104 protein-coding genes, 1 tRNA gene and 3 pseudogenes (1 of these 108 running past the window's edge) are annotated in these 112,292 nt (G+C 66.8%); 53 read left to right on the top strand and 55 right to left on the bottom strand.

What is annotated here, in order from left to right:
* Positions 1 to 2,657 carry the 3' portion of an EAL domain-containing protein gene (locus ACZL02_RS00540; protein WP_472938252.1) on the top strand. Its footprint begins 232 nt before the window's first position, so the window shows 2,657 of its 2,889 coding nt (coding positions 233–2,889); its start codon lies off the left edge, out of view; it ends in the stop codon at positions 2,655 to 2,657.
* Positions 2,658 to 2,732: 75 nt separating this feature from the next.
* Here the strand turns inward: ACZL02_RS00540 and ACZL02_RS00535 are convergent, their stop codons facing one another.
* The gene (locus ACZL02_RS00535) at positions 2,733 to 3,335 is read right to left on the bottom strand and encodes a YqgE/AlgH family protein (RefSeq protein WP_472938251.1); all 603 of its coding nucleotides are present in this window, start codon (positions 3,333 to 3,335) and stop codon (positions 2,733 to 2,735) included.
* Between the two features lie 258 nt (positions 3,336 to 3,593).
* Here ACZL02_RS00535 and ACZL02_RS00530 point away from each other — a divergent pair, with 258 nt between their 5' ends.
* Together ACZL02_RS00530 and ACZL02_RS00525 are read left to right on the top strand one after the other, a co-directional pair.
* Positions 3,594 to 4,457, top strand: a complete 864-nt coding sequence (locus ACZL02_RS00530; RefSeq protein WP_472938250.1) for a protein-disulfide reductase DsbD domain-containing protein — start codon at positions 3,594 to 3,596, stop codon at positions 4,455 to 4,457.
* Positions 4,458 to 4,519: 62 nt separating this feature from the next.
* Entirely contained in the window at positions 4,520 to 5,005 is a 486-nt protein-coding gene (locus tag ACZL02_RS00525; RefSeq protein WP_472934622.1) for a peroxiredoxin, read from the top strand.
* A 1,218-nt stretch (positions 5,006 to 6,223) separates the two neighbouring features.
* Here the strand turns inward: ACZL02_RS00525 and rnhA are convergent.
* The 11 genes from rnhA to coxB all read right to left on the bottom strand — a co-directional run bounded on the left by rnhA (position 6,224) and on the right by coxB (position 15,483).
* Complete coding sequence (rnhA, locus tag ACZL02_RS00520) at positions 6,224 to 6,697, bottom strand: ribonuclease HI (protein WP_472938249.1); 474 nt, start codon at positions 6,695 to 6,697, stop codon at positions 6,224 to 6,226.
* Entirely contained in the window at positions 6,694 to 7,674 is a 981-nt protein-coding gene (locus ACZL02_RS00515) for a homoserine kinase (RefSeq protein WP_472938248.1), read from the bottom strand. Before ACZL02_RS00515 ends, rnhA begins: the two co-directional genes overlap by 4 nt.
* Positions 7,675 to 7,677: 3 nt before the next feature.
* Positions 7,678 to 8,721 carry a 4-hydroxy-3-methylbut-2-enyl diphosphate reductase gene (gene ispH, locus ACZL02_RS00510; protein WP_472938247.1) on the bottom strand — a complete coding sequence of 348 codons (1,044 nt, stop codon included), beginning with the start codon at positions 8,719 to 8,721 and terminating at the stop codon, positions 7,678 to 7,680.
* A gap of 76 nt (positions 8,722 to 8,797) precedes the next feature.
* Entirely contained in the window at positions 8,798 to 9,586 is a 789-nt protein-coding gene (locus ACZL02_RS00505) for an SURF1 family protein (protein ID WP_472938246.1), read from the bottom strand.
* A gap of 1 nt (position 9,587) precedes the next feature.
* A complete protein-coding gene (locus ACZL02_RS00500) occupies positions 9,588 to 9,980 on the bottom strand; it encodes a DUF983 domain-containing protein (RefSeq protein WP_472938245.1) in 393 nt (130 codons plus the stop codon).
* A 126-nt stretch (positions 9,981 to 10,106) separates the two neighbouring features.
* The gene (locus tag ACZL02_RS00495) at positions 10,107 to 10,985 is read right to left on the bottom strand and encodes a cytochrome c oxidase subunit 3 (protein ID WP_472938244.1); all 879 of its coding nucleotides are present in this window, start codon (positions 10,983 to 10,985) and stop codon (positions 10,107 to 10,109) included.
* Between the two features lie 103 nt (positions 10,986 to 11,088).
* The gene (locus tag ACZL02_RS00490; RefSeq protein WP_472938243.1) at positions 11,089 to 11,697 is read right to left on the bottom strand and encodes a cytochrome c oxidase assembly protein; all 609 of its coding nucleotides are present in this window, start codon (positions 11,695 to 11,697) and stop codon (positions 11,089 to 11,091) included.
* Between the two features lie 4 nt (positions 11,698 to 11,701).
* Positions 11,702 to 11,833 (bottom strand): cytochrome c oxidase system small membrane protein, encoded by a 132-nt coding sequence (locus ACZL02_RS00485; RefSeq protein WP_472934614.1) that lies wholly within the window; start codon positions 11,831 to 11,833, stop codon positions 11,702 to 11,704.
* 1 nt (position 11,834) lies between these two features.
* The gene (gene cyoE, locus ACZL02_RS00480; RefSeq protein WP_472938242.1) at positions 11,835 to 12,782 is read right to left on the bottom strand and encodes a heme o synthase; all 948 of its coding nucleotides are present in this window, start codon (positions 12,780 to 12,782) and stop codon (positions 11,835 to 11,837) included.
* 144 nt (positions 12,783 to 12,926) lie between these two features.
* A complete protein-coding gene (gene ctaD / locus ACZL02_RS00475) occupies positions 12,927 to 14,528 on the bottom strand; it encodes a cytochrome c oxidase subunit I (protein WP_472938241.1) in 1,602 nt (533 codons plus the stop codon).
* Between the two features lie 22 nt (positions 14,529 to 14,550).
* Positions 14,551 to 15,483 carry a cytochrome c oxidase subunit II gene (coxB, locus tag ACZL02_RS00470; RefSeq protein ID WP_472938240.1) on the bottom strand — a complete coding sequence of 311 codons (933 nt, stop codon included), beginning with the start codon at positions 15,481 to 15,483 and terminating at the stop codon, positions 14,551 to 14,553.
* A gap of 421 nt (positions 15,484 to 15,904) precedes the next feature.
* Here coxB and ACZL02_RS00465 point away from each other — a divergent pair, with 421 nt between their 5' ends.
* Both ACZL02_RS00465 and tldD read left to right on the top strand, forming a co-directional pair.
* Complete coding sequence (locus ACZL02_RS00465; protein WP_472939075.1) at positions 15,905 to 16,390, top strand: invasion associated locus B family protein; 486 nt, start codon at positions 15,905 to 15,907, stop codon at positions 16,388 to 16,390.
* A gap of 104 nt (positions 16,391 to 16,494) precedes the next feature.
* Complete coding sequence (gene tldD / locus ACZL02_RS00460) at positions 16,495 to 17,910, top strand: metalloprotease TldD (RefSeq protein ID WP_472938239.1); 1,416 nt, start codon at positions 16,495 to 16,497, stop codon at positions 17,908 to 17,910.
* Between the two features lie 64 nt (positions 17,911 to 17,974).
* Here tldD and pdxH read toward each other — a convergent pair whose 3' ends face one another.
* Positions 17,975 to 18,592 (bottom strand): pyridoxamine 5'-phosphate oxidase, encoded by a 618-nt coding sequence (gene pdxH / locus ACZL02_RS00455; RefSeq protein WP_472938238.1) that lies wholly within the window; start codon positions 18,590 to 18,592, stop codon positions 17,975 to 17,977.
* A gap of 73 nt (positions 18,593 to 18,665) precedes the next feature.
* Between pdxH and ACZL02_RS00450 the strand changes: the two genes are divergently transcribed.
* From ACZL02_RS00450 to ACZL02_RS00435, 4 genes are all read left to right on the top strand, one after another.
* The gene (locus ACZL02_RS00450) at positions 18,666 to 19,091 is read left to right on the top strand and encodes an RT0821/Lpp0805 family surface protein (RefSeq protein ID WP_472938237.1); all 426 of its coding nucleotides are present in this window, start codon (positions 18,666 to 18,668) and stop codon (positions 19,089 to 19,091) included.
* A 182-nt stretch (positions 19,092 to 19,273) separates the two neighbouring features.
* Complete coding sequence (locus ACZL02_RS00445) at positions 19,274 to 20,203, top strand: DnaJ C-terminal domain-containing protein (RefSeq protein ID WP_472938236.1); 930 nt, start codon at positions 19,274 to 19,276, stop codon at positions 20,201 to 20,203.
* A 141-nt stretch (positions 20,204 to 20,344) separates the two neighbouring features.
* Positions 20,345 to 21,178 (top strand): enoyl-ACP reductase FabI, encoded by an 834-nt coding sequence (gene fabI, locus ACZL02_RS00440; protein WP_472938235.1) that lies wholly within the window; start codon positions 20,345 to 20,347, stop codon positions 21,176 to 21,178.
* A gap of 35 nt (positions 21,179 to 21,213) precedes the next feature.
* Positions 21,214 to 21,807: a histidine phosphatase family protein gene (locus ACZL02_RS00435; RefSeq protein ID WP_472938234.1), complete on the top strand. Its 594-nt coding sequence runs from the start codon at positions 21,214 to 21,216 to the stop codon at positions 21,805 to 21,807.
* A 64-nt stretch (positions 21,808 to 21,871) separates the two neighbouring features.
* Here ACZL02_RS00435 and ACZL02_RS00430 read toward each other — a convergent pair whose 3' ends face one another.
* Positions 21,872 to 22,108: a DUF1344 domain-containing protein gene (locus ACZL02_RS00430; RefSeq protein ID WP_472938233.1), complete on the bottom strand. Its 237-nt coding sequence runs from the start codon at positions 22,106 to 22,108 to the stop codon at positions 21,872 to 21,874.
* A gap of 228 nt (positions 22,109 to 22,336) precedes the next feature.
* On the opposite strand from ACZL02_RS00430, the gene aroC reads away from it, so the two are divergent.
* From aroC to ACZL02_RS00400, 6 genes are all read left to right on the top strand, one after another.
* Positions 22,337 to 23,431, top strand: a complete 1,095-nt coding sequence (aroC, locus tag ACZL02_RS00425; RefSeq protein WP_472938232.1) for a chorismate synthase — start codon at positions 22,337 to 22,339, stop codon at positions 23,429 to 23,431.
* A gap of 54 nt (positions 23,432 to 23,485) precedes the next feature.
* Positions 23,486 to 24,412, top strand: a complete 927-nt coding sequence (locus tag ACZL02_RS00420) for a histone deacetylase family protein (RefSeq protein ID WP_472938231.1) — start codon at positions 23,486 to 23,488, stop codon at positions 24,410 to 24,412.
* Positions 24,413 to 24,436: 24 nt separating this feature from the next.
* The gene (locus ACZL02_RS00415; protein WP_472934601.1) at positions 24,437 to 24,703 is read left to right on the top strand and encodes an exodeoxyribonuclease VII small subunit; all 267 of its coding nucleotides are present in this window, start codon (positions 24,437 to 24,439) and stop codon (positions 24,701 to 24,703) included.
* Between the two features lie 256 nt (positions 24,704 to 24,959).
* Positions 24,960 to 26,876 carry a 1-deoxy-D-xylulose-5-phosphate synthase gene (gene dxs, locus ACZL02_RS00410; protein WP_472938230.1) on the top strand — a complete coding sequence of 639 codons (1,917 nt, stop codon included), beginning with the start codon at positions 24,960 to 24,962 and terminating at the stop codon, positions 26,874 to 26,876.
* Between the two features lie 61 nt (positions 26,877 to 26,937).
* A complete protein-coding gene (locus ACZL02_RS00405) occupies positions 26,938 to 27,702 on the top strand; it encodes a TlyA family RNA methyltransferase (protein ID WP_472938229.1) in 765 nt (254 codons plus the stop codon).
* Entirely contained in the window at positions 27,699 to 28,928 is a 1,230-nt protein-coding gene (locus tag ACZL02_RS00400) for a class I SAM-dependent RNA methyltransferase (RefSeq protein ID WP_472938228.1), read from the top strand. The genes ACZL02_RS00405 and ACZL02_RS00400 overlap by 4 nt, the downstream gene beginning before the upstream one ends.
* A gap of 205 nt (positions 28,929 to 29,133) precedes the next feature.
* Here ACZL02_RS00400 and ACZL02_RS00395 read toward each other — a convergent pair whose 3' ends face one another.
* Entirely contained in the window at positions 29,134 to 29,421 is a 288-nt protein-coding gene (locus ACZL02_RS00395; RefSeq protein WP_472938227.1) for a GIY-YIG nuclease family protein, read from the bottom strand.
* A 407-nt stretch (positions 29,422 to 29,828) separates the two neighbouring features.
* Here ACZL02_RS00395 and ACZL02_RS00390 point away from each other — a divergent pair, with 407 nt between their 5' ends.
* Entirely contained in the window at positions 29,829 to 30,479 is a 651-nt protein-coding gene (locus tag ACZL02_RS00390; protein ID WP_472938226.1) for a DedA family protein, read from the top strand.
* Positions 30,480 to 30,483: 4 nt separating this feature from the next.
* Here the strand turns inward: ACZL02_RS00390 and ACZL02_RS00385 are convergent, their stop codons facing one another.
* A complete protein-coding gene (locus tag ACZL02_RS00385) occupies positions 30,484 to 31,227 on the bottom strand; it encodes a crotonase/enoyl-CoA hydratase family protein (RefSeq protein ID WP_472938225.1) in 744 nt (247 codons plus the stop codon).
* A gap of 47 nt (positions 31,228 to 31,274) precedes the next feature.
* The gene (locus ACZL02_RS00380) at positions 31,275 to 33,065 is read right to left on the bottom strand and encodes an acyl-CoA dehydrogenase family protein (RefSeq protein ID WP_472938224.1); all 1,791 of its coding nucleotides are present in this window, start codon (positions 33,063 to 33,065) and stop codon (positions 31,275 to 31,277) included.
* A 278-nt stretch (positions 33,066 to 33,343) separates the two neighbouring features.
* Between ACZL02_RS00380 and ACZL02_RS00375 the strand changes: the two genes are divergently transcribed.
* The 3 genes from ACZL02_RS00375 to ACZL02_RS00365 all read left to right on the top strand — a co-directional run bounded on the left by ACZL02_RS00375 (position 33,344) and on the right by ACZL02_RS00365 (position 37,282).
* Positions 33,344 to 34,273 (top strand): tetratricopeptide repeat protein, encoded by a 930-nt coding sequence (locus ACZL02_RS00375; protein WP_472938223.1) that lies wholly within the window; start codon positions 33,344 to 33,346, stop codon positions 34,271 to 34,273.
* Between the two features lie 202 nt (positions 34,274 to 34,475).
* Positions 34,476 to 35,900, top strand: a complete 1,425-nt coding sequence (gene der, locus ACZL02_RS00370; protein ID WP_472938222.1) for a ribosome biogenesis GTPase Der — start codon at positions 34,476 to 34,478, stop codon at positions 35,898 to 35,900.
* Between the two features lie 146 nt (positions 35,901 to 36,046).
* A complete protein-coding gene (locus ACZL02_RS00365) occupies positions 36,047 to 37,282 on the top strand; it encodes a cell wall hydrolase (protein ID WP_472938221.1) in 1,236 nt (411 codons plus the stop codon).
* Between the two features lie 114 nt (positions 37,283 to 37,396).
* On the opposite strand, the gene ACZL02_RS00360 is transcribed toward ACZL02_RS00365, so the two are convergent.
* On the bottom strand, positions 37,397 to 38,395 hold the full coding sequence (locus tag ACZL02_RS00360) for an SDR family oxidoreductase (protein WP_472938220.1): 999 nt from the start codon (positions 38,393 to 38,395) through the stop codon (positions 37,397 to 37,399).
* Positions 38,396 to 38,576: 181 nt separating this feature from the next.
* Between ACZL02_RS00360 and ACZL02_RS00355 the strand changes: the two genes are divergently transcribed.
* The 5 genes from ACZL02_RS00355 (at position 38,577) to ACZL02_RS00335 (ending at position 41,263) form a co-directional block, all read left to right on the top strand.
* On the top strand, positions 38,577 to 38,948 hold the full coding sequence (locus tag ACZL02_RS00355) for an AtpZ/AtpI family protein (protein WP_472934590.1): 372 nt from the start codon (positions 38,577 to 38,579) through the stop codon (positions 38,946 to 38,948).
* A gap of 88 nt (positions 38,949 to 39,036) precedes the next feature.
* Entirely contained in the window at positions 39,037 to 39,786 is a 750-nt protein-coding gene (locus ACZL02_RS00350; protein ID WP_472934589.1) for a F0F1 ATP synthase subunit A, read from the top strand.
* A 68-nt stretch (positions 39,787 to 39,854) separates the two neighbouring features.
* Positions 39,855 to 40,082: a F0F1 ATP synthase subunit C gene (locus ACZL02_RS00345; RefSeq protein ID WP_188849331.1), complete on the top strand. Its 228-nt coding sequence runs from the start codon at positions 39,855 to 39,857 to the stop codon at positions 40,080 to 40,082.
* A gap of 72 nt (positions 40,083 to 40,154) precedes the next feature.
* The gene (locus tag ACZL02_RS00340; RefSeq protein ID WP_472938219.1) at positions 40,155 to 40,769 is read left to right on the top strand and encodes a F0F1 ATP synthase subunit B; all 615 of its coding nucleotides are present in this window, start codon (positions 40,155 to 40,157) and stop codon (positions 40,767 to 40,769) included.
* An 11-nt stretch (positions 40,770 to 40,780) separates the two neighbouring features.
* Positions 40,781 to 41,263: a F0F1 ATP synthase subunit B gene (locus tag ACZL02_RS00335; protein WP_472938218.1), complete on the top strand. Its 483-nt coding sequence runs from the start codon at positions 40,781 to 40,783 to the stop codon at positions 41,261 to 41,263.
* A 291-nt stretch (positions 41,264 to 41,554) separates the two neighbouring features.
* Here the strand turns inward: ACZL02_RS00335 and rnhB are convergent, their stop codons facing one another.
* Positions 41,555 to 42,220: a ribonuclease HII gene (rnhB, locus tag ACZL02_RS00330; protein ID WP_472939074.1), complete on the bottom strand. Its 666-nt coding sequence runs from the start codon at positions 42,218 to 42,220 to the stop codon at positions 41,555 to 41,557.
* A 185-nt stretch (positions 42,221 to 42,405) separates the two neighbouring features.
* Positions 42,406 to 43,563 carry a PA0069 family radical SAM protein gene (locus ACZL02_RS00325; protein WP_472938217.1) on the bottom strand — a complete coding sequence of 386 codons (1,158 nt, stop codon included), beginning with the start codon at positions 43,561 to 43,563 and terminating at the stop codon, positions 42,406 to 42,408.
* Between the two features lie 120 nt (positions 43,564 to 43,683).
* Here ACZL02_RS00325 and ACZL02_RS00320 point away from each other — a divergent pair, with 120 nt between their 5' ends.
* Entirely contained in the window at positions 43,684 to 44,217 is a 534-nt protein-coding gene (locus ACZL02_RS00320; protein WP_472938216.1) for a glycosyltransferase family protein, read from the top strand.
* Positions 44,218 to 44,329: 112 nt separating this feature from the next.
* Here the strand turns inward: ACZL02_RS00320 and moaB are convergent, their stop codons facing one another.
* The 4 genes from moaB to ACZL02_RS00300 all read right to left on the bottom strand — a co-directional run bounded on the left by moaB (position 44,330) and on the right by ACZL02_RS00300 (position 49,034).
* On the bottom strand, positions 44,330 to 44,881 hold the full coding sequence (gene moaB, locus ACZL02_RS00315; RefSeq protein WP_472938215.1) for a molybdenum cofactor biosynthesis protein B: 552 nt from the start codon (positions 44,879 to 44,881) through the stop codon (positions 44,330 to 44,332).
* Positions 44,878 to 45,798, bottom strand: coding sequence for a 4-(cytidine 5'-diphospho)-2-C-methyl-D-erythritol kinase (locus tag ACZL02_RS00310; protein WP_472938214.1), 921 nt, complete (start codon positions 45,796 to 45,798; stop codon positions 44,878 to 44,880). The genes moaB and ACZL02_RS00310 overlap by 4 nt, the downstream gene beginning before the upstream one ends.
* Before the next feature lie 5 nt (positions 45,799 to 45,803).
* Positions 45,804 to 47,777 (bottom strand): tetratricopeptide repeat protein, encoded by a 1,974-nt coding sequence (locus ACZL02_RS00305; RefSeq protein WP_472938213.1) that lies wholly within the window; start codon positions 47,775 to 47,777, stop codon positions 45,804 to 45,806.
* 231 nt (positions 47,778 to 48,008) lie between these two features.
* Positions 48,009 to 49,034, bottom strand: a complete 1,026-nt coding sequence (locus tag ACZL02_RS00300) for a polyprenyl synthetase family protein (protein WP_472938212.1) — start codon at positions 49,032 to 49,034, stop codon at positions 48,009 to 48,011.
* Between the two features lie 261 nt (positions 49,035 to 49,295).
* Between ACZL02_RS00300 and ACZL02_RS00295 the strand changes: the two genes are divergently transcribed.
* From ACZL02_RS00295 to ACZL02_RS00275, 5 genes are all read left to right on the top strand, one after another.
* Positions 49,296 to 49,517, top strand: a complete 222-nt coding sequence (locus ACZL02_RS00295) for a putative signal transducing protein (RefSeq protein ID WP_472938211.1) — start codon at positions 49,296 to 49,298, stop codon at positions 49,515 to 49,517.
* Positions 49,501 to 50,421 carry a tRNA1(Val) (adenine(37)-N6)-methyltransferase gene (locus ACZL02_RS00290; RefSeq protein ID WP_472938210.1) on the top strand — a complete coding sequence of 307 codons (921 nt, stop codon included), beginning with the start codon at positions 49,501 to 49,503 and terminating at the stop codon, positions 50,419 to 50,421. The genes ACZL02_RS00295 and ACZL02_RS00290 overlap by 17 nt, the downstream gene beginning before the upstream one ends.
* 407 nt (positions 50,422 to 50,828) lie before the next feature.
* Positions 50,829 to 51,695 carry a S49 family peptidase gene (locus ACZL02_RS00285; protein ID WP_472938209.1) on the top strand — a complete coding sequence of 289 codons (867 nt, stop codon included), beginning with the start codon at positions 50,829 to 50,831 and terminating at the stop codon, positions 51,693 to 51,695.
* A gap of 91 nt (positions 51,696 to 51,786) precedes the next feature.
* Positions 51,787 to 51,981 carry a hypothetical protein gene (locus ACZL02_RS00280; protein ID WP_472938208.1) on the top strand — a complete coding sequence of 65 codons (195 nt, stop codon included), beginning with the start codon at positions 51,787 to 51,789 and terminating at the stop codon, positions 51,979 to 51,981.
* A gap of 156 nt (positions 51,982 to 52,137) precedes the next feature.
* Complete coding sequence (locus tag ACZL02_RS00275; RefSeq protein WP_472938207.1) at positions 52,138 to 53,103, top strand: glycine--tRNA ligase subunit alpha; 966 nt, start codon at positions 52,138 to 52,140, stop codon at positions 53,101 to 53,103.
* Here the strand turns inward: ACZL02_RS00275 and ACZL02_RS00270 are convergent, their stop codons facing one another.
* Together ACZL02_RS00270 and ACZL02_RS00265 are read right to left on the bottom strand one after the other, a co-directional pair.
* Positions 53,104 to 53,421 (bottom strand): DUF5615 family PIN-like protein, encoded by a 318-nt coding sequence (locus tag ACZL02_RS00270; protein WP_472938206.1) that lies wholly within the window; start codon positions 53,419 to 53,421, stop codon positions 53,104 to 53,106.
* 13 nt (positions 53,422 to 53,434) lie between these two features.
* Positions 53,435 to 53,653 carry a DUF433 domain-containing protein gene (locus ACZL02_RS00265; protein ID WP_496258367.1) on the bottom strand — a complete coding sequence of 73 codons (219 nt, stop codon included), beginning with the start codon at positions 53,651 to 53,653 and terminating at the stop codon, positions 53,435 to 53,437.
* A gap of 207 nt (positions 53,654 to 53,860) precedes the next feature.
* Between ACZL02_RS00265 and ypfJ the strand changes: the two genes are divergently transcribed.
* The 7 genes from ypfJ to ACZL02_RS00230 all read left to right on the top strand — a co-directional run bounded on the left by ypfJ (position 53,861) and on the right by ACZL02_RS00230 (position 63,079).
* Positions 53,861 to 54,757: a KPN_02809 family neutral zinc metallopeptidase gene (ypfJ, locus tag ACZL02_RS00260; RefSeq protein ID WP_472938204.1), complete on the top strand. Its 897-nt coding sequence runs from the start codon at positions 53,861 to 53,863 to the stop codon at positions 54,755 to 54,757.
* Positions 54,758 to 54,957: 200 nt separating this feature from the next.
* Complete coding sequence (locus tag ACZL02_RS00255; protein ID WP_472938203.1) at positions 54,958 to 55,392, top strand: endonuclease domain-containing protein; 435 nt, start codon at positions 54,958 to 54,960, stop codon at positions 55,390 to 55,392.
* A gap of 45 nt (positions 55,393 to 55,437) precedes the next feature.
* Positions 55,438 to 57,606 carry a glycine--tRNA ligase subunit beta gene (gene glyS / locus ACZL02_RS00250; RefSeq protein WP_472938202.1) on the top strand — a complete coding sequence of 723 codons (2,169 nt, stop codon included), beginning with the start codon at positions 55,438 to 55,440 and terminating at the stop codon, positions 57,604 to 57,606.
* A 345-nt stretch (positions 57,607 to 57,951) separates the two neighbouring features.
* Positions 57,952 to 59,448, top strand: coding sequence for a glycoside hydrolase family 25 protein (locus tag ACZL02_RS00245; protein ID WP_472938201.1), 1,497 nt, complete (start codon positions 57,952 to 57,954; stop codon positions 59,446 to 59,448).
* 390 nt (positions 59,449 to 59,838) lie between these two features.
* On the top strand, positions 59,839 to 60,804 hold the full coding sequence (locus ACZL02_RS00240) for an L-threonylcarbamoyladenylate synthase (protein ID WP_472938200.1): 966 nt from the start codon (positions 59,839 to 59,841) through the stop codon (positions 60,802 to 60,804).
* Positions 60,805 to 60,898: 94 nt separating this feature from the next.
* On the top strand, positions 60,899 to 62,320 hold the full coding sequence (locus ACZL02_RS00235; RefSeq protein ID WP_472938199.1) for an FAD-binding oxidoreductase: 1,422 nt from the start codon (positions 60,899 to 60,901) through the stop codon (positions 62,318 to 62,320).
* 177 nt (positions 62,321 to 62,497) lie between these two features.
* Positions 62,498 to 63,079: a DUF6101 family protein gene (locus ACZL02_RS00230; RefSeq protein ID WP_472938198.1), complete on the top strand. Its 582-nt coding sequence runs from the start codon at positions 62,498 to 62,500 to the stop codon at positions 63,077 to 63,079.
* A gap of 131 nt (positions 63,080 to 63,210) precedes the next feature.
* On the opposite strand, the gene ubiA is transcribed toward ACZL02_RS00230, so the two are convergent.
* Positions 63,211 to 64,209 (bottom strand): 4-hydroxybenzoate octaprenyltransferase, encoded by a 999-nt coding sequence (ubiA, locus tag ACZL02_RS00225; protein WP_472938197.1) that lies wholly within the window; start codon positions 64,207 to 64,209, stop codon positions 63,211 to 63,213.
* A gap of 126 nt (positions 64,210 to 64,335) precedes the next feature.
* Here ubiA and purD point away from each other — a divergent pair, with 126 nt between their 5' ends.
* A complete protein-coding gene (gene purD, locus ACZL02_RS00220; protein WP_472938196.1) occupies positions 64,336 to 65,616 on the top strand; it encodes a phosphoribosylamine--glycine ligase in 1,281 nt (426 codons plus the stop codon).
* 187 nt (positions 65,617 to 65,803) lie between these two features.
* The gene (locus ACZL02_RS00215; protein WP_472938195.1) at positions 65,804 to 68,302 is read left to right on the top strand and encodes an acyl-CoA dehydrogenase; all 2,499 of its coding nucleotides are present in this window, start codon (positions 65,804 to 65,806) and stop codon (positions 68,300 to 68,302) included.
* 658 nt (positions 68,303 to 68,960) lie between these two features.
* Here ACZL02_RS00215 and ACZL02_RS00210 read toward each other — a convergent pair.
* The 12 genes and pseudogenes from ACZL02_RS00210 to ACZL02_RS00155 form a co-directional block, all read right to left on the bottom strand.
* A pseudogene (locus ACZL02_RS00210) lies at positions 68,961 to 69,802 on the bottom strand (fumarylacetoacetate hydrolase family protein).
* A 267-nt stretch (positions 69,803 to 70,069) separates the two neighbouring features.
* The gene (locus tag ACZL02_RS00205) at positions 70,070 to 71,020 is read right to left on the bottom strand and encodes an alpha/beta hydrolase family protein (protein WP_472938194.1); all 951 of its coding nucleotides are present in this window, start codon (positions 71,018 to 71,020) and stop codon (positions 70,070 to 70,072) included.
* 180 nt (positions 71,021 to 71,200) lie between these two features.
* A complete protein-coding gene (locus ACZL02_RS00200; protein WP_472938193.1) occupies positions 71,201 to 74,332 on the bottom strand; it encodes an efflux RND transporter permease subunit in 3,132 nt (1,043 codons plus the stop codon).
* Between the two features lie 4 nt (positions 74,333 to 74,336).
* Complete coding sequence (locus ACZL02_RS00195) at positions 74,337 to 75,662, bottom strand: efflux RND transporter periplasmic adaptor subunit (RefSeq protein ID WP_472938192.1); 1,326 nt, start codon at positions 75,660 to 75,662, stop codon at positions 74,337 to 74,339.
* 339 nt (positions 75,663 to 76,001) lie between these two features.
* Positions 76,002 to 76,472: a hypothetical protein gene (locus ACZL02_RS00190; protein WP_472938191.1), complete on the bottom strand. Its 471-nt coding sequence runs from the start codon at positions 76,470 to 76,472 to the stop codon at positions 76,002 to 76,004.
* Positions 76,473 to 76,655: 183 nt separating this feature from the next.
* On the bottom strand, positions 76,656 to 78,212 hold the full coding sequence (gene guaA, locus ACZL02_RS00185) for a glutamine-hydrolyzing GMP synthase (protein ID WP_472938190.1): 1,557 nt from the start codon (positions 78,210 to 78,212) through the stop codon (positions 76,656 to 76,658).
* Between the two features lie 117 nt (positions 78,213 to 78,329).
* Positions 78,330 to 78,986, bottom strand: a complete 657-nt coding sequence (locus tag ACZL02_RS00180) for a 5'-methylthioadenosine/S-adenosylhomocysteine nucleosidase (RefSeq protein ID WP_472938189.1) — start codon at positions 78,984 to 78,986, stop codon at positions 78,330 to 78,332.
* 43 nt (positions 78,987 to 79,029) lie between these two features.
* Positions 79,030 to 79,491, bottom strand: a complete 462-nt coding sequence (locus tag ACZL02_RS00175) for a TspO/MBR family protein (RefSeq protein WP_472938188.1) — start codon at positions 79,489 to 79,491, stop codon at positions 79,030 to 79,032.
* Entirely contained in the window at positions 79,488 to 80,783 is a 1,296-nt protein-coding gene (locus ACZL02_RS00170; RefSeq protein WP_472938187.1) for an RsmB/NOP family class I SAM-dependent RNA methyltransferase, read from the bottom strand. The genes ACZL02_RS00175 and ACZL02_RS00170 overlap by 4 nt, the downstream gene beginning before the upstream one ends.
* Positions 80,784 to 80,841: 58 nt before the next feature.
* Entirely contained in the window at positions 80,842 to 81,249 is a 408-nt protein-coding gene (locus ACZL02_RS00165) for a type II toxin-antitoxin system VapC family toxin (RefSeq protein WP_472938186.1), read from the bottom strand.
* Complete coding sequence (locus ACZL02_RS00160; protein ID WP_472938185.1) at positions 81,250 to 81,564, bottom strand: hypothetical protein; 315 nt, start codon at positions 81,562 to 81,564, stop codon at positions 81,250 to 81,252.
* Positions 81,565 to 81,678: 114 nt separating this feature from the next.
* Positions 81,679 to 83,175, bottom strand: coding sequence for a catalase (locus tag ACZL02_RS00155; RefSeq protein WP_472938184.1), 1,497 nt, complete (start codon positions 83,173 to 83,175; stop codon positions 81,679 to 81,681).
* 102 nt (positions 83,176 to 83,277) lie between these two features.
* Here ACZL02_RS00155 and ACZL02_RS00150 point away from each other — a divergent pair, with 102 nt between their 5' ends.
* The gene (locus ACZL02_RS00150; RefSeq protein WP_472938183.1) at positions 83,278 to 84,213 is read left to right on the top strand and encodes a hydrogen peroxide-inducible genes activator; all 936 of its coding nucleotides are present in this window, start codon (positions 83,278 to 83,280) and stop codon (positions 84,211 to 84,213) included.
* A 104-nt stretch (positions 84,214 to 84,317) separates the two neighbouring features.
* Positions 84,318 to 85,415, top strand: coding sequence for a Gfo/Idh/MocA family protein (locus ACZL02_RS00145; RefSeq protein ID WP_472938182.1), 1,098 nt, complete (start codon positions 84,318 to 84,320; stop codon positions 85,413 to 85,415).
* A 122-nt stretch (positions 85,416 to 85,537) separates the two neighbouring features.
* On the opposite strand, the gene ACZL02_RS00140 is transcribed toward ACZL02_RS00145, so the two are convergent.
* From ACZL02_RS00140 to guaB, 4 genes are all read right to left on the bottom strand, one after another.
* The gene (locus tag ACZL02_RS00140) at positions 85,538 to 86,683 is read right to left on the bottom strand and encodes a Gfo/Idh/MocA family protein (protein WP_472938181.1); all 1,146 of its coding nucleotides are present in this window, start codon (positions 86,681 to 86,683) and stop codon (positions 85,538 to 85,540) included.
* Between the two features lie 106 nt (positions 86,684 to 86,789).
* Positions 86,790 to 87,893: an FAD-dependent oxidoreductase gene (locus tag ACZL02_RS00135; protein WP_472938180.1), complete on the bottom strand. Its 1,104-nt coding sequence runs from the start codon at positions 87,891 to 87,893 to the stop codon at positions 86,790 to 86,792.
* 22 nt (positions 87,894 to 87,915) lie between these two features.
* The gene (locus ACZL02_RS00130) at positions 87,916 to 88,365 is read right to left on the bottom strand and encodes an MAPEG family protein (RefSeq protein WP_472938179.1); all 450 of its coding nucleotides are present in this window, start codon (positions 88,363 to 88,365) and stop codon (positions 87,916 to 87,918) included.
* Positions 88,366 to 88,431: 66 nt separating this feature from the next.
* Positions 88,432 to 89,928, bottom strand: coding sequence for an IMP dehydrogenase (gene guaB / locus ACZL02_RS00125; protein ID WP_472938178.1), 1,497 nt, complete (start codon positions 89,926 to 89,928; stop codon positions 88,432 to 88,434).
* Between the two features lie 354 nt (positions 89,929 to 90,282).
* Between guaB and ACZL02_RS00120 the strand changes: the two genes are divergently transcribed.
* Together ACZL02_RS00120 and ACZL02_RS00115 are read left to right on the top strand one after the other, a co-directional pair.
* Positions 90,283 to 91,257 (top strand): alpha/beta hydrolase, encoded by a 975-nt coding sequence (locus ACZL02_RS00120; protein WP_472938177.1) that lies wholly within the window; start codon positions 90,283 to 90,285, stop codon positions 91,255 to 91,257.
* A 93-nt stretch (positions 91,258 to 91,350) separates the two neighbouring features.
* A complete protein-coding gene (locus ACZL02_RS00115; protein ID WP_472938176.1) occupies positions 91,351 to 91,593 on the top strand; it encodes an excalibur calcium-binding domain-containing protein in 243 nt (80 codons plus the stop codon).
* 37 nt (positions 91,594 to 91,630) lie between these two features.
* On the opposite strand, the gene ACZL02_RS00110 is transcribed toward ACZL02_RS00115, so the two are convergent.
* Positions 91,631 to 92,650, bottom strand: a complete 1,020-nt coding sequence (locus ACZL02_RS00110; protein ID WP_472938175.1) for an MBL fold metallo-hydrolase — start codon at positions 92,648 to 92,650, stop codon at positions 91,631 to 91,633.
* A gap of 212 nt (positions 92,651 to 92,862) precedes the next feature.
* Here ACZL02_RS00110 and ACZL02_RS00105 point away from each other — a divergent pair, with 212 nt between their 5' ends.
* Complete coding sequence (locus ACZL02_RS00105) at positions 92,863 to 94,251, top strand: MFS transporter (RefSeq protein ID WP_472938174.1); 1,389 nt, start codon at positions 92,863 to 92,865, stop codon at positions 94,249 to 94,251.
* Positions 94,252 to 94,300: 49 nt separating this feature from the next.
* On the opposite strand, the gene ACZL02_RS00100 is transcribed toward ACZL02_RS00105, so the two are convergent.
* Together ACZL02_RS00100 and ACZL02_RS00095 are read right to left on the bottom strand one after the other, a co-directional pair.
* Positions 94,301 to 95,026 (bottom strand): RlmE family RNA methyltransferase, encoded by a 726-nt coding sequence (locus ACZL02_RS00100; RefSeq protein WP_472938173.1) that lies wholly within the window; start codon positions 95,024 to 95,026, stop codon positions 94,301 to 94,303.
* A gap of 25 nt (positions 95,027 to 95,051) precedes the next feature.
* Positions 95,052 to 96,509, bottom strand: a complete 1,458-nt coding sequence (locus ACZL02_RS00095) for a Ppx/GppA phosphatase family protein (protein WP_472939073.1) — start codon at positions 96,507 to 96,509, stop codon at positions 95,052 to 95,054.
* Positions 96,510 to 97,135: 626 nt separating this feature from the next.
* On the opposite strand from ACZL02_RS00095, the gene ACZL02_RS00090 reads away from it, so the two are divergent.
* The 8 genes and pseudogenes from ACZL02_RS00090 to ACZL02_RS00055 all read left to right on the top strand — a co-directional run.
* Positions 97,136 to 97,209, top strand: a tRNA-Gln gene (locus ACZL02_RS00090).
* Positions 97,210 to 97,355: 146 nt separating this feature from the next.
* A complete protein-coding gene (locus tag ACZL02_RS00085; RefSeq protein WP_472938172.1) occupies positions 97,356 to 99,518 on the top strand; it encodes a DUF6538 domain-containing protein in 2,163 nt (720 codons plus the stop codon).
* 757 nt (positions 99,519 to 100,275) lie between these two features.
* Entirely contained in the window at positions 100,276 to 100,527 is a 252-nt protein-coding gene (locus ACZL02_RS00080; protein WP_472938171.1) for a hypothetical protein, read from the top strand.
* Positions 100,528 to 100,692: 165 nt separating this feature from the next.
* A complete protein-coding gene (locus ACZL02_RS00075; RefSeq protein WP_472938170.1) occupies positions 100,693 to 101,652 on the top strand; it encodes a sensor histidine kinase in 960 nt (319 codons plus the stop codon).
* Between the two features lie 249 nt (positions 101,653 to 101,901).
* Positions 101,902 to 102,846: an HWE histidine kinase domain-containing protein gene (locus ACZL02_RS00070; RefSeq protein ID WP_472938169.1), complete on the top strand. Its 945-nt coding sequence runs from the start codon at positions 101,902 to 101,904 to the stop codon at positions 102,844 to 102,846.
* Between the two features lie 267 nt (positions 102,847 to 103,113).
* Entirely contained in the window at positions 103,114 to 104,565 is a 1,452-nt protein-coding gene (locus ACZL02_RS00065) for a diguanylate cyclase domain-containing protein (protein WP_472938168.1), read from the top strand.
* A 334-nt stretch (positions 104,566 to 104,899) separates the two neighbouring features.
* Positions 104,900 to 105,931, top strand: a complete 1,032-nt coding sequence (locus ACZL02_RS00060; protein ID WP_472938167.1) for an FAD-binding domain-containing protein — start codon at positions 104,900 to 104,902, stop codon at positions 105,929 to 105,931.
* A 153-nt stretch (positions 105,932 to 106,084) separates the two neighbouring features.
* Positions 106,085 to 106,474, top strand: a pseudogene (locus ACZL02_RS00055) (HWE histidine kinase domain-containing protein); the annotation flags it as partial.
* A gap of 6 nt (positions 106,475 to 106,480) precedes the next feature.
* On the opposite strand, the pseudogene ACZL02_RS00050 reads toward ACZL02_RS00055, so the two are convergent.
* From ACZL02_RS00050 to ACZL02_RS00035, 4 genes and pseudogenes are all read right to left on the bottom strand, one after another.
* Positions 106,481 to 106,870: pseudogene (locus ACZL02_RS00050) on the bottom strand (IS21 family transposase); the annotation flags it as partial.
* A 281-nt stretch (positions 106,871 to 107,151) separates the two neighbouring features.
* A complete protein-coding gene (locus tag ACZL02_RS00045; protein WP_472938165.1) occupies positions 107,152 to 107,451 on the bottom strand; it encodes a hypothetical protein in 300 nt (99 codons plus the stop codon).
* Between the two features lie 93 nt (positions 107,452 to 107,544).
* A complete protein-coding gene (locus tag ACZL02_RS00040) occupies positions 107,545 to 107,772 on the bottom strand; it encodes a helix-turn-helix domain-containing protein (protein WP_472938164.1) in 228 nt (75 codons plus the stop codon).
* Positions 107,773 to 107,855: 83 nt separating this feature from the next.
* Positions 107,856 to 108,254, bottom strand: a complete 399-nt coding sequence (locus ACZL02_RS00035) for a hypothetical protein (RefSeq protein WP_472938163.1) — start codon at positions 108,252 to 108,254, stop codon at positions 107,856 to 107,858.
* A gap of 226 nt (positions 108,255 to 108,480) precedes the next feature.
* On the opposite strand from ACZL02_RS00035, the gene ACZL02_RS00030 reads away from it, so the two are divergent.
* Entirely contained in the window at positions 108,481 to 108,930 is a 450-nt protein-coding gene (locus ACZL02_RS00030) for a MarR family transcriptional regulator (protein ID WP_496258364.1), read from the top strand.
* A 479-nt stretch (positions 108,931 to 109,409) separates the two neighbouring features.
* On the opposite strand, the gene ACZL02_RS00025 is transcribed toward ACZL02_RS00030, so the two are convergent.
* From ACZL02_RS00025 to ACZL02_RS00005, 5 genes are all read right to left on the bottom strand, one after another.
* Positions 109,410 to 109,652 (bottom strand): DUF6894 family protein, encoded by a 243-nt coding sequence (locus ACZL02_RS00025; protein ID WP_472938161.1) that lies wholly within the window; start codon positions 109,650 to 109,652, stop codon positions 109,410 to 109,412.
* Positions 109,653 to 109,779: 127 nt separating this feature from the next.
* Positions 109,780 to 110,556 carry a Crp/Fnr family transcriptional regulator gene (locus ACZL02_RS00020; protein WP_472938160.1) on the bottom strand — a complete coding sequence of 259 codons (777 nt, stop codon included), beginning with the start codon at positions 110,554 to 110,556 and terminating at the stop codon, positions 109,780 to 109,782.
* A 207-nt stretch (positions 110,557 to 110,763) separates the two neighbouring features.
* A complete protein-coding gene (locus ACZL02_RS00015) occupies positions 110,764 to 111,267 on the bottom strand; it encodes a DUF6894 family protein (protein ID WP_472938159.1) in 504 nt (167 codons plus the stop codon).
* A gap of 190 nt (positions 111,268 to 111,457) precedes the next feature.
* Positions 111,458 to 111,586 carry a hypothetical protein gene (locus ACZL02_RS00010; protein ID WP_472938158.1) on the bottom strand — a complete coding sequence of 43 codons (129 nt, stop codon included), beginning with the start codon at positions 111,584 to 111,586 and terminating at the stop codon, positions 111,458 to 111,460.
* Between the two features lie 93 nt (positions 111,587 to 111,679).
* Positions 111,680 to 111,925: a helix-turn-helix domain-containing protein gene (locus tag ACZL02_RS00005; protein ID WP_472938157.1), complete on the bottom strand. Its 246-nt coding sequence runs from the start codon at positions 111,923 to 111,925 to the stop codon at positions 111,680 to 111,682.
* Positions 111,926 to 112,292: the final 367 nt, after the last annotated feature.

Here is a 112,292-nt window from a genome sequence, read left to right as displayed (position 1 = left end):
CCAATTCGTCCGGCGACTGGGCGGTGTTCGCGCTCGCCAACAACACCGACGTGCAGATCGACCGCCTGGTCGTCGCGCCGAACTTCAAGCTCGCGGGTTCCGGCATCGTCTGGCCTGACCTCGGCTCGCAGCGGATCGCCTCGATCACGCCCTCGGAGGGGTTTGGCCTCGAGCGTCAGCCGAGCTCGGAGGCCGACGTCTTCCTGGTGACGCTCGACCCGGGCTCGGTCATCACCTTCGTCGCCGAGATGGCCTCGAAGGACCTGCCGGAGATCCGCCTCTGGGAGCCGAACGCCTACAAGGACACGATCAACGCCTACACGCTCTACCGCGGCATCGTGCTCGGCATCGCCGGCCTTCTGGCGGTGTTCCTGACCATCCTCTTCGTCGTCAAGGGATCGGCGATGTTCCCGGCCACCGCGGCGCTCGCCTGGGCGGTGCTCGCCTATATCTGCATCGACTTCGACTTCTGGCAGAAGCTGGTGCCGATCCTGCCCGGCCAGGAACGCGTCTGGCGGGCCGGCACCGAGGTGGCGCTGGCCTTCACGCTGGTGGTCTTCCTCTACGCCTATCTGAACCTCAACCGCTGGCACGGCGTGCTCTCGGCCTTCACGCTGTTCTGGCTGGTCGGCCTCCTCGGCCTCGGCGGCGCGGCCGCGTTCGATCCGCAGATCGCCGCGGGTCTCGCCCGACTGTCGCTGGTCGCCACCGCCGGCATCGGCCTCTGCCTCATCCTCTACCTCTCCTGGCTAGGCTTCGACCGCGCGATCATGCTGATCCCAACCTGGTGCCTCGTCATCGTCTGGCTGTTCGGCGGCTGGCTGACGGTCACCGGCCAGTTGGTCAACGACGTGATCCAGCCGGCGCTTGGCGGCGGGCTGGTGCTGATTGTGCTCCTCATTGGCTTCACGGTGATGCAGCACGCCTTTGCCGGCGGCGGCTTCGTCGGCGGCGCGATCTCGGACATGGAGCGCCGCGCGCTGGCGCTGGCCGGCACCGGCGACGCGATCTGGGACTGGGACGTGACGCGCGACCGGATCTTCGCCGGCGCCGATGGCGACAACCTGATCGGACTGCCCTTTGCGACGATGAACGGCCCGGCCCGCGACTGGCTGCCGATCCTCCACGCCGACGACCGCGACCGGTTCAAGCTGACGCTCGACACCATCCTCGAGCACCGGCGCGGCCGCATCGCCCAGGAATTCCGCGTGCGCGGCCGCGAGGGGCACTATCACTGGGTCTCGCTGAGGGCGCGCCCGGTGCTCGGCACCGACGGCGAGGTGGTGCGCTGCGTCGGCACGCTGAAAGACGTCACCGAGCGCAAGAAGGCCGAGGAGCGGCTGCTGCACGACGCTCTGCACGACCAGCTAACCGGCCTGCCGAACCGCGAGCTCTTCATCGACCGGCTGGATTCCATCGGCATCCTCGCCGCCAGCCATGCCGACGTGCGCCCCAGCGTCTTCGTCATCGACATCGACCGGTTCAAGCAGGTCAACGACGACCTCGGCATCGCCACCGGCGACACCATCCTCCTCACCGTCGGGCGCCGGCTGAAGCGCGTCCTGAAGCCGCAGGATTCGCTCGCCCGGCTCTCAGGCGACCAGTTCGGCCTGATCCTCATCTCCGAGACCGACGTCGCCGCGATCGTCGCCTTCGCCGAGAGCCTGCGCGAGGCGATCAAGGCGCCGATCGCCTTCGCCGGGCGCGAGATCATCCTCACCGGCTCGATCGGCCTCACCGGCTGGACCGAGAACGCCAATTCCGAGGAAATCCTCAAGGAAGCCGAGCTCGCGATGTATCAGGCGAAGCGCTTCGGCGGCGACCGCATCGAGCCGTTCCGGCCGGCCTACAAGACCGTCGGCTCGGGCCGTCTGGAGCTGGAATCAGACCTTCGTCGCGCCTTCTCGCGCAACGAGCTGTCGCTGGCCTTCCAGCCGATCGTGCGGCTGGAGGACGGCGAGATCGCCGGCTTCGAGGCGCTGATGCGCTGGGAACACCCGAAACGCGGCACCATCTCGCCGGCGGAGTTCATTCCGGTAGCGGAAAGCTCCGGGCTGATCGTGCAGATCGGCCAGTTCGCGCTGGAAGAAGCCGGGCGCCGGCTTTCCGACTGGCACAAGCTGACCGGCGACGAGACGCTGACCATGTCGGTCAACATTTCCAGCCGGCAGCTGATCCGCCAGGACCTTCTCACCGACGTGCGCAACGTGCTCGACCGCTACCAGCTGCCGCCGCGGTCGCTGAAGCTGGAGATCACCGAATCCCTGGTGATGGACAATCCCGAACGCTCGGCGAAGCTCCTGGAGCGGCTGCGCGAAATGGGCGTCGGGCTGTCGCTCGACGATTTCGGCACCGGCCACTCCTCGCTGTCCTACCTCCTGCGCTTCCCCTTCGACACGCTGAAGATCGACCAGTCCTTCCTGAAGGACGACGGACAGCCGCAGCGGCCGATCATCCTGCAGTCGATCGTCACCATGGCGCACGACCTGGGGCTGGCTGTGGTGGCGGAAGGCGTCGAGACCGACGAGGACGCGCTGCGGCTGCGCCAACTGCACTGCGAGTTCGCGCAGAGCTACATGTTCTCGCCGCCACTGACCGCCGACGCGGCACGGCGCCGGCTGCAGGACAAGCAGATGGGCCTGAAGCGGGCGGGCTAAGCACTTTTGCCGCCTGCCCGGCCGATGGTCGGAACGCCCGGCGCCGGGGCAGAGGCCAGCTCAGGCGTGGCCGGCTCAGGCGTGGCCGGCCTCGCTGTTGAGGAAGGCAGGGTCGACACCGAGCAGGCCGAGCGCGCGGTTGTACTTGCCGTCGAGCACCGGGTCGAACATCACCGACGGATCGGCCGCGCAGGTGAGCCAGCCATTGGCGGCGATCTCCTCCTCCAGCTGGCCGGCGCCCCAGCCGGCATAGCCGAGCGCCATGATCGCGGTCGCCGGGCCGATGCCCGCGGAGATCGCCTTCAGGATGTCGAGCGTCGGCGTCAGCGCGATATGCTCGGCGACGGAGACAGTCGATTCGGAATCATAGTCGTCCGAATGCAGCACGAAGCCGCGGCCCTTCTCGACCGGACCGCCCATGCAGACCGAAACCTCGCTTCCCTTGCCGGGCAGCCGGATCTCGTCCTCGTTGCCGACGATGCCGAGCTGCGTCAGCAGCGCGCCGAAACTGATGTCCTGCGGCTTGTTGATGATGAAGCCCATCGCGCCTTTCGGCGAATGCGCGCAGACGTAGATCACGCTGCGCGCGAACCGTTCGTCCGGCATGCCCGGCATGGCGATAAGGAAGTGCCCTTCCAGGGAAGGCTGGTCGTTTTCGGCTTCGTTCATGGCGTCCATCGGCAGGAGATAGGGATCCTTGCAACCGGTGTCAGCGGGCAGCCCCCATTGGGGATAAAGGAATGCGGCGGATCAAGGGCCTTTGGCGGCCGGCCTGCGGGATTTCGGCTAGGTGTTGCCGCGCATAGGGGATAGGTTGCGGCCGAATGCGGCGCCGCGACGGTGCAGGCGCAAGGCGCAAGCCTCTCTCCCGCCGGCCCCGCGCGCTGCGCTGCCGCGGGACGAAACCGATCCGACGCCCTGCTGGGGACCCTTTGCATGATGCTTTCCCACCGCGCCGTCTGCGGCGCCTTCCTGGTGGTCGCCCTCGCCTCTATCGACGCCCGTGCGGATGCGGCGCGGTTCGAGAGCGACCAGGTCAACCTGCAGCTGGTGGCCGAGGCGCCGGGGGCGGACGGCACGATCCGGGCGGCCCTCCTCATCGATCTGGCGCCGGGGTGGAAGACCTACTGGCGCGATCCGGGCGAGGCGGGGATCCCGCCGAGTTTCGATTTCTCCGAGAGCCGCAACACCGGGCCGGCGCGGATCGGCTTCCCGGCGCCGCACCGCTTCAGCGACGGCTACGGACTGTCGAACGGCTATTCCGGCGACATGGCGGTGACCTTCGTCCTGCCGCAGACGGCCCGGGGTGAGACGACGGACCTCCGCCTGAAGATCATGCTGGGGGTCTGCGAGAAGATCTGCGTGCCCGTCCAGGCGGAACTGGCGCTCGGCGTCCCCGCCACGGTCATGTCGACAGCGGATAGCGGGTCGGCAGCAGGCAGCGCGGTCGCCCTCGCCTTCGCCGCGCTGTCGCCCGCGAGCGAGCCGGGAACCGGGATCGTCGGCGCCCGGCTGACGGCGGACGGCACGCACCTCCTCGTCTCCACCGCTGCTCCGCTGGACCCGGCGACCTCCGATCTCTTCGTCGCCGGCCCGCGCGGCTGGTCTTTCGGCCCCCCGGAGGACCGCGCCGCTGAGGGTACCGGCACCCGCGTCAGCCTGCCCGTCCTGTCGAGGCCGCGACAGCTGCCAGCGCAGGGCCTCGAGGTCGACGCCGTGCTGACCGAGGGCAGCGCATCCGCCGAGGTCCGGGAACTCACGGTCGCAACATCGCCGGACGGCTCGACTCCCTTGCCGTGACTGCTATCTACGGCGGCGCATCGTTCTTTTCGCGGCATCGGCCGCCTACAGCGGGGACTGACATGACCATCACCATCGGCGAGAAACTGCCTAATGCCACGCTGAAGACCCGGACCGAGGACGGCCCGACCAACATCACGACGTCGGAGATCTTCGACGGCAAGAAGGTGGTGCTGTTCGCCGTCCCCGGCGCGTTCACCCCGACCTGCAGCATGAACCACCTGCCCGGCTATCTCGAGCTCAACGACGAGCTGCGCGCCAAGGGCGTCGACACCATCGCCGTCGTCGCGGTGAACGACGTGTTCGTAATGAACGCCTGGTCGAAGGCGAACGAGGCCGACGGCAAGATCCTCTTCCTCGCGGACGGCAATGCCGAGTTCACCAAAGCCGTCGGCCTCGACGCCGACCTCGCCGTGGCCGGCCTCGGCGTGCGCTCGAAGCGCTATTCCATGCTGGTGGAAGACGGCGTCGTAAAGTCGCTCAACGTCGAGGATTCGCCCGGCCAGGCCGACAAGTCGACCGCCGGGGCCATGCTCGAGCAGCTCTGAGGAAAACGCGCGGAGGTTAGGCCAGGCTTCCGCCTTTTGCCTAGCTACGAACCCCAGAAACTCGTCATCCTCGGCCGCAGGCCGGGGACCCATGCCCTGACGCTTCCCCACCTCTTCGGCTCCGGAACGACCGGCCGTCGGTCCACCGGTCCTGCCGCCGGACCAGTCACGGCATGGGTCCCCGCGCTTCGCGCGAGGATGACGAACTTTCGGGGGCCGGCGGCGCGCGAGGATGGCGAAACTTTGAAGCTGATGACGAACCTCCAAAGCGGAGGCGGCCTGTTGCAAATTCGTCATCCTCGGCCGCAGGCCGGGGACGCATGCCGGAACGCTTCCCCGCCTCTTCGGCTCCGGAACGACCGGCCATCGTCCACCAGCCCTGCCGCTGGATCAGTCACGGCATGGGTCCCCGCGCTTCGCGCGAGGATGACGAACTTTCGGGGGCCGGCGGCGCGCGATAATGGCAAAACTTTTAAGCTGATCACGAACCTACAAAGCGTAGGCGGCCCGTTTCAAATTCGTCATCCTCGGCCGCAGGCCGGGGACCCATGCCGGGACGCTTTCGCACCTCTTCGGCTCCGGAACGACCGGCCGTCGTCTACCGACACTGCCGCCCGACCAGTCACGGCATGGGTCCCCGCGCGATGCGCGAGGATGACGAGCTTTCGGGGGCCGGCGGCGCGCGGGGATGGCTAAACTTTGAAGCTGATGACTAACCTCTAAAGCGTAGGCGGCCCGTTTCAAATTCGTCATCGTCGGCCGCAGGCTGGGGACCCATGCCGGGACGCTTTCGCACCCACTCGGCTCCGGAACGACCGGCCGTCGTCTACCGACCCTGCCGCTGGACCAGTCACGGCATGGGTCCCCGCGCGATGCGCGAGGATGACGAAATTGGGGGGGGGCCGGCGGCGCGCGAGGATGATGAAACTTTGAAGCTGATGACGAACCTCCACAGCGTAGGCATACCGATTCAAATTCGTCATCCTCGGCCGCAGGCCGGGGACCCATGCCCTGACGCTTTCGCACCTCTTCGGCTCCGGAGCGACCGGCCATCGTCCACAGACCCTGCCGCTGAATCAGTCACGGCATGGGTCCCCACGCGATGAGCGAGGATGACGAACTTTCGGGGGCCGGCGGCGCGCGAGAATGGCGAGCCCTTGGGAGCCGGCAAGACTTACGACGATGCCGGCTGATGGTGTTTCGCGTATTTCGCGGACCCTAAAGCCGCGGAGCCGGCGGAAACGCCGGCTTCTTCTTGAACGGCGCCAGCGCCAGCCGCGCGAGTTCGTCGCAGCGTTCGTTCTCGGGGTGGCCGGCATGGCCCTTCACCCAGTGGAAGGTGACGTCGTGCACGGTCCGGGCGGCGTCGAGCGCCTGCCAGAGCTCGGCGTTTTTCACCGGCTTGCGGTCGGCGGTCTTCCAGCCATTGCGCTTCCAGCCGTGGATCCACTTGGTGATGCCATCGCGGAGATACTGCGAGTCCGAGTGGAGGTCGACCGGTACCGGCCGCTTCAGCGCGTTCAGCGCCTCGATGGCGGCGAGCAGCTCCATGCGGTTGTTGGTGGTCATCGCCTCGCCGCCGGACAGCTCCTTGTCGGTGCCGCCGAAGCGCAGGATGGCGCCCCAGCCGCCCGGTCCCGGATTGCCCGAGCAGGCGCCGTCGGTGAAGATGGTGACGCGCTCTTCGCTCATGCCGGGACCGTTTCGAGTGTGAGGCCGTAGTCGGCGGCGCTGGAGACGCCGCGGTGGAAGCGCAGCTTGCGCAGGTATTCGCGCGGATCCTTCTTCGTCACGAAGGAATCATCCGGCACGTTGAGCCAGTCGTAGAGCCGGGTCAGCAGGAAGCGCATCGCCGCGCCTTGCGCCAGCAGCGGCAGCGCCGCGATCTCGTCGGCCGAGAGCGGCCGCACCGCATGATAGCCCTCGATCATCGCCTTGCCCTTGGTGACGTTGAACGCGCCGTCCTGCTCGAAGCACCAGGCGCAGAGGCAGATGGCGAGGTCGTAGGCGAGGATGTCGTTGCAGGCGAAATAGAAGTCGATGAGGCCCGACAGCTTGCCGCCGAGGAAGAACACGTTGTCCTGGAACAGGTCGGCATGGATGACGCCGGTCGGCAGGTGCGTCGGCCATGCCGCCTCGAGCCGGGCGAGGTCGCCGGCGATCTCGGCCGCCAAGCCGGGCTCGACGTTGTCGGCATCGGGTCCGCAGGCCTCCGCCAGCGGGCGCCAGGCGTCGACCGTCAGGGCGTTCGGTCTGATCAGGCCGAAGTCAGCGGCATTCTGGTGCATCCCCGCCAGCGCGGCGCCGACCTCGCGGCACTGGCCCGCGTTCGGCCGCCGGGTCCACATGCCCTCGAGAAAGGTGAAGACCGCGGCGGGACGGCCCGCCAGCTCGCCGAGACGCTCGCCGGTCCCGGTCTCCACCGGCAGCGGACAGGACAGGCCGCGCGCCGCCAGATGCTCCATCAGTCCGATGAAGAAGGGCAAGTCGCCCTTGTCCACGCGCTTCTCGTAGAGCGTCAGGATGAAGGTGCCCGTCTCGGTGCGCACGAGGAAGTTGGAGTTCTCGACCCCCTCGGCGATGCCCTTGTAGCTCAGCAGCGCGCCGAGACCGTAAGGCGCGAGGAAGGCCGCGAGTTCAGGCACGCTGACATCGGTGTAGACGGCCATGGCTCAGGCTTCCTCGCTCAGCGCCCCGGCGGGGGCGAGCGGGCGGTTGGCGCCGTTGACGAAGGCCATGTCGGCCGAGGTCAGCGGCGTATCCCGCAGGCTCCGCATCACCGGAAAGTTCTCGTTCTCCTCGGCGGTCCGCACCAGCTCGATGCGCACCTCGAAGCGCTCGCGAAAAGCGTCGATGATCTCGTCGACGACGATCTCCGGCGCCGAGGCGCCCGCCGACATTGCGATGGTCGCGCCCTCGCCGATGATCTCCCACGGGATGTCGGTGGCGCGCTGGACCAGACGCCCGGCCATCGCGCCCGCCCGCGTCGCGACCTCGACCAGCCGCATCGAGTTCGACGAGTTCGGCGCGCCGACGATCAGGAAGACGTCCGCACCGGGGGCGGCAGCCTTCACAGCCTCCTGCCGATTGGTAGTGGCATAGCAGATGGATTCCGACGACGGCGCCGTCATCTCCGGGAAGCGATCGTTCAGCGCCGCGATAATGCCGGCGGTATCGTCGACCGACAGCGTCGTCTGCGTCACGAAGCCGAGCGCGGCGGGATCGGCGGGTGACAGGCGGGCGACATCCTCCACCGTCTCGACCAGCGTCACCTCGCCGGGCGCGAGCTGGCCCATGGTGCCGATCACCTCGGGGTGCCCCTTGTGGCCGATCAACAGCACGTGGCGGCCGCGGCGGACGTGCAGCATTGCCTGCTTGTGCACCTTCGAGACCAGCGGGCAGGTCGCGTCCAGGTAAAGGAGTTCGCGCGACGCCGCCTCGGCCGGCACCGACTTCGGCACGCCGTGGGCCGAGAACACCACCGGCTGGCCGTCGTCGGGAACGTTGGCGAGTTCCTTGACGAAGACCGCGCCGAGCGTCTCCAGCCCCTCGACGACATAGCGGTTGTGGACGATCTCGTGGCGGACATAGACCGGGGCGCCGTATTTCTTCAGCGCCAGCACGACGATCTGGATCGCCCGGTCGACGCCGGCGCAGAAGCCCCGGGGCTCGCAGAGGCGGATGGTCAGATCGGGCTTGGCAAGGGTCTGGAGCAAGGCGCTCTCCGTTCGCGGCCGGCACGAGATGCCCGGTATCGCTCTGTCGCGAATGAAGGGATGGCGCCCCCCTCTGTCAACCCTTTGCGCGGGATCGGGCGCGCGGTCGTGCGGCCGCGCCCCGGCCGCGACGGGCCGATTTCCAGAGGAAAGCCCCGAGCATCGCGGCCAGTACCAGCGCCAGGCCGAACCAGGTGAAGGCATATTGCAGGTGGTTGTTGGGGATCTCGACGATGGTCGTTCCACCGACGGGGTAGCCCGCCTCTTTCGGGGTGGGACCGTGGTCGACGAAGAACGGCAGCAGCGTGCCGCCGGGCGGCAGCCCCGCCGCCATCTCCGGCATGTTGCGCCAGAAGAAGGCGTTCTGCTGCGCGTTGTTGTCGGGCAGCCAGCTGTCCGGCTTCTCCGACAGGGGATTGCGCGCGAGACCGGTAAACTCGACGTCGCCTTGCGGCAGCGGCGGGCGACTGGCGGGGTCCTTCAGGTCATAGGGCACGAAGCCGCGGTTGACGAACAGCCGGCGGCCATCCGACAGCTCCAGCGGCACATAGACGTTCCAGCCGCTGTCGCCGTTGAAGGTGGTGAAGAAGAAGCGCTCGCCGCCGGGCTGGAAACGGCCGGAGACGTCGACGGGACGGTATTCGACGTCCCCGGTGCTGTCGTAGATCTGCTCGATCTCCTCCAGCGGCACCGGCGCGGAATGGACGCGCTCGTCGATCTGCTGGATCAGCGTCTCCTTCCAGGCGAGGCGCTGCAGTTGCCAGGCCCCGAGGCCGCAGAGCAGCACGATGGCGGCGAGACAGATGACGACGCCGATCCAGAAACGCGGGCCGGAGGTCGGCCGCGGTGCGTCGGAAATGCTCATGTCAGGCTCCGTCCCCGTCCCCGAGCCGGCCCTCGGCCGCCCGGTTGCGGTATTGCAGGCCGATCATCAGGCCCTTGAGAATGCGTAGCAGAGGCAGGCAGAGCGCCAGCGTCAGCGGCAGCCAGACGAGAAGGTGCACCCAGAGCGGCGGACTGTAGGAGACCTCGACGAACAGCGCGAGGCCGACGACCACGAAGCCGATCAGAAGGATGACGAAGACCGCCGGCCCGTCGCCGGCGTCGATGAAGGCGTAGTCGAGGCCACAGGCCGGGCAGGCCGGCGCGAGCTTCAGATAGCCGTCGAACAGTTTCCCTTGCCCACACTGAGGACAGCGCCCGCGCATCGCCGACTTCGCCGCGTCGACCGGCGCATGCATCGCGGTATCGTCTTGCATGGCGGCAATCCCTGTTCCGGCGGCGCCGACCCTCTGGTCGCGCAGCCCCCAACGGAAAAAGGCGGCCACTCCGTGCGCCGCCTTTTCCCAATGCTACCCTGCCGGGCCGAATGGCCAGGCGCGGTGTTATTCGGCGTGAAGCACCGCGCCCCAGCTTCCCCAGACGTAGATGGAGAAGAAGAGGAACAGCCAGACGACGTCGACGAAGTGCCAGTACCAGGCGGCGGCCTCGAAGCCGAAGTGCTTCTGCGGCGTGAACTGGTGCTTGGCCGCGCGGATCAGGCAGACCAGCAGGAAGATCGTGCCGACGAAGACGTGGAAGCCATGGAAGCCGGTCGCCATGAAGAATGTCGAGCCGTAGATCGACCCGGAGAAGGCGAAGGGCGCGTGCGCATACTCGTAGAACTGGACGTAGGAGAAGATCGCGCCGAGCACGACGGTCAGCGTCAGGCCGGTGAGCAGGCCCTTGCGGTCATTGTGCAGCAGCGCGTGGTGCGCCCAGGTGACCGTGGTGCCCGAGAGCAGCAGCGTCACGGTGTTGAACAGCGGCAGGTGCAGCGGATCGAGCACCTCGATGCCGACAGGCGGCCATTGCCCGCCCAGAGCCTCGACGCGCGCGGCCTGGATCGCCTCGTTCGGGAACAGGCTGGCGTCGAAGAACGCCCAGAACCAGGCGACGAAGAACATCACCTCGGAGGCGATGAACATGATCATGCCGTAGCGAAGGTGCATCGACACGACCTTGGTGTGCGCGCCCTCCTGGCCTTCCTTGATGGTATCCGACCACCAGGCGTACATGACGTAGAGGATCACCGCGAGGCCTAGGAAGAAGATCCACGGCGTTGCGAAATCGATGCCGAACATCACCATCTGCTGCTCGGCGAGATGGCGCATCCACGCCACCGCACCGAAGAACATCACTAGGGCGCCCATCGACGCCATGAACGGCCAGGGGCTGGGGTCGATGATGTGGTAGTCATGCTGTTTGCCGTGAATGTCGGCCATATCTGTATCCCCGATTCCCTGCCCTCGGTCCCGATGTCCTGTGTAACCCAGAACGACGGACTGCTCTAGCTCGCCGACGCGCTGCCCTGCGGCAGCCCGTCGTCTATAGTTTCTTCGCGGCGGGCTTTCCCGCCTCGGCGCCGGCTGCCGCCACCGGCTTCTCGTCCGCCGCCTTGAAGAAGGTGTAGGACAAGGTGATCGGCGGCAGATCGCGCATCTCCTCCGAGTCGATCATGGCGGGATCGACGAAGAAGATGATCGGCATGTCCTTCGTCTCGCCCGGCTCCAGCGTCTGGTCGGAGAAGCAGAAGCACTGCAGCTTATTGAAGTAGCTGCCGGCGGTATCGGGCGTCACACCGTAAGTCGCCTGCGCGGTGACGCGCTGGTTCGACAGGTTCTTGACGCGGTAGCTGGTCTGCCGGACCTCGCCAAGGCGGACCTTCATCTCGCGTTCGGTCGGCTGGAAGGCCCAAGGCACGTCCGGAGACGCGTTGGAATCGAACCGCACCGTCACGACGCTGTCGAGCACCCGGCTCGGCGCCGTCTCGGCCCGCTGCGTGGTGCCGCCGTAACCGGTGATCTGGCAGAACATGCGGTAGAGCGGCACCGAGGCGTAGGCCGCGCCGACCATGCCGAAGGCGAAGGCAAGGCAGGCGATGGCGACCGTCCGGTCGCGGTTGCGGTTGCGCGGGATTGGGCTCTCAGCGGCCATCGCGTCAGCCCATCTTCGCGATGGTGACGACGTAGAACACACCGACGAGCACCACGAGAAAGACGCCGATCGCAATCGAGCGCTGGCGCCGCGCGCGCTGTTCCCGCTCCGTCAAGGTCACCCGCTCTTCGCTCATCTCAGGCTCCGATCAGGCCGAGGCGTGCCACCGAGGCCTCGCCGATCAGCACCAGGAAGAGGGCAAAAAGGTAGAAGATCGAGAATGCGAACAGCCGCTTGGCTGGCAGCATCTTCGGATCGGCATCCGCCATCCGAAAAGTCTTCCAGGCGAGCCACAGGAAGTTGGCGCCAAGCAGCACCGAGACGGCGCCGTAGACCGGGCCGGCAAAGCCGAGCGCGAACGGCAGCACGCCGACCGGCACCAGGATCAGCGAGTAGACGAGGATGTGCATCCGCGTCGTCGCCTCGCCGGAGACGTTGGGAAGCATCGGCACGCCGGCGGCGCCGTAATCCTTCATCTTGAACATAGCGAGCGCCCAGAAGTGCGGCGGCGTCCAGAGGAAGATAATGAGGAACAGGACGACGCTTTCCAGCGAGATCCCGCCGGTGACGCAAGCCCAGCCAATCATCGGCGGAAACGCACCGGCCGCGCCGCCGATGACGATGTTCTGCGGGGTCGAGCGCTTCAGGCCCATCGTGTAGATGACGGCGTAGAAGAAGATGGTGAAGGCGAGGAAGGCCGCCGAGAACCAGTTGGTCGCAAGGCCGAGCGTCACCACCGACAGCAGCGACAGCGCCATGCCGAAAGCCGCCGCCGTGCCCGGCAGGATGCGGCCGGACGGAACCGGACGCTTCGCCGTGCGCGCCATGATCGCGTCGATATCGGCGTCGTACCACATGTTGAGCGCGCCGGAGGCTCCGGCACCGAGCGCGATGGAAAGGATCGCGATCACGGCCAGCGCCGGATCGATATGGCCCGGCGCCATCAGAAGCCCGGTGATCGCCGTCAGCACCACCAGCGACATGACACGCGGCTTCAGGAGGGCGAAGAAGTCGCGCGGTTCCGCCAGGCTGATGCCGTCACGGGCAACGAAGGCGGGGGCGATGTCTGTGTTGAGCAGCGTCAAGATGAACCTCGGGCCTGTGCATCCCCGGCGTGGTCGGCCGGCCGCGTCGACAGCGGAAGATGCCGGGCCGGCAGGCGGCCCACGTCTGTTCATGCGACGATCCCGGCGATAAGGCCGGGATCGTTCTGGATCGAAGAGGACCGCTTACCGAATGCGCGGCAGCTGTTCCCACTGGTGGAACGGCGGCGGCGAGCTGAGCTGCCATTCGAGCGTCGTCGCGCCCTCGCCCCATGGGTTGTTGCCGGCGACGCGCTTCTTCGAGAAGGCCTCGTAGATCCCGAACAGGAAGATCAGGACGGCGAAGCCCGAGAGGTAGGAGCCCATCGACGAAACGTAGTTCCAGCCGGCGAACGCGTCGGGATAGTCGACGTAGCGGCGGGGCATGCCCTGGGCACCGAGGAAGTGCTGCGGGAAGAAGACGAGGTTCACGCCGATGAAGGTGACGTAGAAGTGCAGCTTGCCGATCGTCTCGTTGTACATGTAGCCGGTCATTTTCGGGAACCAGTAGTACCAGCCCGCGAAGATGGCGAAGACCGCGCCGAGCGACAGCACGTAATGGAAGTGGGCGACGACGTAGTAGGTGTCGTGCAGCACACGGTCCATGCCGGCATTGGCGAGCTTCACGCCGGTAACGCCACCCAGCGTGAACAGAAAGATGAAGCCGATCGCCCAGAGCATCGGCGTCTTGAACGAAATCGACCCGCCCCACATCGTCGCGATCCAAGAGAAGATCTTGATGCCGGTGGGCACCGCGATCACCATCGTGGCGAACACGAAGTAGCGCTGCGTGTTGAGCGACAGGCCGGTGGTGTACATGTGGTGCGCCCACACGACGAAGCCGACGACGCCGATCGCGACCATGGCGTAGGCCATGCCAAGGTAGCCGAAGATCGGCTTCTTCGAGAACGTCGAGATGACGTGGCTGACGATGCCGAAGCCCGGCAGGATCAGGATGTAGACTTCGGGGTGACCGAAGAACCAGAAGAGGTGCTGGTAGAGGATCGGATCGCCGCCGCCGGCCGCCGTGAAGAACGTGGTGCCGAAGTTACGGTCGGTCAGCATCATCGTGATGGCGCCGGCGAGGACAGGCAGCGACAGCAGCAGCAGGAAGGCGGTGACCAGCACGGCCCAGGCGAACAGCGGCATCTTGTGCAGCGTCATGCCGGGGGCGCGCATGTTGAGGATGGTGGTGATGAAGTTGATCGCGCCGAGGATCGACGACGCGCCGGCGATGTGCAGGGCGAAGATCGCGAGATCGACCGCGGGACCGGGGTGACCGGTGGTCGACAGCGGCGGATACATCGTCCAGCCGGTACCGGCACCGTTGGAGCCAGGCGCACCCTCGACGAACATCGACAGGATGAGCAGCAGCAGCGCGGGGACCAGCAGCCAGAACGAGATGTTGTTCAGCCGCGGGAACGCCATGTCCGGCGCACCGATCATGATCGGCACCATCCAGTTGGCAAAGCCGCCGATCAGCGCCGGCATGACGGTGAAGAAGATCATGATCAGGCCGTGGCCGGTCACGAACACGTTGTACATCGCGGGATCGCCGAAGATCTGGAGACCCGGCTCCTGCAGTTCCATGCGCATGACGATCGACAGGGCACCGCCAAGGATGCCGGAGAAGATCGCGAAGATCAGGTAGAGTGTCCCGATATCCTTGTGGTTGGTCGAGTAGACCCAGCGCGTCCAGCCGGTCGGCCGGTGATCGTGATGGGCATCGTGGGCAGCGTCGTGCGCCATGGAGTTCTCCTAGAAGCCTATCTTAGCGACCGGCGACCGAAACGGTGCCTGCGGACTGGATGGAAGCGGTCAGCGCCTTGTTGGCCTCGCCGACATCGCTCGCGGCAGCAGCCAGCCAGGTGGCGAACTGCTCCTTCGAGACGACGCGCAGCGAGATCGGCATGTAGGCGTGATCGCGGCCGCAGAGCTCGGAGCACTGGCCGAAGAAAATGCCTTCCTTCAGCGCCTCGAACCAGTATTCGTTGTTGCGGCCCGGCACGGCGTCGACCTTGACGCCCATCGACGGCAGCGCGAACGAGTGGATCACGTCGCCGGAGGTGGCGAGGACGCGGATGACGGTATCGACCGGCACGACCAGCTCGTTGTCGACGGTCAAAAGCCGCGGGTACTGGCTCATGTCCTCCTTGCCGGAGCCCGGACGATCGGTCTCCTGCATCATGTAGGACTCGAACGAGACCGGCGTGGCAGGGGCAGCCGCAGGGTCGGCAGCAGGCGCCGGCGCCGAGGTCGCCACGACGCCTGGCTGGTACTCGTAGCCCCAGTACCACTGGTAGCCGGTGGCCTTGATGGTCAGCTCGGGATCGCGCGGCGGGTTGTACTGCTCGGTCAGCAGCTGGAACGACGGGATCGCGAGGCAGAGCAGGATCAGCACCGGCGCCACCGTCCAGATCACCTCGATCAGGGTGTTGTGGCTGGTGCGCGACGGCACCGGGTTGCGGCGCTCGTTGTAGCGGTACGCGACCCAGGCGAGCAGCGCTGCGACCAGGATGGTGATCGGGATGATGAAGAAGAGCGTGTACGTGCTGAACCAGTGGATGCTGCGCTCGACCGGCGACAGTGCTTCCTGCAGGTTGATGTGCCAGTTGTGCGGCTGGCCGGGATGCTGCGCATCCTGCGCGGCAGCGCCCAGGCTGGTCGCCAACAACGCCGCTGCCGAGGTGATCGTTCTTTTCACTAATGCTCTCCCTTGCGCGGACACGTCGGCCTTGGCGATCCCGTCATCGTCAAATCTGCAGCGGAGCCGCGCCAATCCAGCCTAGATTGCCTCGCCGCTTCTAGCCGGATGCCCGTCAGGTTCAAACCACGAAAACACCAATTCTGCAACATTTCCAAACTAGCCGGAGCTTGCGACATTTTCGCAAGGCAGCGCCGAGGCTTGCGGCAATTCCGCCGCAATCGGGCCGGCAGGGCAGTTCACCGGGAAATTGCCCGGCGGTAATTTTTCGGGGTCACGGGGTCCGTGACAGCACGCCCCGGCCTATGCGACGATCCGGCGCGCGGTAACCTTCTGTTTTCCATATTCACCGCAAGATCGCGACCATGCTGATTCGGAAGAGATCATGACCAACAGACTGAAGACGGTTCTCGGCGCCTGCATGCTGGTATCGGCACTGGCCGGCTCGGTGACGGGCGCGCTGGCCCAGGCCGGCGCCAGCGGCGCGGTGAAATCGCAGCATGGCGCCTGGGCGGTGGTCTGCGACAAGCCGGCCGGCGCGCCGAGCGACCAGTGCGCGCTGCTGCAGAACGTCGTCGCCGAGGACCGGCCCGAGGTCGGTCTCTCCGTGGTCGCCCTGAAGACCGCCGACCAGAAGGCGCGGATCCTGCGCATCCTGGCGCCGCTCGGCATCCTGCTCCCGAACGGGCTCGGCCTCTATGTCGACGGCAAGGACATCGGCCGCGCCCAGTTCGTCCGCTGCTTCTCGGACGGCTGCTATGCCGAGGTGATCCTCGTCGACACGCTGCTGGAGACGCTGAGCAAGGGCAAGAGCGCGACCTTCATCGTCTTCCAGACCCCGGAAGAGGGCATCGGCATCCCGGTCGACCTCAACGGTTTCGGCGAGGGCTTCAAGGCCCTCCCCTGAAGGATGGCGGCGTCGAGCGCCGCGCCAAAGCCAGCACGAGCATTGGAACCACGCCCGATGGTTCTTATGTCGGGGCATCTGACAAACCGGAACGGACGCCTGCCATGACCGCATCGCTGATCGAGCGCTTCGACATCTCCCGCGCCGGGATCGACCGTATCCTCGGCGACACGCTGGCCGGGGCCGACGACGGCGAGCTGTTTCTCGAATACCGCGAGCAGGAATCGCTCTCCTTCGACAACGGCCGGCTGAAGCAAGGCAATTTCAACACCGAGCAAGGTTTTGGCCTGCGCGTCGTCTCGGGCGAGGCGGTCGGCTACGCCCATGCCGGCGATCTGTCGGAGGCCGCCCTCGGGCGCGCGGCCGCCGCGGTGTCGGCGGTGAAGACCGGCCATGTCGGCGTCTATGCGGACGCCCCGCCCCGCACCAACCAAAAGCTTTACGGCGACGAGAACCCGATCCCCTCCCCTGGCTTCGAGGCGAAGGTCCGCCTGTTGCAGGACATCGACGCCTATCTGCGCGGCAAGGGCGAGGCGGTCCGGCAGGTCTCGGTGACGCTCGGCTCGCAATGGCAGAACGTCGAGATCCTGCGGGCCGACGGCCAGCTGGTGCGCGACATCCGGCCGCTGGTGCGGATCAACGTCTCGGTCGTCGCCGGCCGCGGCGACCGCCAGGAGACCGGCTCCTTCGGCGCCGGCGGGCGCACCGGCTTCGGCGAATTCCTGGTCACCGCGCGCTGGCAGCACATCGCCGACGAGGCGCTGCGCCAGGCGATGGTCAATCTCGATGCCGTGCCGGCGCCGGCTGGCGCCTTCGACATCGTGCTCGGCGCCGGCTGGCCGGGCGTCATGCTGCACGAGGCGGTCGGGCATGGCCTCGAGGGCGACTTCAACCGCAAGAAGACCTCGGCCTTCTCCGGCCTCCTCGGCCAGCAGGTCGCCGCCAGGGGCGTCACCGTCGTCGACGACGGCACCGTCGCCGAGAAGCGCGGCTCGCTCACCATCGACGACGAGGGCACGCCGACCAACCGCACCGTGCTGATCGAGGACGGCAAGCTCGTCGCCTACATGCAGGACCGCCAGAACGCCCGGCTGATGGGCATGGCCGCCACCGGCAACGGCCGCCGGCAGTCCTACGCGCATGTCCCGATGCCCCGGATGACCAACACCATGATGCTTGCCGGCGACAAGACGCCGGAAGAGATCATCGCCTCGGTGAAAGACGGCATCTACGCCGTCTCCTTCGGCGGCGGGCAGGTCGACATCACCTCGGGCAAGTTCGTCTTCGGTTGCACCGAGGCCTACCGGATCCGCAACGGCAAGATCGGCGAGGCGCTGAAAGGCGCCATGCTGATAGGCAACGGCCCGGAGGCGATGCACCGCGTCTCGATGATCGGCAACGACCTCGCCCTCGACACCGGCATCGGCATGTGCGGCAAGGCCGGACAGGGCGTGCCCGTCGGCGTCGGCCAGCCGCACCTCCGGATGGACCAGATCACCGTCGGCGGCACGGAAGCCTGACCGCGGCCGCACCGGACAGTGCATTGGCGGGACGGCCGAAGCCCTCCCGCCGGGTGTCATGCCCTCACGGATAGAGCCGCGTGCGTGTCCAGCCTGCATCCGGGGTGACGCGGCTGAACTGGATGCGGTCGTGCAGGCGGAACTCGCCGTCCCTCCAGAACTCGATCTCGCTCGGGACCACGCGAATGCCCGACCAGTTGGGCGGGCGCGGGACGTCGCCGGGGAACTCGGCATCCAGTTCGGCGACGCGGTCGATCAGCACCTGCCGGCTTTCCAGCGGGCGCGACTGTGCGGATGCGATCGCGCCGAGCCGGCTTTGGCGGGCGCGCGAGGCGAAATAGGCGTCGGCCTCGGCATCGGTCACCACCTCGATCGCCCCGCGGACGCGGACCTGGCGGCGCAGCGACTTCCAGTGGAAACCCATCGCCGCCTTGCCGCTGGAGAGGATTTCGCGGCCTTTCGCGCTCTCAAAATTCGTGTAGAAGACGAAACCACGGGCGTCGAAGCCCTTGAGCAGGACCATCCGCACGTCCGGAAGGCCGGCACTGTCGACGCTCGCGAGCGCCAGGGCGTTCGGGTCGTTCGGCTCGGTGGCCTCGGCCTCCTTCAGCCAGCTGGCGAACAGATCGAAAGGATCGTCGCCGACGACAGTTTCACCAAGGGTTAAACTTTCATTGGTCATAGTGGTGTCGGGCTCCCTTGCGTCTTCCGCCCACCGCCGATGAAGACCCGGGCCTGCGAGACATACGACCGCAATGCAGCTGATCAAAGTCCCCTTCCTGATCTGCCTCGCGATTTTGCCGCTCGCAGGCTGCGTCGTGTCCGGCGGCGGCATGGAGGAGATGGTCGACCGCAGCATCGTCACCAATTCCATTGGCCCCGCCAAGCCGGCGACCCCGGCCGAGGCGCCCGACCAGACCTCCGACCGCAACATGGTGCGCAATGCCGTCTCGGCGGCGGACCTGCACGCGGCCGCCGAGCAGCCGACAGCCTGGGCCAACACCGACACCGGGGCCACCGGCGTCATCACGGCGATCAAGGAAGTGCGGGCGGGCGACGTGATCTGCCGCCAGTTCCAGACCTCGCGCCAGCGCTTCGACGGCGTGGCGCTCTACAATGGCGAGGCCTGCACCAAGGGCCAGGGCGAGTGGACGTTGACGCGGTTCAACGAAGGCTCCTGATCGCCCGCTTGGCGGCAGGCGGCTCTTAAAACGCGGAGCGCAGTGGCCATATAGGGGCGCAAGGGCCATATTGACGGCCGTTCTTCTTCCATCGCCATCTCGGCTGGCAGCTTCTCTCGAGGCGCCGCCGCCCTTGTAACGTGGAGCCTTCCGGCCCCCCGGACTCCGCCAGGATCGAAACCATGCGTGACCCCTACGCCATCCTCGGCGTCGCCAAAACGGCGAGCGAGAAGGAAATCAAGAGCGCCTTCCGCAAGCTCGCCAAGAAGTATCATCCCGACTCGAACACCTCTGACCCGACCGCCGGCGTGCGCTTCAACGAGGCGAACCAGGCCTACGAAATCCTCGGCGACAAGGAGAAGCGCGCCCAGTTCGACCGCGGCGAGATCGACAACGACGGCAAGCCGAAGTTCCAGGGATTTCCCGGCGGCGGCGGCAGCCCGTTCGGCAATGCCGGCGGCGGCCAGTCGTTCGACTTCCGCTCGGGTGGCGGCGAGGCGGACAGCATCTTCGGCGATTTCTTCGAGCAGGCCTTCGGTGGCCGCGGCGCGCAGGCCCGCGGCGGCGCGCGGCCAGGCTTCACCGGGGCGCGGCAGGCGGCCGCCAAGGGCGAGGACATCCGCGCCAACCTCAAGGTCCGGCTGGAGGACATCGTCGCGGAGGAGAAAGTCGAGGCGATCTTTCCGTCCGGCAAGCATCTCGCCATCAAGCTGCCTGACGGCGTCGAGAACGGCCAAACCATCCGCCTGCGCGGGCAGGGCCAGCCGGGCTTCGGCAATGGCGCCCCGGCCGGCGACGCGCTGATCACCATCGATTTCGTGCCGCACCGGCGCTTCGAGGTCGATGGCCGCGACCTGAAGCTCGACCTCCCCGTGCCGATCCGCACCGCCGTCCTCGGCGGCAAGGTCCCGGTAGAGACGCTGGACGGGCGGATCTCGCTGTCGCTGCCGGCCTGGACGAATTCCGGCAAGACGCTTCGCCTCAAGGGCAAGGGCCTGACCAAGGTCAGCGGCGAGCGGGGCGATATCCTGGTGGCGGTGCGGATCGTCCTGCCGGCCGAGAGGGACGAGCAGCTCGCCGCCTTCTTCGCAGCGGAATCGGCGGACAAGTAGGACGCCGGGCGGTCGCTGCGGGCTGCCGTTCGGACGGGACAGGGGGCGGGCCGGCGGCGGTCAACTTGAAGGCGGGGCGATGCTATGCCATACCCGCCGCCGCGCCGGCATTGCCGGGGCACCGGGTTAGGGATGGACGACATGGCAGTATCGAACGGCGCCGCCGCAGGCGGATTGATGACAGGCAAGCGTGGCCTCATCATGGGCGTCGCCAACAACCGGTCCATCGCCTGGGGTATTGCCAAGGCGCTGGCCGAGCAAGGCGCCGAAATCGCCCTCACCTACCAGGGCGATGCCCTGAAGAAGCGGGTCGAGCCGCTGGCCGCCGAACTCGGCGCCTTCGTCGCGGGCCATTGCGACGTCGCCGACGGGGCGACGATCGACGCGGTGTTCGCCGGGCTCGAGGAAAAGTGGGGAAAGATCGACTTTCTCGTCCACGCCATCGGCTTCTCCGACAAGGACGAACTGACCGGCCGCTACGTCGACACGTCCGAGGGCAACTTCACCAAGACGATGCTGATCTCGGTCTACTCGTTCACTGCTGTCGCCCAGCGCGCCGAGAAGTTGATGAGCGACGGCGGCTCGATGCTGACGCTGACCTATTACGGTGCGGAAAAGGTGATGCCGCACTACAACGTGATGGGCGTCGCCAAGGCGGCCCTCGAGGCGTCGGTGCGCTATCTCGCCGTCGACCTCGGCAAGCAGAAGATCCGCGTCAACGCCATTTCGGCCGGCCCGATCAAGACGCTCGCCGCCTCCGGCATCGGTGATTTCCGCTATATCCTGAAGTGGAACGAGTACAACTCGCCGCTGAAACGCACCGTGACGATCGACGAGGTCGGCCAGTCCGCGCTGTACCTCCTGTCCGACATGTCGACCGCCGTCACCGGCGAGATCCACCATGTCGACTCCGGCTACCACACCGTCGGCATGAAGGCCGTCGATGCGCCGGACATCTCGGTCGTTAAGGACTGATCCGGCCCCTCCTCCCGCATGACCGTAACCTCCGCATGAGCTTGCCGCATCTCTTCCTCTGCCGTCATGGCCAGACCGACTGGAACGCCGAAGGTCGGCTGCAGGGGCAGGAGGAAATTCCGCTGAACGCGCTCGGCCGCAGCCAGGCCGCCCGCAACGGCCAGCGGCTGGCCAGCCTCCTCGGCAGCGAGATCGGCGGCTACCGCTTCATCGCCAGTCCGATGCAGCGCACGCGCCAGACGATGCAGATCATCCGCGGCGAACTCGGGCTCGATCCCGACGTCTACGAGACCGACGCGCGGCTGATCGAGCTCCACTTCGGCGACTGGCAGGGATCGACGCTCGACGAGGTGGCCGTTCGCGACCCGGCAGCCGTCTCGGAGCGCGAGACGACGAAGTGGACCTTCGTTCCACCGGGAACGCCGGCCGAGAGCTACGACATGCTGGCGGAACGCGCGAAGCCGGTGTTCGACGGACTGTCCGGTCCGACCATCCTCGTCGCGCATGGCGGGATCCTGCGCTCTTTCCTGAAGCTCTACGGCGCGATGCCGCCGGCCGATGCGGCGCACCTCATCATCCCGCAGGACCTCATCCTCGAATACCGCGACGGCAAGATCGACTGGGTCTGACGGGTTTCCCCCGAAAGGGCCCAGCCATTTGCTGCGATGTGCAAGGAGGAAGCAGCGATCCGCGTCAGGCGCAGGCGGCTTCGTCGATGATGACGTGAGCGACCATGCCCGGTTCGACAGCGGCATAGTTGAACGCGCCGGGGAGGACATAGGTGCTGCCGTCGGCAAAGGTCAGCAGCGACGCGTCAGGGTCAATGGCGGCGACGATGCCGGTCTTCTCTTCAGCTTTGGCCGGGATCGTCAGCGCGACGCTGAGGACGGAGCTGGCAAAGAACGCGATAATCTTCCTGGTCATGTCCATCCCTCGAAATCCTGATACCCCTGGCACGACGACAGCCCCCGCCCGCGCGCGCCTCCCGAAGCCTCGAGCGACCTGCCCGCATCCTCTGGAAGCTTACTGTTCGGGCCGATTGTGTCTTTTGCGTGCGATAAAGCCTCTGTGTCGCTGCCGACACGATATTTGACCGGACGGCACGGCCTGACTTAAACCGCAGTCGCCGATCCCTTCCCGACATCCGCGGAAATCTCCATGTCGCATAATAGTTACGGACATCTTTACCGCGTCACCACCTGGGGCGAGAGCCATGGGCCGGCGATTGGCTGCGTCGTCGACGGGACCCCGCCGGGCCTGCGTTTCTCGACCGCCGACATCCAGGCTTTTCTCGACAAGCGCCGGCCGGGACAGTCGCGCTTCACCACCCAGCGCCAGGAGCCGGACGCGGTGCGCATCCTCTCCGGCGTCGTGCCGGGCGAGGCTGAGGGCGAGTGGATCTCGACGGGCACGCCGATCTCGATGCAGATCGACAATGTCGACCAGCGCTCGAAGGACTATTCCGACATCGCCAAGCGCTACCGCCCGGGCCATGCCGACATCAGCTACGACATGAAGTACGGCGTGCGCGATTTCCGCGGCGGCGGAAGGTCCTCGGCGCGCGAGACGGCGACGCGCGTGGCGGCCGGCGCGCTGGCCCGCCTGGTGGTGCCCGGCGTCACCGTGCGCGGCGCTCTGGTGCGGATCGGCGAGATCGAGATCGACCGTGCGCGCTGGGACGATGCGGAGATCGACAACAACCCGTTCTTCTGCCCGGACCCCGAGACCGCCAGGGAATGGGAGACCTATCTCGACGCCATCCGCAAGCGCGGCTCTTCCGTCGGCGCCGTGGTCGAGATCACCGCAACCGGCGTTCCCGCAGGCCTTGGCGCGCCGCTCTACGCCAAGCTCGACCAGGACATCGCCTCCAACCTGATGTCGATCAACGCCGTGAAGGGCGTCGAGATCGGCAACGGGTTTGCCGCAGCCGAACTCTCCGGCGAGGAGAATGCCGACGAGATCCGCATCGGTGCCGACGGCCAGCCGGAATTCCTGTCGAACCATGCCGGCGGCATCCTCGGCGGCATCGCCACCGGGCAGCCGATCGTCGCGCGGTTCGCGGTCAAGCCGACCTCATCGATCCTGACGCCCCGCCGCTCGATCGACGCCGACGGCCAGGAGGTCGACGTGATGACCAAGGGACGCCACGATCCTTGCGTCGGCATCCGCGCCGTGCCGATCGGCGAGGCGATGGTCGCCTGTGCGCTCGCCGACCACTACCTCCGCCACCGCGGCCAGACCGGTCATGGCTGATCTCTTTGGCGCGAGGGCTTGGAAACCGGCGGCGCCAGCCCTAGCTCGCAGCACATGAGCACGCGCCTCTACCACCATCCGATCTTCGCCGAGCACCTGACCGGGCTCGGCCATCCCGAGCGGCCGGAACGGATGCAGGCGGTCGCGGCGGCGTTGGAGGCGGAAGCCTTCCAGCACCTCGACCGGCAGGAGGCCCCCGAGGGTTCGCCGGAAGCGATCTATCGCTGCCATCCCCAAGCCTTCGTGCGGCGCGTCGCCAAGAGCATCCCGGAAGAGGGCATGGCGCGGATCGACGGCGACACCGTGGTCAGCCCGAAGAGCTTTTCCGCCGCGCTTCACGCAGTCGGCGCTGCCTGCGCCGGCGTGGACGACGTCGTCAGCGGCGAGGCTTCGAACGTCTTCGTCGCCGCCCGCCCGCCCGGCCACCATGCCGAGCGCGAGACGGCGATGGGCTTCTGCCTGTTCAACACCGCCGCCATCGCCGCCCGCCACGCGCAGGCCGTGCACGGCCTCAAAAGGGTGGCGATCGTCGACTGGGACGTGCACCACGGCAACGGCACGCAGGACATCTTCTTCGAAGACCCATCGGTGTTCTATGCCTCGACCCACCAGATGCCGCTGTTTCCGGGCACCGGAGCGCGCGACGAGGTGGGCGCCGGCAACATCGTCAACGCACCGCTCCGGTCCGGCGATGGCGGCGAGGAGTTTCGGGAAGCGTTTCTCACACGCGTCCTGCCGGGGCTCATCGCCTTCCAGCCGGAACTCGTCATCATCTCGGCCGGCTTCGACGCGCACCACCGCGATCCGCTGGCCTCGATCCAACTGGTGGAAGACGACTTCGACTGGGCGACCGGCAAGCTGATGGAAGTCGCCGACCGGCATGCCGGCGGCCGCCTCGTCAGCCTGCTCGAGGGCGGCTACGATCTCGTCGGTCTCGGCAATTCGGTGTCGGCGCACGTGAAACGCCTGATGCTCGGCTGACCGAGATCGCGTAAAGGGAACAGCATGGCCGCAGACACCACCGTCCCCGCCGATGATTCGGATATCAAGCGCATGAGCTTCGAGGAAGCTCTGTCGGCGCTCGAGCGGATCGTCGCCGATCTCGAGCACGGCGACGTGCCGCTCGACATCTCCATCCGCATCTACGAGCGTGGCGAGAAGCTGAAGAACCACTGCGAGCGCCTGCTCTCGGTCGCCGAGGACAAGGTCGAGAAGATCAAGCTCTCGCGCGCCGGCAAGCCGGTGGGCACCGAGCCGCTCGATCCCGCTTAAATCCTGATCAGGCCGCGAGCGAACGGAAGCGTTCTGGCTCCTTCGGACGAGACGTCCTGGGTGCACTTGAGCAAATTTTCCGCAGCGAGAGGTGCGTAAAAGCACCTTGTCGGGCATAACGCCTTGTCGAGGTCACTTTCGACACGATCTAAGAACAGCGACAAACTGAGAACAACGACAAGGGCCGTGCCGACATGGCCTTCGACGCCACCGGTCCGGTTCAGGACTGCGAGGACAGTGAAAGGTGCCGAGTTCCGTGTCAGATCAGCCTGAGACCCCCCTCCTCGATCGGATCGAGTCCCCTGCTGATCTCCGGGCGATGAAGGAAAGCGATCTGCGCCAGGTCGCCGACGAACTGCGCACCGATCTGATTGATGCGGTGTCGCGCACCGGCGGGCACCTCGGTGCGGGGCTCGGCGTGGTCGAGCTGACGGTCGCGCTGCACTACGTCTTCAACACGCCGGACGACCGCATCATCTGGGACGTCGGGCATCAGGCCTATCCGCACAAGATTCTGACCGGCCGCCGCCAGGGCATGCGCACCATCCGGCAGGAAGGCAGCCTCTCCGGCTTCGCCAAGCGCACCGAGAGCGAATACGACCCGTTCGGCGCGGGCCATTCCTCGACGTCGATTTCGGCCGGCCTCGGCATGGCGGTCGCCCGCGATCTCGCCGGCGGCGCCAACAATGTCGTCGCCGTCATCGGCGATGGCGCGATGTCGGCCGGCATGGCCTACGAGGCGATGAACAATGCCGGCGCGCTCGACGCCCGGCTGATCGTCATCCTCAACGACAACGACATGTCGATCGCCCCGCCGACCGGTGCGATGAGCGCCTATCTCGCACGCCTCGTCTCCGGCAAGACCTATCGGGGCCTGCGCGACAAGGCTAAGAACCTCACCAAGATCCTGCCGGACTTCATGCGCGAGGGCGCCCGCAAGACCGAGGAATACACCCGCGCCTTCTTCACCGGCGGCACGATGTTCGAGGAGCTCGGCTTCTACTATGTCGGCCCGATCGACGGCCACGACCTCGACCATCTGCTGCCCGTCCTTAAGAACGTCCGCGACGCCAAGAACGGCCCGATCCTCGTCCACGTCGTCACCAAGAAGGGCAAGGGCTACGGGCCGGCCGAAAGCTCGGCCGACAAGTATCACGGCGTCTCGAAGTTCGATGTCATCACCGGCGCGCAGGCGAAAGCCAAGGCGAACGCCCCGAGCTACACCGCCGTCTTCGCCGAGAGCCTCGTGCAGGAAGCTCGCGACGACGAGAAGATCGTCGCGATCAACGCCGCCATGCCGAACGGCACCGGCCTCGATCTTTTCGGCGAGGCGTTCCCGACCCGCACCTTCGACGTCGGCATCGCCGAGCAGCACGCCGTCACCTTCGCCGCGGGCCTGGCCTCGGAGGGCTACAAGCCGTTCGTCGCTGTTTACTCGACCTTCCTGCAGCGCGCCTACGACCAGATCGTGCACGACGTCGCGATCCAGCATCTGCCGGTGCGCTTCGCCATCGACCGCGCCGGCTTCGTCGGCGCCGACGGCCCGACCCATGCCGGTTCCTTCGACACCGGCTTCCTAGTGCCGCTGCCGGGCATGGTGGTGATGGCCGCCGCCGACGAGGCGGAGCTGCGCCACATGGTGCGCACCGCCGCCGTGCACGAGGAAGGGCCGATCTCCTTCCGCTATCCCCGCGGCAACGGCACCGGCGTCGAGATGCCCGAGCGCGGCGTCGCCCTCCAGATCGGCAAGGGCCGGGTTCTCGTCGAGGGCACCAAGGTCGCCATCCTCTCCTTCGGCTCGCGCCTCGCCGACAGCCTTGCCGCAGCCGAGGAACTCGAGACTTTCGGCCTTTCCACGACCGTCGCCGACGCGCGCTTCGCCAAGCCGCTCGACGCCGACCTGATCTCGCGCCTCGCCCGCGAGCACGAGGTGCTGATCCTCATCGAGGAAGGCGCCACCGGTGGCTTCGCGACGCAGGTTCTGCAGTTCCTCGCGGTGCGCGGCCTGCTGGAGCATGGCTTGAAGGTCCGCCCGCTGGTGATGCCCGACACCTTCATCGACCATGCCGCTCCAGACGCGATGATCCGCCAGGCGGGCCTCGACAAGACCGGCATCGTCGACGCGGTATTCAAGGCGCTCGGAACCAGCGCCAGCCGCGTGATGAAGGCCTAGGGCGAAAGCCTGGAATCATTCGAAGCTTGCCATTTCGCGGCGCGGGCCGCATGAGCTAGCGATGGCCTCCACCGAAGAACAACACCTGTCGCGCATCCGGCTCGACATTCTCGTCAGCGACCGCGGCCTTGCCGCAAGCCGCGCCCGAGCGCGCGACGCGATCCTGCGCGGCCACGTCAAGGTCGACGGGCACACCGTCACCAAGCCGAGCCTCAACGTCCCGCCGGAAAGCGTCATCACCCTCGACGACCCCGCCGCCGACTACGTCTCGCGCGCCGGGCTGAAGCTCGAGGCGGCGCTGGACACGTTCGGCATCACGGTCGAGGGCCGCACCGCCCTCGACGTCGGCGCCTCCACCGGCGGCTTCACCGAGGTGCTGCTGCGCCGCGGCGCCGCGCATGTCGTCGCCATCGACGTCGGCCACGGCCAGATCCACCCGCGCATCGCCGGCAATCCACGCGTCACCTCGATCGAGGGGCTGAACGCGCGCGATCTCGACGAGGACCATCTCGGCGAACACCAGTTCGACCTGCTCGTCTGCGACGTCAGCTTCATCTCGATGAAACTCGCGCTGCCGCCGGCGCTGGAACTCGCCGAGCCCGGCACCGACGCGATCCTCCTGATCAAGCCGCAGTTCGAGGCCGGCCGCCTGGCCATCGCCAAGAACGGCCTGCTACGTGACCCGGACTCGGCCCCGGCGGTCGCTGCCGAGCTCAGCGCCTGGCTGAACGAGCAGGACGGCTGGACCGCCTCCGACCCGATCCCTTCGGCGATCGAGGGTGGCGACGGAAACCACGAGTTCCTGATGCACGGGCGCAAGGCATGAGCCTCGAACTGACGATCGAGAGCCTCGGCGCCAAGGGCGACGGCCTCGCGCATGGCACCGCCGGCGAGGCGCTGTTCGTGCCCTTCGCGCTGCCGGGCGAGCGGATTGCCGTCGAGCGCATCGGCGCCCGGCTGTCGATTGGGACGCTCATCGACGCCTCGCCGGAGCGCCAAGAGCCCCCGTGCCCGCACTTCGGCGTCTGCGGCGGCTGCGACCTGCAGCATGCAAGCGAGCCGCTCTATCGCGCGTTCAAGCGCGACCTCGTCGTCGACGCCTTCGCGAGGAGCTGCATCGAAATCACGGTCGAGGATCTCGTGCCGTGCCTGCCGAACACCCGCCGCCGCGCGGTGTTCTCCGGCATGCGCGAGGGCAACAAGATCGTCTTCGGCTTCTTCGAGCAGCAGACCAACCGCGTCGCCGAGATCAACGTCTGCCTCGTGGTGGTGCCCGAGATCGCTGCGCGCCTCGCCGATCTGAAGGGCCTCGCGCTGATCGTCGCCGACCGCAAGCGGCCGATGCGGATGAGCGTCACGTCGACCTCCGCCGGCCTCGACATCGCGCTGTCCGACACCGCCAAGCTCACCGAGAGCATGCGCCAGTCGATCCTCGCCTTCTCGCTGCGCCGCGATTTCCCGCGGGTGACGCTCGACGGCGAGATCATCGTCGAAACCCGCAAGCCGACGATCCCGATCGGCGGCATCGCCGTCTCGCCGCCCCCCGGCGCCTTCATCCAGGCCGTCGCTTCCGCCGAGGAGGCCATGGCCGCGCTGGTCACCGCGCACCTCGCCCCCTGCAAGGCCACCGCCGACCTCTTCTGCGGCATCGGCACGTTCGCGCTCCGCCTGGCGGCGAAGAGCAGCGTGCTGGCGGTCGAGACCGACGCCAAGGCGCTCGAGGCGCTCGACCAGGGCCGCCGCGGCGTCGCCGGCCTCAAGCAGATCACCGCCGAGCGCCGCGACCTGTTCCGCCGCCCGGTGACCGCCCGCGAATTGAACAAATGCGACGGCCTCGTCTTCGACCCGCCCCGCGCCGGTGCCGAGACGCAGGTGCGCGAGATCGTCCTCTCCAGGGTCAAACGCGTCGCCGCCGTCTCCTGCAACCCCGCCACCCTCGCCCGCGACGCCCGCCTCCTCATCGACGGCGGCTTCAAGCTCCTGTCGGTGACGCCGATCGACCAGTTTCTCTGGTCCCACCACGTCGAGGCCGTGGCGCTGTTCGAGCGCTGAGCGGAGAGCCGCGCCCCTCCAGTTCGTCATCCTCGCGCAATGCGCGGGGACCCATGCCGATTCATTGAAATTGGTCACGACGGCCACCGGTCCTGAAACGCCGTCCTGGTGGCAAACTCACGGCATGGGTCCCCGCGCTGCGCGCGAGGATGACGACTGGCGGGGTGTGCGGGGCTCGCCGACTTCAATCGGAGGAGTGACTCACTCACCACCCCATCCCGCGATAAAGCTCCGACCAGTGCGGGTTCATCCCCTCGATCAGTTCGATCTTCTTCTGGCGCGGCCATTTCTTCAGCGCCTTTTCGCGCACGATCGCATCCCGAAAATCATAGTACTCCTCGTACCAGACAAGCCGCTTGCAGCCGTACCGACTGGTGAAGCCGGGCGTCAGACCCTCCTTGTGCTCATAGACCCGGCGCGACAGGTCAGAGGTGACGCCAATGTACAGCGTGCCCCGCTTCTGGCTCGCCATGATGTAAACGTGCCCCGCCATAATGGATTGAAGTCCGCATCCTCCGGAGAAGGCAAGCCTGATGCGGCATCTGGCGGTCGTTAAGTGCTGACCCGGCCAAACAAGCTCTCAGCAGAACGGACGGACCTTCCTGAGCCCAAGCGAGGGTGAGGAGGCTTCGGCATGGGTCCCCGGCCTGCGGCCGAGGATGACGAGCATTGGAGCGGCGCACCTTAAAAGCTCGTCATCCTCGCGCGCAGCGCGGGGACCCATGCCGATGCGTGGAAATCGACTGCGGGGTGGACCATCCAGAAATCGTTTTCCGCTCAGTCCGCAGCAGCGCAGGCCGCAGAAACGCAGAGCGGCGCAAAGCAAGCGACCCACCGCCCCGCATTGCCGCGAGACGGGCGCGTTGCTAGAAGAGCCAGCCCCGTCCCGCGAAAGCCAAGATGCTCGACCAGATCATGAACTTCCTCGCCGACTACGGCGTCGTGGTCGTTTTTCTCGGCATCTTCATCGAGTCCTCCGGGCTGCCGGTGCCCGGCGAGAGCCTGCTGATCGCGGCCGGTGTGCTGGCGAGCCAGGGGCGGCTGGGGATCGTCGAGGTGTTCCTCGCGGCGTTCGTCGGCGGCACGCTCGGCGATAATGTCGGCTACGTCCTCGGCTATCGCTATGGCCGGCCCTTCGTCTACCGCTATGGTGCCAAGGTCGGGCTGCCGCGGGCGCGGATCGAGGTGATCGAGGCGCGGTTCCTGAAGCGCGGGCCGCCGATCGTGCTGATCGCCCGCTTCATCCTGATCCTGCGCCAGCTCTGCGGCTTCCTTGCCGGCACGGCCCACATGCCGTGGTGGCGCTTCTCCTTCTACAACGCGCTCGGCGCGGCGCTGTGGTCGGGCGTCTACTGCGGCGGCGCCTATCTCTTGGGCACCGCGGTCGAGCGCTATCTCTCGGCCGGGCGCTGGGTGTTCGCCGGCATCGCGGTGGTCTTCGTCATCGCCAGCGGGACGACGCTCTACGGCTTCTTCCGCGAGGCCCGCAGCGCCAAGGCCGAAGGCGACCCGTCCCCCGACGCGCCACCGCCTTCCCCGCCCGTCGCGTGAATCCTCAGCGCGTCATAAAAGCCTGAAAGGCCGCGCGCGCCTCGGCCGAGGACAGCCGCTCCTCGAAATGCCGGACTTCCTCCTCGATGCGCAGGAGCAGCGTCTCCTTCGGTCCGCGGATGAGGTCGCGGGCGATGCGCATCGCCTCTCGCGGCTTTCGCGCCAGCGCCTGTGCGGCCGACAATGCCTCGGCCTCGACCGTCGCGCTGCCGGTGACGGCGTAGACGAGGTTGGCGTCGCGGGCTGCCGCGGCGTCGAAGGTCTCCCCCATCGCGAGCAGCGCAAACGCCCGCTGGTGCCCCATCAGCATCGGCGCGATCAGGCTGGAACCCGCCTCCGGCACCAGGCCGAGATCGAGGAAGGGCGTGCGGAAGGTCGAGCGGTCGGAGGCGAAGACGAGGTCGCAGTGCATCAGGAGCGTCGTGCCGATGCCGATGGCGAGGCCGTCGACCGCCGCGACCAGCGGCTTCTGCGCAGTGACCAGGGCGCGCAAAAACGCCTCCACCTCGGCCGTCCTGCCGCCGCCGAGCGCGACGGCGACGAAGTCGGCGATGTCGTTGCCGGCTGAGAAGGCGCCGGGCACCCCGCAGATCAGCGTCGCGCCGATCGCCGCGTCCGCATCAGCGCGGGCGAGCGCTTCGGCCATGGCGGCATACATCGGCCGGTCGATGGCGTTCTTCTTGGCCGGCCGGTTCATCCTGAGGGTGAGGACGCCGTTCTCGACGCTGGTCTCGATGAACTCGCTCATTCAGGTCCCCTCAAAGGCGCAGGTGGTTCGGCGGAAGATCCGGCTGGCTACGACAGCGCGATGCGGGCCGCGGCAAGGCTCTCGGCGCCGGAGACGACCTGCACGCGCAGGCTCGCTGTCTCCGGCAGAAGGTTCTCGGCCATGAAGCGGGCGAGCGCCACGCGGTCGGCGCGGCTGCCGTCGACCAGCGCCCCCTTGGCGAGATAGGCCGCACTGGCTGCAAGGCCTGCCAGCCGCAGGAAGGGCGTAGCCCCTGCCAGCGCCGTTTCCGTCTCCTTGCCGGCGATCGCCCGCAGCAGGAAGGCCGTCGCCGCGCTGAGATCGACGAGCGCGGCCTCCAGCGCGTCGGCCGTCCGTCCGAAGCCCGGGGCATTGCTGGCGCGGACGCCGGCGACCGTCTCGGACAGCTCGGCGATATAGGCCTCGATCGCGCCGCCTTCCGACAGCGGCAACTTGCGCAGGACGAGGTCGATCGCCTGGATGCCGTTGGTGCCCTCGTAGATCGGCGCGATCCGCGCATCGCGCAGCAGCCGCGCCGCACCGGTCTCCTCGACATAGCCCATGCCGCCGTGCACCTGGATGCCGAGCGAGGCGACCTCGACGCCGATATCGGTCGCAAACGCCTTGGCGATCGGCGTCAGGAGGTTGGCGCGCTCCTTCCAGAAGCGGGCGTCCCCGGCCTCCACGCCATGCCCGCGGTCGATCGCATGGCCGCAGGCGAAGGTTATGGCGCGGGCGCCTTGCGTCAGGGCCTTCATCGTCAACAGGGTGCGGGCGACGTCGGCGTGCTCGACGATCGGGCTCATGCGGCCGGCCGGCTCCATGGCGGGGGCAAGCAGCGTCGAGCGGCCTTGCCGTCGGTCCCTGGCATAGGCCAGCGCGAGCTGCGTCGCCGCCTCGGCGATGCCGACGCCCTGCGTGCCGACGTGCAGGCGGGCATTGTTCATCATCGTGAACATGCAGGCGAGGCCCTTGTTCTCCTCGCCCACCACCCAGCCGACGGCGCCCGCCTCGCCGGTGTCGCCCTTGCCGTCGCCATAGATCATCGTGCAGGTCGGCGAGCCGTGAATGCCGAGCTTGTGCTCGATCGAATGGCAGGTGACGTCGTTGCGGGCTCCGAGCGCACCGTCCGCCCCGACCAGGAATTTCGGCACCAGGAACAGCGTGATGCCCTTCACCCCCGCGGGCGCGTCCGGCAGCCGCGCGAGGACGAGGTGGACGATGTTGTCGGTGAAGTCGTGCTCGCCGAAGGTGATGTAGATCTTCGTGCCGAAGATCCGGTAGCTGCCGTCGTCACGCCGCTCGGCGCGGGTGCTGAGGGCCGAGAGGTCGGAGCCCGCCTGCGGCTCGGTGAGGTTCATCGTCCCCGTCCATTCGCCGGAGACGAGCTTCTCGAGATAGACGCGCTTCAGTTCCTCGGAGCCGTGTGCGGCGATCGCCTCGACCGCGCCGACAGTGAGCATCGGGGCGAGCGCGAAGCCCATCGAGGCGCCGTTCCACATCTCGAAGACCGCGGCCGAGAGCGCCACCGGCAAGCCTTGCCCGCCATGCGCCACCGGCCCGGTCAGCGCGTTCCAGCCGCCCGCGGCCCAGTCGGCGTAGAGCGCCTTCCAGCCCGCCGGGGTGGTGACCGCGCCCGCCTCCAGCCGTGCGCCCTCGCGGTCGCCGACCGCGCCGAGCGGGGCGATCGCCTCGGAGGCGAAGCGCCCGGCTTCTTCCAGAATGGCGTCGAGAAGGTCGGGCGTCAGGTCGCCGACGCGCCCGTCCCGCATGGAGTCGCCGAGACCGGCGACCGAGGTCAGCGCGAAGGCGATGTCTGCAACGGGGGCCTTGTACATGCGTCTCTCCCGGAAGGACTGGCATTCTGCAGAGGTCACGGCTACGGCCAATTGACGTAATCGTCAATCGCGGCGGATCGGCGATCCCGGCCACGGCGGAGCCGTCGATCGCGCGACCGCCGCATCGCCCCGTCGGCCCGCTGCGCGCCGGTGCGATCAGGGCCGGTTTGCCCGCCGGCCCTTTCGTTTCCAGCAGAAATCGTTAGAACGCCAGCCAAAGCTTCCATGCGGCAGCCTTGCCCGGCAAGGCCTCCCGCATTGCCAAGGTGATGCCCGGAATGAGTGACGAGAGTTTCTTTCGCGAGGTCAACGAAGAGATCCGCCAGGACCGCACGCGCGTCCTCTGGGCGCGCTATGGCCGCTGGCTGATCGCGCTGGCGATCTTCGCTGTCGTCGCGACCGCCGGCTATGTCGCCTGGCGGCAGTATTCGATCAGCCGCGCCAATGCGTCCGGCGATCAGTATCTCGCGGCCCTCGACCTCGCCGCAAGCGGCCAGAACGATGCGGCGCTCACCGCGCTGAATACCTTGTCCGACAAGGGCTACGGCGCCTATCGCGATCTCGCGCGGATGCGCGCGGCGAGCGTTCTCGAGGCAAAGGGCGACAAGCCCGGCGCGATCGCCGCCTTCGACGCCGTCTCGGACGATGCGGGTGCCCCCAAACCGCTGCGGAACATGGCGGCGGTGCGCGCGGCCTATATCCTCGTCGATACCGGCAGCGTCGAGGACGTCGCCGAGCGCGTCCAGCAATTGTCGGGCGACAACGAGCCGCTGCGCTTTGCGGCGCGCGAGACCATGGGCCTCGCCGCCTGGAAGGCCGGCGACCTCGAAGGGGCCAAGCGCCTGTTCCAGCAACTGAGCGACGACCAGGCGACGCCCAACGGCATCGCCCTGCGTACGCGCCTTCTGCTCGAGCTGATCGCCGCCGGCAACAAGCCGGTCCCGGCCGACGCTCTGCCTGCCGCCGGCAGCGCGCCTTCAACGCCGGATGCCGCAGCGCCGGCCACGGGGCTCGACCCGAGCCTCGTCGTGCCGGAAATGCCGACGACGCCCGCTGAGCCCACCGGGGCGACGCCTGCGCCGGCGGAAGCGCCAGCCGCCGTCCCCGCGGCACCGACAGCGCCCGCTCCCGCCACACCGGCCGATACGCCGGCGAGCCCAGCGAGCCCGGCCCCGGCCACCAGCGGGACACCCGCCCCGGCCAACTGATCCCGGCAGTCTGCGCCGCCCCGACGTCCGGCGGAAAGCTTCGCCGGACCGTGCTGCCCTCTCAGTCCGCCGGAGCGCCCACCGAGGTTTCACCCCCGGGGGCCTCCGGCGGGCGACGAAATGCCGTATACTCACGGCAGAGCCCCCGGCGCCGGTCCGGGGGCATTGCCTTTTTTCCAGTTCCGGACCGGATACTACCACCATGGTCACCATCGCCATCATCGGGCGCCCCAATGTCGGCAAGTCGACGCTGTTCAACCGCCTCGTCGGCAAGAAGCTAGCCCTCGTCGACGATCGGCCGGGCGTCACCCGCGACCGCCGCAACGGCGACGCGACGTTGCTCGACCTCGAATTCGAGATCGTCGATACCGCTGGCCTCGAGGAAGCCGGCTTGGAAACGCTGGAGGCGCGCATGCGCGCCCAGACCGAGACGGCGATCGACCTCGCCGACCTCTGCCTGTTCATGGTCGACGCCAAGACCGGGCTGACGCCGCAGGACTCGTTCTTCGGCGAACTGCTCCGCCGCAAGAACAAGCCGGTGCTGCTCGTCGCCAACAAGGCCGAGGCCAGGGGCTCGGACGCCGGTTTCTACGACGCCTACTCGCTCGGCCTCGGCGAGCCCGTTCCGATCTCCGCCGAGCACGGCGAGGGCATGGGCGACCTCAGGGACGCGATCGTCGGCGCGCTGGGCGAGGCCGCCTTCACCGAGGAGGAGGAAGAGCCTATCGGCGCCGACGTCACCATCCTCGACGACGACGCCGAGTTCGACGAGGAGGAGCCGGTCGAGCCCTATGATGCGACGAAGCCGCTGCGCATCGCCATCATCGGCCGCCCGAACGCCGGCAAGTCGACGATGATCAACCGCTTCCTCGGCGAGGACCGGCTTCTCACGGGTCCCGAAGCTGGAATCACCCGCGATTCGATCTCGGTCGAGTGGGACTGGCGCGGCCGCCGGGTGAAGATGTTCGACACCGCCGGCATGCGCCGCAAGGCGAAGATCCAGGAAAAGCTGGAAATCCTCTCGGTCGCCGACTCGCTGCGCGCCATCCGCTTCGCCGAGGTGGTCGTCATCGTCTTCGATGCGACCATCCCGTTCGAGCGGCAGGACCTGTCGCTCGCCGATCTCATCATGCGCGAAGGCCGCGCCCCGGTGATCGCCTTCAACAAATGGGACCTCATCGAGGACCGGCAGGCGGTGCTCGCCGATCTGCGGGAGAAGACCGAGCGGCTGCTGCCGCAGGCCCGCGGCATCCAGGCCGTCACCGTCTCCGGCGAGACTGGCGACGGGCTGGAGCGCCTGATGCAGGCGATCACCAAGACGCACGAGATCTGGAACACCCGCATCTCGACGTCGAAGCTCAACCAGTGGCTGGAAAAGGTGGTCAGCCACCACCCGCCGCCGGCCGCCTCCGGGCGCCGCGTCAGCATCAAGTACATGACGCAGATCAAGAGCCGGCCGCCGACCTTCGTCCTGTCGACGACGCGTCCGGATGCGCTCGGCTCGTCCTATACGCGCTACCTCGTCAACGGCCTGCGGGAGACCTTCAAGCTCTCGGGCGTGCCGATCCGGCTGATCCTGCGCAAGCCGGACAACCCGTTCGCCGGCAAGGCGAAGAAGTACACCTGAAGGCGCTTCCAGGGCGGCGGGCAATTGCCGCCCTCGCGGCGTTTTCCGGCGGATCTGGATTGGCGAATGATTTCAACGGGTCGTTAACCAAGAAACAAGGTTAATGAGGGATGATCGGCTTCGTTCAGTGATGAAGCAGGTTTCCCATGACGAAAACGGCGCGCCGCCAGGGCGGATCGATCCAGCGGCCGCAGCCGGTTCTGCGGCGGGCTGCGCTGGTCGTCGGCTGCAGCCTGGCCATGGTGCCGGCCCTCACCTCGGCCGTCGCCTTCCAGGACATGACCAGCCTCCTCGAGGGTGACCGCGCTCAAACGCGCTGGCAGGCCTACTTCATCCCCTCCCCCGCCGGCGCCGTCGAGAAGGCCGAGATCAGTTTCGGGGCGGCGGCGCGCAGCCGGATGCCTGCGGGCGCCGGCATCCGCGCCGGCAATGGCGATCTCTACACCGTCGATTCCCGCAGCCCCGAGGCCGAGACGCCGGACGAGACCCGCGTCACCCGCGACCAGAAGGAAGGCCGCGTCCTCGCGATCACCCAGCAGGCGCCGCCGAAAGCCTTCACCGCGGGCTCGATCCTCGAGCGGCAGAGCCTGTTGCGGCCCGGCGCCGCCGTCGGCGCCGAGCTGCGCACCGCCTTCGTCCGGCAGGAGACGCGCGGCGACACCATCGCGCTGGCGATGAACTTCGAAGCCGCGGGCTCGCCAGTGGCGAGGCCCGAGGAGAAGGTGATGGTCGCCTCGCTCGACCCCGCCACCACCCGGCTCGACGCGCGCCCGGCGCATGGCGCCGGCAAGATCGGGAGCGCGAGCGTTCCGGAGACCAACGTCCTCGCCTATGGCGCGGCGCCAGAGGCGGAGAACCCCGTCGCATCGCTGTTCAACAAGATCCTGCGGCCCGGCTCCAACGGCTTCATCCCGCCGCTCGGCAAGGACGACCACGCCTGGGCGGCGACGCCGCTGCCTGCCGAGGCCTTCTCGGCCAAGGAGCAGACCTGCCTTGCCAACGGCATCTATTTCGAGGCGCGCGGCGAGCCGGAGACCGGACAGGCCGCGGTCGCGCAGGTCATCCTCAACCGGGTCCGCAACCCCACCTATCCGAAGTCGATCTGCGGCGTCGTTTACCAGAACAAGAACTGGCGCAACCGCTGCCAGTTCTCCTTCGCCTGCGACGGGATCAAGGACCGCATCACCAACAAGCGCGCCTTCTCGGTCGCCAAGCGCATCGCCGGCGAGGTCAGCCGCGGCGAGATCTGGCTGGCCGACGTCGGCTCGGCGACCCACTATCACGCCACGTACGTCGCCCCCCGCTGGGCGAAGGCGATGGAGAAGGTCGACACCATCGGCCGCCATATCTTCTACCGCACCTTCGGCGGCGGCTGGGGCTGACCGGTCTTCCTTGCAGGACAAACCATTCCGGCTATCCCGCGAAAAAGGCCACTCCATCAGGGGCGGCCTTTTTCGTTTCAGGAGCACTCGTACGGTGTAGCGCCAGCCTCCGGATCAGACGGGCTGACCGTTGCCGCCCGTCGCGCCAAAAATCTGTCCGGTCGAGAAGCTCAGCGAGGGATCGGCGGCAGCGACGTAGAGACCGGCGATTTCCGCCGGCTGGCCGGCCCGTCCCATCGGCGAATCGCTACCGAAGGTCTTCAGCTTCTCCGGCGTCGCGCCGCCGCTGACCTGCAGCGGCGTCCAGAACGGGCCCGGCGTCACCGCATTGACGCGGATGCCCTTCGGCGCAAGCTGCTTGGCCATGCCCTTGGTGAAGTTCAGCACCGCTGCGCGCGTCATCGCGTAGTCGATGATGTCCTCCGAGGGATTTCCGGCCTGTTCTGACGAGGTGTTCACGATGACGGCACCTGCCTGCATCCGCGCCACCGCCGCCTTGGTCAGCCAGAACGGGGCGTAGATGTTGGTCTTCATCGTGTCGTCGAAATCCTGCGACGAGATCGCCGCGATCTCCGGCCGGGTCTGCTGGCGGGCCGCGTTGTTGACGAGAATGTCCAGCCCGCCGAGCTTCTCCGTAGCTTCCTCGACGAGACGCTGGCAGAACGCCTCGTCCCGGAGATCGCCGGGGATCGCCACGGCCTTGCGGCCCTCGGCCTCGATCAGCGCGATTACTTCCCTGGCGTCTGGCTCCTCGACCGGCAGGTAGTTGATCGCGACGTCGGCGCCCTCGCGCGCATAGGCGATCGCCGCGGCCCGGCCGATGCCGCTGTCGCCGCCGGTGATCAGTGCCTTCTTGCCGGCGAGCCGCCCGGAGCCCTTGTAGCTGGTTTCGCCGTGGTCCGGACGCGGGTTCATCTTCGAGGCAAGGCCGGGCCAGGGCTGCATCTCCACGGGATAGGGCGGCTTCGGATAGGCGGCCGCAGCCGGCGTCGCGGCGGTCGCAGCACCGCCACTCTGCTGCGCGGAAGCGCTGCCGCTGGCGCCGAGGGTGACGACGGCGCCGGCGGTGAGCGCTGCGCCGGTGAGGAAGGTGCGGCGGGTGGTATCGGTCATGAGAGGTCTCCTTGTTGCGAGACTAAGCCGGCCTCTTCGATGATGGTTCCAGGCGACGGCCCTGCGTACGGCCCCGACGGCGCGTGGCCACGGGGGAGCGGACAGGCGGGTCGCGATGGCGGCGCGGCTTGTATCCGCGCCCGACCTGCCGTCTTGATGCCTGCACGAATCGAGGACAGGCATGAACGACAGAGAAACCGATCCGGTGTCCCCCGCCGAGTGGCAGGCACGGCGCGAGGCGCTGGCCGAGAAGCTGGAAAAGCAGAAGGTGAAGGCCGGCCTGATCAAGCCGACGCCCGCCACCGGCCTGCGCGGCGCGGCCGACGGCATGAAGCTCGCCAGCGAGTTCGTCGCCGGCATCCTCGCCGGCGCCGGCATCGGCTATCTCCTCGACCGCATCGCCGGCACCGGCCCTTTCGGCCTCATCGTCTTCCTGATTCTCGGCTTCGTCGCCGGCGTCCTCAACGTCCTTCGATCGGTCGGAAAAACCGCCCCGGCTCCGACCAGCGTTCCGAAAGACGCCACAAATCGCGAGAATCGCCCTTTGGAATGACCGAACAGGGTGTTGCCCTCCGCAGCCTCAGACGCTATGGCAATGCGGCCCGGCGACGGGACGCTGGGATGCAAGAGGGCTACATAGTTTGGCGAACGATCCGCTCCACCAATTCGTGATTCAGCCGATCGTGCCGATCGAAATCGGCGGGCTGCATTTCGATTTCACGAATTCGGCGCTGTACATGGTCGCGACCGTCGCGGTGGCCTCGGCCTTCCTCTACTGGTCGACCTCCGGCAAGGCCCTGGTGCCCGGCCGCGCGCAGTCGATGGCGGAGATGTCCTACGAGTTCATCGCCAACATGCTGCGTGACAGCGCCGGCACGTCGGGCATGCGCTTCTTCCCGCTGGTGTTCTCGCTGTTCATGTTCGTGCTGGTGGCCAACCTCCTCGGCATGTTCCCCTACTTCTTCACCGTCACCAGCCACATCATCGTGACCTTCGCCCTGGCGATCGTGGTGATCGGCACGGTTGTCGTCTACGGCATCGCCAAGCACGGCCTGTCCTGGTTCAAGCTCTTCGTGCCGACCGGCGTGCCGATGCTGATCCTGCCGTTCGTCGTGCTGATCGAGGTCATCTCGTTCCTGTCGCGGCCGATTTCGCTCTCGGTTCGTCTCTTCGCCAACATGCTGGCGGGCCATATCACGCTGAAGGTCTTCGCCGGCTTCGTGGTGTCGCTCGGCGCCCTCGGCGCCGTCGGCATCGGCGGCGCGATCCTTCCCCTGATCATGACGGTCGCCCTCACAGGCCTTGAATTCCTGGTCGCATTCCTGCAGGCCTACGTCTTCGCGGTCTTGACCTGCATGTACCTCAACGATGCGGTCCATCCTCATCATTGAACCCCCAAGACGCCGCGTCCCCCCGGGGTCGTGACTTCCCACCGCACGTTCCACCAAAGGAGATTACCATGGACGCGGAAGCTGCAAAGTACATCGGTGCCGGCCTCGCATGCTTCGGCATGGCCGGAACGGCCCTCGGCCTCGGCAACATGTTCGCCGCCTACCTCTCGGGCGCGCTGCGCAACCCGTCGGCTGCCGACGGCCAGTTCGGCCGCCTGATCTTCGGCTTCGCGGTCACGGAAGCGCTCGGCATCTTCTCGCTGCTGGTCGCGCTGCTCCTCCTCTTCGCAGTCTGATCAGACCCGTCGAGACCGTTTTCCCAGCCGCCCCGACCATGGGGCGGCTGGTTCCTTCCGTCGGAGAGACAGATGTTCGTCACTGAAGCGCAGGCACAAACCGCAGAGCCGACGGTGGGCACCGCTCCCATCGCAGTACAGCCTCCGGTCGAGCATGGCGCACACACGGAAGTCGCCGGCGACGGCGAGCATGGTGCCGGCGTCTTCCCGCCGATGGACACCACCTATTTCCCTTCCCAGCTGCTCTGGCTGGCGATCACTTTCGGCCTGTTCTACTGGGTCCTGCAGAAGGCCATCCTGCCGCGCATCGGCGCGATCATGGACAACCGCCGCGACCGGATCGCACTAGATCTCGACGCCGCCGGCAAGATGAAGACCGATGCCGACGAGGCCATGGCCGCCTACCAGCAGGAACTGACCGCCGCCCGCGAGCGCTCGCACCTCATCGCTGCCGCCGCGCGCGACACCGCCAAGGTCGATGCCGAGGCCGAGCGCGCCCGCACCGAGGCGTCGCTCGACGAGAAGCTCAACGCCGCACAGACCCGGATCGACGAGATCAAGCGCAGCGCGCTCGCCGATGTCGGCGCCATCGCCGAGGACGCGACCGCTGAAATCCTCGCTGCCGTCGCCCGTCTCGACGTACCGCGCGAAGAAGTCGCTGGCGCCGTGCGCGCCGTGCGCAGCTAAGGAGACCGGCGTTGGACAACACATTCTGGGCCCTCGTCGCCCTCATCATCTTCCTGCTCGTGGTCGCCTACTTCAAGGTGCCGGGCATGATCGCCAAGGCGCTCGACGCCCGTTCGGTGAAAATCCGCTCGGACATCGAGGAAGCCCGTGCGCTGAAGGAAGAAGCCAAGCAGCAGCTCGCCGAATACCAGCGCCGTCGCCACGACGCCGAGATCGAGGCGCGCGAGATCGTTGCCGGCGCCCAGCGCGAGGCTGACGGCCTGCTCGAAGAGGCCCGGGTCAAGAGCGAGGAATACATTACCCGCCGCTCCGCCATGGCCGAGACCAAGATCGCCCAGGCCGAAGCCGACGCGATCACCGAGGTCCGCCGCTCTGCCGTCGACATCGCCATCGCCGCCGCCACGCGCATCCTCACCGAGCGCAGCCAGAACGGCACCGAAAGCACCCGCTTCGTCGACGAGGCGATCGGCGACGTCCGCCAGCGCCTGAACTAGGCTGAGCTTTCTGCAGTGATCCAACGCCGCTCCGAAAGGGGCGGCGTTTTTGTTTTGGGTGAATTTTCAGCTGTTGATCGATGGGCGACCAGCCGCGGCAAAGTTCTGGAAATCTTGTGAGATTACAGGGCGCGGCACCCACCCTCCTCTGCCCTGCCGGGCATCTCCCCCTCAAGGGGGGAGATCGGCAGTCGCGGTGCCGGCGATGATCGATCTCCCCACTTGAGGGGGAGATGGCCGGCAGGCCAGAGGGGGGTGCTCGCGCCGCCAACCTGAAGCCCCCACCAGCACCTAGACCAGCAGCAGCTCGCCCTGGCGAATCGGGCTGAAGGTCATGCGGTGGAAGACGCATGGGCCGTGCGCCAGCAGCGCAGCGAGGTGCTGTGGCGTGCCGTAGCCCATGTGCTGGCTGAAGCCGTAGGCGGGGTAGCGCTCGCAGACCCGCGCCATCATCCGGTCCCGCGTCACCTTGGCGACGATCGAGGCCGCGGCGATGGACAGGCAGCGGGCATCGCCTTTCACCACGGCCGTCGACCGCAGTCTGAGGGACGGCGGAACGTCATTGCCGTCGATCAGCGCGTGGCACGGCGGCTGGCTGAGACCGGCTTCCGCCCGGCGCATGGCCAGAAGCGTCGCCTGGCGGATGTTGATGCGGTCGATCTCGGCCGAACTCGCCGACCCGATGGACACCGTGGCAACCCTCAGGATGTCGATGAACAGCCGCTCGCGATCATCAGCGCCAAGCTTCTTGGAATCGTTCAGCCCATCGGGGATCTGCTGAGGATCGAGGATCACCGCTGCGGCGACCACGGGCCCGGCAAGCGGCCCCCTTCCCGCCTCGTCGATGCCCGCCACGAAGCGCGCGCCCCGTTCGAACCTCTCGGTCTCGATGCGGAAATCCGGCACCACGACGCGCGTGGGCAAAGAAGCGGGAGAATCGGAGGGTCGGCGAGCCATGGTGCGGCCAGACTCGCGCATTCTCCGATTCTCCACAAGGCTCGGTATCGCTCCGGGGTGAGAACGCACCGAGCATCGCCGGCCCAAGGGGACGACCGGCGATCTCGCAGCCCTGCCTCGCCCCCTCGGGACGTCGCAGGGTTATTCTGGCGGCGCCAACGCCCAGGCGATGGCGCCGCGAGGCTTTACAGCAGCGACAGCTGCACGCCGGCCTGCCGCGGCGGGGTAAAGAGGTCGGTGCGCAGCTTCGGCCGGGTCTCGTTCAACCCGAGCCGCTTGACCGCGATCTCGAACCGCCGCTTGATCTGGAAGGCGTAGGGTCCGGTGCCCTTCAGCCGCTTGCCCCACTCGGCATCGTAGTCCTTGCCGTCGCGCATCGAGCGCAGCAGCGAAAGGACATGCCGGTAGCGGTCGGGATAGTGCGTCAGCAGCCAGTCCTTAAAGATTGGGCTGACCTCCAGCGGCAGGCGCAGGAGGACGTAGCCGACGTGCTTCGCCCCGGCGGTGACGGCAGCATCAAGCAAGCGCTCGATCTCGTGGTCGGTAAGGCCCGGAATGATCGGCGCCGTCATCACCATGGTCGGGATGCCCGCCTCGCTCAGCGCCTTCACCGCCTCCAGCCGCTTCGCCGGCGTTGCCGCCCGCGGCTCCATGGCCCGCGCCAGCGTGCGGTCGAGCGTGGTGATCGACAGCGCCACCCGGGCGAGGCCCTTGGCGGCCATGCGGGAGAGGATGTCGATGTCGCGGGTGACCAGCGACGACTTGGTGACGATGCCGACCGGATGGTTCGCCGCCTCCAGCACCTCCAGCACCTCGCGCATGATCTTCCAGCTTTTCTCGATCGGCTGGTAAGGATCGGTGTTCGTGCCGATGGCGATCGAGCGGGGCTCATAGCCGGGCTTGGCCAGTTCGCGCTCCAGCAAATCGGCGGCGTTCGGCTTGGCAAAGAGCTTGGACTCGAAATCCAGACCCGGGGACATGCCCATATAGGCGTGCGTCGGCCGGGCGAAACAGTAGACGCAGCCGTGCTCGCACCCCCGATAGGGGTTGATCGAGCGGTCGAACGAGATGTCGGGCGAGGAGTTGCGGGTGATGATGGTCTTCGGCTTTTCCACCTGCACGTCGGTCTTGAACGCCGGCAGTTCCTCCAGCGAGTTCCAGCCGTCGTCGTAGGCGCTGCGGGCGAAGGGCTCGAAGCGCCCGGTCGGATTGACCCCGGCGCCGCGACCCCGCCGCCGCTCGAAGCCGACGCGGAGCCCAGATTCGGCGATGATGTGGTTGGCGATGTCGACGCCGTTGGGCGAGGCGAAGGCAGCGCGGTCGGCGGTGATGACGTCCTGCATGGTACCCTTCCGAGCGTTCGTTCCGCTGTGACCTAAAACCTAAGACTCCAATGAGAACATTACAAGAACAAAATGTACCGAGGCTGGCGAGGGCGCAACGGATCGGCTAAGAGCGGTGACATGCTCACCGTGCTCATCGACGCCGCAGAAGACCCAAACGGGCTCGCCCTCACGCTCTCCACTCTCGTCGCGGGGGCGGTCGAGGGGCTCGTGCGCGAGGTGGTGGTGATCGACCGCGGGCTCGACGACGCGACGCGGAAGGTCGCCGACCACGCGGGCTGCCGCATCGTCTCGGGCGAGACATTGCCGGTCATTATCGGCGCGGCGAAGGGCGACTGGCTGCTGCTGCTGGAGACCGGTTCCCGGCTGTCGCTCGACTGGATCGACTCGGTCAACACCCATATCGGCGAGGTCGAGCTGCAGGCGAAGACCCCGCGTGCCGCCCGCTTCTCCCGCGCCCCGCGCGATCGCCAGAGTTTTCTCGCCCGCTTCACCGGCCGCCGCACGGCGCTGGTCGAGGGCCTCCTCCTGACGAAGACGCAAGCCCGCGGGCCCGCAAGCCGCAGCACGACGCTGGAAGATATCGGCCAGGGCCTCGCCACATCGGCGCTGGAGGCGACGATCCGGCCGCGACAGCGCGCGCGCAACTCCTAAGCCTTCCGTCCCCGGAAAGCCTCGATCGGTCGAAGCAGCACTCGCGGCTCTGTGTCGAAACCTCGATCATCTTTGCTCGATGGCTGAGCCAACCGCAAGGCGCGTCGCTGGTCTACGAAGCGGCGGCTCCGCCGGCGCCACGGCGCAGGTGCTCATCGAGGCGCGGCATGATCTCGACGAAGTTGCAGGGCTTGTGCCGGTAGTCGAGCTGGGCGGCGAGGATCAGGTCCCAGCCATCGCGGCAGGCACCGGGCGAGCCCGGCAGCACGAAGACGAAGGTCGCGTTGACGACGCCACCGGTTGCCCGCGACTGGATCGTCGAAACCCCGATCTTCTCGAACGAGACTCGGTGGAAGATCGCCGAAAACCCGTCCATCCGCTTCTCGAAGATCGGCTCCAGCGCCTCCGGCGTCACGTCGCGGCCGGTGAAGCCGGTACCGCCGGTGGTGATGACGACGTCGATGGCGGGGTCCCTCGACCAGGCGAGAACCGTCTCGCGGATGGCGTCGACGTCATCCGGCACGATCTTCCGGTCCGCCAGAAGGTGTCCGGCGGCCGTCAGCCGGTCGGCGAGCGTCGCGCCGGACTTGTCGTCGGCAAGGCTGCGGGTATCGGAAACCGTCAGCACGGCGATCGACAGCGGCAGGAAATCTCTCTCGGTCATCTCGGTCTCTCCTGAAGGCTTGCGGGCTTCAACCGCGTCGCCACGACCCACCAGTCCGGCTGGACAGCGGCGATGGCATCAGCCGCCGCTTGCGCCGATGCCACTGTATCGAACAAGCCGAACACCGTCGCGCCGGAGCCGGACATCCGCTGCAGAACCGCCCCGGCCTGCCGCAGCGCCGCCGCGGCCTCCGCGATCACCGGCACCAGCGCCATCGCCGGCGGCTCGAGGTCGTTGCGGGTTTCACGGAGATAGCTGGCGAGCCCCGCGAGGTCGGCAAACCCGGCCTCCGGCAGCGGGGGCAGTGGCGGGTTGGCGCGAAAGTTGAGGGCGCGGAAGACGTCGGGCGTCGAGACGGCAATGCCGGAATTGACGAGGACGCAGGCGACGCCGGGGAACTGCGCAAGCCCTCTCCCCACCTCGCCGACGCCTTCGACGTGCGCCGGGACGCCGTCGAGGCACATCGGCACGTCGGCGCCGAGCGACAGCGCCGCCCGCCGCAGCGCTTCGCGGAGAGCCGGAGCCGCCGAGGCCACCAGCGCCAGCACGGCGGCGGCATCCGCCGAGCCACCGCCGATGCCGGAGGCGACAGGCAGCTGCTTGTCGAGGTGAACCGCGACGGGGTCGAGCCTGACGCCCGCCTCGGCGGCAACGGCGCGGGCGGAAGCGAGCGCCTTCAGGATGATATTATCGCGCGGCGGGAACGCCCCTAGCGCTGCGGCATAGCGGCCGGTGATCTCGAGGCTGTCGACGTCGGCAGGGGCGAAGGTAAGCCGGTCGCCGATCTCGGCGAAGGCGACGAGGCTCGACAGGGTGTGGTAGCCGTCCGCGCGCTGCCCGGTGACGTGCAGCGCGAGGTTGATCTTGGCGGCCGCCGGCAGGCCGCGGCCGGACAGGCGGACGCAAGGCGGCGTCATGCCTGTCAGTTCGGCGTGGCGCCAGCGGGCGACGGAACGGCACCGGGCGCTGGCACGGCATCGGGCGCCGGTGCAGCACCGGGCGCCGGCGTAGCGCCGGGAGCTGGCTCAGCGCCGGGTGCCGGTGCAGCCTTCGGCGCCGGTGCGACGCTGGGCGCCGGTGCAGCGCCGGGCGCCGGCATGGCCTTGGCGTCGGCTTTGGCCGGCTCCGCCTTCATCGGCCCGCTTGCGTTCATTTCCGCCTTGCGGTCGTCAGCCGGCAGGCCGTCCTTGATCTTCGCCTCGATCTTGGCGACGTCCTCCGGCTCGGGCTTCGGATCGCCGACCAGGGCGCGGGCCCACTGGAAGCGCGCCTCGCGTTCGCGGCCGACGCGCCAGTAGGCATCGCCGAGGTGGTCGTTGATGGTCGGGTCCACCGGGGTGATCAGCACCGCCCGCTCCAGCTGCTCGACGGCGTCGTCGTAGCGGGCGAGCCGGTAGTAGGCCCAGCCGAGCGAATCGATGATGTAGCCGTCGTTCGGCCTCAGATCGACGGCGGTCTTGATCATGCCGAGACCCTTGTCGAGGTTGCGGTTCATGTCGACCCAGGAATAGCCGAGATAGTTCAGCACCTGCGGCTGGTTGGGCGAGAGTTCCAGCGCCTTGTTGAAGTCCGGCTCGGCCTTGTCCCACTGCTTCAGCCTCTCGTTGGCGATGCCGCGCTTGTAGTAGAGGTTCCAGGTCTCCTCCTTGCGCGCGACGGCGAGCGTCACCGCCTTGTCCAGCACCTTCGCCGCCTCGCCATAATCCTTGTCGGCGGCGACGACGTCGGCGAGCGCCAGATAGGCCTGCAGGTCGTCGGGATAGGTTTCGACGGCGCGGCGCAGATGCGCCTTCGCCTCGTCCTTGCGCTCGGCGGTGAACATGTCGAGGCCGATCTGCAGCTCGGCCGTGCGGCGGAACGCCGAGTCCTGCGGGATCTGCTGGTAGAAGGCGATGGCGTCGTCGAGCCGCTTCGAGCGCTCGGCAATCCCGGCGAGAGCGGTGAGGAGGCCCGGATTGTTAGGCGCCAGCGTCCGTGCGAGCTGGAAATAGAGGATCGCCACCTGCTGGCCTTCGCCGCGGTTGATCGCCTGACCGAGGATGTAGAGCGTCTCGGCCGCGCCTTGCTGAACGCTGGCGATCGCCGGTGCGATCTTCTCGTCCTTCTCGATCCGGCCCTTCAGGTCGAGCAGCGGGTCGTAGTTCTCGGCAAGGTCGAGACCGCGGGCGAGCGCGGCGAGGGCCGCGTCCTTCTTGCCGGCGCCGATCTCCAGTCGCGCCAGGGCCTCGGCCGAGGCGAGATAGGCATCGGGCGAGGTCTGCGCATTGGCCTTGTCGTCGAGCACCTTGGCGAAGAACGTCCGGGCAGCGTCGGTCTTGCCGCCGAAGCTGGCGATCAGGCCGGACTGGTAGTTGTTGAAGATCGGGTACCACTCGGCCCCATCCAGCTCCTTCAACCGCGCCAGCGCATCGTCGACCTTCCGATTGCCGGCATCGGCCCAGGCCGAAAGCTGGCCGAGCAGCAGCGCATCGAGATCGCTCGGGTTGACGATGTCGAACTCGGCCATCGCCGGCTCGAACTGGCTTTTCGTCAGGAAGTCGACGCCGAGCGCGATGCGGGCCACCTTGCCGGCATCGGGCGCATCGCGGAGCTTGGCGGCGAGATCGATGCCCTCGCGGAACTGGCCGGCGGCGAGGAAGGCGAACATCGCCTCCTGCTGCAGCATCTCCGAGGTCGGATCGAGGTCCAGCGCCTGGCCGAAATAGCCGGTGGAGGCGTTGAGATCGCCGTCGATCTGCGCGGACTTGGCCGCGAGATAGGCCCCGGAGAGCGACTGGATCAGCGGCGGCTGCACGATCGCTGCGGGCTTCGGCAGCTCGGTGCCGGCGGCATGGGCGGCGGGCACGGCGGCGGCGCTGAGCGCGAGGACGAGGGCAAGCCGGGAAATACGCTGCACGAGGAAATCCTTTGATGGGCGGATATCGTCTGGCCGGCTGCCGGGTTCTCCCCGGTCTCGCCTGCTGCGATTCGATCGAATGGCCCGCCACGCCGAAGACGCGGCCATTGCTCTCATTGTTCTGCTAGAATGACCATATTGCGACCGTTTCGCCAGACCCGGCCGATCAGGCCGCGCGCACGTCTGCGTTGATCACCGGCCGCAGCGGCGCTTCCCCGCTGGAAAACCGCTTCAGTTGACCCGGTCGATGCAGAATTCCACGACGTCGATCAGCGCATCCCGGCTCGGCGAGCGCGGCAGCGCGGCAGCGGCTGCATAGGCGATCTCGCCGAAGCCGCGGGCGCGCTGGATCGTCGCCTCGATCGCGCCGTGCCGGTCGAGCAGCCGCTTGGCCTCGGCGAGCGCGGTATCGTCGTTGACGCCCTGCTCCATCGAGGCCCGCCAGAAGGCCTGCTCCGCCGTGTCGCCCTGACCGTAGGCGAGGATCACCGGCAGCGTGATCTTGCCCTCGCGGAAATCGTCGCCGGTGTTCTTGCCGAGCGCGCTCGCCGTGCCGCGATAGTCGAGCACGTCGTCGAACAGCTGGAAGGCGAGGCCGAGGTTGAGGCCGTAGGCGCGCATGGATGCCCGCGCCTCCGGTCCGGCCTCGGCGATCACCGGGCCGACCTCGGTCGCGGCCGAGAACAGCGCAGCGGTCTTGGCGCCGATCACCTGGAGGTAATCGGCCTCCGTCGTCGTCATCTTCTTGGCCGCCGACAGCTGCCAGACCTCGCCCTCGGCGATCACCGCCGAGGCGCGCGAGAGAATGTCGAGCGCGTCGAGCGAGCCGACCTCGACCATCATCTTGAAGGCCTGTCCGAGCAGGAAGTCGCCGACGAGGACGCTCGCCTGGTTGCCCCAGATCATCCGCGCCGTCTGCTTGCCGCGGCGCAGGTCGCTCTCGTCGACGACGTCGTCGTGCAGCAGCGTCGCCGTGTGCATGAACTCGACGCTGGCGGCGAGCTTGACGTGGTCGGCGCCGCGATAGCCGTAGGCCAGCGCGGAGGCGATGGTCAGCATCGGCCGAAGCCGCTTGCCGCCGGACGAGATGAGATGCTCGGCGATCTCGGGAATCAGGGCGACGTTCGACCCGGCCATCGACAGGATCAGCGTATTGACCTTGCCCATGTCGGGCGCGGTCAGCTGGACGATCGGATCGATCGATGCTCTGGCAGACGCCTTGTCAGAAGTCTCCCGGGCGGGGCTGGCAACACTCACGAGGGTTCACTCCGTTGGTTGCGGCAGGACTAAACACGGTCGGGCGTGCCCGGCAAGCCGGTAGATGGGGTTTGCGCCGCCAAGGGAAAGGCTGCGACGCTGCGACGCCGCACCGCAAAGCGCGGGGCCCGGCCGAAAAGCGGCGCTCGGGATTGCTGCAGGCGCGTGCCGGATGCCATATCGTCGGCTTCGGCGGCTCGGCACCCGGCAGGAGAGCCGGGCGTCGACGGATGCAGGCGATGAGGCAGGGAAAAGCAGCGGATGATCGAACTGATGCGGTCCAACGACCCCGTGATGATCTCCTTCGTCGGGTCCCTGTTACGGGATGCCGAGATCGAGCATTTCGTCGCGGACGAGCAAATGAGCATTCTCGACGGCTCGATCGGCGCGCTGCCGCGGCGCGTGATGATCGACGAGGAACAGGTCGACCAGGCCCGCCGGCTTCTTCGCGATGCCGATCTCGGCCATGAACTCTCCCGCTGAAACCGCGGGTGCGCCGGCTGGAACGGCAGGTGCGCCAGCCGGCGTTTCCGACGGCGCCAACAATGCTGGCGCGAGGCCGGAAAGCCCGAGTTCTGCCATGCTGATGCCGGCGGCCGAAACGCCCGGGCGCCCCGCGGACACCACGCTCGACGCTTTCTACGCCGGCCGGTTCCATCTGCTGCAGCCGTCCGGCTTCGGCTTCCGCGCCGGGCTGGACGCGCTGCTCCTGGCCGCGAGCCTGCCACCGGACCGCGCGGGCAAGGCCGCTGATCTCGGCGCCGGCGCCGGCACCGCCGGCTTTGCCGCGGCGCTGCGCTGCGTGCGCCTCGACCTCACCCTCGTCGAGAATCAGCCGGTCATGGCGGATCTGGCGCGGCGCTCGCTTGCGCTGGCCGAGAACGCCGCGTTCTCATCCCGCCTCGCCGTCGCCGAGGCCGACCTTCTCGGCGGGCGCGCGGCGCGTCTTGCCGCGGGGCTCGTCGACGGCGCCTTCGCGACCGTTCTGACCAACCCGCCCTTCCACCCGGCCAGTGGGCGGGCCTCGCCCGACGGCCTGCGGGAAACCGCCCGCGGCATGCCAGACGACAGCTTTCTCACCGCCTGGATCCGGGTCGCCGCGGCTCTCCTCGAAACCGGCGGCCTGTTCGCCATGGTCGCCCGGCCGGTCAACCTTCCGGAAATCCTTGCCGTGGTGCCGAACCGGCTCGGCGACGTCCGCATCCTGCCGGTCCACAGCCGCGCCGACCGCCCGGCCAACCGCATCCTCGTCCACGCCCGCAAGGGCTCGCGCGCCCCGCTGTCGCTGCTGCCGCCGGTGGTCCTGCACGGCGACGACGGCGCCCTGACCGAGATCGGTGCCGGCATTGGCAACGGCTCCGCCGGGCTCGACCTCGGCCTCGCCTGAGCGGGCCTAAGATGCGCGTTCAGCGACACTTCTCCGGCACCGCCATCTCCTCTTCCCCGTCTCGGCATGGGTCCCCGCCCTGCGGGCGAGGATGACGACGGGAGGGGCGTCGCGCCGTTCCAAAGCGTCCAGCGCATCGCGGTCCATCGCGTCGGCGCAACCCTCCGGGCTCTTTCAGAAAGCGTTGTCCCCCTTTCCGGTCGTCATCCTCGCCCGCAGGGCGGGGACCCATGCCATCGCCCCAGACGCACCATTCCGCTGCAGGATCGGCATCCCGCCCCGAACCTCTATCCAAATCGACAGCGGTCCATCCGGCACCAGATCACCCCCTTCATCCCGCACCTTTGCCAAGCCGCCCGCGGCTTCCTACATGCGGGACCTGATCTCCGACGAAAAGGCTGAGCCGCGTGGCGTTCCCGTTCCAGAAATATCTTCCGAAACGCTTCCGGTCGGATGCCCTGACGGTGCCGGTCGTCCGCCTCAGCGGCGCGATCATGGCGGGGTCCGGGCCGCTGCGGCAGACGCTGTCGCTGGCCTCGACCGCGGCCCTTCTGGACAAAGCCTTCGCGATGAAGAAAGCGCCGGCGGTGGCGATCCTCATCAACTCGCCCGGCGGCTCGCCGGTGCAGTCGCGGCTGATCTACAAGCGGATCCGCGACCTTGCCGCCGAGAAGAACAAGAAGGTGCTGGTGTTCGTCGAGGATGTCGCGGCGTCCGGGGGCTACATGATCGCCTGCGCCGGCGACGAGATCATCGCCGACCCTTCATCGATCGTCGGCTCGATCGGCGTCGTCTCCGGCGGCTTCGGCTTCGTCGACCTTCTGGACAAGCTCGGGATCGAGCGCCGGGTGCACACGTCGGGCACCAACAAGGCGACGCTCGACCCCTTCAAGCCCGAGCGGCCGGAGGATGTGGCCCATCTCCTGGCGCTGCAGGCGGAGGTGCACGAGACCTTCATCGACCTCGTCAAGGCGGCCCGCGGCAGCCGTCTCGCCGATCACCCGGACCTCTTCACCGGCCTGTTCTGGTCGGGCAAGCGCGGGCTTGAGCTCGGCCTCGTCGACAGCCTCGGCGACCTCCGCTCGGTGCTCCGTGCCCGCTTTGGCGAGAAGGTGAAGCCGGTGCTCGTCAGCCAGAACCGTGGCCTCTTCGGACGACGGCCGGCGACGGGCGTCACGACCGGGCTCGACCCTGCGCGCATCGGGGCCGGCGCCGTTGCCGAGCTCGGCGCACTGGCCGAGGAGCGCGGCCTCTGGTCGCGCTACGGCCTCTGACCTTGCCGACAAAGGCGCCGGCGCATCCGGCGCCTTTGTCCGGCGCTTTACTTGCGCCCCATCGCGGCTCATAGTTTTCGGACCCGTCACCATGGTCGATCTGATGCCCCAATTCATCCTTCTCAGCCTCGTCGGGGCCGCCGCCGTCTACGGGTTCAAGCAATTGAAGCGCGAGGCCGTGCGCGTCACCGAGCGCAACCGGCGGTCCGAGGCCGAAAGCCAGAGCGGTGCCCAGGGCACGCTGGTGCGCGACGCCGACGGCATCTACCGCCTCAAGCGCGACTGAGCCGTCCCGCCAGGACTTGCTGGCGTCCCGTTCGCCGCCTCTTCCGATGCCGAAGCGCTTGACGCTCGCGGCCGGCGCATGGCACTCGCGCAGCACCTTCCCCCCGCCGCATCCTCCGGGACCGCGGACGCCGGGGCCAGACAGCGAGAGCCCGCCATGACCGACCTGCCGCTGCACATGCGCCCCGAGCGCTCCTTCCAGGCGCTGATCCTGACGCTGCACCGCTACTGGGCGGACTATGGCTGCGTCATCCTGCAGCCCTACGACATGGAGGTCGGCGCCGGCACCTTCCATCCCGGCACCACACTGCGCGCGCTCGGGCCAAAACCGTGGAATGCCGCCTATGCCCAGCCCTCGCGCCGGCCGAAGGACGGCCGCTACGGCGAGAACCCCAACCGGCTGCAGCACTACTACCAGTACCAGGTCATCCTGAAGCCGAACCCGCCGAACCTGCAGGAGCTCTATCTCGGCTCGCTGAAAGCGATCGGCATCGACACCGCGCTGCATGACATCCGCTTCGTCGAGGACGACTGGGAGAGCCCGACGCTCGGCGCCTGGGGCCTTGGCTGGGAATGCTGGTGCGACGGCATGGAAGTCTCGCAGTTTACCTATTTCCAGCAGATCTGCGGCATCGAGTGCGCGCCGGTGGCGGGCGAACTCACCTACGGACTCGAGCGCCTGGCGATGTACGTGCAGAACGTCGATTCCATCTACGACCTCAACTTCAACGGCCGCGAGGGCGACGAGAAGGTCACCTATGGCGACATCTTCCTGCAGGCCGAGCAGGAATACTCCCGCTACAATTTCGAGCACGCCGACACCGCCGTCCTGCTGCGCCACTTCAACGAGGCGGAAGCCGAGTGCCAGGCTCTGCTGAAGGCCGGCGCCCCCGGCGAGGCCGAGGCCGAACGCCGCCACCGCATGGCCCAGCCGGCCTACGACCAGGCGATCAAGGCGAGCCACGTCTTCAACCTCCTCGACGCCCGCGGCGTGATCTCCGTCACCGAACGCCAGAGCTACATCTTTCGCGTCCGCACCCTGGCAAAGGCCTGCGGCGAGGCCTTTCTGGCCACCGAAGGCGGCGGGCTCGACTATGTCGCGCCGGTGGTCCAGGCAGCGTAGTCAGCGGACTTCGACCAGCGGCTCGCCCGCCTCGATCGCGGAGACGAGTTGCGGCAGAACGCCCTCGAACACCGCCATCAAGCTGGCATTGCGGACGTTTCCAAGGCGCACCCAGATGACGGGCGGGTGAAAAGCCCCGGCCGGGGGAAAGCTCATGAAATCGACGTCCTTGGTGATCAACACGGCCCGCATCGCGGCGGCGCGATGCCTGATGTCGCGATCGGATGCGGCACCCAGCCCAATCCGCTGCACATGCTCGGCGTCATGGCCGACGGATCGGAGATAGGTGGCCAATGCCGGTGGAAGCTGGGCATCCACCAGAAAGCGCATTCTAGAGGGCCGTCACGATGCGGTGCTCCGTCGCCCGCGCGGCATAAGCGAGAGCGGCACTGATATCCTCGTCGGAGAGGTAGTCGTAGTCGGCAAGGATTTCTGCACGATCTGCACCGGCAGCCAGCAGATCGAGAATATCGGCGACCCGCATGCGCGTGTTGCGGATGGTCGGTCGGCCGCTGCAGATTTCCGGGTCGGTAACGATGTGCGATCTCACCAAGCCATCGTCCACGCCAAGTCCTCTCCAACGGCTACAGCTGCTTAACTCTCGTCGCAAAGCTTACGCTTTGTGTGGCCGGTCGCAAGGCTGGCCCAGCGAGACCGCGGCATACAGCGTAATTTTCGTCTGTTTCGCTCTCGGAACGATTTCCTTTCCGCCGCGCTCACCCATTTGTGTTTCGCAAGAAGTCAGGAGTGAGCATCCATGCGTTGGACAGGTCGGCGGCAGAGCGACAACATCGAGGATCGCCGCGGCGATGGCGGCGGCGGTTTCGGTGGCGGCGGCATGCGCGTGCCGATGCGGGCCGGGCGCGGCGGCGGCATCGGGATCATCGGGCTGATCGTCATCGCCGGCGTCCTCTGGTTCGGCTTCGGCGTCAACCCGATGTTCCTGTTCGGCATGGACGGCGGCCAGCAGCAGACGCAGACCCAGACCGCCAACGGGCCGGGCGTCAACGGCACCTCCGACACCACCGGTGATTTCGTCGCGACGGTGCTCGCCGACACCGAGGACGTCTGGACGAAGCGTTTCGCCGATGCCGGCCAGCAGTATCCGAAGCCGACGCTCGTTCTTTTCAACAATTCGGTCGCTTCGGCCTGCGGCAGCGCGAGCTCGGCCAGCGGCCCATTCTACTGCCCGAACGACCAGAAGCTCTACCTCGACCTCGGCTTCTTTCGGCAGCTGCAAGGCCAGCTGAATTCGCCCGGTGATTTCGCGCAAGCCTATGTCATCGCGCACGAGGTCGGACATCACGTGCAGAACATCACCGGCATCCTGCCGGCCTTCGACCGCGCCCGGCAGAACGCCAGCGCGACCGATGCCAACGCCATGTCGGTGCGCATCGAGCTGCAGGCGGATTGCTATGCCGGCATCTGGGCGCACGACACGCAAGGCGCCGGCTACATCGAGGCGGGCGACATCGACGAAGCCCTGAACGCCGCCCAGCAGATCGGCGACGACACGCTGCAGAAGGAAAGCCAGGGCTACGTCGTGCCCGACAGCTTCAACCACGGCACCTCGGCGCAGCGCCAGAGCTGGTTCAAGCGCGGTTACGAGCAAGGCAGCATCGCCGCTTGTGATACGTCCAAGGGCAACCTGTAGAGCATGAGGCGGGCGGGACTGGCAGGTCGGCGGCGCTCGCCCCCCTCTGGCCTGCCGGCCATCTCCCCCTCAAGGGGGGAGATCACTTACTCGGCCGCCGGCGGCAAGCCGATCTCCCCCCTTGAGGGGGAGATGCCGGTAGGCAGAGGGGGGTGTTCCACCCGCGACCTTCCTTCCCTAACTACCACCGCCCTCACCCCATGGCGCTGAGCCGGCTGCAGCTGAAAGCCCAGCGCGACCGCCGCGCCGTGCAGGCGACCTCCACCCCGCTGGAGCAAGCGCTCTGGCCCGACCTTCAGGCGATCCCCGGCAAAGGCCGGCATTTCCGCCGCCAGGTCACCATCGGCCCCTATCTCTGCGACTTCGTCTCCCATCCCCTCGGCCTCATCGTCGAGCTGGATGGCGACCAGCACCGCACACCGGTACAGCTTGCCAAGGACGCAGCCCGCGACGCCTGGCTCGCCGCCGAGGGTTATCGTGTGCTGCGCTTCGCCAATGCCACCGTCCGCACCGATGCCGCCGCCGTTCTTGACACCATCCGCGCCGTGGTCGAAGAGCGGCAGGGCTTGCCGCGCCGCGACGAGCCTGCCCTGGCGCCGCCGCCGGGCAAGCGCCGCCCGCGACCGAAACGATAAGGCCGACCGCCGGCCGAAACCCCTCCCCGGAGGGTGGAGAGACCGATGCCCGACCTGCTGATCGAACTGCGCTCCGAGGAAATTCCCGCCCGCATGCAGCGCAAGGCCGCGGGAGATCTGAAGAAGCTCGTCACCGATGGCCTCGTCGCCGCCGGCCTCACCTATGAGGGCGCGCGCGAATACTGGACGCCCCGCCGGCTGACGCTCGACATCCGCGGCGTCGACGCCCGCTCCAAGGACACCGTCGAGGACCGAAAGGGACCGCGCACCGACGCGCCGGCCAAGGCGATCGAGGGCTTTCTGAAGGGCGCCGGACTGTCGTCGATCGAAGAGGCGCACGTCCACAGCGACCCAAAGAAGGGCGATTTCTACGTCGCGCATCTGAGGAAGCCCGGCCGCCCCACCGAGGAGATCGTCGCCGAGCTGATGCCCGCCATCATCCGCGAGTTTCCCTGGCCGAAGTCGATGCGCTGGGGCAAGGCTTCGGCCGCGCCGGGCTCGCTTCGCTGGGTCCGCCCGCTGCAGTCGATCCTCTGCATGTTCGGCCCCGAGACCTCCGAACCGGAAATCGTCGACTTCGAGGTGTCGGGCATCCGCTCGGGCAACCTCACCTACGGCCACCGCTTCCACGCGCCGGACGCGATCCGGGTGCGCCGCTTCGACGACTACGTGACGAGCCTGGAAAAGGCCTACGTCGTCCTCGACGCCGAGCGCCGCCAGCAGATCATCAAGACCGACGCCGAGAATCTTGCCTTCGCCATCGGCCTCGAAGTGGTGCCGGACGAGGCGCTGCTCGAGGAGGTCTCCGGCCTCGTCGAATGGCCGGTGACGCTGATGGGCACGTTCGAAGAGGCCTTCCTCGCGATCCCGCCCGAGGTCGTGCGCCTCACCATCAAGACCAACCAGAAGTGCTTCGTCACCCGCACGGTCGGCGGCGAGGGCCTGTCGAACAAGTTCATCCTCGTCGCCAACATCGAAGCCTCCGACGGCGGCGCCGAGATCGCCCGCGGCAATGGCAAGGTGGTGCGCGCGCGCCTGTCAGACGCGCTCTACTTCTGGCAGACCGACCAGGGCGACCTCCCCGACCAGGCGGGCCTTGCCGCCTCCGCCGAAAAGCTCGGCCTCGACCTGTCGAAGCCGCTCGACCAGCGGATGGCCAAGCTCGACGCGCTCGGCGTCACCTTCCACGCCAAGCTCGGCACACAAGGCGCCCGCGTCCAGCGCATCGCCGTCTTGGCTGAACGGATCGCCCCGATGGTCGGCGCCGACCCGGCTCTGGCCAAGCGCGCCGCCCTTCTCGCCAAGGCCGACCTCACCAGCGAGGCGGTCGGCGAGTTCCCCGAACTGCAGGGCCTGATGGGCCGCTATTACGCCGGCCTGCAGGGCGAGCACGCCTCCGTGCAGGCGGCGATCGAGGAACACTACAAGCCGCAAGGCCCGTCCGATGCCGTGCCGACCGATCCGGTGGCGATCGCCGTGGCGCTCGCCGACAAGCTGGATACGCTGGTCGGGTTCTGGGCGATCGACGAGAAGCCGACGGGGTCGAAGGACCCGTACGCGCTGCGGCGCGCGGCGCTGGGCGTGATCCGGATCGTGCTCGACCGCTCGCTGGAGCTGCGGCTTGGCGACATCGTCGATGACGCCGACCTCGTCTCGTTCTTCCACGACCGCCTGAAGGTCCAGCTCCGCGACCAGGGCGCGCGGCATGATCTCGTCGACGCCGTGCTGTCGGATGCGCGCGACGCCGACGCTTCGATCTCCCCTCAAGAGGTGGAGATCGGCAGCTCGTCGAACTCCGATCTCCTCGACATCGCCCGCCGCGTCGAGGCGCTGGGCGCCTTCCTCGCCACCGAGGACGGCAAGAACCTCCTCGCCGGCACCCGCCGCGCCGCCAACATCCTCGCCGCCGAGGAGAAGAAGGGCACGCGCATCGCCGACGCGGTCGATCCCGCCCTGCTGGCCGAGCCCGAGGAACAGGCGCTGGCCACGGCGATCGCCACCGCCGATGCCGACGTCTCCACGGCGGTTGCGAGTGAAAACTATGCGGGCGCGATGACGGCGCTGGCCGGCTTGCGCGGCCCGGTCGACGGCTTCTTCGAGAAGGTGCTGGTCAATGCCGACGACGCGGCGGTGCGCGCCAACCGGCTGGCGCTGCTCGCCCGCATCCGGCTGGCCACCCGCAAGGTCGCCGACTTCGCCCGCATCGCCGGCTGACGACCGACGCGACACCTCGCACTTTCAGCGGAACGGCAGCCCCGAGTTATGTCGGAGGCTGCCGTTTTTGCGTTCGGGAAAAGCCGCTTGCGGTTCTTTCATAGGGTTGCGACCGGGCCTTTCGCGGCGGCGACAGTTTCGCGCAAGGTGGCGCTAAGGCAGCGGAAACAGACCCTTAACCATGAATTGGCACCCATTTATCACGAGATATTTCATCCGGTAATCTGGTTTTACCGCTCGTGCCCGGAACAGGCCTGATTGGTCAGGCACACAAGTCTTTGTAGCTGCTGGGGAAGGTCCCCGAAACCGCTTGGGGGCGGGGTGGCTGCGAAGGGGAATTTCTGGATGCAGAACTTGCGCGCCGCTTTCGTGGCAGCCTTGACGCTCGTCGCCGTGTTCACGGACACCGCTGGCGCCGCCTGGAACAAGCCGTGGAAGGCGGAGGATCGCGCGCTCGTCGTCGATGCCTACGAGTTCAACCCGATCGACTGGAAGGAACTGGCGGAGGACAAGCGCATCGCCGGCTTCATCAACAAGGCCTCCGACGGCATGCCGCCGGAATGGAACTGCAGCGGCAAGACCGGCGACGACGAACTGCTCTGCAAAAACCGCTGGTGGAAGTATTCCGTCACCAAGGAACTCTACATGACCCGGCGGACCATGGCGAAGACGCTGGGTCTGAAATGGGGCGCCTACCACCTCGCCCGCCCCGGCAATCCGCGCGCCCAGGCCGACCACTTCATCGATTTCGCCGAGCCGGAGGCCGACGACCTCATCGCCATCGACATCGAGGACAACACCGACGAGTGGATGAGCCTTGCCGATGCCGAGATCTTCGCCGACCAGGTCAAGATCCGCACCGGCCGCTACCCCGTCCTCTACACCAATGGCTCCACCGCCAAGTGGATCTCCGACTACCGCGGGACCTATCCGCTGCTGTCGCGCCTGCCGCTCTGGTACGCCCGCTACCGCGACGACATCACCGGGCTGTTCCCCGAGACGACATGGCCGAGCTACGCGCTCTGGCAGTTCTCCTCGATGCACAACTGCTCGCCGCGCAGCTGCCCCTACCGCGTCAAGGGCGCCAAGCACGACATCGACGTCAACGTCTCCTCCTACGACGTCGCCGGCCTGCGTGCCGCCTGGCCGTTCAAGAACCTGATCAAGCCGCTCGACGCGCCGGCCGCACCGAGCCTCGTTGCCAGCCTCAAGGGCCTGACCAGCAAGGCCGGATCGGTCTTCGCCGCGCTGTCGCAGGACCTCGTCCGGTTCGCCGAGAACCGCCGGCCCGCCGAGACCCCGGCCGTGGTCGCACGGACCGTCGCCCCGCCGGCCGAGACCGCCTCGCCCGACCGGGATGCGACGCTTCTCGCCGCCTACGGCGCAGCCGAGCATCCGGCCGCGCATATCGATCCGCTGCAGCTGATCACCGCGACCGCCGAGGCCGAGAAGGCCGCGGCCCGCAAGGTCGACGCCGCCGCCTTGCAGCCGGCACCGAAGATCCTGCATGCCGGCGGCCCGGTCCAGGTTGCCGCGCTCGGCCCGCTCGACGGACTGACGGGCGGCGCCCGCGAGGTGTTCGGCCCCGACCTGCCGCCGGCCACCGTCGGTGCACGCGATCCGCTCGATGCCGCCGAGAAGGCACGCCTGCGGCGCTGGCTGCAGATCTCCGCCAACGGCTTCCGCCGTGCCGCGGAGGCCGAGAAGGCCGCCTACATGGCCGACAGGGTCAAGGACGACGCGAGCACCGGCGTCCGCGGCCCACGGCTTCCCGCCGTCGGCAGCCAGGGCGTCATCGCCGCGGCCGAAAGGGTCGCCAACGCCTTCGTCGCCACGCGCTAGCCCGTCTCGGCCCGAGGGGAGATGCCATTTGCCTGGCATTCCCACCCTTGCTGGCCACCCGCGAAACGGCGATGCGGCCGCCTTCTGAAAAATAATTCGACGGGCGAACGCAAAAATTCAGAGATTTTTTACTTAACCCGGAACCGATAACCGACTTTGCGCTTATTCTGGCAACGCCACACGAACACTTGGCACCCCAGACGACGATCCGGCCCCCTTCCCGATCGATGTCGCCAAGCCCCGGCGTTTTTAGACCATCCGGTCCCCCCGCCGGATCTGAGACAGCGTCCGGTCCCCCCGCCGGATCTGCAATAGAAAGAGCAGCCGCCCTCCCCCTCGGGCCGCTGCTCTTTTTTGCTTTTGCAGCGGTTTACCGGCAGAAGACCAGACATGACCCGGCGAATATCCTCACGCTCCGATGACAGTATTTTTCTTGCCGCAGAAGTTCTGCGGGCCGGCGGACTCGTGGCGATCCCGACGGAGACCGTCTACGGCCTCGGCGCCGATGCCACCAACGGCACGGGCGTTGCCGGCATCTTCGCAGCAAAAGGCCGGCCCCGCTTCAATCCGCTGATCGCGCATGTCTCGGACATGGCGATGGCCGAGGCGACGGCCATGTTCGATCCGCTCGCGCGGCAGCTGGCGGAGGCCTTCTGGCCAGGGCCGCTGACCATCGTCCTCCCCTTGCGCGACAGCGCCGACATCCATCCGCTGGTCGGCGGCGGCCTGTCCACCATCGCGCTGCGGATGCCGCACGGCATCGCCCGCTCGATCATCGCCGCGCTCGGCGCGCCGGTGGCCGCACCCAGCGCCAACCGCTCCGGCCGCGTTAGCCCGACCACCGCCGACCATGTCGCGGCCAGCCTCGGCGAGCGCGTCGACCTCATCGTCGATGGCGGCCCGTCGGCCGTCGGGCTGGAATCCACCATCGTCAAGCCGATGGGCGACTGCATCGCTTTGTTGCGGGCCGGCGGCATTCCCGCCGCCGAGATCGCCGCCCGCATCGGCTTGCCGCTGTTCAGGCCGGGTCCGGATGCCGGCATCGAGGCGCCCGGACAACTCGCCTCGCACTACGCGCCCGCGGGCCGGGTCCGGCTGGATGCGCGCTCTGTCCTGCCCGGCGAATGGCTGATCGCTTTCGGTCCGACGCGCCTCCCCGGCGAGGAGCAGGCGGCGGGCACCATCAACCTCAGCCCGTCCGGCGATCTTCGGGAGGCCGCCGCCAACCTGTTTGCCGCCCTCAGCGCGCTCGACCGGCCGGACATTGCCAGCATCGCCGTCGTGCCGATCCCGGCCGAGGGCCTTGGCGAAGCGATCAACGACCGACTCTCGCGCGCCGCCGCACCCCGCGGGTAAGGCGCATCCGCGCGCAGCAGGCAAGGCGCATCCGCGCCCAGCAGGCAAGGCGCATCCGCTCGACGCGGGGATCAGGCGTGGCTATCGTTCCCCGATGGATCATCCCCCGCTTTCCGCTGATTCGCTTGCCCGCTTCACCGCGCTCGTCGGCGAGGCCAATGCGCTGCGCTCGCCCGACCTGATCGCCCCGTTCCTCGCCGAGCCGCGCGACCTCTTCCACGGCAAGACGCAGCTGGTGCTGCGCCCCGGCTCCACCGCCGAGGTCGCGGCAATCATGGCGCTCGCCACCGAGATCCGCACGCCGATCGTGCCGCAAGGCGGCAATACCGGGCTCGTCGGCGGCCAGTCGCCGCGCTCGGCGGCCGAGGTCGTGCTGTCGCTGTCGCGCCTCAACCGCATCCGTGCGCTCGACCCCGTCGGCCGCACGCTGACGGTCGAGGCCGGCGTCGTGCTGGCGACGGCACAGGCGGCGGCGGATGAGGCAGGCCTCCTCTTCCCGCTGTCGCTGGGGTCGGAGGGCTCGTGCCAGATCGGCGGCAATCTCTCCTCCAATGCCGGCGGCACCGGCGTCATCGCCTATGGCAACGCCCGCGAGCTCTGCCTCGGCCTCGAGGCGGTGCTGCCGTCGGGGGAGATCATGCACGGCCTGCGCCGGCTGAAGAAGGACAACCGCGGCTACGACTGGAAGGACCTTCTGATCGGCGCCGAGGGCACGCTCGCGGTGATCACCGCCGCCGTCCTGAGGCTGTACCCCAAGCCTGCCGGGCGCGAGGTCGCCTATGTCGGCCTCGCCTCACCGGAGGACGCTTTGAAGCTTCTGACGCTGGCGCAGGACCAGGCCGGCGCGCAGCTCACAGCCTTCGAGCTGATGGGCCGCCGCGGCATGGAGTTCACCTTGCGTCACACGCAGGGCGCCCGCGACCCGCTGACCTCGGCGCACGCCTGGTACGTGCTGATCGAAATCTCCTCCTCGCGCTCGGCCGAGGATGCACGCAACACGATGGAGGAAATTCTCGGCACGGCGTTCGAGGACGGCACCATCGACGATGCGGCGATCGCCCAGTCGCTCTCCGACGCCAAGGCGTTCTGGACCATGCGCGAGGAAATGAGCTGGGCGCAGAAGCCGGAAGGCGGCTCGATCAAGCACGACGTCTCCGTGCCCATCGCCCGCGTGCCGGAGTTCCTGGCCACCGCCGATGCCGCCGTCCTCGCCGCCATCCCAGGCGCGCGGGTCGTCGCCTTCGGCCATCTCGGCGACGGCAACATCCACTACAACGTCTCGCAGCCCGTCGGCGCCGACAAGGCCGGCTTCCTCGCCCGCTGGACCGAGCTCAACCAGATCGTCCACGGCATCGTCGCCAGCCTCGACGGCAGCTTCTCGGCCGAGCACGGTATCGGCCAATTGAAACGCGATGAACTCGCCCGCACCAAGGATGCTGTGGAAATGAAGCTGATGCGCGATCTAAAACGGACCTTCGATCCTTTCCATTTGCTGAATCCGGGAAAAGTCGTTTAAAATTCTATTCAGTTTTTCGACTCAGTAACCCTGTGGATAGTCAGGATCACTTAACTGACTTTCTTAGGCTGACCTCAAGATGCCGGCTGTAGCTTCAAGTCATCAAAGGCCGGGAGACATCGGCCATACCGGGAGACCGAGCGATCGGCTCTCAGGCGAGGCATAGAGGCGTCCAAGATGAACATGGCTTCCACTTCAGCATCCCTGAAACCCGAATGGGCGAATGTTCCGATCCGGCTCGATCCTGCTGCGGCCGATCGCAAGCAGACCTTCGAAATGCTCGATCACGGCGAGCGCGTCAGCTACCGCGTCGACCACCGCGGCGCGGTGATCAGCCGCAAGCTGGAGATGTCGGGCGTGCCGATGTCGATCGCGCTGCCGGCCCGCGCCTTCAAGGGCATCGCCGCCCGCGCGATGGAGGACGGCGCCGGCGAGGTGACCGTCACCCTCGAGCTCTACCACGAGGACCCGAAGTTCTCCGTGCCGCTGCTGGTCGCCAGCGACCTGTTCGACGTCGCCGCCGACTGGCGCGGCTGGGCCGAGCTGTTCAACCTGCCGATGCTGATGGTGGAGTCGGACGGCAGCGTCCGGCCGCTGGAGGAGACGCTCGGCGCCATCCGCGCCTCGGCCGCCGCGCCGCGCCGCCGTTCGTCGAGCCCGCACCGCAACCGGCGCCCGCGCTTCCTCGCCCGGCGCAAGCCCGGCGGCCTCGGCATGCGCATGGTCATCTCCGGCGAAGAGATCATCGCGCGGACCTGACGCACGCAGGCGTTCATCGATCAACAAAGGCCGGCGCATCCCTGGATGCGCCGGCCTTTATGCTTCAGGCTTTCTGTTTGAGACTTTCCGCGCCAGATCTTCTGCTTGAGACTTTCTGCGTCGATGCGGCTTCAGCCGGGAAACGCCAGCGCCCAGAGCGCCGAGGCGATCAGCCCGGCGAAGACGATCCAGCCAAACGAGGTGTTCGACTTGAACAGCACCAGGCACTGGTCGGGATCGTCGATGTCGAGGGTGCGGATCTGCCAGAACATCTGCCCGGCGCCGATCGCGAGGGCGGCGAAGGCCGGCCAGGTCGGCCCGACATCCGGCCCGGTCAGCCAGTAGGCCGCGGCGAAGCAGACCAGCGTGCCGCCATAGAGCCAGGCCAGCGCCCGCCGTGTGTGCCGGCCGAAGAGCCGCGCCGTCGATCGCACGCCGACCAGCGCGTCGTCTTCCTTGTCCTGGTGCGCATAGATCGTGTCGTAGCCGATGGTCCACAGCACGCTGCCGGCGAACAGCAGCAGCGGCGCCGGCCCGAGCGATCCCCAATACGCGGCCCAGCCCATCAGTGCGCCCCAGGAGAAGGCGAGGCCGAGGCCGAGCTGCGGCCAGTCGGTGACCCGCTTCAGGAACGGATAGACCGCGACGACGCCGAGCGAGGCGATGCCGAGGCAGATGGCGAAAAGGTTGAACTGCACGAGGACGGCGAGGCCGACAAGCGCCTGCACGACGACGAAGAGCTTGGCCTGGCGGCGGGTGACGCGGCCCGACGGCAGCGGCCGCGAGCGCGTGCGCGCGACCTTGGCGTCGATCTTCTGGTCGACGAGGTCGTTGTAGCTGCAGCCCGCACCGCGCATCGCGATGGCGCCGATCAGAAACAGCGCGAGGTGCCAGAGGCTCGGCAGGCCGGTCGTCACCGCGCCGGCGGCCATCGCCTGCGGGGCGAGCGCTGCCGACCACCAGCACGGCCAAAGCAGCAACTGCCAGCCGATCGGCCGGTCCCAGCGCGCCAGCTGCGCATAGGGCCAGGCGCCTTGCGGCAGCAGGCGGTAGACGAAATTGTCGGACGGCGCGTCGGCAACCCGGTGCTCGGGCGGGGCAGACGCAACGGGATCTCTGAGATTCGACATGGCCGGAGAGTGCGCCGAAAGCCTCTTTCGTCAAGATGTTTCCCGTTGGAAGCGCCATCGCGACCTTGACCTTGCGCCTTGCTCGCCCGTAATCGGCCTTTCGGCGATGAAAGACGGGCCCCTTCCATGACCAATCTCCTCCTCATCGGCTCCGGCGGCCGCGAACACGCGCTGGCGTGGAAACTCGCGCAGTCACCCGAGATCGGCGCGTTCTACGCCGCGCCCGGCAATCCCGGCATCGCCGCCCATGCGAAAATCGTCCCGCTGGACATCACGGACCACGCCGCCGTCACCGCCTTCTGCCGCGAGAAGGGCATCGATCTCGTCGTCGTCGGCCCCGAAGCGCCGCTCGTCGCCGGCATCGCCGATGCGCTGACGGCCGCCGGCATCCTCGTGTTTGGCCCGACCGCGGCCGCCGCCCAGCTTGAGGGCTCGAAGGGTTTTACCAAGGACCTCTGCACCCGCATGTCGATCCCGACCGCGGCCTACCAGCGATTCTCCGATGCCGAGAGCGCCAAAGCCTACGTCCGCGCGGCCGGTGCGCCGATCGTCGTCAAGGCGGACGGGCTCGCCGCCGGCAAGGGCGTCACCGTCGCCGAGACGGTCGAGGCCGCGCTCGCGGCGGTGGAGGACTGCTTCGCCGGCGCGGCGGAGGGTGTCGAGGTGGTGGTCGAGGAGTGCATGACCGGCGAGGAGGCCAGCCTCTTCTGCCTCGCCGACGGGACGCGCGCCGTGCTGTTCGGCACCGCGCAGGACCACAAGCGCGCCTTCGACGGCGACCAGGGCCCCAACACCGGCGGCATGGGCGCCTATTCGCCGGCGCCGGTGATGACGCCTGAACTGACCGAGCAGGTGATGGCCGAGATCATCCGCCCGACGCTTGAGGGCCTCAGCGAGGCCGGTACGCCGTTCTCCGGCGTGCTCTATGCCGGGTTGATGCTCACCGCCGCCGGGCCGAAACTCATCGAGTACAATGCCCGCTTCGGCGATCCCGAGTGCCAGGTTCTGATGCTGCGGCTCGAGAGCGACCTCCTGCCGATCCTGATGCAGTCGGCGCGGGGCGATCTGTCCGGCTGCGCGCCGGTCTGGCGCGACAATCCGGCGCTCTGCGTCGTCGTCGTCGCAAAGGGCTATCCCGGCGCCTATGCCAAGGGCAGCGAGATCCGTGCGCTGCCCGAGGACGACGACCGGGCCATCGTCTTCCACGCCGGCACCCGGCGCGACGGCGACCGGCTGCTCGCCGAGGGCGGCCGCGTCCTCGGCGTCACCGCTTCGGCCCCGAGCGTCGGAGAAGCTGCCGTGAAGGCCTATGCCGCGGTCGCCGAGATCGACTGGCCGGAGGGTTTCTGGCGCACCGACATCGGCCACCACGCCATCGCCCGCGAAGAGGCGTCCGTGGAAGGTTGACCGACAGCGCGGCCGGGCGCCTGGAAACGGCAGGCTTGACACCGACGCCCCGGCCGGCGCTGCCGCCGCCGGGTGCCGTGCTTGCGCCGTGAATGATTGTCGGTGAAGTTGCAGCCATGCCCGATACGCGACTTTCCCGTCCACTGCGTTAAGTTCTCCGGCAAGGAACACTTCGAGGGAGGATGCCATGTCGTTTCGCAGGGACCGGATCACCAAGCCGATCTTCAGCTGGGCCAAGGGCGTGCTGCCGGCGATCTCGGCCACCGAGCGGGAGGCGATCGCCGCCGGCACGGTCTGGTGGGACGGCGAGCTGTTCACCGGCAGCCCGGACTGGCAAATGCTGATCGACATGCCGCCCTCGCGGCTCTCGCCGGACGAACAGGCTTTTATGGACGGCCCGGTCAACCAGCTCTGCGCGATGATCGACGAGTGGAAGCTGGTCTGGGAAGACCGCGACCTGCCGAAGGAGGTCTGGGACTTCCTGCGCCAGGAGAAGTTCTTCGGGATGATCATCCCCAAGGAGTATGGCGGCCTCGGCTTCTCGCACACCGCCCACTCGGAAGTCGTGCGCAAGGTGTCGTCGGCGAGCGTCGTCGCCGGCGTCACGGTAATGGTGCCGAACTCGCTCGGACCGGGCGAGCTGATGCTCCACTTCGGCACCGACGCGCAGCGCGATTATTGGCTGCCACGCCTTGCCGACGGACGCGAGATCCCGTGTTTCGGCCTGACCTCGGCGGAGGCCGGCTCGGATGCTGCCTCGATGACCGACCACGGCATCGTCTGCCACGGCGAGCACGAGGGGCGCCAGGTCCTCGGCATCCGCCTCAACTTCGCCAAGCGCTACATCACCCTCGGCCCGGTCGCGACGGTCATGGGCCTTGCCTTCAAGCTGTCGGATCCGGACAACCTCCTCGGCCGCGGCGAGGCGCTCGGCATCACCGTCGCGCTGATCCCGACCGACACCGCGGGCGTCACCACCGGCGATCGCCACATCCCGCAGTTCACCTTCTTCCAGAACGGCCCGCTGACGGGCGAGGACGTGTTCATCCCGATGGACGCGGTGATCGGCGGCGCGGCGCAGATCGGCCAGGGCTGGACCATGCTGATGACCGCGCTCGCCGCCGGCCGCTCGGTCTCGCTGCCCTCGCAGGCCGCCGCCGCGGCCGCCTACTGCGCCCGCGTCACCGGCGCCTATGCCCGCATTCGCCAGCAGTTCAACCTGCCGATCGGCCAGTTCGAGGGCATCCAGGAGCCGCTGGCCGACCTTGCCGCCAACGCCTACCAGATCGACGCCGCGCGCCGGCTGACGGTCGCCGCGCTCGACGAGGGACATAGACCCTCGGTGGTCTCGGCCATCATGAAGGCGCACGCCACCTACCGCGCCCGCGAATCCGTCGAGCGCGCGATGGACGTGCACGGCGGCAAGGCGATCATGGACGGGCCGGGCAATTATCTCGGCAGCCAGTACAAGTCGCTGCCGATCGGCATCACCGTCGAGGGCGCCAACATCCTCACCCGCAGCCTGATGATCTTCGGCCAGGGCGCCATCCGCGCACATCCCTATCTCCTCAAGGAAATGCTGGCGCTGGCCGATCCCGACAAGGCAGCCGGGCTCCAGAGTTTCGACACGCATTTCTGGGCGCATGCCCGCCATGCCCTCACCAACACCTTCCGCTCGCTGCTGCACGGCTGGACCGGCGGGCTGGCGGCACATGCGCCGGTCGGCGTCGCCTTCACCAGCCACTGGCGCCAGCTGTCGCGCTACGCCTCGGCCTTCTCGATGCTGTCCGACCTCGCACTGCTGACGCTCGGCGGCAGCCTGAAGCGAAGGGAGCTGCTCTCCGCCCGGCTCGGCGACATCCTGTCCGAGATGTACCTGCTCGGCGCCGCGCTGAAGCGCTTCGAGACCGAGGGCCGTCCCGAGGCCGACCGGCCTTTGGTCGAATACGTCATGCAGAAGGGCTTCTTCCGGATCGGGGTCGCCTTCAATGGCGTGCTCGACAACCTGCCCGCCCGCTGGGCCGCGGTGCTGACGCGCGTCGTCGCCTTCCCCTTCGCCATCCCGCTGCCGATGCCCTCGGACGAGCTGGTCACCGAGGTCGCGCAGATCCTGATGCGCCCTTCCACCCAGCGCGATCGGCTGACGCCCGATCTCTACCTTGGCGAGGGGCGGCCCGATCATCCCGTGGCCGCGCTCGAGGCGGCCTTCGAGCTGGTCGCCGAGGCGGCGCCGATCGACCGCAAGCTGCGCGAGGCGGGGATCCGCGATCCCCAGAAGGCGCTGGACCAGGGCGTCATCACCGCCGCCGAGTTCGACCAGTGGACCGCGGCGCGCGCCGCGGTCGCCGGGGTCGTCGCCGTCGACAGTTTTCCGATGGCCGAGGTGTCGCCGATCGCCGCCCAGCACGACCGCCCGTCGGCGGAGGCTCCCCCGCCTGCGGGCGAGCCGGCGCACGCCGCTCTGCATGAGGACGCGCCGCCGCGGTCGTTCCCCGAGACGACCCAGCCGGCGGAGGCGGCACAGCTTAGCGAGGCGACGACGCTCAGCGCCACCAGCGGGACCGGAGAAACGCCGGAGCGCAGCGTCGAGGCGGTCGAGGTCGAGGACGACCTGGCAGCCCCGCCTGAGGCTGTTGCGCCGGCGAAGCCACGCGTCCGTCGGCCCCGCAAGCCCGCGGCCGAATAATCGGGACCAGAGCATCACGGCCGTCACTGTCCGCTGCGCCCTGAGACAATCGACGTGGGAGGGTGCCGGTGTGAAAGCGGCAGGACGCGGTCTGCGTCGCGTCAGCGCCGCTGGACGACACCCGCGGCGAAAGCCGGACGGCCTCCTCGGGACGGGTTTTTGTGCGCCCAACTACCCAATCTCGCGTCTAGTCTATTTTCCTATATGGGATTTTATGTCAGATTTTGTGGACTGCGGAAGGGCGGACTGATCAAGCGCCTCTCTTGCAGATTCCGGGTCCACTCTCCGTCGCGAAAGGATGGACGCCCGCTGATCGATGCCTGAGACAGCCCCCGCCGGGTGCGGTACCCGCTTGGCAGATCGGGCCGAGGCAGCGAAAGACGGGTGGCGGCAAGGGTCTTGGCCGGGCCGGCGCTGTCGATGGAAGGCCTTGAGGGATCGGCATCCCCGAGAGGCAGCGGCCTTGGCGCCAGCGTCGGGGTCAGGACAGACGGGGCGGACGCTCAAAGTCCGCCGGAAATCCCACGGTGCGCCGGACATGCCCGCCACCTCCCGCAACACCAACCCCGGCGCTCCGCCGTTTCCATATCATCCTCCCGGCCGCCCGCGGCGCGGGACCGCTTCAGGCCGTGGCCCGCATCCTCGGCAGCTCAGCGGTTCAGCTGGAGACGCAGACATAGTCCTGCACCCCGAGCCCGGTCGCCCCGAGCCGCATCCGGTCTCCGACCGCCAGGAATCGCGGCGGGTCGTAGGACAACCCGACGCCGCCGGGTGTCCCCGTGAGGATCACGTCGCCCGGCTCCAGCCGCATGAAGCGCGACAGGTAGGAGACGAGATAGGGTACCTTGAAGATCATGTCGGCCGTCGTGCCTTGCTGCTGGCGAACGCCGTTGACCTCGAGCCAGAGCGTCAGGTCGCCGTAGTCCTGCAGTTCGTCGGGCGTCACCAGCCAGGGTCCGAGCGGTGCGAAGGTGTCGTGCGACTTGCCCTTGGTCCACTGCCCGCCCCGCTGCAACTGCAGGCTGCGCTCTGTCACGTCGTTCGCCAGCGTGAACCCCGCGACATGCTGCATTGCGTCCTCGACGCGGATGTATTTCGCGGTACGGCCGATCACCACGGCGAGCTCGACGCCCCAGTCCGTGCGGTTCGACATGCGCGGGATCTCGATGGCATCGTTCGGCCCGCTGATCGCCGAGGTCGCCTTCATGAACACGGTCGGCTCGGGGCTCGACTTGAACCCGGCCAGCGACGCGCTCGCCTCGAAGTTCGGTCCGACGCCGATGATCTTGCCGATCCGCGACAACGGGGCGCAGAGACGGGCTCCGGTGGGCGCGAGCGGCAGTGACGCCTCATCGATCAAGGCGAGTGCCCGCAGGGCATCCGGACGAGCGACGCCCCGGAGAGCGAGCGCACGTGCTGGGAGAGGTCGCGAACCTCGTCCTCGTGGTCGATCAGGCCCGGACGCTCCGACCCGCGAGCGCCAAAGCGCACCAGACGCATTCTAAAATCCTCCACATTTTCAAAGGCAAATGGCCGAACCCGATCATGGTTCCCGCAACTGGAAGCCTTGCAGCGATGGCCCACGAGCCTAGCCCACCGCCGTCGTATCAACAACCTTGGATTGCAAGTACCGAACGGACGGAAGACCTTAACGGGACAGAATCAGGCGCGCCCGCCCGGCGCAAGGGTGGTCTGATGAAAATGCCAGGGATGTGTGCGAGGACGCCGTGACCATCGTGGTCGAAGCGGCGCCGCGACGTTTCCCCGTCAGAGCGGACTGGGCGCGGCGCGCTCTTCCCGGACCCCGCCATCCGCCGCGTAGACCCCGACCACTGCGGACCGCCAAGGATTGATCCCTTCCCGCAGCCAGCGCAGCGTCGCCGGCCAGAAGCCGTCGCGGTGCCGCGCATGGAACAAGCCGAAGTGACCGATCTCCGAAAAGCCGAGATCCTCGGGCGCAAGGACGACCGCGGTCCGCTCCGCCCCCGTGTAGTAGGCGAGCGCCCGTTCGATCGCCGGCATTGGTGCCAGCGGATCGTCGCCGACCCCGACGGCGAGGATCGGCGCCCGGACGGCTCCAAAGCCTGAGAGAATTTCCGCCCGCTGCGGCCGGGGATAGCTTTCCTCCATCCGGCGCCGGCGAAAGCTCCATTCCAGCGCAACGCCGGCCGGAAGGTCTTCCAGCCAGCCAAGCCGCCTTCCCGGGAAATAGCCGAGCATCAGCGTCAGCGCGGGCATCGCGACATGCCATTTGAGGAAAAGTCGCCACCGGTCCTCGGCCCGGTAATCCCGCCAGTAGGCATACTGGGCGCCGACCGTCAGCATCCGGTCGATGGCGGGCGCGCGCTTTGAGAAGCCCGGCAGGAAGCCGCCGATGGAATGCCCGACCACCTGCAGCGGTCCCGGCGAGGACTGGTCGAGAACGAAGCCGAGGACGGCATCGAAATCCTCTTCGCCCCAATCCCGCCAGCGGTAGCCACACCCGCGCAGAGATGCCGGTCGCGACGCGCCGATGCCGCGATAGTCGTAGGTCACCACATGGAAGCCGGCCTCAGCCAGGAAGGCGGCGTAGCGGTGATAGTAGCGGGCGAGGACGCCGGTCGCAGGGTTGATGATCACTGTGCCATGGGTCCCGCCGCAAGGCGCTGGCCAAAGATGGCCGCCGAGACGTACGCCGTCGCGGCAGACGGGCTCGATGGCTGTCGGCAGGACGGTCATGTCGAGGTTCAAGCCCCCATTTGCGGTTCGGCATCGGCCACGGCAGGGCTCCTCCAAAGAAGGCCGGACTGCCGGGAAGACAGCCCGTCTCAACCTAACGCAGCGACGGCGTGTCGGGAACGGCCGAGCGGCCCACGAACGGCCTCTCCTCCCCTACACCGGACGGAGCGGCGCGTCCGGTCAAGGCGTGGCGGCGGGCCTTGCATCGTTGGAAGGCTTGCGGCGCCATCCGGTCAGCTTCATCACCGAGACGTAGAACAGCGGCACGAAGAAGATGCCGAGGAAGGTCGCGGCGAACATGCCGCCCATCACGCCGATGCCGATCGCCCGCTGGCCGCCGGAGCCCGCGCCCGTCGCCAGGGCCAGCGGCGTGACGCCGAGGATGAAGGCGAAGGAGGTCATCAGGATCGGCCGCAGGCGTTGCCGCGATGCCTCGAGGGTCGCGGCGACAAGCTCCTTGCCTTGCGCTTCCAGATCCTTGGCGAACTCGACGATGAGGATGGCGTTCTTGGCGGCGAGGCCGATCGTCGTCAGCAGGCCGACCTTGAAGTAGATGTCGTTCGCCTGGTCGGTCAGCGTCGCCGCCACCAGCGCCCCGAAGACACCGATGGGCACCGCGAGGATGACCGAGAACGGCACCGACCAGCTCTCGTAGAGCGCGGCGAGGCAGAGGAAGACCACCAGCACCGAGATCCCATAGAGAAGCGTCGCCTGCGACCCCGACAGCCGCTCCTGGTAGGAGAGGCCGGTCCATTCCGAGGTGTAGCCGCTGCCGAGCGCGGCGACCTGTGCGTCCATGGTATTCATCGCGTCGCCGGAGCTGACGTCGGCGCCGGGCGAGCCCTGGATGTTGACGGCGGCAACGCCGTTATAGCGCTCCAGCCGCGGCGGCCCTTCCGTCCAGGCGGTCTGGGTGAACGCGGAGAACGGCACCATCTCGCCGGTCCCGTTGCGCACGTACCACCGGTCGATATCGCTCGGCAGCATGCGGAAGGCGGCGTCCGCCTGGACATAGACCGGCTTGATCCGGCCGCCATTGTCGAAGTCGTTGACATAGGTGCCGGCCCAGGCGGTCGAGAGCGTATTGTTGAGGTCGGAGATCGCGATGCCCAGCGCCCCCGCGAGCTTCTGGTCGATGTTGACCTGGAACTCCGGCTGCTCGCTGGCGCCGTTGCGGCGAACGCCGGCCAGAGAGGCATCGCTTCCGGCGGCCGCCAGCAATTTGTCCTGCGCCTCGAGGAGCGCCGGCCGGCCATTGCCGCCGGAGTCCTTCAGATACATGCTGAAGCCCGAGGAATTGCCGAGCCCCGGCAGCGCCGGCGGCGACAGGGCGATCACCTGCGCGTCGCGGATCTTCGAGAAGGCGCCCATCGCCCTTCCGGCGATGGCACCGGCACTCTGGCCGGCGCCGGTCCGGTCGTCGAAATCCTTCAGCTTGACGAAGGCCATGGCATTGTTCTGCCCGGTGCCGGAGAAGCCGAAACCGATGGCCGCGAAGACGCCGGCGACGTTGTCCTTCTCCTGGTTGAGGTAGTAGTCCTCGACCTGCTTGACGACCTCGATCGTTCGCTCGGCGGTAGCGCCGACCGGCAGCTCGATCTGCGTCATCAGGACGCCCTGGTCCTCCTCCGGCAGGAAGGAGCTCGGCAGCGCGCCGAACAGCCAGACGACGCCGCCGCCGATCGCCAGGAAGACGGCGAAGAAGATCAGCGGCCGGCGGATCATGCCGCCGACACTGCCCTCGTAGGCGCCGGTCATCCGCGCAAAGCCCGAGTTGAACTTGCGGAAGAACCAGTTCTTCGGCTTATCGTGCGCGGGTTTGAGGATCGTCGCGCAGAGCGCCGGCGTCAGGACGATCGCGACCAGCACCGACAGGAGCATGGCGGTCACGATGGTGATCGAGAACTGCTGGTAGATGATGCCGACCGAGCCGCCGAAGAACGCCATCGGCAGGAACACCGCCGACAGCACCAGCGCGATGCCGACGAGGGCGCCGGTGATCTCCTTCATCGACTTCTCCGTCGCCTCCTTCGGCGACAGGCCCTCTTCCGTCATCACCCGCTCGACGTTCTCGACCACCACGATGGCGTCGTCGACGAGCAGGCCGATCGCCAGCACCATGGCGAACATCGTCAGCGTGTTGATGGAGTAACCGGCGATGGCGAGGACGCCGAAAGTGCCGAGCAGAACGACGGGCACCGCGATGGTCGGGATCAGCGTCGCCCGGAAATTCTGCAGGAAGACGAACATCACCACGAAGACCAGCACCACCGCCTCGAGCAGCGTGTGGATCACCTTCTCGATCGACAGCTCGACGAAGGGCGTGGTGTCGTAGGGGTAGACGACGCTGACATCGGAAGGCAGCGCCCCCTCGAGCGTCGCCAGCGCGGCGCGCACGCCCTCGGCGGTATTGATCGCGTTGGCGCCGGTGGCAAGATTCACGCCGAAGCCGGCGGCGGTCTGGCCGTTGTAGCGGCTGAACGAGGCGTAACTCTCGGCGCCGATCTCGACCCGCGCGACATCGCCAATGGTGACGACGGAGCCGCCGGTATCGGTCTTCAGGATGATGCCGCGGAACTGGTCCGGCGTCTGCAGCTGGCTCTGCGACGTGACGGTAAAGTTCATCTGCGTGCCCGGCACGGCCGGCAGGTTGCCGAGCTGGCCGACGGAGACCTGGACGTTCTGCGCGGAAATGGCGGCGGTCACGTCCGAGGGCGTCAGCTGGAACTGCGCCAGCTTGTTCGGATCGAGCCAGATGCGCATGGCATAGCCCGAGCCGAAGATGTTGAGGTTGCCGACGCCGACGACCCGCCGGATCGTGTCCTCGAGGTCGGAGCTGATGAAGTCGGCGAGATCGGTCGAGGAATAGGACGGGTTCTGCGAGGTCAGCGCGGCGATCATCAGGATGCCGGAGCTCGACTTCGTCACCGTCACGCCCTGCTGCTGCACGGCGTCCGGCAGCTGCGATTCCACCAGCGACAGCTTGTTCTGGGTCTGCACCTGCGCGGTATCGGGGTCGGTGCCGTTCTCGAAGGTCAAGGTGATCGACGCGGCACCCGACGAGGAACTGGTCGACGAGATGTAGAGCAGGCCATCGAGGCCGGTCATGTTCTGCTCGATGATCTTCGTCACCGAGTTTTCGACCGTCTCGGCACTGGCGCCCGGATAGGTCGCGCTGATGCTGACGGTGGGCGGCGCGATCTCGGGATACTGCGAGATCGACAGCTGGGTCAGCGCCAGAAGACCGCCGAGCATGATCGCGATGGCGATGACCCAGGCAAAGACCGGGCGTGTGATGAAGAAGTGCGACATGCCCCTACTCCGCCGCCGTAGCGGGCTTGGCAGGCTTGGCGGGGTCGGCGGGGTCGGCGGGGTCTGATGTCGGGGCGGCTGGCTCTGCCGGGGCGGTCGCCGCCGGGTCCTTCTCGGCGTTCGTCGTGATCGGCTTGGCATTGCCGGAAGCGTCGATCGCCATCTCGGTCACCGTCGCGGTCTGCCCGTCCTGCACCTTCTGCAGCCCCTCGACGATCAGCCGGTCGCCATCGGCAACCCCCGAGGTGACCAGCCAGTTCGAGCCGACATCGCGCAGCACGGTCAGCGTCCGGGTTTCGACCTTGCCGTCGGCGTTGATGAACCTTGCGACGGCCTCGCCCTTCGAATTGCGGCTGACCCCGCGCTGCGGCAACAGGAAACCGTTATTGTCGATGCCGAGCCGCACGGTCGCGCGCACATACATGCCGGGCAAGAGGATGCGGTCGGGATTGGCGAATTTGGAGCGGAAGGTGAAGCTGCTGGTCGTCTCGCTGACGAAGCGGTCGGCGGCCTCGATGGTGCCGGTCTCGGAATAGGGGGTGCCGTCCGCCAGCGTCAGCTTGGCCTCGATCTTCTCCTCGCCGCCGCCGACGCTGCGCACCGCGCCCTCCTGCAACTCCTTGCGAAACTTCAGGAGGTTGCCGCTGGACTCGGTGAGATCGACATAGACCGTGTCGAGTTGGCGGATGGTGGCGAGGACATTGCTCTGGGCGGCGGTGACGAGCGAGCCGGAGGAGACCGACGACGTGCCGATCTGGCCGTCGATCGGCGCCTTGATCGTGGTGTAGTCGAGGTTGATCTGCGCGGTCTCGAGGTCGGCTTCCGAAACCGCGACGTCCGCCTCGGCCTGGAGGTAGGCCGCCTGCGCGTCCTCGGCGTCCTGCTTGGAGACGACACTCGTCGCCCCGAGATTGTTGTAGCGCTCGGCCTTGGCCTTGGCCGAGGGAACCGCCGCCTGCGTCTTCTTCAAGGCTGCGGCGGCCGCGGCAAGCTTTGCCTGATAGCTGCGCGGGTCGATCTGGTAGAGCACGTCGCCGGCCTTGACCTCGCTGCCCTCCTGGAACACGCGCTTCTGCACGAGCCCGTCCACCTGCGGCCGGATCTCCGCCGTCTGCAGCGCCACGACGCGGCCGGAGACGCTCGCCGTGATCGAGATTTCCTGCGGATGAACGGTCACCACGCCGACCTCCGGCACGGGGACCGGCCGGGCCGCCGCGTCCTTGGATTCGTCGGAGCAGGCCGAGAGGCTCAACGCCGCCGTCATCAGGCCAATGGCGGCAAGCTGCCGCAGGGTCGGCAACGTCCGGAGGGCACTTGCGGTCAGGTTCATGTCGGCCACTCTGGTCAGGATTTCGCCGAACCCTTTGTGGGGACGCGATGTAAGGTGCTGGATTATATATAATCAGCCAACCGTTACGCCGTGTATCAAATTATGTCGGCCGTTCCGGACAAAACGGCGTGCGGTGACGGGACGCAAATCCCGCCTGAGTGTCAGACAGGCTCGAGAGAATAGGAAGCGTTCCGGGAGTGCCCGAAAGGATTGCCGGCCAAAAACGGCTGCCGAGCCGCGCACCGTCTAGGCAGATCCATGCAGCCAACTTAGCCAGCGCTGTCACGTCGCGCTTAGCTTAGTGACACTTCAAATGACGGCTCGACAGAGCGTCGCCATCTAGACGACGCGCGCAGCAAGCTCGTCCTGAAAGCCACGAATTGCCTCGAGGCAATAGGATGCCACCGACCGATCCGTTCCATCCGCTGCTTTGACGAACCACACTGCCTCATCGTTGCGGGCGTTCTCCCAGAAATCCAAGTCTTCCCACTCCAAAGGACGGATTTCCAAATCTGACGTGATCAACGGAACGCTCTTTACATCTGACTCGAGTGAAGGAGTGCGCTTAGTTGCGTGCTTCATGCCGTTACTGAGCTCAGGCAACAAATTCCATTCTTTATGATCACACTCAAACTTTTTGTTTTTCCTAGCTTTCTTCCACTCTGCATCCCACTCGACCGCGTGGACAACAGCCAAAACAGCAGAAAAGAGATTCTCTGTTGACTGAGACCGCAGCAGTCTCTCTACGAGCACGCTTGCCAGATCGAGCATTCCGGACGCATCCGTTGGGTATTTTTCTGGCAAGGCCACAAATGCACCTCCAAGTGGAACTCGCGCCAAGTTATACTGGAGAATGCATACGCAGAGCGCACCTGATCGGCAATTTATTAAGTTTCAGCCGACGATCTGGTTAGCCGAAAGACTATAATGTGGCAATTAGACACCAAGCGCAGCACGGCTCTCTAACCAGAACAATACCCGGTCAAAGTTTAACTACTCCCACTCGATCGTGCCGGGCGGCTTCGAGGTGACGTCGTAGACGACGCGGTTGATGCCCTTGACCTCGTTGATGATGCGGGTCGCGGTGTTGCCGAGGAATTCCATGTCGTAGGGATAGAAGTCGGCGGTCATGCCGTCGACCGAAGTGACGGCGCGCAGCGCGCAGACGAACTCGTAGGTGCGCCCATCGCCCATCACGCCGACCGTCTGCACCGGCAGCAGCACGGCAAACGCCTGCCAGATCGCGTCGTAGAGGCCGGCCTTGCGGATCTCGTCGAGGTAGATCGCGTCGGCCTGGCGCAGGATCTCGAGCTTGGCGCGGGTGATGCCGCCGGGGCAGCGGATCGCAAGGCCCGGGCCCGGGAAGGGCTGGCGGCCGACGAAGTGCGCAGGGAGACCCAGCTCCTTGCCGAGCACCCGCACCTCGTCCTTGAACAGTTCGCGCAGCGGCTCGACCAGCTGCATGTTCATGCGCTCGGGCAGGCCGCCGACATTGTGGTGCGACTTGATGGTGACGGACGGGCCGCCGGTGAAGGAGACGCTCTCGATCACGTCGGGGTAGAGCGTGCCCTGCGCCAGGAAGTCGGCGCCGCCGAGCTTCTTGGCCTCGGCCTCGAAGGTCTCGATAAACAGGCGGCCGATGGTCTTGCGCTTGACCTCGGGGTCCATCTCGCCTTCCAGCGCGTCGATGAAAAGGTCCTGCGCCTCCACGTGGACGAGCGGGATGTTGTAGTGGTCGCGGAACATCGTGACGACTTCCTCGGCCTCGTTCATCCGGAGAAGGCCGTGGTCGACGAAGATGCAGGTCAGCTGCTCGCCGATCGCCTCGTGGATCAGCACCGCCGCCACCGACGAGTCGACGCCGCCCGACAGGCCGCAGATGACGCGGCCGGTGCCGACCTTGGCGCGGATCTCCTCGATCGCCTTCTCGCGGAAGGCGGCCATGGTCCAGTCGCCGGGAAGGCCCGCGACCTTGTGCACGAAGTTATGGATCAGCTTGGCGCCGTCGGTGGTGTGCATCACCTCCGGGTGGAACATCAGGCCGTAGAAGTTGCGGCTCGCATCGCCGAAGACGGCATAGGGCGCGCCCGGGGATTTCGCGAAGATCTCGAAGCCCGGCGGCATGTCGATGACGCGGTCGCCATGGCTCATCCAGACCTGGTGGCGGGTGCCCTCCGGCCAGACGCCGGCGAACAGCGCGCAGTCGCGCTGGACCTCGACGAAGGCCCGGCCGAACTCGCGGTGCTGGGAACTCTCGGCACGGCCGCCGAGCTGCACGCACATCGTCATCTGCCCGTAGCAGATGCCGAGGACCGGGATGCCGGCCTCGAAGATCATCTGCGGCGCCCGGGGCGAGCCGATGTCGCCGGTCGAGGCGGGACCGCCCGACAGGATCACCGCCTTCGGCTGCAGCCGCTCGAAGGCGGCCTCGGCCAGCTGGAAGGGCACGATTTCGGAGTAGACGCCGGCCTCGCGCACGCGACGCGCGATCAGCTGCGTCACCTGGGAGCCGAAATCGATGATGAGGACTGTGTCTGGATGTGCGGTCATTGCAAGCCTTTAAGCAGGCATCGCCGGGAAGGCAAGGGTTTCGGTGAGACGCGGCCCCGAGCGGCCCCGCGAAAGGAGAGGCTGCGGACACCGGCGGATGACAGGCGGCAGCGCCGGCTAGATCCGCCCCGCGTCGATCGCCGCGGGCAGCCGGTCGACGGCCTCGGCGAGGTTCTCGTCGACGACATGCAGAAGGCTGGTCCAGTCGTCGTAGTGGTGGAGGTCGGCGGCCCCGTCCGAAATGCCGCGCAGGCCGATCAGCGGCACACCGAAGCGCTGGCAGGCACGCAGGATCGCGAAGGTCTCCATGTCGACCATCTCGGCATCGATCGCGTCATAGGCCGCGCCCGACACGATGTCGGCGCCGCTCGACAGGCGGACGGCCTCAAAGCCTTCGATCGGCGTCGGCAGCGGCGTGTCGACGGGATGGTCGAGGAAAGGGGTGACGCCTTTGGCGAAGCCGAGCGGCGAAGCGTCGATGTCGCGCCAGGAGACCGACGCCGCCTGGTAGACCTTGCCTTGCTCGAGGACGCGCGAGCCGGCCGAGCCGAGCGAGACCAGGAGGTCCGGCAGACCGCCGGAAGAGCTCAGCGCCTGCAAGGCGATGCCGGTCGCCAGCGCCGCCTCGATCGGGCCGACGCCGGTGATCAGCGGCCGGATGCGCCGGCGCAGGTGCGGCCCGTACTCCGGCAAGGCCGCCATGACGAAGAGGACGCGTCGCCCGCCGACCATGTCGGTGGCAACGCCTGCCGTCGCTCGATCCATGTCGGTCATGCGCGTGCTCCTTGCGGCCGAGGCCCTCGCCGGCCGGGCCCGGCTAGTTCAACCACCAGATCGAGCCGTTGAGAAGCCCGGCGAACGCCACCCAGAGCGCATACGGCACGAAGCACAACGCCGCCGGCCGGTCGCGCCGCCAGGTGACGGCGATGAAGGCGAGGATGGCCGCGAACATCGCAACCAGAATGGCGAGGGCGAGGCCGATCTGGTGCCGACCGAAGAAGGTAGGCGACCAGGTCAGGTTGATCGCGAGCTGCAGCACCCAGATCGCCAGCGGAAGCCGCGGCCCGGCCATGAACACCCGCCAGCCGGCGATGCCGATGAGGATGTAGAGCAACGTCCAGGCGGGCGCGAAGACCCAGCCCGGCGGGTTGAAGCGTGCCTTTGCCAGCCCGGCATACCATTCGCCGGGCGGGTTGGAGATGCCGACCAGCATGCCGCCGCCGAGCGACACCGCCAGAAACAAGGCGAGGAGGCCGTAGCGGGCGGCAGGGCCTCTCACTGGCGCACGAGCTGCGCGAAGAAGAAGCCGTCGGTGCCCGTCAGCTTCGGCGTCAGGGTCAGCACCGTGCCGCCGTGCACCTTCTCCTCGCGGTACGGCGTTCCCGCCGCCGGGAAGGCTTTCGCGAACACGGCCGCCGAGTCGCCGGCGGAGAAGTCGCGGTGGCGCTCGAGGAAGGCGGCAACGCGGCCGGCATTCTCGCGCGAGATCAGCGAGCAGGTGATGTAGGCGAGCGTGCCGCCGGGCCGCACGAAGCGGGCGGCGGCGTCGAGCGCGGCATCCTGCTCGGCGACGCGCTTGTCGATCGCCGAGGCCGCGAGCCGCCATTTGGCATCCGGCCGGCGACGCCAGGTACCGGCACCGGTGCAGGGCGCGTCGACGACGACGCGATCCATCAGGCTGCCGAGGACGGAGATGTCCTCGCGCGGCCCGTGCACCTGGACGTTGCCAGCCTCGGCGCGCTTCAGCCGCTCGTAGATCGGCGCGAGCCGCTGCTTGTCGGCGTCATAGGCGTGAACGGTGCCTTGTCCGTGCATTGCGGCGGCGAGCGCCAGGGTCTTGCCACCGGCGCCGGCGCAGAAGTCGAGGACCTCCTCGCCGGGCTCGGCACCCGCCAGCCGCGCAGCGATCTGCGAGCCCTCGTCCTGGATCTCGAACCAGCCCTTCTGGAAGGCCGCCTCGACCTGCACGTTGGGATGGCGGCCATTGCCGGCAATGGGCGGAATCCTGACGCCCGTCGCCGAGATCGCCGCCGCCTGCGCATGGAAGGGGGCGAGCGCCGCCAGCACCTGGTCGCGGTCCGACAGCAGCGTGTTGACGCGCATGTCGAGCGGCGGACGGGCCGACAGCGCCTGCGCCTCGGCGATCCAGTCCTCACCCAGCGAGGCCTCGAACTCCTTGGCCAGCCAGTCCGGCAGGTCCGCCTGCACGGCCGGGGGAGCCTTGGCGAGATCGCTCGACGAGAAACGCCCGAGGTCTTCGAGGCTCGGCGTCTCCGGCGCGAAGCGGTCGCCCTCGAGCGCCGAGAGCATCGCCTCGGGGTCGAGGCCCTGGCTGTCCATCAGCGCGGCGAAGACCAGCGCGCGCGGCGAGTCATTGCCCATGCGCCAGCCATAGGAGCGGCGCTTGCGCAGGACGTCGTAGACGATGTTGCCGATGGCGGCGCGATCGCCCGAGCCGGCGAAGCGGTGCGACAGGCCCCAGTCCTTCAGGGCGTCGGCGACCGGGCGGCGCTTGGCGGCGGTGTCGGTGAGGATTTCGATCGCGGCCGCGATCCGGCCACCTAGACGCATGGAATCACGCTCCCGGCGGTGCGGGACAGCGGCGGCATCTGGAATAAAGTCAAAACAATCACGTTTCGTAAGGGTTCAGAAGCTTCGCGCCGGTCGGCTCGAAGTGTCGGGTGTTGCGGGTGACGACGGTGAGGTCGTGCTCCAGCGCGGTGGCGGCGATGAGGAGATCCGCGTTGGCGTTCTTCAGATCGTACGTCAGACTGCCCCAGCGGCGTGCAATAGCCGTCGTTACAGGAAGAACCCGCTTCCCGTAAGCCAAGAGTGTATTTTCGAGCCAAAGAAGGTGCCTGTCGGCACGATCCTTCTCTCCTACCCCGAATTTTCGGATGCCGCGCTGAACCTCGCCGATCGTAATGACACTGATGTATCCATCATCAAATCGGACGCTGTCGAGCCAGTTGATGACCGCAGGGTTGGCCTGTGCCTTCGATCTTTCGGACAGCACCATCGTGTCGATGAGATACATCTAATCTAGTTCGACGTCGTGATAGTCGGATGGGTACCGATGTCGATCATCGAAGGTGTCGTCATCCATCCCTTCCGGCAGTTTTGGAAAATCCAGGATGTGCTCGACAAAGGTCTTGGGACGCCGGGCCATCAGGTCGTACTGGCGGGCGGAGACCAGCACCACCGCGGCGTCGTCGGGCATGGCGATCCGCTGGGGCTCGCCATCGCTCGCGGCATGGGCGAGCGTCACGAATTCGGCTTCGGCGTCTTTCAGCGTCCAGTTGCTTCCCACTGCCGTCTCCCTCAAGGCCGGGCCTATGGCGGGATCGATCATACGGCTATTCGGAAAGCCCAACAAGCGACCGCTCGCCACCCAAGGGAAAAGACCGGCCCAACAAAAAGGCCGGGATTTCTCCCGGCCTTCGCTGTCGTCTTGAACTGCAGAAGCCTATTCGGCGGCCTGCTGAGGCGTGTCGGCGGTCACCGAGATCGCCGGCTCGCGGCCCGTCAGGGTCTCGCGGGCCTTGCGCACGCCGGCGCCGTAGTCCGGGTGCACCTTGTCGAAATGCGCCAGCTGGCGCTCGCCGATCTCCTCCGGGATGCCCGACATCGCCGCGGCGATGTTGGCGAAGAGGCGCTGCTTCTGGCCGTCGTCGAACAGGTTGAAAAGGTCCCTCACCTGGCCGTAATCGTCATTGCCGATGCGGTGGTTGTAGCGGTCGGCATCGCCGTGGATCCGCAGCGGCGGCTCCATGGCTGAGGGCACCTCGACCGGGCCGTTCATCGAGTTCGGCTCGTAATAGGCATCGGGGTTGCCGGTCTTGATGCCGCCGAAGACGTTCATCTGACCGTCGCGGTGGTAGTGGTGCACCTCGTTCTTCGGACGGTTCACCGGGATCGTCTCGTAATGCGTGCCGAGACGGTGACGGTGGGCGTCGGCATAGGCGAAGACGCGGGCCTGCAGCATCTTGTCCGGGGAGTAGCCGATGCCGGGCACGATGTTCGACGGCGAGAAGGCCGCGTTCTCGATTTCGGCGAAGTAGTTCTCGGCGTTGCGGTTGAGCTCCATCACGCCGACGTCGATCACCGGGTATTCCGAATGCGGCCACACCTTGGTGAGGTCGAACGGGTTGTAGCTGGTCTTCTCGGCGTCCATCTCCGGCATGATCTGGACCTGCACGGTCCAGCGCGGGAACTCGCCCTTGGAGATGCCGCCGAAGAGGGCCTCCTGGTAGCTCTCGCGGGTCTTGCCGATGATCTGGTCGGCTTCCTCGTTGGTGTAGTGCTTGTGGCCCTGCTGGGTCTTGAAGTGGAACTTCACCCAGTAGCGCTCGCCGCCATCGTTCCAGAACGAGAAGGTGTGCGAGCCGTAGCCGTTCATGTTCATCGGGGTCTGCGGCAGGCCGCGGTCCGACATCAGGATCGTCACCTGGTGCAGGCTTTCAGGCGACAGCGACCAGAAATCCCACATCGCCGTCGGCGAGCGCATGTTGGTCTTCGGGTGGCGCTTCTGGGTGTGGATGAAGTCCGGGAACTTGTAGGGGTCGCGGACGAAGAACACCGGCGTATTGTTGCCGACGAGGTCCCAGTTGCCTTCCTCGGTGTAGAACTTCAGCGCGAAGCCGCGCACGTCGCGCTCGGCGTCCGCCGCACCCGCCTCGCCGGCAACGGTCGAGAAGCGCGCCAGCATCGGGGTCTCGGTGCCCGGCTGAAAGACCTTGGCCTTGGTGTACTTGGAGATGTCGCCGGTGATCTTCAGCGTGCCGTGCGCGCCCCAGCCCTTGGCGTGGACGACGCGCTCGGGAATGCGCTCGCGGTTCTGGTGCGCCAGCTTCTCGATCAGCTGGTAGTCCTGCAGCAGGATCGGGCCGCGCTCGCCGGCGGTCCAGGAATTCTGGTTGTCCGGCACCGGTGCGCCGGCGGTCGTCGTCAGTTTCTCGGTCATGGAGTCACCTTGGTTTGGAATGCTTCCAGTCAGCAATGGACCCATAGGCCCATAACGGCAAATCGTATTTGCTAGGCTGCGCGATCAGTTTATCCTATCGCGATGATCACGATCCGACAGCTCCGCTATTTCGAGGCGCTGGCCACAACCCTGCATTTCGGGCGGGCGGCCAAGCACCTCAACATCAGCCAACCAGCGCTTTCGGCGCAAATTGCGGCACTGGAGGAAAGCTTCGGCGGACCGCTGTTCGAGCGGCGGCCGTCGGGCGTCCTCCTGACCAGCGACGGCGCGCTGGTGCGCGACCGGGCGCGGAAAATCCTCACCGACATCCGCGATCTGGAAGGCCTCGGCGCTGCCGGCCACGCGGTGCTGGACCGCCGGCTGAAGCTCGGCCTGATCGCCACCGTCGCCCCCTATCTGCTGCCGCATCTGTTGCCGCAGCTCGCCCGCGAGCATCCGAAACTCGACTGCGAGATCCGCGAAAGCCTGACGGAGACGCTGACGGCGGACGTCCTACACGGGGATCTCGACTGCGCGGTGCTGGCCTTGCCGATCGAGGCGGAGGGGCTCGATACCATCGAGCTGTTCGAGGACCGGTTTCATCTCGCCGTGCCCGCCCACGGGTCGGAGCGCTTCCAGGGCCGCATCTCCGTGCAGGCGCTCGCCACCGAGCGGCTGATCCTGCTCGAGGAAGGCCATTGCCTCCGCGACCAGGCGCTGAAGATCTGCGAGCTTGTCGAGGCGAGCCAACTGGCGAGCCTCGGCGCCACCAGCCTCACCACCATCCTGCGGATGGTCGCGGGCGGGCTCGGGGCAACGCTGATCCCGGACATGGCGGTGGCGACCGAGAGCCGTGGCGGCGGCATCCGCATCCTGCCGTTCCAGGATCCCGCGCCCTCGCGTACGCTGGCGCTGGCATTCCGGCCCTCGGCCGCGCGGCGGCGCGACTTCGAGGCGATCGCATCGCTCATTCAGCGGTTGCCCGGAAGGGGAGATGCTCCATCTTCGGCCGAGACGGAAGGCAGTGCGGTCTCTTAGAGCGCCGTGCGTCCGTAAGGACGCACAAAGGACGCTCTTTCTTCTTTAATCTAGAACCCGGATCCGCTGCTCGGCGCCACCTTCAGGAACGGAAAGTCCATCGCATGCCAGACCAGACCCGCTGGGCCCTGATCGGGACGGGCAGCATCGCGGCACGCTTTGCCGCTGACATGCACCATTCCCGTGCGGGCCGGATCGTCGCGGTCGGATCGCGGTCGGCCGAGAGGGCCGCGGGTTTTGCCGAAAAGCTCGGCCCCGATACGGTCGGCGGTCGCTTCGAGGACCTCTTGCGGCGCGACGACATCGACGCGGTCTATCTCGCGACGCCGAACGAAGCCCATGGCCGGCAGGCGCTGCAGGCGATCGCCGCCGGCAAGCCGGTGCTGGTGGAGAAGCCCTTCGCCCTCTCCGCCGATGAGGCCCGCACGGTCGCCGAGGCCGGGCGCCGCGCCGGCGTCCTGGTGATGGAGGCGATGTGGATGCGTTTCACGCCCGGCATCGTCCGGCTGAAACGCCTGGTGGACGAGGGGCGCATCGGAGACATCCGCCGCCTCGACATCTCCGTCGCCTATCCGCAGCCCTTCGACGCCGCCTCGCCGCTCTACGATCCGGTGAAGGGGGGCGCGCTTTTCGACCTCGGCGTCTATCCGCTGTCGCTCGCGGTCCACCTCGCCGGCATCCCCCGCAGCATCGACGCCACCGTCATCCGGGCAGGGAACGGCGCGATCGCCGTCGCCGGCCTGCTGCTCGGCTACGACCAGGCGATCGCCACCCTGTCCTGCGGGTTCGACGTGGAGGGGGCCAACGAGGCCGTCGTCACCGGAACGGCCGGGATCGCCAGCGCCCATCGGCCGGTGCTGTGTCCGCCGCTGATCTCGCTGCGCCAGACCGGCAGTGTCGAACCCGACACCGCTCCTGCCGAACCTGGCGAGGCTGCAGCGCCCCCGCATCCACTGGCGCGCCCGCTGACCGCCCTCTCCGCGCTCCGGCCTCTGGTCGGCCGCCTGGCAACCCGGCGCTACCCGACGCTCCACATCGGCACGGGGCTCCAGTACCAGGCGGACCATTTCAGTCTCTGCCTGCAGCACGGTTGGACGGAGAGCCCGGTCATGCCGCTCGACGAGACGGTCGCCGTGCTCGATCTGGTCGAGCGGGCGGCTGCCAGTGCCCGTGACAGCGCAGGAACCCGTCCGCAGCCGTGACGCCGGAGGTCATCCGCTGATCCAGGCAAGGACCGGACAGATCGCCCCGGCCCTTCATCCCCGCCGGCTCGCCAACTCGCCAACCCCTAGACGCACACGCCCATCCGACCGCAGGCCCTGTATCACCCGCCAAAACTGCTCGTCAGCCGGTACGGCATGGGATAGCGGTCGGCGTGCTGGGCAATAAGCGCGAGCTCGGTGACGTGGAGGGCGAAGGCGCCGCCGTACGGGTGGGGCGTGCCGGCGGCGATCGAACGGGCAAGGTCTGCGGGTCCGCGGGCGAAATCCATCCGCGAGGAGGTGCCGGGCACCTTCGCCGCACTCGGCTCGACCTTCAGCTTGCGGCCGAACCAGTGGCGCAGCGGCCGTCGGCGCTCCAATCGCTGCAGGATTTTTCCGAGGATCGCGGGCCGCGACGCCCAGTGCCCCTCGGCCGTGCGCAGGAACACCGGCGACTGGTTGTCCCAGCCATCGGTCAGGGAAAGGACGCCCTCGGTGCCGACGACGTGCAGCGAGCGATCGCGGGGCGCGGCAAGGCCGCAGGTCAGGCGCGCGACGACGCCCGATCGAAACGTCAGGCAGGAAACCGAGAGGTCGTTGGCGATGTCCGCCGCCGGCTGGCCCGTGCCCTTGTCGTCGAACAGCTTGGCGGAGAAGGCGGTGATCGTCTCGACCGGGCCGAAGAAGGCGCAGAGCCAGGTGAGATAGTAGCCGGCATGCTCGAGCGTCGCCCCGACGGCGAACTCGTCCTCCGCCGGCCAGGGCGCGCCGGACGGGCTGGTCCAGCGGCGATAGTCCTCGCGGAAGACCATCGAGTCTTCCATCTCGGCATAGACCAGCTTGACCGCGCCGATCGTCCCGCCGGCGATGGCCTGCCGGACGGTATCGGCGGCGGCCGAGAGGTAGGAGCACGGCGCCGCCGCGATCTCGAGCCGGCGCTCAGCGGCCAGCGCCACCAGCTCGCGGGCCTCCTCCGGCGACATCGCCAGCGGCTTCTCGGAATAGACGTGTCGCCCGGCCTCGAGCGCCGCCTTCGAGACCGCGTAATGGCTGGACGGGTTGGTGAGGTTCAGCACCAGCTCGACCCCGGGCTCGGCGAGAAGCGCGTCGAGGCTGTCGAAGGCGCGGGCCTTGAAGTAGGCCGAAAACCGCCGGAGCGCCGCGGGGTCGCGGTCGTAGACGCCGACCAGCTCGAGCCCGGGATGGTTGGCGAGCGTCAGCATATAGTAATCGGCGACGAAGCCGCATCCGACGATGGCAATCTTCATGGGGCAGGCATCCGGTCGACCAGCTGAAGGACTTAACGCCCGGCTGTCGAAAGATTCCCTTAAGACCATCCCGGAAGACCATCCCGGCCGGGGGCGTCTGCGCCCTCTAGGCCGCTTCCGCACGGAGCCAGCGGGCGAGGCCGTCGGTGTCGCCGTCGACGATGGCTGCGGCGACTCGCCGGCCAACAGCGGCGCCGAACTTGTAGCCGTGGCCAGAGCAAGCCGAAACGATCAGCGCCTTGCCCCGAGGCTCGCAGAAGAAGCGCTCGTCCGCGGTGAACGTATAGGCGCATGTGACGACGTCGGTAACGGCGTAGTCCGCCATCCGTCTGAACCGCCGGACGAAATAGCTGCGCAGCGTTTCTCCCTCGCCGGGTTCCGGCACGCGGTCTGCGTCGGGATCGACGGCGAGGCGCTTGTGCAGTCCGCTGCCAATCTTCAGCCCGGCCTCGCCAGCCGGCGGCAACACGTAGCCGTCGTTCGGTCCGCCGATGTCGAGGATTGCCGGAGCATGGCTCCAGGCCTCCGCAAATTCCGCCGGCGGCCGGAGATAGGCGACGGCGGTGCGGTAGGTGGTGAGGCGGGCGGCGAGGTCGGGGAAAAAGCGCAGCACCCAGGCGCCGGCCGTGACGACGACGCGGTCTGCTGCAAGACGATTGCCGCCGGCCGTCTGCACGGTGCCGGCATCGGCATCGATCGACGTTACCCGCTGGTTCGGCCGTACGTCGGCGCCGTTAGCGGTGAGCCATCGCAGCATGTCGGCGGCGATCCGGCGACACATCAGCGCCCCGCCTTCACGGCTGAGATAGGCGTATCGGAAGGCCCCGGGGTCGAGGAAAGGGTATCGCTCTGCCGCCGCCGCGGCGGGGAACAGTTCGTAGGCGTAGCCGGTCCGGTCGAGCCCCTCGCGGAACACCTCGCCTTCGTCCCCCGGTTCCTGCGAGATCGCCAGCACGCCGCGCGCTTCGAAATGCTTTGCCCCCAGGTCGGCCCACAGCACGTCCCAGGCCTCGAAAGCCTCGCTGATGGTGCGCGCATACCCGTCGGCGCCGCCGTAGGCGCGGCGGATCATGCGATGATGATCGCCCGAAGCCGCCAACGGGTTCGGGATCGCGCCTTGCTCGAGGAGGGTTACGTGGTGGCCGGCCCGGGTCAACGACCAGGCGGTGGAGAGACCGGCGATACCGGCGCCGATGACGATCACCTGCATGAGGCTCTCCTTGGCAAAGCGGTCAGGCCGCGCCCGCGGCCTCCAGCGCCCCGACGACGTTGAAGACGTGGAAGGCCAGCATGATCCAGAGCAGCAGCACGGCGACGAGGCCGGCGGCGAAGGCGGGGGCGCGCAGGCGGAGGTCGTTGCTGCCGAGGTGCACGGCGGCGTGGACGATGCGCGAGACCGCGAACACCCAGGCGATGATCACCGCCAGCCAGTTGGCGCCGTTGGTGACGTAGAGCGACAGGCAGACGGCGTAGAACAGCACCGGCAGCTCGAACTGGTTGGCAAGGTTCTTCACCGCAGCGCTGCTGCGGTCGGGCTCGGTGCCTGGCTTTCGGAAGTCGCCGAGGCTCGCCTCCCCCGCCGAGACCGCCGACTTCCGGCGGAAGAACAGCATGAAATAGACCGCGATGGTCAGGAAGGCCTGGACGATCATCGGCCAGAAGATCGCGATGTTTCCGTTCATCCCGGCATTTCCCTCAGAGCGCCATGCGTCCGAGCGGACGCACGGGAGACGCGGTGTCTTGGTGAATTAGAGCCCCGAGCCCGGATAGTTCGGGCTCTCGCGGGTGATGGTGACGTCGTGGGCGTGGCTTTCGCGCAGGCCGGCATTGGAGATGCGCACGAACGTCGCCTTCTCGCGCAGTTCCTCGAGGCTGGCGGCGCCGACATAGCCCATGGCGGCGCGCAGGCCGCCGGCGAGCTGATGCAGCACGGCCGAGACCTGGCCCTTGTAGGGCACCTGGCCCTCGATGCCCTCCGGCACCAGCTTCAGCGTATCGCGCACCTCAGCCTGGAAGTAGCGGTCGGCCGAGCCGCGCGCCATGGCGCTGACCGATCCCATGCCGCGGTAGGATTTGAACGAGCGGCCCTGGTAGAGATAGACCTCGCCCGGGCTCTCGTCGGTGCCGGCCAGCAAGGACCCGATCATCGCCGCCGATGCGCCGCCGGCAAGGGCTTTGGCGAGATCGCCGGAATACTTGATGCCGCCGTCGGCGATGACCGGGATGCCGGCCTTGTCGGCCTCCTCGCAGGCGCCCATGATCGCCGAGAGCTGCGGCACGCCGACACCGGCGACGATGCGGGTGGTGCAGATCGAGCCCGGGCCGATGCCGACCTTGATGCCATCCGCGCCGGCATCGATCAGCGCGCGGGCGCCGCCGGGCGTCGCGATATTGCCAGCGATCACCTGCACCTCGTTCGACATCTTCTTGACGCGGGTCACGGCATCGAGCACCCGCTGCGAATGGCCGTGCGCGGTGTCGACGACGATGAGGTCGACGCCGGCATCGATCAGCCGCTCGGCCCGCTCGAAGCCGTCGTCGCCGACGCTCGTCGCGGCCGCGGCCAGCAACCGGCCCTGCGCATCCTTGGAGGCATGCGGGTTGAGCTGCGACTTCTCGATGTCCTTGACGGTGATGAGGCCGATGCAGCGGTGGGCGTCGTCGACGACGACAAGCTTCTCGATACGGTGGTGGTGCAGCAGGCGCTTGGCCTCGGCCTGGCCGACGCCATCGCGGACGGTGATGAGATCAGACTTGGTCATCAGCTCGTGGATCGGCTGGCTGTCGTCGGTGGCGAAGCGCACGTCGCGGTTGGTGAGGATGCCGACGAGGAGGCCCGGCGTCGGGCCGTCATCGGCCACCACCGGGATGCCGGAGATGTGGTGCATGTTCATCAGCGCGCGCGCGTCGCCGAGCGTCGCCGACGGCGAGATGGTGACGGGATTGACCACCATGCCGCTCTCGAACTTCTTCACCCGCCGCACCGCATCGGCCTGCTCGGCCGGGGTGAGGTTGCGGTGGATGACGCCGATGCCGCCGGCCTGCGCCATGGCGATAGCGAGGCGATATTCGGTGACGGTGTCCATCGCCGCCGAGATGATCGGGAGGTTCAGGCGCAACGTCTTGGTGATGCGGGTGGAGAGATCGACCTCGCCGGGCATGACGACGGAATGCCCGGGCTGCAGCAGCACGTCGTCGAACGTCAGCGCGGTCGCGCCGGTGGCAGTTTCGATGATGCGTGCCATTGACCAGTCCCCAAAATAAACAAACCGCCGGGTCCGGCAAGGACCGCCCGCGGTGAAGGATTGGCAAGGGCTGCTAGCACGATGGCGGGCGGGAGGGAAGGCGCAAGCGGTTTATGAACAGCGTGTCCACTGTCGGGCGGATGCGGGCCGATCGCGGGATGTCGTGGGTGAGCAAGCGGGCCAGGGCGTGTAGCGGCACCACTGGAACGTTCGGCGTCAGAGAGTGCAAGCTACGAACGGACAGCTGTTCTCAGCCAATTCCGGTCGTTCTCAAGGGTAGAAGTGCAACCTCAAACCTGCCATTCCCTGAAGCGTGCAAGCTCGGTGCGCTTGGTCTTTCGATCTTGAGGAACCATGGGTAGACACGCTTCTCTGATTGGCATTCTGACGCTATTGGCCGTGACACTGCTGGCAAGTTGGAGCCTTGGTTCCGTAATGACCCGGGGTCGGCAATCTTATGTTGTGCCTGCAAAGCCACCGGCGACTGATATCCGCCTCACATCGCCGGATCATGTGTCGATCGCCGGAACATTCACGCCCGGATGTGTCGACCGTGCGCCCAGCGTACTGCTGCTTCACGGTATTGGAGCATCACGGCAGGCAACCGCGGAAAACGCATCATGGCTTGCGAGCCTTGGTTACGCGACGCTGACGATCGACTTTCGAGGGCATGGCCAGTCAGACGTCACAGCCGGAACGTTTGGCTACAAGGAGGGGTTGGACGCGCTCACAGCCTTCAAATGGCTGCGCAAGCGCCAGGGAGATGCACCTATAGCGGTCTTGGGCGTGTCCCTCGGAGGGGCCGCAAGTTTGATCGGGGAAGGTGGCGTTCTCCCAGCCGACGCCATGATCTTACAGGCGGTCTACCCTGACCTACGGCACGCGATCGCCAATCGGCTCAAGGGTAGATTGCCATGGTTGTTGGCCGTCGTCGCCGAACCGCTCCTGAGCTTCCAAGCGCCGCTGAGGTTTGGCGTGTTGCCAGGACGCTTGGCGCCGTTGCGTGCCTTGGCTGAATACCGTGGTCCTGTCCTGGTAATTGGCGGCGATTTGGATCGCGCGACGCCGCCGACCGAAACCCAGCAGATGTTCGATGTCGCATCGATTGGAAGCGAACTCTGGCTGGTTCCTGGCAAAGACCATGGCGCCGTCACCAACCTTACTGGCTCCGCATACAGGTACCGGATCGCGTCATTCCTGAAGCGGACCATCGGACCGGCATTTTTGTGCGAGAAGGCCGATCTTCCAGAGCGCGAGCATTCGAAAGGCATGGTCTTGACAGGCCGTCAGTGTCCGAACCTATGTCCCGCGTCGTTGGATCTCACCTGACTGCGGACCGTCCGAACCGGTCGAACCAGTCCCAACCTTCACAACGACGTCCACCCAGCGGCTTCTTCTACCTTCGTGCCAAGAAAGCCCCCCATGACCCGCATGCCCATCCTGCTCCGCAGCCTCGTTCTCATCCTCGCCCTTGCGGCGTCAGTGGAAAACGTCGCGGCGGCGAATTGCAAGAGTTACGCGACGTGCCGGGAGGCCGTCACAGCCTGGTGCGCCGGTCAGCATAACGGCGCGGACCGCGACGGCGACGGCATTCCCTGCGAGAACGTCTGCCGCTCCCGTGCCGATGTCGTCGCGATCATGGCTGAGATCGGTTGCTCGCGGTGAGGCGCGTGGCGCTCGTAGGCGCCCGCTCTCGAGGCGCCTAGATATCCAGCTGGTAGGTCAGCGGCACGAAGCGGTAGCCGCCGTCGATCGTCTCGGCGTAGCCGGCGGCGGGGAACGGCATGTGGTAGCCGATGAACAGCGCGCCGGTCTTGGCGATCTCGCCGAAGACCTTGTGCCGCATCGCGATGGCGGCCTTCTTGTCCATGTCGAACTTGACCTCCCAGTCCGGCTTCTGCAGCGAGGCGACGAAGTGATTGGCGGTGTCGGCGGTGAGCCAGAGCGTCTTGTCGCCCTCGACCAGCTTGAAGACGAGATGCCCCGGCGAGTGGCCGAAAGCCTCGTGCGCGGTGAGGCCCGGGACGATCTCGGCGCCCTCGGCGATGAAGCCGATGCTCTCCTTCAGCGGCACGACGTTCTTGCCGACCATCTCGGCATTCTGCGCCCGCGCCCCGGCCTTCGCCTCGGCCGAGGTCCAGAAGTCGAACTCGACCTGGCCGGCGATGTAGCGCGCCTTCGGGAAAGCCGGCTTACCATTTTCCATCAGCCCGCCGATGTGGTCGCCATGCATGTGGGTGAGGACGACGATGTCGACATCCTCCGGCGCGTAGCCTGCCTCCGCCATGCGCTGGGTGAGGAGGCCCGTGCCGTTGGCCCGGCCGCCCTCGCCCATGCCGGTGTCGAACAGCACCAGCGTGCCGCCCTTCTCGACAAGGACCGGGCAGAAGCCGGTGACGAACTTCGTCTCCGGCAATGAGTTCGCCCGCATCAGCGCGGCGACGGCCTCGGCCGTCTGGTTCTCGCCGAAGGTCGGGAACGGACCGTCGCCCGGCCGCAGGCCATCGAGCACCACGGTGACCACCGCCTCGCCAAACGCGAAACGAAACCATTTCGGCGAGGCAGCGGCTTTCTCCGCCGCGGGCGCGACGGCGCTGGCCGACTGCGCCAGGGCAGCGCCGCCGAACAGGAGAGAGGTCGACGCGCCGGTGGCGACGGCGGCGAGCTTCATGGCGTTGCGGCGGCTGACCAGGGTCTGGTCGGTGCGGCTGTCGTCGGTCATCTCTTGTCTCCTCGTGGGGAAAGCGGTCGCCGGCGCGAAACCGGCGCTGCGGCCACAACTGGTCGCGGACCGGGCCGGCTCAAGGGAAGGACACGCCGAGTTGACCCGCGCCGCCGCGGCGTGGCACGCCGTCATTCCCAGCGCATCCTATCACCGGCCGCCGCGTCGCGGTAAGGCAGGCTTAGAAATTCTCCGGCTCCTTGGTATCGCCCGTGAAACGCATCGTGCCCCTCGTGCTCGCCGTCGCCCTGTTCATGGAAAACATGGACTCGACGGTGATCGCGACGTCGCTCGCCACCATCGCCCGCGACATCGGCACCAACCCGATCGCGCTGAAGCTGGCGCTGACGAGCTATTACGTCTCGCTGGCGGTGTTCATCCCGATCTCCGGGCGGATCGCCGACAAGTTCGGCGCCAAGACGGTATTCCGCTGGGCGATCGGCGTGTTCGTCCTCGGCTCGCTCGCCTGCGCCATCGCGAATTCGCTGGAAGGCTTCGTCGCCGCGCGCTTCCTGCAAGGGATGGGCGGGGCGATGATGACGCCGGTCGGCCGGCTGCTCCTGGTGCGCTCGGCTGCGAAAGCCGATCTGGTCTCGGCGATGGCCTGGTTCAGCATTCCCGCGCTGATCGGACCGCTGGTCGGACCGCCGATCGGCGGCGCCATCGCGACCTACGCCGACTGGCGCTGGATCTTCCTGATCAACCTGCCGATCGGCCTTGCCGGTATTCTCCTCGCCACCCGTTTCCTGCCGGAGGTCGAGAAGATCCCCGGCATCCGCTTCGACTGGACCGGCTTCGTGCTGTCGGGCATCGCCTGCGCCGGCGTGGTGTTCGGGCTTTCGGTGGTCTCGCTGCCGGCGCTGCCGCCGGCCCTCGGGCTCGGCCTCGCCTCTCTGGGCGCAATGTCGGCGCTGCTCTACGTCCGCCACGCGCGGCGCCACCACAACCCGGTGCTGGAGCTGCGGCTGCTCGCCATCCCGACGCTGCGGGCGGCGGTGATCGGCGGCGCAGTGTTCCGCATCGGCGCCGGCGCCGTGCCTTTCCTGTTTCCGCTGATGCTGCAGATCGGCTTCGGCTACACGCCGCTCGAATCCGGCGTGATCAGCGCGGTCTCGATCGGCGGCGCGATGATGATGAAGTTCCTCGCCAAGCCGATCCTCAAACGCTTCGGCTTCAAGCAGACGCTGATCGGCACCGGCGCGATCGGCGGCATCTTCGTGATGATGATCGGCTTCTACCGGCCGGAGACGCCCGTGCTGGTGCTGGTGGTGCTGCTGTTGATCGGCGGCTTCTTCCGCTCGCTGTTCTTCACCTCGATCAACACGCTGGCCTTCGCCGACGTGCCGACCGCCAAGGCCGGCGACGCGACGGCACTGCTTGCCGCCTTCCAGCAGGTGGCGATCGCCGGCGGGGTGGCGGTGGCCGGCGCCATCCTCGAGATCGGGCTGCTGGTCGGCGATACCGGAGTCTCGACGCTTGGTGACTTCTCCGCCGCCTTCCTGATCGTCGGGGCAATCACCGTCTTCGCCGTCGCCGCCTTCCTGAAGCTGCCGCAGTCGGCCGGGTCGGAGATTTCCGGGCGACGCATCCCGGCGGAATAGGCCGATCGATCTTCTCCCTCGGGTGGGGAGACCGGCGCGCCGGGACCGGTCAGCCGAGCGGCGAGACGTCCTCGTCTTCGTCCACCGCGACAGGCTTGCGGCCCTTGAACCCCTTGGCCAGGAGGTAGAGCTCGACCGAGTCCTCGCGGCTCGCCGGCGGCTTCACGTGGTGCACGCTGGTAAAATTCTGCTTCAGCATGGTGAGGAGGTCGCCCTCGGTGCCGCCCTGGAAGGTCTTGGTGAGGAAATGCCCGCCGGGCTTCAGCACCTTGACCGCGAAGTCGGCGGCGACCTCGCAGAGATACATGGTCTTCAGGTGGTCGGTCCGGCGGTGGCCGGTGGTCGGCGCGGCCATGTCGGAGAGGACGATGTCGGGCGGGCCGTCGAGCGCATCCAGCAGCTTCTGCGGCGCCGTCTCGTCGAGGAAATCGAGTTCCAGGATTGTCGCGCCGGCGATCGGATCGACCGGCAGGTAGTCGATGGCCGCAACGCGCGACTCCGCCGTTGCCGAGGCGCAGCGCTCGACGGCGATCTGCGTCCAGCCGCCGGGCGCCGCGCCGAGGTCGACGACGCGCATGCCCTTGGTCAGGAGCTTGTAGCGGTCGTCGATCTCGGTCAGCTTGTAGGCCGCGCGCGAACGATAGCCGTCGGCCTTCGAGCGGCGGACGTAGGGGTCGTTCAGATGTCGCTCGAGCCAGGCGCGCGAGGACGCCTTCAGCTTGCCCTTCTTGACCCGGACGGTCAGCCCGCGGTCGTCGCCGCGGCCGCCGCTCATGCCCGGCCCCGCGGGGAGATCGTCTTCATGCCAATACCTTCTGGCGCACCGGGGCGCCCTTGCGCCAGACACCGTCGGCGACCATCATTTCCGTGAGCAGGCCCTCGCGCAGGCCGCGATCGGCGACGCGAAGGCGCGGTGCCGGCCAGACCCTGCGGATTGCCTCGAGAATAGCGCAGCCGGCCAGCACCAGGTCCGCCCGGTCGCTGCCGATGCAGGGATTGGCGACGCGCTCCTCGAAGCTCCAGCCGGCGATCCGCGCCACCAGTTCGCTCACTTCATCGTTGGTCAGCCACAGTCCGTCAACCTGCCGGCGGTCGTAGCGCTCGAGATTGAGGTGCACGCCGGCGAGCGTCGTCACCGTGCCGGAGGTGCCCAGCAAGTGGAAATCGCCGGTGCCGACGAGGTCCGCGAGCTTGTCGCGGCCCTCGAAACTCTCGATGCGCTCGACGACGGAGGCGATCATCGTCTCGAACAGCGCCGGCGTCACGTCGCGGCCGCCGTAGTGCTCGGCGAGCGAGACGACGCCGACGGGCAGCGACGTCCAGGCGACGATGTGGTTCGACAGCCGGCGCGAATAGCCTTGCCGGAGGTCGAGCAGCGCGATCTCCGACGAGCCGCCGCCGATGTCGAACAGCACCGCCCCCTTGGCGCCCCGGTCGACGAGCGAGCCGCAGCCGGAGACCGCAAGACGCGCCTCGCTCTCGCGGCTGACGATCTCGAGGTCGAGCCCGGTCTCGCGCTTCACCCGCTCGATGAACTCCTCGCCGTTCGCCGCCGCGCGGCAGGCCTCGGTCGCGATCAGCCGGGCGCCGGCCACTTGCCGGGCGGCGAGCTTCTGGCTGCAGATCGTCAGCGCCGCCACCGCGCGGTCCATGGCGGGGGCGGCGAGCCGGCCGGTGCGGCCGAGCCCCTCGCCCAGCCGGACGATGCGCGAGAAGGCGTCGATCACCCGGAACTGACCGGGCCGCGACGGCACGGCGACGAGCAGCCGGCAATTATTGGTGCCGAGGTCGAGCGCGGCATAGACCGGCGGCCGGTCGTCCGCCACCGGCTGCGGCGGGCGCTGCGGCTGGGACGGCGCCCGCACACCCTCGCCGGAGGTCGGCGAAAGCCGCGCCGGCTGCGGCACGCTCGCCGGGATGGCACCCGCCTGCCCGCCGGGCTCGCCGCCCGGACGTGCCGCGCCACGCCGACGGCGGCGCCGGCCGGGTTTGGCCTCGCGCGCTTCGCTGGCAGCCGCCACGGCAACCGGCGCCTCGACCTGAGGCGCCCCGGTGCCACCGCTGCCGCGCCGACGTCGCCGCTTCTGCCGCTTGGTGAGGCTCGCCTTCGCACCCGGATCATCAGTACCGGGCGCATCCCGCTCCCCGCGGGCCGGGCCTTTGCCGGCCGCAGAGCGCGGCGAGGCGGCGGGCGCGTTGCGGCCACCCCGCGGGGCGCCGGCCTTCGACGCGCCGTCGCCCGACGGGCTCTTCTCCAGAGGTAGCTGCTCTCGAAGTGGCAGTTCGAGAGACGGCTGGCCCGAGACGTCCTGGCGCGGCGCGTCCGCTCGCGGAGCCACCGATCTCGGCTGATTCGGCCGCGGGCCATCCGAACCGGAAACGCCGGCGCGCTGAAAATCTGCGCGCGGCCCATCCGGCCGCGCCGCGTCGTTGTCGGGTCGCAGAGCCGGGCCGGCGGTCTTAGCACGGCCGGGCGCCGAAATGCCGTCAGGCCCGCGCCCGCTCTCTTCCCGCATTACTGTCGACGGCGGCTGCAGTCTCCCGGTACGTTCATCGATGCTCACTATTTCTCTCCGGCACAGAGCGGCCGTGGAGGCTGGCCCGTGCGCCTTGGTTCCTTGGTTAAGGCGAGTGTATCAAGCCGGCGGGCAAGCACAAGGGAGCCCCGCCGCCGCCCCACAGGAAGGCGGCCAGCGCCAAAGGGATTGCCGGGAGACGCCCCTCCCCGGCAGACCGCTTCACCCGCCCCGAAACCCACAAAAGCGCAGCCTGAACACCGCCCCGCTCATTCTCCCGGGAAAAACGCCACAGGGTGGGTTCCCTTCGCCGCGATGTAGCGCTATAAGCCCTCCCGACCGGCGCCCTCTACGCGCCGTTCTCCTGCTGGGGAATAGTTTAAGGGTAGAACAGCGGACTCTGACTCCGCTAGTCTTGGTTCGAATCCAGGTTCCCCAGCCAGCTTACATCAAGCTTATGTAATCATTGTAGTTTTCGGTGGCTGAGAATCCGCTCGGCCCTTTCGCCACTCGATGTGCCCAAACCTGTAGCCCAGAGGTGGTGCCCATCGGCGTCTCCTCGGGCTCGCGGCTCAAGGGGTCCGGTCGGTGGCGACTCGGCATGACACAAGCAATCTCGAACGGCGCGGCCACACCTTCTACTGGCGCGCGCGCGTACCAACGCGCTTCCGGAAGGTGTCGCGCCAAGCCCGCCTCTCCTTCTCACTTCGGTTGTCCGACCATCACAAAGCAGCCTACATGGCGCGGCGGCTCAACACGCTGCTCGCCGACCTCAGCGTGAGACCAACCGCCGCGATGACCACGAAGGACCAACTCGACCAGCTCTTCCGCGCCGAGATCGAGCGCATGACGGCACATCTCGACGACATCGCCTTCGCCGTTCGACGAAGTGGTGCCGTCGACGACGTCCGCGAAATGGAGGCCGATATCGAAGTCGGCTGGGCGTATCGTCTAATCCAGCTCTTCGGAACGACGCGCGCCCTCAGCTTCGACGCAAACTGTCCGGGCAAGTCGATGCTCTTGCGCCATGGTATCCCCGAGCCGCATGTCGCAACGATCGCCAAGACCTTCCGAGCCGAACAGGCAGAAGCACGCAGCCCCGTTTTCGACCGTGCCGTCCGTCAACAAATGGCTGACGTCGGCCTCGTCGACACGCTGGCCAATCGCGAGCGGGCGAAGATGGAGCTGCATCGCGCGAAAGCCGATGCTCTCCTCAACGTGGCCGAACGCTGGCCGATGATTGACCGCAAGCAGAATGCCTTCGTCGCTACGACGCTGCCCGAGGAGGAACGCGCCAACCTCGTCTTTTCTGCAGACATCGCTGCCAAAGCAGAATCCGACGATCCGTCGGCAGATACAAACGTGCGGGTTCAGCCTGAACCAGAGCTTAGCGTCACGGAGGATGCGGAGAAAATCGCCCTTCCCGTTAAGCCGGCAACAGAGGACGAAGTGGCAGAGGCGGTTCCGCCGACAGTGCTTCCGATTGAGACGCGTACTGCTGAACGTCCAGGGCCTAATGCTGCTATTGCCGGCCGGGTCCTGCATCTTGTTGCATTCGACGTGTCGTATGAGGCACTCGCCCGCAACAATCGTGACAACTGGACCCCTGCCACCGCCAGTGACGTGCGCATGCTTGTGCGGATGTTCCGTGACATACTGGAGGAGAACGACGTCGCGCATTCCGGTGAGATCGGCCAGCAACACGTGGCAGCTCTGCGCCAGCATCTGAACCTCATTCCAACGCGCTACGGACAGAGCTCGCGGCTGCGCATCATGAAGCCCGCAGCGCTTCGCGCCTTTGCGGCCGATGAGATCGCACGCGCTGAACGGCGCGGAGAGGCACCACCCAAGGTTGGACTTTCGGCGGCAACGATCCGCAAGCACCTGGGCAATCTCGACACGTTCCTCAATCATGTCAGGGCCAGCGGCTACATTGTGGCGGATTGGTCGCTGAAAAGCCTTCGACCTCGCAAGCCGAAAGCGGGCACTCTGCGACTGGCGCAGGTAAAGCCATCGCCCGATCAAGTGCGGCCAATCTTCGACCTTCCGATCTTCACGGGATGCCGAGATGCTACAGACCGCCATGTTCCAGGAGATGCGGTATTCCACGGCGGCGTCTACTACCTACCTATGCTGTTCGCTTATCTCGGCGCCCGTCGCAATGAGTTTGCTGGCCTCGAAACGAGAGACGTGCTCGATACACTGCATGGCGCCGCCATTCACATCCGCGCCAACGTTCAACGTAATATTAAGAACGCTCAGTCCGATCGCCTCCTGCCGGTGCCGCCAGAGCTGCTGCGCCTCGGCTTCCTCGATTACGTCCAGACGATCCGAAAGATGGGCTATCGGCAGCTCTTTCCCGAGCTGTTCTCGCCGCTGCTGAAGACGAACGATCCGGGCGACCGCTTCTACAAGGACTTTATTCCGATCGTGAAAGCCTCGCCGCAATTCTCCTCCGATCTGTGGCAACGCTCAATTCATGCCCTCCGGCACGGATTTGCGGACACGATGAAGCAAGCGGGAGTCGACACCGCCATCATCAGCGACATCTCCGGGCGTCTCGGCGAATCTGAAACAGCGCTGCGCTACACGAATGTCGCCGGACTTCCGTTGATCAAGAAGCAGCTAGAGAAGTACCCGGTCATCACCGGGCACCTTAAGACGCGTTCGGTGAACCTTTTGCCGTGGGTTGAGAACGAGGAACTACCGCCTTGGGCGGGCAAGAAGCCGGGAGATCGGTTTCGGAAATGATTTCCGTTCAGTCGGAGAACGCACTGTGTCGCGGATGGGCCGTATGCGGAACGGCAGCTATCCGCGAAGGCGCCTGGGAAGCGGACTGGCAACTTTCGACCCAATTCAGCCGCTTGGAATGCTAGTTGGTAGCCTTTGAAGCGGACGTTGCCTCCCCGCGCCCGCTCGATCCGCCGAACTGCAATGACCTGCCAGGCCAGTCTCAAAGTCCGTCGACAAGGGCGGGGCGAGCGAGTTCGTCCAAGACTACCCGGATCTGCGGCGCCATCTGGCGATTGAGGGTCCAAACTGCATTCAGCGGCGGACGAACCCTGGTTCGGCCCTCGAGGACGGAGACGAGGCTCCCGTCCTTGATAGGCGTCCGCACGACGGTCTCCGGCATCTGGCAAAGCCTGGCTCAGCGAATGGCATCACAATGACGGCCTCACCATCTTCGCACCGATGGGTTCGCGGCGGCTTGAGGACGCTCGACTTCCTTGCCCCGACCTGAAAGTCTCTTTGAACTCTGCGAGATCCAGACAGTCGAACGGGCAAAGGGACTAGTGTGATGCCAAGGGGGAGGTTTCGTACCGAGCCAGTAAGTCGGCAGGATTGTCGTAGATCCCCACGGCACCCGCTCCCGTCAGCACTTTGTCGTCGAACCCGCTGCTTCGCTTTCGCCTCTGCCTCTCTCACTTCCGCTTCCAAGACATCCGCTCATCGCCCAAAATGCCGGAAGTTTCTCGAAAGTCCATCGTCCCACGATACGATCGACGCCTTGAATGACGAACTCGGAATGAGCCGCGGGACCTTCACGCGGCTGTTCAAGCAGGAAACTTGGTGCAGCTTCGTGGAATGGCGGCAGAAGGCATGCCCTTTATCAGCGCTTCCGAAACTGGCCGAAGACCACAGCGTGACCGCCACCGCCCTTGATCTCCTGCCGGCCGTCACTGTCGCGCAGGCGTTCGTCGAGTTGGTCGCCTCGCTCGTTTACAAGCGGGTCATGCCGAGAACGGACGTTGGCGAGTAGACTGCGGTCGTCTGAGACGGTGGCGTTCGGTGGCCTGCCGCTTACCGTCTGACAGCGTCAGGTCGTTGGGCCTTTACCCGCAATGGGTGCTACAGGTACTTTATGACAATTGAAGCGGACATCAAGACATTGCCAGCTGGGTCCATGCCCGACTGGGATTCCCGTATGCTCCGCCGCGCCATCAAGGCTGCTGGGGTCGCACTTTGGTCCTGGAACGTCGACACCGACGCTTTGGATCTCGACGATCGCGCTGCGGAACTCTGGGGCCTTCCCGCCAGACAGGCGGTGACGTTCGAGGCCCTGTCGGCCCACATCCACCCGGCGGACCGCGACAGGGTGCGCTCCGCGTTCTCCGCGACACGCGCGATCACCGGCGCCTACGAGATCGATTTTCGGGTGATGATCGAAAGCGAGGTCCGATGGGTCTCCGCGCGCGGCCAAGGTAATGACGAAGACATCAGCCATCGAACGATGTTCGGCATTTTCCTCGACGTGACGGGTCGCAAGCAGGCGGAGGAGGCCAACGAGCTTCTGGCCGGCGAGATGAGCCATCGGGTCAAGAACCTCTTGGCCATCGCCTCTGGCCTCACCAACATCACGTCGCGTTCCACCTCTACGTCTGCGGAGATGGCGAAGGAGCTGACGCACCGCCTGACAGCCCTCGGGCGCGCCCATGATCTCGTTCGACCGCTTCCGGGAGGGCAAGGGTCCGCCGCACTTCTTGGTGACCTCCTGACGGTTCTGTTAGCACCATACGACGACCTCGGCGCCTTCAGCGGACGCATACGCGTCTCGGTTCCACGCATGGGCGTCGGCGAGGCCGCGGCGACCACGCTTGCCTTGGTGATCCACGAGCTTGCTACGAACTCGTTAAAGTACGGCGCGCTGTCCTCAGATGACGGAGTTTTGGACATTTCATGCGACACGCCGGGCGAGGAGTTGACGATCGTCTGGACAGAGCGTGGCGGTCCGGCGGTGAAGCCTCCAGAGGGCGTGGGTGGTTACGGCTCCAAGCTGGTCAGCCGCAGCGTCTCGACCCAGCTTGGCGGGTCCATCGACTACGACTGGCATCCCGAAGGAATCATCGTGACGCTGAAGGTGCGGTCCGACGCACTGACGGACTAGGACAGACGATATCGTCCCGTTCGTGTGACCCGCGGACACGTTGATGCAACCGATCCCAGTCTAAAACGTCATGCCTTCGGACATTTTCAGAAGCCTGCTTGCCGCGAAGATGCCCATAACCAAGCAACTGACTTGCTCGGGCATAGAAGGGCATCAGGAGTGGCAGACCGTCCAAGCGTCGACGACGAGATACTTATCGTATCAGGCACAAGCCAGGATCCCTTCGCGTCCGCGGTGCGCGCGACCCGAATGCCGATGTTGATTTCGGACCCCAACCTCCCGGACAACCCGACAGTCTTCTGCAACGACGCCTTTCTTGAGATGACCGGATACTCGCGCCACGAGGTCCTTGGCCGGAACTGTCGCTTCCTACAGGGGCCCGCCACCCGCGCCGCGGATATCCAGAAAGTGCGCTCCGCGATCGCGGTGCCGGAGTCGGTTCAGGTCGATATCCTTAACTACCGGAAAGACGGCACGACGTTCTGGAACGCTCTGCTGATGTCGCCCGTGTTCGCCGACGGAAAACTCGCTTACTTCTTCGCCTCGCAGATGGACGTGACCGAACGCAAGCGGGCGGAGGAGCACAGCTTCCTGCTCAACCGCGAGCTTGACCACCGGGTCAAAAACACATTGGCCACCGTTCAAACCATCGTCCATCAAACGCTCAAGAATTCGGCCGTGCCGTCCAACGTCGCCAACGCGGTGTCCGGGCGGATACAGGCCCTGGCGCGTAGCCACGACGTCATGACACGCGAGGCATGGGCCAGCGCATCTCTTGGCGACGTCGTGAGAAATGCCCTCGATCCCGTCCACGAGAAGGTGGGCGATAGGTTGTGCGTCGACGGTCCCGAGGTCCGGCTGAGACCGCGGATCGCGACCATGCTGTCGCTGGCCATGCATGAGTTGGGAGAAAACGCGGTCAAGCACGGGGCCTTTGGAAGCCCCGCGGGAACGGTCAACGTCCGATGGTCGCTTGGTGAGGGGCGCCTGAGGCTCGTATGGCACGAGCAGGGCGGACCGGAGGTTTGGGTTCCAAACTCAAAAGGCTACGGTGTCACGATAGTGGAACGAGTACTGGCTGCCGAGTTCGGCGGCATGGCCAAGATCGAGTACGCCCCCGGAGGGATCGTGTTCACGTTGGATGCCCCCTCGGAAGGACTGGATGCCGAGAGAACGGAATGGGCTGCCCCGTAACGTCGGCCGCGCGACCAACTCGGCACAATGGGATCGCATGACGCGGAAGGTGGTCAGCAAGTGAAAACGCCTGTGTCCGCAGATTTCAATCCAATTGTTCGCTCAGCGTAACTTGTCGCTAGCGGCGCCGTTGCCAAATCCAGCACCTTCTCCAGCTTAGTGAACGTTTAACCGCGAATCTTCTTAAATCCTTTCCGTGCACATGCGATGCCAACTTCTGCCAACTGGACGCATTAAGCCTCCATGAATGGTAGCGGGAAGTCCGGCATGATAGATCAGAAACGGGAAGCAGAGCGCGCGCAGGCGCTGGAATGCCTTGCGATCCTCGACACTCCCCCGGAGCGGGAGTTCGACGCTTTGGCATCTTTGGCACGTCGTCTGTTCGCCACGAAGGCGGCGTCGTTCACGCTGATCGACCGGGACCGCCAGTGGTTCAAGGCACGTTTCGGCATGCCGGATTCGGAAACGGCACGCGGTCCCTCTCTCTGCGCATGGGTCGTCGAAAACGAAGAGCTGCTGGCCCTATCGGACGCGACACTCGATCCGCGTTTCGCTTCGAGCCCGTTGGTGCACGGCGATCCGAAGATCCGCTTCTACTCGGGCGCCCCAGTTTCGGCGCGTTTGGCATGCGGTGGGTACGTTCCAGTCGGGTCACTTTGTGTCATCGACGATCAGCCTCGCGACCTCGACGAAGGCGAACTCGCGTTGCTGAAGGAACTCGCATGCATTGCCGAGGCGCTGCTGGAAGCACGGATGGTGGCGGCGCGTTCGGTCGAGGTCGCCGAGGCCCTGCGAGACAACAACACTCGCCTCGAGCGCGAACGCCGGATCTTCAAGCAAGCCGAGAGGATTGCCGACATGGGTACTTGGCGGCTCAGTCTGGAAGACAACCGTACCGAATGGTCCGATGGGATCTACGCGATCCACGAACTGCCCATCGGCTTAAAGCCTTCGCGGGACGAGGCGCTCCAGTTTTACCCGGAGGCGGACCGCGTTCGCCTTAGCGAGACCCTTACATCGGCAGCAGAAAGCGGCGAGCCGTTCGAAATCGAAGTGGACTTCGTTACGGCAAATGGCGGCCTGAAGCGGGTCCGTTGCATGGGTGACGTAGAGAAGGTCGGCGAACGACCCGTTGCCCTTGTCGGTGTTCTCCATGACATTACGGGGCGGTACGTCATGGAGCGCGAGTTGCTCCGGATCAGCCGCACTGACGATCTGACGGGACTCGCGAACCGCGCCGAGTTCAACCGCGTTCTCGACGATCGCCTGCTGGAGAGTGAAGCTTCAGGTGCTGGCCTTGCGGTCCTCCTGATGGACCTCGACGGGTTCAAGGCACTCAACGACAGGCTCGGTCACGCGATGGGCGACGAGGCATTGCGGCGTGTAGGCAAGCGCCTGCGTGATGCCTGCCTTGATGACTGCTTCGCAGCTCGCCTTGGAGGCGACGAGTTCGCCGTGATCGTGTCTGGTGGCATGGCGCCTGCGGATTTCAAACGGCTGATTGACTACCTCTTGGGTGAGCTCCGCATGTGGGTTGGCGAGCCGGGGCGGATCCTCCCGATCAGCGGGACGATCGGCTGCGCATGGTCCAGCGATGTTCCCGGGGGACGCGAGATCCTCATGAAGTGCGCCGACGCGGCCCTCTACGCTGCGAAGCGGGCCCAGAAGGGAACAGCGTCCATCTATGTTCCCGTTGCCCGCTTGGCGGAAGCCATATGATGTCGGCGCCACATTGGCATTGATCTGAGCCTGAAGTTGTCGCCGCCGCACTGGCGGACAAGTGCTGGAGCGGGAAGGCATCTGGCGCGACCACCGACCATTCGTCCGGCTTCGGGCTCTGGAACGGGGTGACGAACCCAATACTGCGCCTACCATGTTGTCGATGCACCATTACCAGACCAACTTCGATCCCTCACGAAGCGCCGGCCTCCACCGATTGAGCGAGTTCGTCGCCAGGGCTGGCCACCACTACTCCGCCGGACGCAACACGGACAGAGGACCCGGGGAGCCGACTGCCGTCTCGAAACTCTCGCCCTACCTCCGGTATCGCCTCGTGACCGAGCACGACGTTGTGGCGGCGGTGCTTGAACGGCACGGCCTCGGGCCGGCCGAGAAATTCGTGCAGGAGGTGCTCTGGCGGACCTACTGGAAAGGTTGGCTGGAAATGCGGCCGTCGGTCTGGACCCGGTTCGTCGAGGAACGGGATGGCCAGCGTAAGACGTTTCCCAACAAGCGCGCGTTGGCTACGGCCGAGAGCGGTTCGACTGGCATCGACGGTTTCGACGATTGGGCCCGAGAGCTCGTCGAGACGGGCTATCTCCACAATCACGCGCGGATGTGGTTCGCGTCGATCTGGATCTTCACGCTGCGCCTGCCTTGGACGCTCGGCGCCGATTTCTTCCTGCGCCACCTTGTCGACGCAGACGCTGCTAGCAACACACTGTCCTGGCGGTGGGTGGCGGGCTTGCAGACGGTGGGCAAGACCTACCTCGCGACGGCAGACAACATCGCCCGTTACACCGACGGCCGCTTCGCGCCCACTGGGCTTGCGACAAAAGCGTTCGAGATCACCGAGCCGGCCGTCGCGCGGCCTCATCCCTTACCCGAGCTAGCAAGACCACACGAAGCGGCAAGGTCCCTTCTGCTCGTGACGCCGGACGACCTCGACCCAGAATCGGTCATCCACGCCGACGTTCCGATCGAGGCCGCCATCGTGGCAACCTCTGCAGATTGGCTATGGGGAGACGGCGCCCGAGGCTTCGTCGAAGAGGCATCCAAGGATGCAGCATCTCGGATCGCGGCAAGTTTCCAGATTGATGCTAGCGTGTCGATTGATCCCGACGCCGCAACGCTGGCAGGCGCGGCGCACTCGGCTGGCGTGCGACAGATTTTGACGGCCTACGCTCCCGTAGGACCCGTCGCCGATACACTGGCAAGACTGACATCTGATCTTACGACCGAAGGGATCACCCTAGTTCAGGTTCGCCGGAAGTGGGACGATCTCTTCTGGCCACACGCGACCAAAGGCTTCTTCAAGTTCAAGGAGCGGATGCCGGAGCTGCTGCGTGAACAGGGTTTGCAGTAAAGGCTCGCCTCGCTGGAGGTTTAGTGGGGGGCGGGTGACGAAGGGGTGGGGCGCAACGCTCGCCCACGCGCCGAAGGACGCTCCCGTCGAACACCTCCGGAAGGCCTACTCCCGTTGAGCCTCAACCCGTTGCGCCTCGCGCCCGGCGTCATTATGCGGGAGATGCCGAAGAAGTTCTGGCGGAACGTGCCGGAGGCTGCACTCATCTCCGAGCTGATCGCTGTAGCGCGGTCCCGCGAGATCGGAATGACTGCGCAGGCCAGGAGCGCGTCCCGCAGCTACGAGCCGACGTCTATCGAGGCGCTGCGCGACGAAATCCGCGGACAGGTGAACCTCGACGCCACCGACCGTCCGCTGTCGCTGATGGGGGTCTCGCTGAACATCACGGCCCGCAAGGAAGCCGAGGAGCATCGCAAGCTCCTGGCCCGCGAGCTGAACCACCGGGTCAAGAAGTTGCTCGCGACCGCTCAGTCGGTGTTCGCCCAGTCCCTGCGCACGGCCTCGTCGCTCGAGGACGCCTGCCGGATCGTGAAGGACCGGATGCAGGCGCTGTCCGCCGCGCAGGATCAGCGGCACGAAGGCCGCGGCCGACAACGAGGACTGCTCCCGCTGCCAGCCGCGGGCGTAGCGGCGCACCGCATCGTAGCCGCCCTCGTAGCCAAGCCCCCGCAGATCCTCGCAGATCCGGATCAGCGTCAGACGCTAGCGGGCAGGACGGGCGTCATTGGCAGCCAGGATACGATCAAGCTCGGGCTTCCAGGCGCCGAGCTTGGGCATCGGCTGCACCGAGCGCTCGCAATCGAACGCCGTCTCGTCCGAGCGCAACACCTTGCGCACCGTGTTGCGAGAGACGTGGAGTTCGTGGACGATCTCCTTGATCGTTCGGCCTCGCACGAAGAACTCGCGCCGAATGCGCGCAACTGTATCCACGCCCTTCATCCCCCGCCCGCCTGTCTTCCAGAGGAAAACGCGGATTCTTCAGATCCATCGGATGGGGGTCAATTTTGGACGCCAATGACCCCGTCTAGGGGGCAATTGCACGCCGAATTACACGTACTCAATCGAAGGGCCCGGCGAGCGTGATACCAGCCGGGCCCGATTGCGGTGCAAGGACTGTGTGAGATCCCTGCGTCCGATGTAGCTGCAGAAAATCCCGAATCGATTAAGACGGCGCTCGCTTCGCGATCACACTGCCGCGAGTAAAGGCATTGGCAGCGCTCCTAGGCGTGCTTGCCGTCTTGCGAGGCCTTCGCCTTGGTCGTGCGGCGCTTCTTGGCCTTCGCCTTCTTCTCGTCCGGGTCGCTCGACCGTTGCGCCAGAGCCGCCGCATGGACTCGATCAGCCTTCTTGGGATCACCGTCCGCGTCGTTGATCACTGCTAAAAAAGCTGCCCGAACGATATCGCCCTTGGAGGCCTCCGGGTACTTTTCCTTGACGGCGGCAATCAGGGCCTTCGGCTTCATTTCAGGCGCCGCGAGTTCAGAGACAGTGACGGCTATGTTCTCGATCAAGCTTGGCATTGGTACAGCTCCGTACATTCATGTGATCGTCACAAACGCACATCGTGCACTGTCATAGTCAACACTCCCCGTTGCGAGGTCGTTTGCGGAACGTCAGGAGAGGACGCCCTGAGGAAGGTCTAGCGCCTTCCCGATGGCCTCGATCTCTGTCCTGGTGGCACTCCCGCCGCTCTCTATCCCGATCAGGCGGCTGACGGACATGCCGGTCCGGCTTGCGACGTACTGGATCGGCAGACCGGCATGGTGGCGGAAAGCCTTCGACATCGAGAAGCCGTTGCCTATCATCGTCACGACGGCGTCGGGGAACTGCACTTCGCTCATTTCCGGGTTCCTCGCTGTTGCGTTCATGCGGACGAGTACGCCGGATCAGACTTAGTTTTGTGACGATCTGCGTCATCTGGCGCCTACGATGGCTTCGCCTTCCCTGTCAGGAAGTCCGATTGCCGGGCGCTTTCGATCTCAGCCGCGTTGAAGCCGAATCCGCTGTTGATCGCCTTGTCCAACATGCCCGCCTCGATCATCGTCCTGATGCGGCGTCGATCCAGATCGGTAAGGGCTTTCGTCCGGACGAGGCCCAGTTTCTGCAGCAGTCGGATCGCGGTCTTCGACATCGGTGAACGCTCTGGAGTTCGGCTCTGGAAATGTCCCGGAATACCGGAAGGTTCACTGAGTTCAAGCCCGACGATGCCGATATGGTTGACGACTCGCCGCGTCCACTTCGTCGATGCCGACATGCCGGACTCCGCCGAGGGGATGAAGCTCGCGCATTCCGTACGTGGACGATGGCCGCCGGTGACGATCATCGTGACGTCGGGAGATCCGGACGTCACGCTCCGCGACCAGCCACCGCAGACTCTCCTGGTTACGAAACCATACAAGAGCGAGACTGTTGTTGCAGCTTTGCGACACGTGCCGGCCCGTTGAATGTTCTGAAACGTACGGAGGATTCAAGGGCTTGCCTCGAGTTGGCGAGACCGCCATTCATATCGGCGATAATCCGAATGGCATAAGCAATCTCGAGAGATCCGCATGGGCGTCGTCGATTTCCCAACCGTCGATGAAGACGACGTCCGCGTCGTCGCCGCCCTCGTTTCCGTCGCCAAGAAGAGCCGTGCCATTCTTACGATCCGTCTCGCCCAGATTGGGCTGAAGCCGGGAGAAGATGAGATCGTGACCGCCTTGCAGGATGGCGGAACGAAAAGCATGTCGCAGCTCGCGGCCTCGATGTCCGTGCGCTTCACGACTGTCGTCCGCTGCATCGACGATCTCGAAGCTCGGGGCTATGTGGACCGCGTCGCGGGCCCGCTAGTCAGGCTTTCGCAGGCCGGCCATGACCTGCTGCCGCAGATTTCCAGCTCCCAGCTCCGAGTAGCCCGTGACCTCCGCAGGGTCGTCGGAAGCGCTCGGCTTGATCAAATCGTCGAAGCCCTCAAAGATCTCGATGCCGGGCTCGACGGCACTGTCAAACCGGTCCGCTGAATATTCAAGCTCCTCTTCGGGACCGACATCGAACCACTCGTCGAAACCGACGCGAAAGGCCACTTCCACTCCGACGCGGCGGAACAGCTCGGAGACCGGTGTTGGTCCGTGCGACACATGGCGAGTGTCCAGCAAGACAAGATCGACGAATTCGGTGCGGACCATCTCGAGAGCCCTATCGACCGTGGGCGCTATACCGACGATGTTTCCACCGCCTTGCGAGATCGAGGATACGGTGGTTCGGGATGCGATCGGGTCGTCCTCGACGAGCAGGACTTTCCGATCGACATAGTCGCAATCATGCGACAGGAACATTCCGACCTCCTAGCCCGTGACTGCTCCCTCCGAGCAATCGGCGAATCGGTGGTGACCCGAGTGGTGCCGCCGTTCAGGGTTAGAAGATCACGACGAAATGAAGGCGGCAACCCGAACGTGTGATGTGTCGCAACGGAAACTGGTGACCGTCGAAGCTGTGGACGCTACTCGTCCGTCAACTTCAGCTGATCTCGGAAGCGGACCGTCGCGACCACCCGTCCGTCCTCGCCCGCTATGTCTATATGCTGACCGTCGATCTCTTCCCCGGACCGTACGCTTTCGGCGAGCATCTCTCGAGCGGACGCTTCGGCTTCCGCTACGGCCGCTTTCAGATCGGCGAAGTCGAGACCCTCGGGGTCTTCGATGATCTCGCCGCAGTCATGAAGGTTGAGAAAATATCTGGGCATCGCGATCTCCGTTCAGGAGACCGAATGGACTACAGTTCGCAGTGGTTGCAGCGTCCAGCGTACAGTCGCGGGCAAATTCTCACCAGACGGCATACCCTTCAATGCTTGATGCCGCGATTTCGGCCCTTCAGGCCGAAACGCGATCCGGCTCGGGAACGTTATGCCGTCCATCGTCGAGAAGCGGGAAGAGCTTGGCATATTCCTCTTCGGGTATGCCGTAGGACCCGGATGCGACCTTGATCAGGCCCTTCCGATCGAGAACCTTGATGTTCCCGCGTGTGGACTTGATCAGATGCAGGCCTTCGAGGACATGCAGTTCGGTGGTGATCCCCGACCGCCTGACCGTCAGCATCAGCGCAAGGAATTCGTGCGTCAGGCCGAGATCGTCGCCGTCGACCCGGTCGTGGCACATCAGGATCCAGCGGGCGAGACGCTGAGATATCTTGTAGCGAGCGGTGGCAAGAAGAGTGTGGCTGACCTGCACGTGCAGCGACTGGCCATACCGCAGGGCCGCCGTCCGCAACGGTGCGCACTCGACGAGGCATTTCCGGAAGTCCGCCGCAGACATCGTCCAGCCGTTCCCGGCGATCTGCATGACCGTCTCGTTGGACGACGTCGACATCTCCGACGCGATCTCAGAACCCGCCATTCCGTCGCGACCGATGTGACCGGCTTCGGTGCTGACACCCTGGTCGCCCACGACGACGACCGAACACATGCCGGCTTCGAGAAAGAATACGTCGTCGATCATCGTTCCGGCGTCGTCCAGCTTCATGCTTTGCGGCAAATCCACGCGGCGAAGGTAGGGGCGTATCAACGCGAAATCGGATGGACTCAGGGAGCGGAGCAGTTGGTTCCGGATGTTCCCGTCCGGCATGACATGGATGTCGCTCAGCACTTCCATCGTCAATGCTCCTGTTGCCGGAAGCATTACCGTACGCGCTAAATTACTAAGAGACCAACGACTTCAGACCTCGGAAGGCGTTGCCGACTGGCTCCAGGCGCCGCAAATTAGGTTTTCCAATCTAACCGTCTGTTTCACCTACCGAATTGGAAGAGCGCTACCGACTGACCGCGGAACTGTTCGGTATCGAACATTCGTGATGAACTGCTAGTGGATGCTCGAGCTGCCTCGGATCGCCTGTCTGAAGTCGCTTCTGAGCCCCTCGGTGAATTTGACAACCTGAAGAATAGTCCCGTTTTCGTCGGTGATCTCGAAGCTGTTGTCGAGCACGGAAGGCGCATTATCCCTGATCTGCGCGGCGATCATATCCCGTGCCCCGGCTTTCGCATCCTCGACCGCAGTCGCGAGATCAGGAAACTCGGTGCCGTCGTCGTCGATTACCAGGATGCCGTCGATACGCAGATTGAAGAAATACATCGGCAGCCAATTGCTCCAGCCACACGGTCGAATGCTGCTGGCGGTGGAATGTTTCATCATTGACCAGAAGGCTTGTTGACGCTTGCGTGTTGGCGTCGCCTCTCGATCTCGGCGACGACCCTGCCCTGCGCTTCGACAACGATGGCAGACTCGTTCTTGCAAAGCACACGCCACAATATCAGAGCAGCCGGTGTTCGAAGGGACGCCCGGAAATTCGCGATCATCGTTCGCCATTTGACGCACTCCGCGTGCAGTCTCATAAGCTTCTCGTCTGAGAGAGTCACGAGATCGGTCGCATCAGAATACTCGACCGCAGCTGGCAGATTCGGGTTTGAGATCGGAATTCCAATCCGACGGAACGGCCTCCTTCAGCCGCCCCTTGCAAACTGTGCGCTTTCTGACGGTTGTCAATCGGAAGCAGCTTTCAGTGGCGGGTCGGCCTCGGCTTCTCTGGTAGGGCGATCACAACCTTGCTCGCCGCAGCCTTCCGTTCCGCCCTCAGCCGCAGGGTCTTCGCTATCCGCGCCTCGAAGTCGGCGGCGATGACGTCCATGCCGCTACCCCTCGCATGACGCTCGTCGATGTTCTGAAAGTAATCTCGGCAGCCGGCAGGGACTTCGGATCGTAAAGGTGCCGCCACTCGCGCTTAACCCGCATCGACGTGGCCCGTCAGCTCGTCCGGGATCCCCAGGCCGCGGCTCATGTGGATCGCCTCGCCTGCGGTCGCCGGGTATCCCGCCTCGATCTCCTCGATCCTTGCCACCGCGATGCCCGTCCGGACAGCGAATGCGGTCGTCGACATGCCGGCGGCCAACCGGAAGACCTTCGCCGGCGCATCGCCCCGACCCAGCGCGACGGAGACGGTCTTCGGAACTGAATGTCGTGAATCCATGATTGCGATCCTCCCTTTGATGGAAGGAGCGTAGCAGTCCCTGAAAGGCTTGATGCCGACTGTGCAATATCGCCCAGTCCCGCAGATGAAATTAGCAAGCCGAGCAAATGCAGGGCCTTCAGCGTCGGCAAAGGCCCTTGAGGTTGCTGGCGTGGATTGTCAGAAACCGTGCAGTCAGATGGAGGATACGTTTCAGGCGCCTGCGTTGGTCCTGACGATCGGCGCCGGACAATTTGGGAAGATGCCCTGGAGTGACGCAAGGTTACCTGTCAGGTCGCGAAACGCCCGAGGGTCAGGACTCATTGGTCATAGCCAGAATATGACGGTGGCCGCGAGCGCGATGGCGGAGAAGAAGACGGTTGGACAC

The sequence above is a fragment of the Mesocryomonas fontinalis genome (genome assembly GCF_055730125.2).
The sequence above is the reverse complement of the archived record's forward strand: the minus strand, read 5'-3'. Positions and strand labels throughout refer to the sequence as shown.

Excerpts from the sequence above, each read along its gene's own strand:
- ACZL02_RS00535 (WP_472938251.1), bottom strand. The coding sequence starts at position 3,335 with ATGGACGCCATGAACGAAGCCGAAAACGACCAGCCTTCCCTGGAAGGG.
- ACZL02_RS00530 (WP_472938250.1), top strand. The coding sequence starts at position 3,594 with ATGATGCTTTCCCACCGCGCCGTCTGCGGCGCCTTCCTGGTGGTCGCC.
- ACZL02_RS00525 (WP_472934622.1), top strand. The coding sequence starts at position 4,520 with ATGACCATCACCATCGGCGAGAAACTGCCTAATGCCACGCTGAAGACC.
- rnhA (WP_472938249.1), bottom strand. The coding sequence starts at position 6,697 with ATGAGCGAAGAGCGCGTCACCATCTTCACCGACGGCGCCTGCTCGGGC.
- ACZL02_RS00515 (WP_472938248.1), bottom strand. The coding sequence starts at position 7,674 with ATGGCCGTCTACACCGATGTCAGCGTGCCTGAACTCGCGGCCTTCCTC.
- ACZL02_RS00505 (WP_472938246.1), bottom strand. The coding sequence starts at position 9,586 with ATGAGCATTTCCGACGCACCGCGGCCGACCTCCGGCCCGCGTTTCTGG.
- ACZL02_RS00500 (WP_472938245.1), bottom strand. The coding sequence starts at position 9,980 with ATGCAAGACGATACCGCGATGCATGCGCCGGTCGACGCGGCGAAGTCG.
- ACZL02_RS00495 (WP_472938244.1), bottom strand. The coding sequence starts at position 10,985 with ATGGCCGACATTCACGGCAAACAGCATGACTACCACATCATCGACCCC.
- ACZL02_RS00490 (WP_472938243.1), bottom strand. The coding sequence starts at position 11,697 with ATGGCCGCTGAGAGCCCAATCCCGCGCAACCGCAACCGCGACCGGACG.
- ACZL02_RS00485 (WP_472934614.1), bottom strand. The coding sequence starts at position 11,833 with ATGAGCGAAGAGCGGGTGACCTTGACGGAGCGGGAACAGCGCGCGCGG.
- ctaD (WP_472938241.1), bottom strand. The coding sequence starts at position 14,528 with ATGGCGCACGACGCTGCCCACGATGCCCATCACGATCACCGGCCGACC.
- ACZL02_RS00465 (WP_472939075.1), top strand. The coding sequence starts at position 15,905 with ATGCTGGTATCGGCACTGGCCGGCTCGGTGACGGGCGCGCTGGCCCAG.
- tldD (WP_472938239.1), top strand. The coding sequence starts at position 16,495 with ATGACCGCATCGCTGATCGAGCGCTTCGACATCTCCCGCGCCGGGATC.
- pdxH (WP_472938238.1), bottom strand. The coding sequence starts at position 18,592 with ATGACCAATGAAAGTTTAACCCTTGGTGAAACTGTCGTCGGCGACGAT.
- ACZL02_RS00450 (WP_472938237.1), top strand. The coding sequence starts at position 18,666 with ATGCAGCTGATCAAAGTCCCCTTCCTGATCTGCCTCGCGATTTTGCCG.
- ACZL02_RS00445 (WP_472938236.1), top strand. The coding sequence starts at position 19,274 with ATGCGTGACCCCTACGCCATCCTCGGCGTCGCCAAAACGGCGAGCGAG.
- fabI (WP_472938235.1), top strand. The coding sequence starts at position 20,345 with ATGGCAGTATCGAACGGCGCCGCCGCAGGCGGATTGATGACAGGCAAG.
- ACZL02_RS00435 (WP_472938234.1), top strand. The coding sequence starts at position 21,214 with ATGAGCTTGCCGCATCTCTTCCTCTGCCGTCATGGCCAGACCGACTGG.
- ACZL02_RS00430 (WP_472938233.1), bottom strand. The coding sequence starts at position 22,108 with ATGGACATGACCAGGAAGATTATCGCGTTCTTTGCCAGCTCCGTCCTC.
- aroC (WP_472938232.1), top strand. The coding sequence starts at position 22,337 with ATGTCGCATAATAGTTACGGACATCTTTACCGCGTCACCACCTGGGGC.
- ACZL02_RS00420 (WP_472938231.1), top strand. The coding sequence starts at position 23,486 with ATGAGCACGCGCCTCTACCACCATCCGATCTTCGCCGAGCACCTGACC.
- ACZL02_RS00415 (WP_472934601.1), top strand. The coding sequence starts at position 24,437 with ATGGCCGCAGACACCACCGTCCCCGCCGATGATTCGGATATCAAGCGC.
- ACZL02_RS00405 (WP_472938229.1), top strand. The coding sequence starts at position 26,938 with ATGGCCTCCACCGAAGAACAACACCTGTCGCGCATCCGGCTCGACATT.
- ACZL02_RS00400 (WP_472938228.1), top strand. The coding sequence starts at position 27,699 with ATGAGCCTCGAACTGACGATCGAGAGCCTCGGCGCCAAGGGCGACGGC.
- ACZL02_RS00395 (WP_472938227.1), bottom strand. The coding sequence starts at position 29,421 with ATGGCGGGGCACGTTTACATCATGGCGAGCCAGAAGCGGGGCACGCTG.
- ACZL02_RS00390 (WP_472938226.1), top strand. The coding sequence starts at position 29,829 with ATGCTCGACCAGATCATGAACTTCCTCGCCGACTACGGCGTCGTGGTC.
- ACZL02_RS00385 (WP_472938225.1), bottom strand. The coding sequence starts at position 31,227 with ATGAGCGAGTTCATCGAGACCAGCGTCGAGAACGGCGTCCTCACCCTC.
- ACZL02_RS00380 (WP_472938224.1), bottom strand. The coding sequence starts at position 33,065 with ATGTACAAGGCCCCCGTTGCAGACATCGCCTTCGCGCTGACCTCGGTC.
- ACZL02_RS00375 (WP_472938223.1), top strand. The coding sequence starts at position 33,344 with ATGAGTGACGAGAGTTTCTTTCGCGAGGTCAACGAAGAGATCCGCCAG.
- der (WP_472938222.1), top strand. The coding sequence starts at position 34,476 with ATGGTCACCATCGCCATCATCGGGCGCCCCAATGTCGGCAAGTCGACG.
- ACZL02_RS00365 (WP_472938221.1), top strand. The coding sequence starts at position 36,047 with ATGACGAAAACGGCGCGCCGCCAGGGCGGATCGATCCAGCGGCCGCAG.
- ACZL02_RS00360 (WP_472938220.1), bottom strand. The coding sequence starts at position 38,395 with ATGACCGATACCACCCGCCGCACCTTCCTCACCGGCGCAGCGCTCACC.
- ACZL02_RS00355 (WP_472934590.1), top strand. The coding sequence starts at position 38,577 with ATGAACGACAGAGAAACCGATCCGGTGTCCCCCGCCGAGTGGCAGGCA.
- ACZL02_RS00345 (WP_188849331.1), top strand. The coding sequence starts at position 39,855 with ATGGACGCGGAAGCTGCAAAGTACATCGGTGCCGGCCTCGCATGCTTC.
- ACZL02_RS00340 (WP_472938219.1), top strand. The coding sequence starts at position 40,155 with ATGTTCGTCACTGAAGCGCAGGCACAAACCGCAGAGCCGACGGTGGGC.
- rnhB (WP_472939074.1), bottom strand. The coding sequence starts at position 42,220 with ATGGCTCGCCGACCCTCCGATTCTCCCGCTTCTTTGCCCACGCGCGTC.
- ACZL02_RS00325 (WP_472938217.1), bottom strand. The coding sequence starts at position 43,563 with ATGCAGGACGTCATCACCGCCGACCGCGCTGCCTTCGCCTCGCCCAAC.
- ACZL02_RS00320 (WP_472938216.1), top strand. The coding sequence starts at position 43,684 with ATGCTCACCGTGCTCATCGACGCCGCAGAAGACCCAAACGGGCTCGCC.
- moaB (WP_472938215.1), bottom strand. The coding sequence starts at position 44,881 with ATGACCGAGAGAGATTTCCTGCCGCTGTCGATCGCCGTGCTGACGGTT.
- ACZL02_RS00310 (WP_472938214.1), bottom strand. The coding sequence starts at position 45,798 with ATGACGCCGCCTTGCGTCCGCCTGTCCGGCCGCGGCCTGCCGGCGGCC.
- ACZL02_RS00295 (WP_472938211.1), top strand. The coding sequence starts at position 49,296 with ATGATCGAACTGATGCGGTCCAACGACCCCGTGATGATCTCCTTCGTC.
- ACZL02_RS00290 (WP_472938210.1), top strand. The coding sequence starts at position 49,501 with ATGAACTCTCCCGCTGAAACCGCGGGTGCGCCGGCTGGAACGGCAGGT.
- ACZL02_RS00280 (WP_472938208.1), top strand. The coding sequence starts at position 51,787 with ATGGTCGATCTGATGCCCCAATTCATCCTTCTCAGCCTCGTCGGGGCC.
- ACZL02_RS00275 (WP_472938207.1), top strand. The coding sequence starts at position 52,138 with ATGACCGACCTGCCGCTGCACATGCGCCCCGAGCGCTCCTTCCAGGCG.
- ypfJ (WP_472938204.1), top strand. The coding sequence starts at position 53,861 with ATGCGTTGGACAGGTCGGCGGCAGAGCGACAACATCGAGGATCGCCGC.
- ACZL02_RS00255 (WP_472938203.1), top strand. The coding sequence starts at position 54,958 with ATGGCGCTGAGCCGGCTGCAGCTGAAAGCCCAGCGCGACCGCCGCGCC.
- glyS (WP_472938202.1), top strand. The coding sequence starts at position 55,438 with ATGCCCGACCTGCTGATCGAACTGCGCTCCGAGGAAATTCCCGCCCGC.
- ACZL02_RS00245 (WP_472938201.1), top strand. The coding sequence starts at position 57,952 with ATGCAGAACTTGCGCGCCGCTTTCGTGGCAGCCTTGACGCTCGTCGCC.
- ACZL02_RS00240 (WP_472938200.1), top strand. The coding sequence starts at position 59,839 with ATGACCCGGCGAATATCCTCACGCTCCGATGACAGTATTTTTCTTGCC.
- ACZL02_RS00235 (WP_472938199.1), top strand. The coding sequence starts at position 60,899 with ATGGATCATCCCCCGCTTTCCGCTGATTCGCTTGCCCGCTTCACCGCG.
- ACZL02_RS00230 (WP_472938198.1), top strand. The coding sequence starts at position 62,498 with ATGAACATGGCTTCCACTTCAGCATCCCTGAAACCCGAATGGGCGAAT.
- ubiA (WP_472938197.1), bottom strand. The coding sequence starts at position 64,209 with ATGTCGAATCTCAGAGATCCCGTTGCGTCTGCCCCGCCCGAGCACCGG.
- purD (WP_472938196.1), top strand. The coding sequence starts at position 64,336 with ATGACCAATCTCCTCCTCATCGGCTCCGGCGGCCGCGAACACGCGCTG.
- ACZL02_RS00215 (WP_472938195.1), top strand. The coding sequence starts at position 65,804 with ATGTCGTTTCGCAGGGACCGGATCACCAAGCCGATCTTCAGCTGGGCC.
- ACZL02_RS00205 (WP_472938194.1), bottom strand. The coding sequence starts at position 71,020 with ATGACCGTCCTGCCGACAGCCATCGAGCCCGTCTGCCGCGACGGCGTA.
- ACZL02_RS00200 (WP_472938193.1), bottom strand. The coding sequence starts at position 74,332 with ATGTCGCACTTCTTCATCACACGCCCGGTCTTTGCCTGGGTCATCGCC.
- ACZL02_RS00195 (WP_472938192.1), bottom strand. The coding sequence starts at position 75,662 with ATGAACCTGACCGCAAGTGCCCTCCGGACGTTGCCGACCCTGCGGCAG.
- guaA (WP_472938190.1), bottom strand. The coding sequence starts at position 78,212 with ATGACCGCACATCCAGACACAGTCCTCATCATCGATTTCGGCTCCCAG.
- ACZL02_RS00180 (WP_472938189.1), bottom strand. The coding sequence starts at position 78,986 with ATGACCGACATGGATCGAGCGACGGCAGGCGTTGCCACCGACATGGTC.
- ACZL02_RS00170 (WP_472938187.1), bottom strand. The coding sequence starts at position 80,783 with ATGCGTCTAGGTGGCCGGATCGCGGCCGCGATCGAAATCCTCACCGAC.
- ACZL02_RS00165 (WP_472938186.1), bottom strand. The coding sequence starts at position 81,249 with ATGTATCTCATCGACACGATGGTGCTGTCCGAAAGATCGAAGGCACAG.
- ACZL02_RS00160 (WP_472938185.1), bottom strand. The coding sequence starts at position 81,564 with ATGATCGATCCCGCCATAGGCCCGGCCTTGAGGGAGACGGCAGTGGGA.
- ACZL02_RS00155 (WP_472938184.1), bottom strand. The coding sequence starts at position 83,175 with ATGACCGAGAAACTGACGACGACCGCCGGCGCACCGGTGCCGGACAAC.
- ACZL02_RS00150 (WP_472938183.1), top strand. The coding sequence starts at position 83,278 with ATGATCACGATCCGACAGCTCCGCTATTTCGAGGCGCTGGCCACAACC.
- ACZL02_RS00145 (WP_472938182.1), top strand. The coding sequence starts at position 84,318 with ATGCCAGACCAGACCCGCTGGGCCCTGATCGGGACGGGCAGCATCGCG.
- ACZL02_RS00140 (WP_472938181.1), bottom strand. The coding sequence starts at position 86,683 with ATGAAGATTGCCATCGTCGGATGCGGCTTCGTCGCCGATTACTATATG.
- ACZL02_RS00135 (WP_472938180.1), bottom strand. The coding sequence starts at position 87,893 with ATGCAGGTGATCGTCATCGGCGCCGGTATCGCCGGTCTCTCCACCGCC.
- ACZL02_RS00130 (WP_472938179.1), bottom strand. The coding sequence starts at position 88,365 with ATGAACGGAAACATCGCGATCTTCTGGCCGATGATCGTCCAGGCCTTC.
- guaB (WP_472938178.1), bottom strand. The coding sequence starts at position 89,928 with ATGGCACGCATCATCGAAACTGCCACCGGCGCGACCGCGCTGACGTTC.
- ACZL02_RS00120 (WP_472938177.1), top strand. The coding sequence starts at position 90,283 with ATGGGTAGACACGCTTCTCTGATTGGCATTCTGACGCTATTGGCCGTG.
- ACZL02_RS00115 (WP_472938176.1), top strand. The coding sequence starts at position 91,351 with ATGACCCGCATGCCCATCCTGCTCCGCAGCCTCGTTCTCATCCTCGCC.
- ACZL02_RS00110 (WP_472938175.1), bottom strand. The coding sequence starts at position 92,650 with ATGACCGACGACAGCCGCACCGACCAGACCCTGGTCAGCCGCCGCAAC.
- ACZL02_RS00100 (WP_472938173.1), bottom strand. The coding sequence starts at position 95,026 with ATGAGCGGCGGCCGCGGCGACGACCGCGGGCTGACCGTCCGGGTCAAG.
- ACZL02_RS00075 (WP_472938170.1), top strand. The coding sequence starts at position 100,693 with ATGCTCCGCCGCGCCATCAAGGCTGCTGGGGTCGCACTTTGGTCCTGG.
- ACZL02_RS00070 (WP_472938169.1), top strand. The coding sequence starts at position 101,902 with ATGCCGATGTTGATTTCGGACCCCAACCTCCCGGACAACCCGACAGTC.
- ACZL02_RS00065 (WP_472938168.1), top strand. The coding sequence starts at position 103,114 with ATGATAGATCAGAAACGGGAAGCAGAGCGCGCGCAGGCGCTGGAATGC.
- ACZL02_RS00045 (WP_472938165.1), bottom strand. The coding sequence starts at position 107,451 with ATGCCAAGCTTGATCGAGAACATAGCCGTCACTGTCTCTGAACTCGCG.
- ACZL02_RS00040 (WP_472938164.1), bottom strand. The coding sequence starts at position 107,772 with ATGAGCGAAGTGCAGTTCCCCGACGCCGTCGTGACGATGATAGGCAAC.
- ACZL02_RS00035 (WP_472938163.1), bottom strand. The coding sequence starts at position 108,254 with ATGATCGTCACCGGCGGCCATCGTCCACGTACGGAATGCGCGAGCTTC.
- ACZL02_RS00030 (WP_496258364.1), top strand. The coding sequence starts at position 108,481 with ATGGGCGTCGTCGATTTCCCAACCGTCGATGAAGACGACGTCCGCGTC.
- ACZL02_RS00025 (WP_472938161.1), bottom strand. The coding sequence starts at position 109,652 with ATGCCCAGATATTTTCTCAACCTTCATGACTGCGGCGAGATCATCGAA.
- ACZL02_RS00020 (WP_472938160.1), bottom strand. The coding sequence starts at position 110,556 with ATGGAAGTGCTGAGCGACATCCATGTCATGCCGGACGGGAACATCCGG.
- ACZL02_RS00015 (WP_472938159.1), bottom strand. The coding sequence starts at position 111,267 with ATGGCGAACGATGATCGCGAATTTCCGGGCGTCCCTTCGAACACCGGC.
- ACZL02_RS00010 (WP_472938158.1), bottom strand. The coding sequence starts at position 111,586 with ATGGACGTCATCGCCGCCGACTTCGAGGCGCGGATAGCGAAGACCCTG.
- ACZL02_RS00005 (WP_472938157.1), bottom strand. The coding sequence starts at position 111,925 with ATGGATTCACGACATTCAGTTCCGAAGACCGTCTCCGTCGCGCTGGGT.